The sequence below is a fragment of the Glaciecola sp. 2405UD65-10 genome (assembly GCF_048820975.1).
Taxonomy (GTDB): domain Bacteria; phylum Pseudomonadota; class Gammaproteobacteria; order Enterobacterales; family Alteromonadaceae; genus Glaciecola.
The window spans coordinates 1-115,343 of record NZ_JBMEUF010000004.1; the positions used below are offsets into that span (position 1 = coordinate 1).

The 115,343-nt window shown below is 40.3% G+C and carries 107 protein-coding genes (1 of these 107 running past the window's edge); 53 read left to right on the top strand and 54 right to left on the bottom strand.

Features of this window, described 5'->3' with window-relative positions:
• Positions 1-311 precede the first annotated feature (311 nt).
• On the top strand, positions 312-809 hold the full coding sequence (locus ACOI22_RS16735) for an RNA recognition motif domain-containing protein (protein WP_420673286.1): 498 nt from the start codon (positions 312-314) through the stop codon (positions 807-809).
• Between the two features lie 83 nt (positions 810-892).
• On the opposite strand, the gene ACOI22_RS16740 is transcribed toward ACOI22_RS16735, so the two are convergent.
• A complete protein-coding gene (locus tag ACOI22_RS16740) occupies positions 893-2,080 on the bottom strand; it encodes a DUF5610 domain-containing protein (protein WP_420673287.1) in 1,188 nt (395 codons plus the stop codon).
• A 120-nt stretch (positions 2,081-2,200) separates the two neighbouring features.
• Here ACOI22_RS16740 and trmA point away from each other — a divergent pair, with 120 nt between their 5' ends.
• A complete protein-coding gene (gene trmA, locus ACOI22_RS16745) occupies positions 2,201-3,367 on the top strand; it encodes a tRNA (uridine(54)-C5)-methyltransferase TrmA (protein WP_420673288.1) in 1,167 nt (388 codons plus the stop codon).
• Here trmA and fabR read toward each other — a convergent pair whose 3' ends face one another.
• Positions 3,368-3,979: an HTH-type transcriptional repressor FabR gene (gene fabR / locus ACOI22_RS16750; RefSeq protein WP_420673289.1), complete on the bottom strand. Its 612-nt coding sequence runs from the start codon at positions 3,977-3,979 to the stop codon at positions 3,368-3,370.
• Positions 3,980-4,118: 139 nt separating this feature from the next.
• Between fabR and ACOI22_RS16755 the strand changes: the two genes are divergently transcribed.
• From ACOI22_RS16755 to ACOI22_RS16835, 17 genes are all read left to right on the top strand, one after another.
• On the top strand, positions 4,119-5,252 hold the full coding sequence (locus tag ACOI22_RS16755) for an acyl-CoA desaturase (RefSeq protein WP_420673290.1): 1,134 nt from the start codon (positions 4,119-4,121) through the stop codon (positions 5,250-5,252).
• Between the two features lie 102 nt (positions 5,253-5,354).
• The gene (sthA, locus tag ACOI22_RS16760; protein ID WP_420673291.1) at positions 5,355-6,770 is read left to right on the top strand and encodes a Si-specific NAD(P)(+) transhydrogenase; all 1,416 of its coding nucleotides are present in this window, start codon (positions 5,355-5,357) and stop codon (positions 6,768-6,770) included.
• 18 nt (positions 6,771-6,788) lie between these two features.
• Positions 6,789-9,821, top strand: a complete 3,033-nt coding sequence (locus ACOI22_RS16765; protein ID WP_420673292.1) for a response regulator — start codon at positions 6,789-6,791, stop codon at positions 9,819-9,821.
• Between the two features lie 172 nt (positions 9,822-9,993).
• Positions 9,994-10,971: a tRNA dihydrouridine(20/20a) synthase DusA gene (dusA, locus tag ACOI22_RS16770; RefSeq protein WP_420673399.1), complete on the top strand. Its 978-nt coding sequence runs from the start codon at positions 9,994-9,996 to the stop codon at positions 10,969-10,971.
• Positions 10,972-11,243: 272 nt separating this feature from the next.
• Positions 11,244-11,564, top strand: coding sequence for a hypothetical protein (locus ACOI22_RS16775; protein WP_420673293.1), 321 nt, complete (start codon positions 11,244-11,246; stop codon positions 11,562-11,564).
• A gap of 193 nt (positions 11,565-11,757) precedes the next feature.
• Positions 11,758-11,958: a PspC domain-containing protein gene (locus ACOI22_RS16780; RefSeq protein ID WP_420673294.1), complete on the top strand. Its 201-nt coding sequence runs from the start codon at positions 11,758-11,760 to the stop codon at positions 11,956-11,958.
• Positions 11,959-12,147: 189 nt separating this feature from the next.
• On the top strand, positions 12,148-13,140 hold the full coding sequence (locus tag ACOI22_RS16785) for a DUF2333 family protein (protein ID WP_420673295.1): 993 nt from the start codon (positions 12,148-12,150) through the stop codon (positions 13,138-13,140).
• Positions 13,141-13,143: 3 nt separating this feature from the next.
• Entirely contained in the window at positions 13,144-13,899 is a 756-nt protein-coding gene (locus ACOI22_RS16790; protein ID WP_420673296.1) for a TIGR04219 family outer membrane beta-barrel protein, read from the top strand.
• A gap of 103 nt (positions 13,900-14,002) precedes the next feature.
• Entirely contained in the window at positions 14,003-15,811 is a 1,809-nt protein-coding gene (locus ACOI22_RS16795) for an assimilatory sulfite reductase (NADPH) flavoprotein subunit (RefSeq protein ID WP_420673297.1), read from the top strand.
• Positions 15,811-17,520: an assimilatory sulfite reductase (NADPH) hemoprotein subunit gene (gene cysI / locus ACOI22_RS16800; protein WP_420673298.1), complete on the top strand. Its 1,710-nt coding sequence runs from the start codon at positions 15,811-15,813 to the stop codon at positions 17,518-17,520. The genes ACOI22_RS16795 and cysI overlap by 1 nt, the downstream gene beginning before the upstream one ends.
• A complete protein-coding gene (locus tag ACOI22_RS16805) occupies positions 17,513-18,259 on the top strand; it encodes a phosphoadenylyl-sulfate reductase (RefSeq protein WP_420673299.1) in 747 nt (248 codons plus the stop codon). Before cysI ends, ACOI22_RS16805 begins: the two co-directional genes overlap by 8 nt.
• Before the next feature lie 389 nt (positions 18,260-18,648).
• Complete coding sequence (locus ACOI22_RS16810) at positions 18,649-18,957, top strand: pyridine nucleotide transhydrogenase (RefSeq protein WP_420673300.1); 309 nt, start codon at positions 18,649-18,651, stop codon at positions 18,955-18,957.
• A 326-nt stretch (positions 18,958-19,283) separates the two neighbouring features.
• A complete protein-coding gene (locus ACOI22_RS16815; protein ID WP_420673301.1) occupies positions 19,284-21,437 on the top strand; it encodes a diguanylate cyclase in 2,154 nt (717 codons plus the stop codon).
• Positions 21,438-21,480: 43 nt separating this feature from the next.
• Positions 21,481-23,616, top strand: a complete 2,136-nt coding sequence (locus ACOI22_RS16820) for a sensor domain-containing diguanylate cyclase (protein WP_420673302.1) — start codon at positions 21,481-21,483, stop codon at positions 23,614-23,616.
• Between the two features lie 64 nt (positions 23,617-23,680).
• Complete coding sequence (locus ACOI22_RS16825) at positions 23,681-24,604, top strand: acyltransferase (protein ID WP_420673303.1); 924 nt, start codon at positions 23,681-23,683, stop codon at positions 24,602-24,604.
• The gene (locus tag ACOI22_RS16830) at positions 24,597-25,496 is read left to right on the top strand and encodes an acyltransferase (protein ID WP_420673304.1); all 900 of its coding nucleotides are present in this window, start codon (positions 24,597-24,599) and stop codon (positions 25,494-25,496) included. The genes ACOI22_RS16825 and ACOI22_RS16830 overlap by 8 nt, the downstream gene beginning before the upstream one ends.
• Positions 25,486-26,748, top strand: coding sequence for a mechanosensitive ion channel family protein (locus tag ACOI22_RS16835; protein WP_420673305.1), 1,263 nt, complete (start codon positions 25,486-25,488; stop codon positions 26,746-26,748). Before ACOI22_RS16830 ends, ACOI22_RS16835 begins: the two co-directional genes overlap by 11 nt.
• A gap of 31 nt (positions 26,749-26,779) precedes the next feature.
• On the opposite strand, the gene ACOI22_RS16840 is transcribed toward ACOI22_RS16835, so the two are convergent.
• Positions 26,780-26,971, bottom strand: coding sequence for a hypothetical protein (locus ACOI22_RS16840; protein WP_420673306.1), 192 nt, complete (start codon positions 26,969-26,971; stop codon positions 26,780-26,782).
• Between the two features lie 309 nt (positions 26,972-27,280).
• Here ACOI22_RS16840 and ACOI22_RS16845 point away from each other — a divergent pair, with 309 nt between their 5' ends.
• Entirely contained in the window at positions 27,281-28,060 is a 780-nt protein-coding gene (locus tag ACOI22_RS16845; protein WP_420673307.1) for a DUF2884 family protein, read from the top strand.
• A gap of 7 nt (positions 28,061-28,067) precedes the next feature.
• Positions 28,068-28,943: a hypothetical protein gene (locus tag ACOI22_RS16850; protein WP_420673308.1), complete on the top strand. Its 876-nt coding sequence runs from the start codon at positions 28,068-28,070 to the stop codon at positions 28,941-28,943.
• Between the two features lie 29 nt (positions 28,944-28,972).
• Here ACOI22_RS16850 and ACOI22_RS16855 read toward each other — a convergent pair whose 3' ends face one another.
• The 3 genes from ACOI22_RS16855 to ACOI22_RS16865 form a co-directional block, all read right to left on the bottom strand.
• Positions 28,973-30,394 carry a sodium-dependent transporter gene (locus ACOI22_RS16855; RefSeq protein ID WP_420673309.1) on the bottom strand — a complete coding sequence of 474 codons (1,422 nt, stop codon included), beginning with the start codon at positions 30,392-30,394 and terminating at the stop codon, positions 28,973-28,975.
• A 111-nt stretch (positions 30,395-30,505) separates the two neighbouring features.
• Entirely contained in the window at positions 30,506-31,231 is a 726-nt protein-coding gene (locus ACOI22_RS16860) for an SDR family NAD(P)-dependent oxidoreductase (protein ID WP_420673310.1), read from the bottom strand.
• A 37-nt stretch (positions 31,232-31,268) separates the two neighbouring features.
• Positions 31,269-31,658 carry a thiol-disulfide oxidoreductase DCC family protein gene (locus ACOI22_RS16865; protein ID WP_420673311.1) on the bottom strand — a complete coding sequence of 130 codons (390 nt, stop codon included), beginning with the start codon at positions 31,656-31,658 and terminating at the stop codon, positions 31,269-31,271.
• Between the two features lie 125 nt (positions 31,659-31,783).
• On the opposite strand from ACOI22_RS16865, the gene msrA reads away from it, so the two are divergent.
• Entirely contained in the window at positions 31,784-32,317 is a 534-nt protein-coding gene (gene msrA / locus ACOI22_RS16870) for a peptide-methionine (S)-S-oxide reductase MsrA (protein ID WP_420673312.1), read from the top strand.
• Between the two features lie 50 nt (positions 32,318-32,367).
• Here msrA and ACOI22_RS16875 read toward each other — a convergent pair whose 3' ends face one another.
• Both ACOI22_RS16875 and ACOI22_RS16880 read right to left on the bottom strand, forming a co-directional pair.
• Complete coding sequence (locus ACOI22_RS16875) at positions 32,368-33,036, bottom strand: glutathione S-transferase family protein (protein WP_420673313.1); 669 nt, start codon at positions 33,034-33,036, stop codon at positions 32,368-32,370.
• A gap of 106 nt (positions 33,037-33,142) precedes the next feature.
• Positions 33,143-34,282, bottom strand: a complete 1,140-nt coding sequence (locus ACOI22_RS16880; protein WP_420673314.1) for a hypothetical protein — start codon at positions 34,280-34,282, stop codon at positions 33,143-33,145.
• A gap of 248 nt (positions 34,283-34,530) precedes the next feature.
• Between ACOI22_RS16880 and ACOI22_RS16885 the strand changes: the two genes are divergently transcribed.
• From ACOI22_RS16885 to ACOI22_RS16895, 3 genes are all read left to right on the top strand, one after another.
• On the top strand, positions 34,531-36,429 hold the full coding sequence (locus ACOI22_RS16885) for an alkaline phosphatase family protein (RefSeq protein ID WP_420673315.1): 1,899 nt from the start codon (positions 34,531-34,533) through the stop codon (positions 36,427-36,429).
• Between the two features lie 32 nt (positions 36,430-36,461).
• Entirely contained in the window at positions 36,462-37,016 is a 555-nt protein-coding gene (gene fldB, locus ACOI22_RS16890) for a flavodoxin FldB (protein WP_420673316.1), read from the top strand.
• A gap of 87 nt (positions 37,017-37,103) precedes the next feature.
• On the top strand, positions 37,104-37,508 hold the full coding sequence (locus ACOI22_RS16895) for an ExbD/TolR family protein (RefSeq protein ID WP_420673317.1): 405 nt from the start codon (positions 37,104-37,106) through the stop codon (positions 37,506-37,508).
• A gap of 101 nt (positions 37,509-37,609) precedes the next feature.
• Here the strand turns inward: ACOI22_RS16895 and ACOI22_RS16900 are convergent, their stop codons facing one another.
• From ACOI22_RS16900 to ACOI22_RS16910, 3 genes are all read right to left on the bottom strand, one after another.
• On the bottom strand, positions 37,610-38,158 hold the full coding sequence (locus tag ACOI22_RS16900; protein WP_420673318.1) for a YgjV family protein: 549 nt from the start codon (positions 38,156-38,158) through the stop codon (positions 37,610-37,612).
• An 84-nt stretch (positions 38,159-38,242) separates the two neighbouring features.
• Complete coding sequence (locus tag ACOI22_RS16905; protein ID WP_420673319.1) at positions 38,243-38,605, bottom strand: hypothetical protein; 363 nt, start codon at positions 38,603-38,605, stop codon at positions 38,243-38,245.
• 159 nt (positions 38,606-38,764) lie between these two features.
• Positions 38,765-39,394 (bottom strand): NAD(P)H-binding protein, encoded by a 630-nt coding sequence (locus ACOI22_RS16910; protein WP_420673320.1) that lies wholly within the window; start codon positions 39,392-39,394, stop codon positions 38,765-38,767.
• A gap of 58 nt (positions 39,395-39,452) precedes the next feature.
• Between ACOI22_RS16910 and ACOI22_RS16915 the strand changes: the two genes are divergently transcribed.
• The gene (locus ACOI22_RS16915) at positions 39,453-41,660 is read left to right on the top strand and encodes a DPP IV N-terminal domain-containing protein (protein WP_420673321.1); all 2,208 of its coding nucleotides are present in this window, start codon (positions 39,453-39,455) and stop codon (positions 41,658-41,660) included.
• A gap of 55 nt (positions 41,661-41,715) precedes the next feature.
• On the opposite strand, the gene ACOI22_RS16920 is transcribed toward ACOI22_RS16915, so the two are convergent.
• The gene (locus ACOI22_RS16920; RefSeq protein ID WP_420673322.1) at positions 41,716-42,090 is read right to left on the bottom strand and encodes a PH domain-containing protein; all 375 of its coding nucleotides are present in this window, start codon (positions 42,088-42,090) and stop codon (positions 41,716-41,718) included.
• Between the two features lie 171 nt (positions 42,091-42,261).
• On the opposite strand from ACOI22_RS16920, the gene ACOI22_RS16925 reads away from it, so the two are divergent.
• Together ACOI22_RS16925 and ACOI22_RS16930 are read left to right on the top strand one after the other, a co-directional pair.
• Entirely contained in the window at positions 42,262-43,293 is a 1,032-nt protein-coding gene (locus ACOI22_RS16925; RefSeq protein ID WP_420673323.1) for a serine/threonine dehydratase, read from the top strand.
• Between the two features lie 51 nt (positions 43,294-43,344).
• Positions 43,345-45,030 (top strand): amidohydrolase, encoded by a 1,686-nt coding sequence (locus ACOI22_RS16930; protein WP_420673324.1) that lies wholly within the window; start codon positions 43,345-43,347, stop codon positions 45,028-45,030.
• Between the two features lie 11 nt (positions 45,031-45,041).
• Here ACOI22_RS16930 and ACOI22_RS16935 read toward each other — a convergent pair whose 3' ends face one another.
• The 4 genes from ACOI22_RS16935 to dinB all read right to left on the bottom strand — a co-directional run bounded on the left by ACOI22_RS16935 (position 45,042) and on the right by dinB (position 47,799).
• A complete protein-coding gene (locus ACOI22_RS16935; protein WP_420673325.1) occupies positions 45,042-45,548 on the bottom strand; it encodes a GNAT family N-acetyltransferase in 507 nt (168 codons plus the stop codon).
• Positions 45,521-46,384: an MBL fold metallo-hydrolase gene (locus tag ACOI22_RS16940; RefSeq protein ID WP_420673326.1), complete on the bottom strand. Its 864-nt coding sequence runs from the start codon at positions 46,382-46,384 to the stop codon at positions 45,521-45,523. The genes ACOI22_RS16935 and ACOI22_RS16940 overlap by 28 nt, the downstream gene beginning before the upstream one ends.
• A 91-nt stretch (positions 46,385-46,475) precedes the next feature.
• Positions 46,476-46,706 carry a DUF1653 domain-containing protein gene (locus tag ACOI22_RS16945; protein ID WP_420673327.1) on the bottom strand — a complete coding sequence of 77 codons (231 nt, stop codon included), beginning with the start codon at positions 46,704-46,706 and terminating at the stop codon, positions 46,476-46,478.
• Positions 46,707-46,737: 31 nt separating this feature from the next.
• On the bottom strand, positions 46,738-47,799 hold the full coding sequence (gene dinB / locus ACOI22_RS16950) for a DNA polymerase IV (RefSeq protein WP_420673328.1): 1,062 nt from the start codon (positions 47,797-47,799) through the stop codon (positions 46,738-46,740).
• Positions 47,800-47,933: 134 nt separating this feature from the next.
• Between dinB and ACOI22_RS16955 the strand changes: the two genes are divergently transcribed.
• Complete coding sequence (locus ACOI22_RS16955) at positions 47,934-48,650, top strand: transporter substrate-binding domain-containing protein (protein ID WP_420673329.1); 717 nt, start codon at positions 47,934-47,936, stop codon at positions 48,648-48,650.
• Positions 48,651-48,669: 19 nt separating this feature from the next.
• Here ACOI22_RS16955 and nqrM read toward each other — a convergent pair whose 3' ends face one another.
• From nqrM to ACOI22_RS17010, 11 genes are all read right to left on the bottom strand, one after another.
• Positions 48,670-48,903 carry a (Na+)-NQR maturation NqrM gene (nqrM, locus tag ACOI22_RS16960; RefSeq protein WP_420673330.1) on the bottom strand — a complete coding sequence of 78 codons (234 nt, stop codon included), beginning with the start codon at positions 48,901-48,903 and terminating at the stop codon, positions 48,670-48,672.
• A 41-nt stretch (positions 48,904-48,944) separates the two neighbouring features.
• Complete coding sequence (locus ACOI22_RS16965) at positions 48,945-49,985, bottom strand: FAD:protein FMN transferase (protein WP_420673331.1); 1,041 nt, start codon at positions 49,983-49,985, stop codon at positions 48,945-48,947.
• Positions 49,986-50,058: 73 nt separating this feature from the next.
• Positions 50,059-51,291, bottom strand: coding sequence for an NADH:ubiquinone reductase (Na(+)-transporting) subunit F (gene nqrF, locus ACOI22_RS16970; protein ID WP_420673333.1), 1,233 nt, complete (start codon positions 51,289-51,291; stop codon positions 50,059-50,061).
• A gap of 21 nt (positions 51,292-51,312) precedes the next feature.
• A complete protein-coding gene (gene nqrE / locus ACOI22_RS16975; protein ID WP_420673334.1) occupies positions 51,313-51,921 on the bottom strand; it encodes an NADH:ubiquinone reductase (Na(+)-transporting) subunit E in 609 nt (202 codons plus the stop codon).
• Positions 51,922-51,927: 6 nt separating this feature from the next.
• Positions 51,928-52,560, bottom strand: coding sequence for an NADH:ubiquinone reductase (Na(+)-transporting) subunit D (locus ACOI22_RS16980; RefSeq protein WP_420673335.1), 633 nt, complete (start codon positions 52,558-52,560; stop codon positions 51,928-51,930).
• 9 nt (positions 52,561-52,569) lie between these two features.
• The gene (locus tag ACOI22_RS16985) at positions 52,570-53,334 is read right to left on the bottom strand and encodes a Na(+)-translocating NADH-quinone reductase subunit C (protein ID WP_420673336.1); all 765 of its coding nucleotides are present in this window, start codon (positions 53,332-53,334) and stop codon (positions 52,570-52,572) included.
• Positions 53,324-54,526 (bottom strand): NADH:ubiquinone reductase (Na(+)-transporting) subunit B, encoded by a 1,203-nt coding sequence (locus ACOI22_RS16990; RefSeq protein ID WP_420673337.1) that lies wholly within the window; start codon positions 54,524-54,526, stop codon positions 53,324-53,326. Before ACOI22_RS16990 ends, ACOI22_RS16985 begins: the two co-directional genes overlap by 11 nt.
• 2 nt (positions 54,527-54,528) lie before the next feature.
• The gene (locus tag ACOI22_RS16995; RefSeq protein WP_420673338.1) at positions 54,529-55,869 is read right to left on the bottom strand and encodes a Na(+)-translocating NADH-quinone reductase subunit A; all 1,341 of its coding nucleotides are present in this window, start codon (positions 55,867-55,869) and stop codon (positions 54,529-54,531) included.
• Between the two features lie 347 nt (positions 55,870-56,216).
• Positions 56,217-57,398: an enoyl-ACP reductase FabV gene (gene fabV / locus ACOI22_RS17000; protein WP_420673339.1), complete on the bottom strand. Its 1,182-nt coding sequence runs from the start codon at positions 57,396-57,398 to the stop codon at positions 56,217-56,219.
• Between the two features lie 92 nt (positions 57,399-57,490).
• The gene (locus ACOI22_RS17005; protein WP_420673340.1) at positions 57,491-57,775 is read right to left on the bottom strand and encodes a SemiSWEET transporter; all 285 of its coding nucleotides are present in this window, start codon (positions 57,773-57,775) and stop codon (positions 57,491-57,493) included.
• An 88-nt stretch (positions 57,776-57,863) separates the two neighbouring features.
• Positions 57,864-58,484 (bottom strand): FKBP-type peptidyl-prolyl cis-trans isomerase, encoded by a 621-nt coding sequence (locus ACOI22_RS17010; RefSeq protein WP_420673341.1) that lies wholly within the window; start codon positions 58,482-58,484, stop codon positions 57,864-57,866.
• A 287-nt stretch (positions 58,485-58,771) separates the two neighbouring features.
• Here ACOI22_RS17010 and ppc point away from each other — a divergent pair, with 287 nt between their 5' ends.
• Genes ppc through ACOI22_RS17025 form a run of 3 tightly spaced genes read left to right on the top strand, consistent with a single transcriptional unit; the run spans position 58,772 to position 62,747 of the window.
• Positions 58,772-61,390: a phosphoenolpyruvate carboxylase gene (ppc, locus tag ACOI22_RS17015; RefSeq protein ID WP_420673342.1), complete on the top strand. Its 2,619-nt coding sequence runs from the start codon at positions 58,772-58,774 to the stop codon at positions 61,388-61,390.
• Position 61,391: 1 nt separating this feature from the next.
• Positions 61,392-61,892 carry an RNA methyltransferase gene (locus tag ACOI22_RS17020; RefSeq protein WP_420673343.1) on the top strand — a complete coding sequence of 167 codons (501 nt, stop codon included), beginning with the start codon at positions 61,392-61,394 and terminating at the stop codon, positions 61,890-61,892.
• 39 nt (positions 61,893-61,931) lie between these two features.
• A complete protein-coding gene (locus tag ACOI22_RS17025) occupies positions 61,932-62,747 on the top strand; it encodes a hypothetical protein (RefSeq protein WP_420673344.1) in 816 nt (271 codons plus the stop codon).
• 57 nt (positions 62,748-62,804) lie between these two features.
• Here the strand turns inward: ACOI22_RS17025 and mdh are convergent, their stop codons facing one another.
• The gene (mdh, locus tag ACOI22_RS17030) at positions 62,805-63,743 is read right to left on the bottom strand and encodes a malate dehydrogenase (RefSeq protein WP_420673345.1); all 939 of its coding nucleotides are present in this window, start codon (positions 63,741-63,743) and stop codon (positions 62,805-62,807) included.
• A gap of 209 nt (positions 63,744-63,952) precedes the next feature.
• On the opposite strand from mdh, the gene argR reads away from it, so the two are divergent.
• The gene (argR, locus tag ACOI22_RS17035; protein ID WP_420673346.1) at positions 63,953-64,417 is read left to right on the top strand and encodes a transcriptional regulator ArgR; all 465 of its coding nucleotides are present in this window, start codon (positions 63,953-63,955) and stop codon (positions 64,415-64,417) included.
• Between the two features lies 1 nt (position 64,418).
• On the opposite strand, the gene rsmI is transcribed toward argR, so the two are convergent.
• Positions 64,419-65,255, bottom strand: a complete 837-nt coding sequence (gene rsmI, locus ACOI22_RS17040) for a 16S rRNA (cytidine(1402)-2'-O)-methyltransferase (protein WP_420673347.1) — start codon at positions 65,253-65,255, stop codon at positions 64,419-64,421.
• A 172-nt stretch (positions 65,256-65,427) separates the two neighbouring features.
• Here rsmI and ACOI22_RS17045 point away from each other — a divergent pair, with 172 nt between their 5' ends.
• Genes ACOI22_RS17045 through ACOI22_RS17060 form a run of 4 tightly spaced genes read left to right on the top strand, consistent with a single transcriptional unit; the run spans position 65,428 to position 68,929 of the window.
• Positions 65,428-67,353 carry a penicillin-binding protein activator gene (locus ACOI22_RS17045; protein ID WP_420673348.1) on the top strand — a complete coding sequence of 642 codons (1,926 nt, stop codon included), beginning with the start codon at positions 65,428-65,430 and terminating at the stop codon, positions 67,351-67,353.
• 5 nt (positions 67,354-67,358) lie between these two features.
• Positions 67,359-67,733 (top strand): YraN family protein, encoded by a 375-nt coding sequence (locus ACOI22_RS17050; RefSeq protein ID WP_420673349.1) that lies wholly within the window; start codon positions 67,359-67,361, stop codon positions 67,731-67,733.
• 25 nt (positions 67,734-67,758) lie between these two features.
• Complete coding sequence (locus ACOI22_RS17055; protein WP_420673350.1) at positions 67,759-68,352, top strand: phosphoheptose isomerase; 594 nt, start codon at positions 67,759-67,761, stop codon at positions 68,350-68,352.
• Between the two features lie 4 nt (positions 68,353-68,356).
• The gene (locus tag ACOI22_RS17060) at positions 68,357-68,929 is read left to right on the top strand and encodes a BON domain-containing protein (RefSeq protein ID WP_420673351.1); all 573 of its coding nucleotides are present in this window, start codon (positions 68,357-68,359) and stop codon (positions 68,927-68,929) included.
• 59 nt (positions 68,930-68,988) lie between these two features.
• Here ACOI22_RS17060 and ACOI22_RS17065 read toward each other — a convergent pair whose 3' ends face one another.
• The 11 genes from ACOI22_RS17065 to pdxJ form a co-directional block, all read right to left on the bottom strand.
• Complete coding sequence (locus ACOI22_RS17065) at positions 68,989-69,420, bottom strand: ClpXP protease specificity-enhancing factor (protein WP_420673400.1); 432 nt, start codon at positions 69,418-69,420, stop codon at positions 68,989-68,991.
• Between the two features lie 37 nt (positions 69,421-69,457).
• On the bottom strand, positions 69,458-70,090 hold the full coding sequence (gene sspA / locus ACOI22_RS17070) for a stringent starvation protein SspA (protein WP_420673352.1): 633 nt from the start codon (positions 70,088-70,090) through the stop codon (positions 69,458-69,460).
• Positions 70,091-70,218: 128 nt separating this feature from the next.
• Positions 70,219-70,950, bottom strand: coding sequence for a cytochrome c1 (locus ACOI22_RS17075; RefSeq protein WP_420673353.1), 732 nt, complete (start codon positions 70,948-70,950; stop codon positions 70,219-70,221).
• On the bottom strand, positions 70,947-72,212 hold the full coding sequence (locus ACOI22_RS17080; protein ID WP_420673354.1) for a cytochrome b: 1,266 nt from the start codon (positions 72,210-72,212) through the stop codon (positions 70,947-70,949). The genes ACOI22_RS17075 and ACOI22_RS17080 overlap by 4 nt, the downstream gene beginning before the upstream one ends.
• Positions 72,212-72,853, bottom strand: a complete 642-nt coding sequence (petA, locus tag ACOI22_RS17085) for a ubiquinol-cytochrome c reductase iron-sulfur subunit (protein WP_420673355.1) — start codon at positions 72,851-72,853, stop codon at positions 72,212-72,214. The genes ACOI22_RS17080 and petA overlap by 1 nt, the downstream gene beginning before the upstream one ends.
• 342 nt (positions 72,854-73,195) lie before the next feature.
• Positions 73,196-73,588, bottom strand: a complete 393-nt coding sequence (gene rpsI, locus ACOI22_RS17090) for a 30S ribosomal protein S9 (protein WP_420673356.1) — start codon at positions 73,586-73,588, stop codon at positions 73,196-73,198.
• A gap of 12 nt (positions 73,589-73,600) precedes the next feature.
• Positions 73,601-74,029, bottom strand: coding sequence for a 50S ribosomal protein L13 (gene rplM / locus ACOI22_RS17095; RefSeq protein WP_420673357.1), 429 nt, complete (start codon positions 74,027-74,029; stop codon positions 73,601-73,603).
• A gap of 198 nt (positions 74,030-74,227) precedes the next feature.
• On the bottom strand, positions 74,228-76,384 hold the full coding sequence (relA, locus tag ACOI22_RS17100) for a GTP diphosphokinase (protein ID WP_420673358.1): 2,157 nt from the start codon (positions 76,382-76,384) through the stop codon (positions 74,228-74,230).
• A gap of 99 nt (positions 76,385-76,483) precedes the next feature.
• On the bottom strand, positions 76,484-77,971 hold the full coding sequence (gene rlmD / locus ACOI22_RS17105; protein ID WP_420673359.1) for a 23S rRNA (uracil(1939)-C(5))-methyltransferase RlmD: 1,488 nt from the start codon (positions 77,969-77,971) through the stop codon (positions 76,484-76,486).
• Between the two features lie 44 nt (positions 77,972-78,015).
• Entirely contained in the window at positions 78,016-78,390 is a 375-nt protein-coding gene (gene acpS, locus ACOI22_RS17110) for a holo-ACP synthase (RefSeq protein ID WP_420673360.1), read from the bottom strand.
• Between the two features lies 1 nt (position 78,391).
• Positions 78,392-79,162, bottom strand: a complete 771-nt coding sequence (pdxJ, locus tag ACOI22_RS17115; protein WP_420673361.1) for a pyridoxine 5'-phosphate synthase — start codon at positions 79,160-79,162, stop codon at positions 78,392-78,394.
• 325 nt (positions 79,163-79,487) lie between these two features.
• Between pdxJ and ACOI22_RS17120 the strand changes: the two genes are divergently transcribed.
• Together ACOI22_RS17120 and ACOI22_RS17125 are read left to right on the top strand one after the other, a co-directional pair.
• Positions 79,488-79,697, top strand: coding sequence for a PLDc N-terminal domain-containing protein (locus ACOI22_RS17120; RefSeq protein ID WP_420673362.1), 210 nt, complete (start codon positions 79,488-79,490; stop codon positions 79,695-79,697).
• Position 79,698: 1 nt separating this feature from the next.
• The gene (locus tag ACOI22_RS17125; protein WP_420673363.1) at positions 79,699-79,929 is read left to right on the top strand and encodes a PGPGW domain-containing protein; all 231 of its coding nucleotides are present in this window, start codon (positions 79,699-79,701) and stop codon (positions 79,927-79,929) included.
• Here the strand turns inward: ACOI22_RS17125 and recO are convergent.
• The 5 genes from recO to pdsR form a co-directional block, all read right to left on the bottom strand.
• Positions 79,922-80,647 carry a DNA repair protein RecO gene (recO, locus tag ACOI22_RS17130; protein WP_420673364.1) on the bottom strand — a complete coding sequence of 242 codons (726 nt, stop codon included), beginning with the start codon at positions 80,645-80,647 and terminating at the stop codon, positions 79,922-79,924. The genes ACOI22_RS17125 and recO overlap by 8 nt on opposite strands.
• Positions 80,647-82,365, bottom strand: a complete 1,719-nt coding sequence (recJ, locus tag ACOI22_RS17135; protein ID WP_420673365.1) for a single-stranded-DNA-specific exonuclease RecJ — start codon at positions 82,363-82,365, stop codon at positions 80,647-80,649. Before recJ ends, recO begins: the two co-directional genes overlap by 1 nt.
• 129 nt (positions 82,366-82,494) lie before the next feature.
• Positions 82,495-84,129, bottom strand: a complete 1,635-nt coding sequence (locus ACOI22_RS17140) for an FMN-binding glutamate synthase family protein (protein WP_420673366.1) — start codon at positions 84,127-84,129, stop codon at positions 82,495-82,497.
• Between the two features lie 131 nt (positions 84,130-84,260).
• On the bottom strand, positions 84,261-86,468 hold the full coding sequence (gene pdsS, locus ACOI22_RS17145; RefSeq protein WP_420673367.1) for a proteobacterial dedicated sortase system histidine kinase: 2,208 nt from the start codon (positions 86,466-86,468) through the stop codon (positions 84,261-84,263).
• The gene (gene pdsR, locus ACOI22_RS17150) at positions 86,465-87,160 is read right to left on the bottom strand and encodes a proteobacterial dedicated sortase system response regulator (RefSeq protein ID WP_420673368.1); all 696 of its coding nucleotides are present in this window, start codon (positions 87,158-87,160) and stop codon (positions 86,465-86,467) included. The genes pdsS and pdsR overlap by 4 nt, the downstream gene beginning before the upstream one ends.
• A 221-nt stretch (positions 87,161-87,381) precedes the next feature.
• Between pdsR and pdsO the strand changes: the two genes are divergently transcribed.
• From pdsO to ACOI22_RS17165, 3 genes are all read left to right on the top strand, one after another.
• On the top strand, positions 87,382-88,209 hold the full coding sequence (gene pdsO, locus ACOI22_RS17155; protein ID WP_420673369.1) for a sortase-associated OmpA-like protein PdsO: 828 nt from the start codon (positions 87,382-87,384) through the stop codon (positions 88,207-88,209).
• Positions 88,210-88,343: 134 nt separating this feature from the next.
• Positions 88,344-90,554, top strand: coding sequence for a marine proteobacterial sortase target protein (locus tag ACOI22_RS17160; protein ID WP_420673370.1), 2,211 nt, complete (start codon positions 88,344-88,346; stop codon positions 90,552-90,554).
• Positions 90,551-91,123, top strand: coding sequence for a class GN sortase (locus tag ACOI22_RS17165; protein ID WP_420673371.1), 573 nt, complete (start codon positions 90,551-90,553; stop codon positions 91,121-91,123). The genes ACOI22_RS17160 and ACOI22_RS17165 overlap by 4 nt, the downstream gene beginning before the upstream one ends.
• Here the strand turns inward: ACOI22_RS17165 and dsbC are convergent.
• From dsbC to djlA, 3 genes are all read right to left on the bottom strand, one after another.
• Positions 91,116-91,877 (bottom strand): bifunctional protein-disulfide isomerase/oxidoreductase DsbC, encoded by a 762-nt coding sequence (dsbC, locus tag ACOI22_RS17170; protein WP_420673372.1) that lies wholly within the window; start codon positions 91,875-91,877, stop codon positions 91,116-91,118. The genes ACOI22_RS17165 and dsbC overlap by 8 nt on opposite strands.
• Before the next feature lie 167 nt (positions 91,878-92,044).
• The gene (gene xerD, locus ACOI22_RS17175) at positions 92,045-92,902 is read right to left on the bottom strand and encodes a site-specific tyrosine recombinase XerD (RefSeq protein ID WP_420673401.1); all 858 of its coding nucleotides are present in this window, start codon (positions 92,900-92,902) and stop codon (positions 92,045-92,047) included.
• A 100-nt stretch (positions 92,903-93,002) separates the two neighbouring features.
• Entirely contained in the window at positions 93,003-93,848 is an 846-nt protein-coding gene (gene djlA, locus ACOI22_RS17180) for a co-chaperone DjlA (RefSeq protein ID WP_420673373.1), read from the bottom strand.
• Between the two features lie 267 nt (positions 93,849-94,115).
• Between djlA and ACOI22_RS17185 the strand changes: the two genes are divergently transcribed.
• The 7 genes from ACOI22_RS17185 (at position 94,116) to ACOI22_RS17215 (ending at position 102,914) form a co-directional block, all read left to right on the top strand.
• Positions 94,116-96,470 (top strand): LPS-assembly protein LptD, encoded by a 2,355-nt coding sequence (locus tag ACOI22_RS17185; protein ID WP_420673374.1) that lies wholly within the window; start codon positions 94,116-94,118, stop codon positions 96,468-96,470.
• 20 nt (positions 96,471-96,490) lie between these two features.
• Positions 96,491-97,786, top strand: coding sequence for a peptidylprolyl isomerase SurA (surA, locus tag ACOI22_RS17190; protein WP_420673375.1), 1,296 nt, complete (start codon positions 96,491-96,493; stop codon positions 97,784-97,786).
• Positions 97,779-98,780, top strand: coding sequence for a 4-hydroxythreonine-4-phosphate dehydrogenase PdxA (gene pdxA, locus ACOI22_RS17195; RefSeq protein WP_420673376.1), 1,002 nt, complete (start codon positions 97,779-97,781; stop codon positions 98,778-98,780). The genes surA and pdxA overlap by 8 nt, the downstream gene beginning before the upstream one ends.
• Positions 98,777-99,619 carry a 16S rRNA (adenine(1518)-N(6)/adenine(1519)-N(6))-dimethyltransferase RsmA gene (rsmA, locus tag ACOI22_RS17200; protein ID WP_420673377.1) on the top strand — a complete coding sequence of 281 codons (843 nt, stop codon included), beginning with the start codon at positions 98,777-98,779 and terminating at the stop codon, positions 99,617-99,619. The genes pdxA and rsmA overlap by 4 nt, the downstream gene beginning before the upstream one ends.
• Positions 99,603-99,977: a Co2+/Mg2+ efflux protein ApaG gene (gene apaG, locus ACOI22_RS17205; protein ID WP_420673378.1), complete on the top strand. Its 375-nt coding sequence runs from the start codon at positions 99,603-99,605 to the stop codon at positions 99,975-99,977. Before rsmA ends, apaG begins: the two co-directional genes overlap by 17 nt.
• 2 nt (positions 99,978-99,979) lie before the next feature.
• Positions 99,980-100,801 (top strand): symmetrical bis(5'-nucleosyl)-tetraphosphatase, encoded by an 822-nt coding sequence (locus ACOI22_RS17210; RefSeq protein ID WP_420673379.1) that lies wholly within the window; start codon positions 99,980-99,982, stop codon positions 100,799-100,801.
• Between the two features lie 88 nt (positions 100,802-100,889).
• On the top strand, positions 100,890-102,914 hold the full coding sequence (locus ACOI22_RS17215; RefSeq protein ID WP_420673380.1) for a HAMP domain-containing methyl-accepting chemotaxis protein: 2,025 nt from the start codon (positions 100,890-100,892) through the stop codon (positions 102,912-102,914).
• A 71-nt stretch (positions 102,915-102,985) separates the two neighbouring features.
• Here the strand turns inward: ACOI22_RS17215 and lysC are convergent, their stop codons facing one another.
• From lysC to ACOI22_RS17235, 4 genes are all read right to left on the bottom strand, one after another.
• Positions 102,986-104,335: a lysine-sensitive aspartokinase 3 gene (gene lysC, locus ACOI22_RS17220; RefSeq protein ID WP_420673381.1), complete on the bottom strand. Its 1,350-nt coding sequence runs from the start codon at positions 104,333-104,335 to the stop codon at positions 102,986-102,988.
• A gap of 57 nt (positions 104,336-104,392) precedes the next feature.
• Positions 104,393-104,893: a DUF192 domain-containing protein gene (locus tag ACOI22_RS17225; RefSeq protein WP_420673382.1), complete on the bottom strand. Its 501-nt coding sequence runs from the start codon at positions 104,891-104,893 to the stop codon at positions 104,393-104,395.
• Positions 104,894-105,041: 148 nt separating this feature from the next.
• The gene (gene acnB, locus ACOI22_RS17230) at positions 105,042-107,654 is read right to left on the bottom strand and encodes a bifunctional aconitate hydratase 2/2-methylisocitrate dehydratase (protein ID WP_420673383.1); all 2,613 of its coding nucleotides are present in this window, start codon (positions 107,652-107,654) and stop codon (positions 105,042-105,044) included.
• Positions 107,655-108,006: 352 nt separating this feature from the next.
• Positions 108,007-109,002, bottom strand: a complete 996-nt coding sequence (locus ACOI22_RS17235; protein ID WP_420673384.1) for a PQQ-dependent sugar dehydrogenase — start codon at positions 109,000-109,002, stop codon at positions 108,007-108,009.
• Between the two features lie 155 nt (positions 109,003-109,157).
• On the opposite strand from ACOI22_RS17235, the gene ACOI22_RS17240 reads away from it, so the two are divergent.
• From ACOI22_RS17240 to ACOI22_RS17255, 4 genes are all read left to right on the top strand, one after another.
• Positions 109,158-109,613 carry a hypothetical protein gene (locus ACOI22_RS17240; RefSeq protein WP_420673385.1) on the top strand — a complete coding sequence of 152 codons (456 nt, stop codon included), beginning with the start codon at positions 109,158-109,160 and terminating at the stop codon, positions 109,611-109,613.
• A 173-nt stretch (positions 109,614-109,786) separates the two neighbouring features.
• Complete coding sequence (locus ACOI22_RS17245) at positions 109,787-111,358, top strand: AMP-binding protein (protein ID WP_420673386.1); 1,572 nt, start codon at positions 109,787-109,789, stop codon at positions 111,356-111,358.
• Positions 111,359-111,484: 126 nt separating this feature from the next.
• Positions 111,485-112,435, top strand: coding sequence for an AEC family transporter (locus tag ACOI22_RS17250; protein WP_420673387.1), 951 nt, complete (start codon positions 111,485-111,487; stop codon positions 112,433-112,435).
• Between the two features lie 30 nt (positions 112,436-112,465).
• Positions 112,466-113,059: an ACP phosphodiesterase gene (locus ACOI22_RS17255; RefSeq protein WP_420673388.1), complete on the top strand. Its 594-nt coding sequence runs from the start codon at positions 112,466-112,468 to the stop codon at positions 113,057-113,059.
• A gap of 39 nt (positions 113,060-113,098) precedes the next feature.
• Here the strand turns inward: ACOI22_RS17255 and ACOI22_RS17260 are convergent, their stop codons facing one another.
• Positions 113,099-113,296 carry a CsbD family protein gene (locus ACOI22_RS17260; protein ID WP_420673389.1) on the bottom strand — a complete coding sequence of 66 codons (198 nt, stop codon included), beginning with the start codon at positions 113,294-113,296 and terminating at the stop codon, positions 113,099-113,101.
• A gap of 230 nt (positions 113,297-113,526) precedes the next feature.
• Positions 113,527-115,343, bottom strand: the 3' portion of a protein-coding gene (locus ACOI22_RS17265; protein WP_420673390.1) for a prolyl oligopeptidase family serine peptidase. 277 nt of this gene lie beyond the right edge of the window; only the last 1,817 of its 2,094 coding nucleotides appear in the window; its start codon lies off the right edge, out of view; its stop codon occupies positions 113,527-113,529.

Here is a 115,343-nt window from a genome sequence, read left to right on the forward strand (position 1 = left end):
TGTGTCATCTAAATGACACCTTACCTGACTGCTTCTTGGCGGCTCAACTCAGCTTGTTTAAAGGCTTTGTTGATGTCTCCTTGAAGCGAGCGCGCATTCTACATGCATGAGGATTTAGGTCAAGCCTTAATTTAAAAAAAGATGTAATTTAGTGCTTACATGCCGAAAAACTAGCCAAAGGTCTAAAAATGCATAAAATGCATAGTTTGTGACATTTTTTTTACATCTTCTACTGGCTATATTCTTATAAGGCATTAATATAGCAATTGGATACACATTCTCTATTCTAAAAAATATAATAAGGTTTTCTTATGTTAAGTTTAAAATCTGGCGCTGCACTAATAGTCACGCTAATTGTCGCAGTATTGGCTTATGTAGTTGCAAGCCAATTCCAAAGTAATGCAAATTTACTTGTAATACTCCCCAGTGTTTTTTCAGTTATCACTACCCTCACTCTTTACTTAATATCGATAGCAATTCAAAACAAATCTGAAAGTGCGCCTGGCACTAGCGCAGCTTCTACGCAATCTAAATCTAGTTCTTCTGCCAACGAGTCCGGTATTGCTACATTATATGTAGGTAACTTAGCTTACAAAGCTAACGAAAAGTTGGTGCAAGAATATTTTGAAACCGTAGGCACTGTTAAATCAGTTCGTTTGGTTAAAGATAAAAAAACCGGTAGACGCAAGGGCTTTGGTTTTGTTGAAGTAAGTCAAAGCGATGAAAGTACGTTTATCAATAAGATGAACGAAACTGAGTTTATGGAACGTAGTATTATTGTTCGCCCGGCAAATGAGAAGCAACATTAATTAGATACGTAAAAAATTAAAGGCCCAAAACACAAGGTGTTTTGGGCCTTTTTATTAACAGCGTTCTGATCTATGCGAACTTATTAGCCAGTAAATTTACTATTGAAAGCGTGAAATCTATTAATCGCTGTGAGCAAATCAGGTACTTGCACATCTTCCATTTGGTTAACAATGCCATTTATTATCTTATTAAAATCTTCTTCTTCGCTTAAAGTACTTTTACTCGATTCAATAACATCAAAATACTTGTTTAAATATTCAGCTACTGTTTTAGGCGCTACCTCATCAATTTCGTTAGAATTTTCTTGAATGTGCTGAATCTGTCCATAAGCTCTAACTGAAGAAGCATTTTCTTTTTGATTAAGTTGCTTAGCTAAATTAACAATTTCACTTTGGTTATAACCTAAGTCCTGAGATTTGCTATAAGCGCCTTCTACATCTTTTCTATAAAATTGGTTTGCTAAGCTATCAACGCTATTTACTAAATTAGCAATCGCACTCGCTTCACCTTGAGCAAATTCGGCTTCAATAGAAAAAGAGATATTTGAAGCATTACTGGTGTATATGGATCTACCTTCATTGGTTTCTTTTGCAGTATTAAATGCCAATGAATCAAAATTCAGCTTAACAGATGTGTTGTTATTACTTTTAATGTCTACTGCTGCATAACTATTTTGGGTACCGCGAGCCACCGTTTTAGAATCCTCAACGCTTGCCGCATATTCTGCAGGATCAGTTGGGAGATCTAAAATCCCACCCACTATAGAGTCTCTTGTTTTATCAATTGATTCATATAAGTCGTCATCCGCAATGCCAACCAACTCTAATTTTGCCTGATCAATACCTACGTTCACACCTTGAATGGCTTGATCTCGGTAGTAGCTAATTTGATCCGCGTCAAAACCATTAGATGCCATGTTACTTAATGCATTGCCTACAAAATTCACGACGTTGTTTGTTACCGTTTCTATATCAAACACAGCAGAATCTTGCGCTTGAGCCGCTTCAAATTTTTCACTAAGCGTTTTTTCATCACTGCGCTTGCTAACACCAACAGCTGTACTCACGCTTTGGTCGACGTTTTTATTTATTGATAACGATAATACTTTTGCAACAACAGCATCATTTGCAGAAAGAACGTTAAATTGTTCTTTACTGACCGCAACATTGCTAGTTTCTGAAGTTACTAGTTTATCTAAGTCTTTAGGCATATTAGATGCCGAACCGGGCTGTTTAACCGGCGTATTTGTAGAAACTTGTACTGTATTCATAAAAGATACCTCACTATCCTCACAGAATATATCGGCAACTTATGAAATTTTCTTTAATAAAGAGTTGGTAAATTTTTAGGAATCGTTAAAATTGAGCTTATCACACTAAATGAGACAAGCATGAGCGATAGCATTTCTACCGATAATACATTGAATAATCAGCCAGTTGAAAAAATAGACCTTTCAAGCATGAGCTATAACGAGCAATTCACTTATAAGCAAAATTTTTTAAAAAATTTGCTATCCCCCTTCTTCAATGGTGAGTTAGACGCTTATTCATCGCCAGAAAAGCATTATAGAATGCGCGCTGAATTTAGAGTTTGGCATGACGGGCCCGCTACTTATCATATTATGTTTGACCAATCGACCAAGCAACAGTATCGCGTTGACCAGTTACCCGCAGCTAGTATTTTAATTAACAATGCAATGCAATCTGTTATGGCATTTTTAAATTTAGGCACTGACGAAGCGAAAGAGCTTCGTGCTAAATTATTCCAAGTTGACTATTTGTCATCTACATCAGGAGAGATTGTAATTAGCATGCTTTATCACAAAGTGCTGAGCGATGAATGGGAAGCATGTGCACTCAAACTAAAGTCAGCACTTAGTGAATCACTAAGTAACTGCGCAAATGTAGACATTATTGGCCGCGCTCGCAAAGTAAAACGACTTATAAACCGCGATTATATAAATGAAGCGCTTAAAATCAATCAACAGCACTATACATTTAAACAAGTCGAAAATAGCTTCACGCAGCCGAACGCTGCTATTAATATCGATATGATTGAATGGGTAAGTAAAAACGGTGAATCTAAAAACTCCGATTTACTAGAGTTATATTGTGGGGCAGGCAATTTCTCGGTGCCGTTAAGCCATTACTTTAGAAATGTATTAGCAACTGAAATTTCTAAGACTTCTGTAAATGCAGCGCAAGAAAACATTACTAACAACAATATTAGTAATTTAAAGATTGCGCGCCTAAGTAGTGAGGAGTTTGTTGAAGCATACAACAAAACAAGGGAATTTAATCGTTTGGCAGATATACGCTTAGACGATTATGATTTTAAAACCGTGTTGGTTGACCCTCCGCGAGCAGGTTTAGATGATGGAACGCTAGATTTGATAAGCCGATTCGACGTTATTATTTATGTATCGTGTAACCCTAGCACTTTAATTGAAAATCTTAACACCTTAAACAAGACCCACAAAGTTGTTCACGCAGCTTTATTTGATCAATTCCCATTTACCGAGCATATTGAATCTGGGCTTATCCTTAAAAGGCGATAATTAAGCGTTTAGCTTTTCAAGCGCGTAACGCTCAGCACCGTACTGAATAAGACGAAGCTGAATTTTTACGCGTTGTGCAATCTTTTCAATATTTTCAGTGTCAGCATCTAGCGCTTCAGCTCCTGCACTGAAGACCAATTTTACCATTGCCTCGGCCTGTAAATTAGCTACCGTGGTGGGAATTTTGACTTGTACTTCTAAATAATCACTTAATTCTTCTGTAAAATGTTGAATTTCTCGCGTAACTGCCGCTCTAAAGGATGAAGAGGTCCCGGTATGCTCGCGTAGTAATAAGCGAAAAACATTTGGGTTTTGTAAAATAAACTCCATAAATGTATTTACCGATATATCAATTAGGCTGCCACCACCGGCCAAACGCTGCCTGGCTTGACGCATTAACTGGCGTAACGCTAAACCTGACTCATCAACTAAAGTGAGTCCTAGCTCATTTATGCTAGAGAAGTGCCGATAAAAAGATGTGGGTGCAATGTTTGCGGCTCTAGCCACTTCGCGCAAACTTATAGATGTAAAGCTTTTATTATCATCAAGCAAAGCAAAAGCCGCATTTATAATGCGTTGCCGAGTTTGAAGTTTTTGTTGTTGACGATTCATAACAGAATGTTGACACAATTGTTTTGGTAACTGCAATATATTTCTTGCACTTAATAGTGTGAAAAGTTAAATTAGCGCACAGTTGTACGCTGAAATTTTCAGTTATTTATAGTAAGCCAATTGTAATGAGTAAATTGTAGTGAAAAAACCCCCTTTAATACCGCTTAATATTTCAATATTTGTTCTAACCACAGCTGTTGCATTAATTGGTGTCCCTTTGTGGGCAGTTTATGCATCAATTGGCTGGACTGAAGTAAATGTTGCAATAGCGCTTTTTTTCTTCACCGGCATGTCGATTACTGCAGGTTATCATCGCCTTTGGTCACACAAAACCTACGAAGCACACCCTGTTGTAAGAGTTATTCTTGCTATTGGCGGTGCGATGGCTGTACAAAACAGTATTTTGCACTGGTCAAGTGATCACCGAGTACATCACCGCCACGTTGATGTTAATGACGCTGACCCATATTCAGCCAAACGCGGGTTTTGGTTTTCGCACATGGGATGGATGTTAAGAGAATATCAAGCTCATCGATATGACGATTACTCAAACTGCAAAGATTTACAAAAAGACAAAGTAGTTATGTGGCAGCATAATTATTACGTACCTATTATTTTAGTAGCCAACTTTGGTATCACTGGCTTTTTAGGATGGTTAAATGGTGACATTATAGGCATGATCTTGGTAGCCGGCGTGGCTCGCTTAGTTGCAGTTCACCATGTTACCTTTTTCATCAATTCTTTAGCGCACATTTGGGGCTCGCGCCCTTATACGGATACCAACACCGCTAGAGATAATGGCGTTATTGCTTTATTCACCTTTGGTGAGGGCTATCATAACTATCACCACATTTTTGAATATGATTATCGAAACGGTATTCGCTGGTGGCAATATGATCCAACTAAATGGCTAATTAAAGGTTTGTCGTACTTAGGGCTTACAAAAAAGCTACGTACCACCCCTGAAGAAAGAATAGAAAAGGCGCGTTTACAAATGCAACTTAAAAATGCAAAAACGTCGCTGGTAGATTTGCCTAACGCAGAAGAAATAACAGCAAAAATACAAGACGAATATGATTTGCTGGTGAGCAAAATGGCAGAGTATTATAAGACTAGAAAAGCTGTTATGGCTATGAAGAAAGAAAAATTGCAGGCTAGTTACGAATGCTTAGAACTCAATTTTAAATATAAAGAGTTAAAACAATCTTTCAATTTACAAAAAGAAAGATGGCAATCTCTTTACTCATACTATTTAGAGCCGATAAGCGTATAGTATGGATACATTTTAAAAAAAAAGGATGCGTTTAGCATCCTTTTTTGTATTATCTATTTATAAAACAATTTCTTAAAATTAAAACGCCCCGGAGCGCCATTTATGCCACATAGAAAAAGTAAGAATGCTTATGATTATGACGCCATCATTATTGGAACAGGACCTGCCGGTGAAGGCGTGGCAATGCAGCTGGCCAAGGCTGGTAAAACGGTAGGCGTTGTTGAGCGCTATTCTTCGGTAGGCGGCGGGTGTACTCATTGGGGAACTATCCCATCAAAAGCACTAAGGCATTCAGTGAGCCGACTTGTTGAATACAATGCCAATCCCTTATTTGCCGACAATAACAACTCGCGAAGCTTAAGGTTTGTAGATATTATGCAACATGCAAGTGGCGTAGTACGTAAGCAGTCGAGTTTACGCGCCTCATTTTACGACCGAAATGAAGTGAATGTGATTAATGGTGAAGCAAGTTTTATAGATAAACACACCCTTAATATTCAAAAACCCGACGGTTCCGTAGATGAAATTAGAGCGAAACAAATTGTCTTAGCCACCGGCTCTAGGCCTTACACACCCAAAGATATTGATTTTAACCACCCACGTATATTCAATAGTGACACAATTTTGTCAATGGATTTCCAGCCTAAAACAATTATTGTTTATGGTGCAGGGGTAATAGGTAGTGAGTATGCATCTATTTTCCGTGGGCTTGGCATTAAAGTAGATTTAGTTAACATGCGTGACCGCTTGCTGTCATTCTTGGACGCCGAAATTTCAGATGCCTTAAGTTATCACCTTTGGAACAGTGGCGTAGTTATTCGTCATAACGAAGAGTACGAAAGCGTTGAGGGCCACGATAATCACGTTATTATGAATTTGAAGTCAGGCAAGAAAATGCGCGCCGACTGCTTGTTATTTGCAAATGGGCGAACCGGTAATACCGACATGCTTAACTTAAAGAATATAGAGTTAAAAGCTGATGGCCGCGGTTTGCTTAAGGTGAACCAAAACTATAAAACTGACATAGATAATATATACGCAGTGGGGGATGTTGTGGGCTATCCTAGTTTAGCCTCAGCCGCATATAATCAAGGCCGCTTTGCAGCAGAAGCTATGCTAAAAGGTGAATGTCATAAAACCTTGATTGAAGATATTCCTACTGGGATTTACACCATCCCGGAAATTAGTTCAGTTGGTAAAACCGAGCAAGAATTAACGCAAGCAAAGGTACCATATGAGGTAGGCAGAGCCCAATTTAAGCATTTAGCTAGAGCGCAAATTGCCGATACCAGCGTAGGAAGTTTAAAGTTATTGTTCCACAGAGAAACTAAGCAGTTATTAGGTATTCATTGTTTTGGTGAAAGAGCCTCGGAAATTGTGCATATTGGACAAGCCATTATGCAGCAAGACGCAGAGGCAAATAACATCGAGTATTTTGTGAATACCACATTTAATTATCCAACCATGGCTGAGGCTTACAGAGTAGCAGCGTTAAACGGATTAAACCGCGTGTTTTAAAAGGCCTATAATACAGCCATGAACAAACGAATATTGAGTATCAGCAAACACCCTGCAGCATACAGTTCGATTTTTCTGATTGTGGCAATGGTGACGGCTTCTTTGTATATAGACGAGCGCGTTTCAAAAAACGTGCTTGCAACATTTGATGACAATATCCATCAAAATATTGTTAATACAAACGAGTATATTCAGTCCGATATAGTGGAGTTTGAGAAGCGTATTCGTTATTTAAGAAATACTGCTGCTATTCAAAATTTTGTAAACAACTACCCTCTTGATACCCCTCCCATAAATGCTGATTTATCGGGGATTGAGGATGTAAGCGCAACTTTTCGTGCGCTCATGCATGAATACGACGTAATTGACCAAGCCAGAATTTTGCATTTTAAGACCGGCCAAGAGGTCGTTAGAATGGAGAGAAATGCCGATCAGATAGTTCAAGTGTCAAATAATAACTTACAAGATAAAAGTGCTCGCGCTTATTTCATTGAGACAACAGAAATAGCGCAAAATGAAATTTATTTCTCACAAATTAATTTAAATAGAGAGAACGGCGAAATACAGTACCCCTTAAAACCCACTTTTCGTCTTGCCATGCAGTTGGTGAATCACAAGGGTGAAAAAGTAGGAATACTGCTGTTAAATATTAACGCTGGAAATATGCTTAATAATTTGTCTGAAAGGGTTCCAGACCCGCTGAAGCTTTATTTATTGAATGAAGAAAAACAATTTCTGATTCACCCTCAAAACGGGGTAGCATTTTCACACGAGCTTGACGCAAACCGCACTTGGGACGATCTATATACCCCCTTGCGTTCACCTTACCCACCATTTGCCAGAGCCTCTAGGCCTAAAAGCTTAAATCACGAATTTTTATATAAAGAAGCAACCAATCTTGTAGGAAAGAATGAATGGACTCGACCACTCACTATAATTATTTCGGTTGATACCGCTATAGTGAACGCCAGCATAATAAACAGCCGCATTAATACCTTCAGTCTAACAGCCTTACTAACGCTAATAGTATTGTTATTGTTTATGTTTTTTAATAACTATTTTAGAAGGACGCTGTTGCTCGCAAAAGCGCGCGCTGAGCATAGCGCCATTATTGATGGCGTTAATGAAGCCATTATTAGTATTAACTTAAATAGCGTAATCACAAGTTGGAACAATGCCTCGGAGCAATTTTTTGATTGTTCTAGAGCGATGGCCGTTGGTAAGCCAATAGAGGAAATATTGACCTTTCCAGAAACGAAATTTTCCCTCGAGCTAAGTGAGTTCGTAGAACAATCTAAGCTGTCAAACAAGCGCTTTACTACCGAGTATATTAGCAGCGACAGCAGCTTAATCTTAGAAGTGGTGTTTTCACATATTCTTACTAGTACTAACTTAGTCACCGGCACTGCGATTGTTATGCGTGACATTACTGAACAAGTTAAAGTAAGACGCTCAATTGAAGAGAGCAATGAGCAGCTTGAAGCCCAAGTATTTGAGCGTACCAAAGAGTTGGTGCTCGCGAAGGAGCAAGCTGAACAAGCAAATACCTTAAAAAGCTCGTTTATATCAAACGTAAGCCATGAAATGCGAACGCCATTAAACGGTATTTTAGGCACCTTACAATTAATTAAAAAAGAAAAGCTTAGTCCTCTTCAACTTAGTTATTTATCTATGACCCAATCTAGCATTGGCAGTTTGAATGCGTTGATCAACGACATTTTAGATTTGTCCAAAATTGAAGCGGGCAAAATGTCATTAAATAAAAAACCTTTCGACATGCTTGCTGAATTTGAAACGGCTATTGCGCCAATTTCTGTTCGCGCACAACAGAAAGGTTTGAAAGTATATGTAGATACCTCAGAGCTTGAATTTGCATATTTGCTAGGTGATAAACACAGAATCACACAGATCATAAACAATATATTTGGTAATGCTGAGAAATTTACTCGCAAGGGTGAAATTTTTATTCGTATATTAACTGCGTTGAAGCCTGAATATGGTCCAAATTCGATTGAAATTAAGTGCAGTATTAGTGATACAGGTATTGGGATTGCAAAAGAAAACCAAGCTTTGCTATTTAATGCCTTTGCCCAAGAAACAAGTGACACTAGCAGTAACTTCGGCGGAACAGGCTTAGGCCTTTCGGTAAGTAAACAAATTTGTAATTTAATGCATGGCGATGTGTGGTTTGAGTCGATTAAAGACCAGGGAAGCACCTTTTATTTTAACGCTATTGTAGAGCAGCAAAAAGAAGTCACCAACAACAAAGATGTGGATGTAATATCCAACAGAGTTTATTTAGCGTTGCATGACACAAAAGAACAAGCCGTTATATCCAGCATTTTAGAATCTAAGGGATACGAAGTTTGGCTCACTCTTTCTAGTAATATAGACATTATTATCATTGATCAAAAACATACTGAGTTACCCGCTCAGTATCCCCTTCCCAAACAAAAGGTTTTTACTCTTGTTGACTCATCAAATAATGAAGAGATTGAAAGCCTACGTGATGAAAACATACACCCTCTAATTAGGCCTTTCCTATATAGAAGTTTTCAGAATCAAATTGAAGCTGACAAGCTCGTAACAATTGAAAAATTAGAGCACCCCACCAGCTTAACAACACCTGAAAACCATTTTCTTTCAAAAGCCTGTGTACTCATCGTTGATGACAACGATATAAATATTGAAGTATTAAAAGGCTTACTTACTGATACTGTTGAAAGCACCTTTGTGTGCAAAGATGGAAGAGAAACAATAGACCTGTTAAAACGCCAGAGCAAACATAAGAAGCGCATAATTGACCTGATTTTATTAGATTGCAACATGCCTGTAATGGACGGTTTTGAATGCACGCATTTAATTCGTCAAGGTGAAGCAGGTGATGTTTATAAAAACGTGCCTATTATTGCCGTAACAGCTGACGCAATGCTAGGCGATGAAGACAAATGCATAAACGCGGGGATGGACGATTACTTAAGTAAACCCATTAATATTATTGAGCTACTCGATAAACTCAAAACTTGGTACGTGCCTAATAAAGAAGATTAATAATTAGATACCCTGTTGATGCCCCATTGAGTTTGAATTTATCAATACAGGTTTCTTTTTTATTTTGGCACTGAAATGTTATAATTGGTGGCTAATTTAAGATGTATTAATATTAAGAGACTCAGCTACTTTGACCAACAATTCCCTAGACCACCGCTTCTCAGTCGCGCCAATGCTTGATTGGACCGACCGCCATTGCCGCTTCTTTTTAAGACAGCTTTCGCAGCACACTGTGCTGTATACAGAAATGGTCACCACCGGAGCTATTATTTATGGCAAAGGTGATTACCTAGGCTTTAATGAACAAGAGCATCCAGTGGTGTTGCAACTTGGTGGCAGCAATGTTGAAGATATGGCGAAGTGCGCTTCAATTGCCCAGGCAAAAGGGTATGACGAAATAAATATTAATGTAGGCTGCCCGTCAGATCGTGTTAAAAATGGTAGCTTTGGTGCGTGCTTAATGGCCGCACCCGATGTGGTCGCGCAATGCTTAAGGGCAATGCGCAAAGAAGTAGATATTCCGGTAACGGTTAAATGCCGTATAGGTATTGACGACATGGACGATGATAAGGGCTTGTCTGATTTTATATTGCCAAATGCCGAGGCTGGATGCGAACACTTTATTGTTCATGCACGCAAAGCTTGGCTGCAAGGCCTAAGCCCGAAACAAAATCGCGACATTCCACCGTTAAATTACGAAAGAGTATATGGTTTGAAGCAAGACAACCCTAATTTGCTTATTAGTATTAATGGCGGTATTACCAGCCTAGACCAAGCAAAAGAACATTTAAAACATGTTGATGGCGTGATGATGGGCAGAGAAGTCTACGCCAACCCATATATTTTAAGCGAAGTTGATTCTGCCATTTATGAAATTCCTGCCGTCGCAGTGAGCAGAGAACACGTCATACATAAAATGCACGAATACGTGGCGCAAGAATACGCAAAAGGAGCTCGTGTTTGGCATATTGCGCGGCACATGTTGGGTTTATTTCAAAGCCAAGCGGGAGGAAAAATATGGCGGCGCTATTTAAGCCAAAATGGCACTGGCGGTACCAACAACCCGAATTTACTACTAGAGGCATTTGAAGAAGTACAAATTGCTCAAAAAAAAGCGCGCGAGCACACTGCCAAAAATGCCATTCAGTAAGCTTTAGTCTGTTGACTGAACTTAAACGCTAATAATTAGTCTATCCGGCTAAGTGTAGTGGTGAAAAACACCACTACATATATCCCTTTCCTTAGCCAATATCAAAAAATCGAAACCCACCCCGCGCAAGCGACTGATTCTAAAGAATATTTTCAATAGTTGTTATTTTGGCACGAGTTTGGCTATAGCTTAAGTGTGTCTGCATATTGCAGCGCAGGTTTTCAGAAGTCGTAAGCAAAACCTTAAAATACTACATACTTTAGGAAAATATTATGAAACTTAATCAAACTATCGCTGCTTTATTTTTAGTGTCTGCTTGCGCAATTTCCACTCAAGCTAACGCGCAAGAATCAGCGCTCGAACAAATTGTTACTAGCTACGTAAAAAGTGCATTGAATGAGGTATCAAACGACATTGATATTCAGATTGAAAAATCATTGCTAACTGCGAGCAACATGGTGTCTTTTGATCCAGAACCTGTTCCAGCAAACAAGGTTAACATTGTTGATTTGGTTTTAGTTGATATTGAAAGTGAAGATGATGAAGAAAAATCTGAATCCGATGCAAACGAAAATGAAGTGAGCGACGACTAAGTTAAAGTCGCTCTTTAATTTAACTTTATACGCTTAAGGATTAGCAAGATGCTAGCACAAATAAATTTATTCAGTTTGGTCTTATCACCCGTCTTATTTTATTTTGGTGGCGCCGCTATATTTATGTTGTATTCGTACTTAAACAAATTAAGTGCCCATAAATAATAAATTTATCATTTTAAGGAATGACATAATGAAAACAGTAATTAATGAAAAACGCTTATTTAGAGACCCTCGCAATGCAAAAGTATCAGGCGTATGCGCGGGACTTGCCAAATACTTAGATATTAATGAATGGATAGTACGCGGCGTGGCTGTAGCAGCATTCTTAATCGTTCCTTTTGCTATAGCACTTGCTTATGTTTTAGCGGTACTGCTTTTAAGTTACAAATAACAAGCTTAATGTAGCACCTTAATATGTAATTATATGCTGAGGTCATCTACGTCTTTTCGTCATTTATACAAGCACTGACATAAAGAACCGTAATAACGATTGCGAACACCTCCTAAGCACGGTTACACTATAGCTAGTACATTGCCTGATATTTCAGCTGCTATCAATTTATTGGTTAAAAGGACTAACATGAGCTCTATTTTCACAACTAAAAGCATCAGCGCGGTTATAGCCGCCCTCTTCATTATATTCTGCATACTAGGTTTTTGGTGGAGTTTTGAGCCTAGCATTTTTAATGTTAAGGAAAATGCTCGTGTGACTGCCGAAGATAATAAACAGCGCGTAGTTACCGGCTACACTACAACAAACACATTAATTAAAGTGTTAGATGAAATGCTGCACAAACCAGGCGGCTACCTCACCAACGATGTGACTCCTCCTGGCATCTTTATGGATAATATTCCTAGTTGGGAATTTGGTGTACTTGAAATGAGTCGCGATTTAGCCCTGGCAATGCGCAAAGATTTTAGCCGCTCTCAATCACAATCTATAGATAACGCTGCTTTACTTAAAGCACAGCCTAATCTTAACTTTGACAATAATCGCTGGATATTACCTTCAAGTGAAGGACAGTATGAAAACGCGATTGAACAATTAATCGTATACAGAAATCAATTAGGCAATGCGTCATCTAGTGATAATCAATTTTACGCGCGTGCCGATAACCTAAGAGATTATTTAAAACAAGTCGAGAAACGCTTAGGAAGTTTGTCACAAAAATTAAGTGCCAGCGTAGGTACGGAAGTGATAAATACCAATTTGGCTGGTGATAATACTGCGAAAGATTCGTCGCCGGAGTCACCGATTGTTGTTAATAAAACTAGTTGGTTTAAGTTAGACAACAACTTTTACGAAGCTCGCGGTTCAAGCTGGGCTTTGTTGCATTTCTTAAAAGCAATAGAAGCTGACTTCTCTGACGTGCTAAAGAAAAAGAATGCAACGGTGAGTTTACAACAAATTATTCGTGAATTAGAGGCTACGCAAGAACCTATATTTAGTCCTATGATTTTAAATGGCAGTGGCTTTGGCTTTTTAGCAAACCACTCATTGGTAATGGCCAACTATATATCACGAGCCAATGCTGCGTTAATCGAATTATCTGAACTTCTCAACCAAGGTTAATTTATGACACACACATGTAAACTTAGTGCACTGGCTTGTGCAGCAATATTAAGCTCCACAGCTAATGCAGACACTATACTGGGCGGTTATATTGGTGCTCAAGCATGGAATATGGGCGCAACAGGTGGATTTGCACAAAACGAATCTATTGCAGAATTTGAGTTTGACGAAGAAACCAACAGTAGTTTTTATGCTGCGCTAGAACACCCTATCCCGTTAATTCCGAACATAAAACTGGCCCGTACTACATTAGATACAACAGGAAGCACGGTAGTTGATACGCAATTCACCTTTGGTGGCGAAGTATATTTAATTAATTCAGAGTTAGATACTACCGTAGATATCACCGCCACTGATTATATTCTTTATTACGAAATTTTAGACACCGACATTGTGAGTATTGACTTAGGTGTGTCAGCTAAACAAATTGAGGGTGACTTTGTTGTTGTAGACCAAAATGGCAATACTGGAAGTGAAAGTTTTGACGGATTTATTCCTATGGCCTACGGTAAAGTGCAGGTTGGATTGCCGTTAACAGGCCTTGGTTTGTATGCAGAAGGAAGCTTTCTGTCTATTGACGATGACTCGTTTACTGATTACCAAGTAGCATTAACATATAGCTTTGTAGAAAGCTTAGCCCTTGATTTAACGCTTCAAGCAGGCTATCGCAATACCTCTTTAGAGGTAAATGATTTAGACGATGTTTACGCTGATTTAGAATTTGACGGTGTGTTCATTGGACTAGAATTCGATTTCTAAAATTCATTCAGCACTAAACTGAATAAAAAATTAGTTTTTATTCTTTCAAGTTATTGTAATAAGCCGCTATCCTTACAGCATATTAGTAAGGGCAGTGGTTTATATGAGTCAAAATAACAGCAATCCTTTTTCGCCAGCGTTAAGTGAAATGCAACTTTCACAGCTAACACAAGCGATTTCAGGCTATAACAAAGAACAACTGGTGTGGGCAAGCGGCTACTTAGCCGGTATGGCAGCTTCACAGCAATCAGGTACTGCGGCCGCACAAAGTGCAGCTCCGTCAAGTGCTCCTCAAGCTAGCATAAGCATTTTATTTGGCTCTCAAACGGGAAATGCCAAACACGAAGCTATTGCTTTTGGTGAGAAACTCACCAGCCAAGGTTTACGCGCCAATGTCATTAACATGGCTGACTACAAACCGCGTAAAATTAAAGATGAAACCCATGTGGTTGTTTTTGTAAGCACCCACGGAGAGGGCGATGCTCCTGATGATGCTATTGAACTACACGAGTTCTTAGGCAGTAAAAAGGCACCTAAGCTAGCTAATTTGCAGTATGCAGTAGTAGGCTTAGGCGATACAAGCTATGAATTTTTCTGCCAAACAGCCAAAGATTTTGATACGCGCTTTGCTGCACAAGGTGCTCAAGCAATTGCACCTCGCTTAGATTGTGATGTTGACTATGCTGATGATATTGCGGCTTGGTCAGACACCATTAGTAAAACCTTAGTTGACGCCTTGCAAAGTGTGCAAACCACTCAAGTGCCCGTTGCGAGTGCAGCGAACACCCTTGCGACTAGTCAATACAATAAACAAAATCCATTTTCAGCTACCTTGTTGTCAGCACAAAAGATTACCGGGCGCGATTCGATAAAAGATATCCAACATATAGAAATATCATTAGAAGACTCTGGTTTGCAATACCAAGTAGGTGATGCTTTGGGTGTTTACTTTACTAATGATGCTAGTGTAGTAGCTCGTATTCTTGCGGCAACGCAAACTACGGCCACTGATTCAGTTACCATCAAAGGCGAAAGCTTTACGCTAAGTGATGCCTTGTCAGAAAAGCTTGAACTTACCTTAAGCTACCCAGGTTTTGTTAAAGCGTATCAAGAAGCAAGTCAGGATGAGGGCTTAAAAGCCTTATTAGCAGACAAAGCCGCACTTCGTACATTTTTGGAAGAACGCCAAATTGTTAATATAGTAGAGCAATTTCCCAATGCACTAAGCGCACAAGCTCTTGTAGATGCACTGCGCCCTATTTCACCACGCCTATATTCTATAGCTTCGAGCCAGTCAGAGGTAGAAGATGAAGTACATTTAACCGTAGCACACGTTAAATACTCTGCATTTGAACAAGATCATCAAGGCGGCGCTTCTGGTTTCTTGTCTACCCGCCTAGAAGAAGGTGACACGGTTAAAGTATTCGTTGAAAGCAATGACAACTTTAGATTACCAAGTGATACAAATACACCTATTATTATGGTTGGGCCAGGTACAGGGATTGCCCCATTTAGAGCGTTTATGCAAGAACGCGAAGCGAGTGAAGCTGAAGGTCAAAATTGGCTGTTTTTTGGCAACCCTAGCTTTACGCAAGATTTCTTGTATCAAGTGGAATGGCAGTCTTATGTGAAAAGCGGTTTACTTACCAAACTTAGCCTTGCGTTTTCACGCGACCAAGCACAAAAAATATATGTTCAAGACCGTTTAATAGAAAATGGTCAAGCAGTATTTGAATGGTTAGAAAAAGGCGCTTATTTTTATGTGTGCGGTGACGCTATGCGTATGGCCAAAGATGTAGAAAACGCGCTGCTGCATATAATTCAAACCCACGGCAATAAAGACGAAGCTACAGCGAAGCAGTATTTGGTTGATTTGCGCAAAGCTAAGCGTTACCAGAAGGATGTTTACTAATGAGTGATAAAGTGAAAGTTGTAGAAGGCAAACTATCTGATAATGAACGCTTAAAAGCACAAAGTAATCATTTACGCGGCACAATTGTTGAAGACTTATCAAATGATATTACCGGCGGGTTTGTTGCCGATAACTTCCAATTAATTCGTTTTCATGGCATGTATCAACAAGATGACCGTGACATCAGAGCCGAGCGCGCCAAGCAAAAGCTTGAACCTTTGCATAATGTAATGCTGCGTGCGCGTTTGCCTGGTGGCGTTATTACGCCAGAGCAATGGTTAGTAATTGACAAATTCGCTACTGACAAAACCATATACGGCAGTATACGTTTAACGACGCGCCAAACTTTCCAGTTTCATGGCGTGTTAAAACCTAATGTGAAATTAATGCATCAAACGTTGCATTCAACCGGTATAGATTCAATTGCGACCGCAGGTGACGTTAACAGAAACGTACTGTGTACTTCTAATCCGGTTGAGTCAGAGTTACATAAAGAGGCGTGGGACTGGGCAGTTAAGATCAGTGAGCACTTATTACCTAAAACCAATGCCTATGCTGAAATTTGGCTAGACGGTGAAAAAGTTGAATCCACTGAAGAAGAAGAGCCTATTTTAGGCGATAACTATTTACCCAGAAAATTCAAAACGACCGTTGTTATACCACCGCACAATGATATTGACGTGCATGCCAATGATCTGAACTTTGTTGCGATAGCTGAAAATAACAAGCTTATAGGTTTCAATGTTTTAGTAGGTGGCGGCCTTGCTATGACTCATGGTGACCATTCTACCTTCCCTCGTAAAGCAGACGACTTTGGTTTCATTCCTTTAGATAAGACACTTGACGTTGCTGCAGCGGTAGTATCAACCCAACGTGATTGGGGTAACCGTGTTAATCGTAAAAATGCTAAAACAAAGTACACACTAGAACGTGTGGGTGTTGATACGTTTAAAGAAGAAGTAGAGTCGCGCGCTAAGGTTAAATTTGGACAAAGCAAACCCTATGAATTCACCAGCCGCGGAGATAGATTCGGCTGGGTAGAAGGCATTGATGGCAAGCATCATCTCACTTTATTTATAGAGAACGGGCGCATACTCGATTACCCAGGTAAAACCTTAAAAACAGGTTGTGCTGAAATAGCGAAGATTCACCAAGGCGACTTCAGATTAACGGCTAATCAGAACTTAATTGTTGCAGGCGTTTCAAGCGATCAAAAAGAGATTATTGAATCACTGGCTATTAAACATGGCTTGATGGAGGCAGATACCTCAAATCAACGCAAAGACTCGATGGCTTGTGTTGCCTTACCCACGTGCCCATTAGCTATGGCCGAAGCTGAACGCTATTTGCCAAGTGCGGTAACTGAGCTTGAAGCGATACTGTCTAAGCATGGCTTAGAAAACGAAAGTATTATTTATCGCATTACCGGTTGTCCAAATGGGTGTGGACGAGCAATGTTAGCGGAAATTGGTCTAGTCGGTAAGGGCCCCAACAAGTATAACCTTCATTTAGGCGGTAATCGTGAAGGTACGCGTATTCCTAAGATGTATAAAGAAAACATCTTAGATACTGAAATAATGGCAATATTAGATGAACTAATTGGCCGCTGGGCTAAAGAGCGCGAAGCATCTGAAAGCTTCGGAGATTTTGTAATTCGTGTAGGCGTAATTGCCCCAGTAGTTGATTCTGCTAAGGATTTTTATGCATAAACTTGCCCAGAGCAATGTATTGAGCATTGATGACGGGAAAGATGCTATTGCCGACGTTAGTCAAACCCTAGTGGATTTGACACCACATCAAAGAGTGGAATGGGCAATGCAAAACTTACCCGGTACACATGTTGTGTCATCCAGTTTCGGCGCGCAGTCTGCGGTTATGCTTCATTTGTTAACTGATGTTGCACCGGGTATTCCGGTAATCTTAACTGACACGGGCTATTTATTTCCTGAAACATATCAGTTTATAGACAGCTTAAAAGAACAACTTAATCTGAATCTACATGTTTACCATGCTCCTATTAGTGCTGCTTGGCAGGAAGCTAAATACGGCAAGCTATGGGAACAAGGCCTTGATGGTATTGCGCAATATAACAAGTTGAATAAAGTTGAGCCTATGAAGCGCGCATTGAACGATTTGGGTGCCAGCACTTGGTTTGCTGGGTTAAGGCATTCACAATCAGATAGTCGAGCAAAACTAGACGTTGTTCAAGTGCAAGGTAAACAATTTAAAGTTCACCCTATTGTCGATCAAAACAATCGTGACCTTTACCAGTATATGAAAAAACATAACTTGCCTTATCACCCCTTATGGGAACAAGGCTATGTATCCATTGGCGATTGGCATACTACTAGTAAACTAGAAGATGGCATGAGCGAACAGGATACTCGATTCTTTGGTTTGAAACGTGAATGTGGCTTACATGAATTTGGTGACGGTGACGGTATATAACGACATAACGTTTTCATTAAACATATTTAGTGTACAAAGGGTGCTTATGAAGCGCCCTTTTTTGTTTTATTGCTAAATAATGCCACGATACTTATGTAAAATCATATTTGGTATTAAAAAAAATACCCAAAACCTCTTTCCTATGCGATTTATTTGCTCGTTTATTATTCCTAACACTATAAATATTATACAAAATATGAACTGAATATTTTAAATTCATATAAATATCAGTGATATGTGTGTTTTTTAAACTAGAAACATCAATAATCGCGACATTTCATTAAATATACAAGTAACTGTCATACAAGTGTAATATTTGGGTGATAGCAACTTGACTGTTAGGTTATTTTAAAATATACTTATCTCAAGTTAATCACCGAGGAAAACTTATGAAGCAGTTATCAGCCCTAATATTAGGTCTTATTTCCCTGAGCACATTTGCAGCCTCTGCTAACACCGGTGAAACTAAGACGTTTACATGTATGGATAAAAAAACATTCGAAATTAATAGCGAATGTATGAGTCAGAATATTGAATCTACCTTAGTTTTTCAAAAAGCAGAAAAAGCAGTAGTTGAAGAAGCAACAAACGTAAATGACCGCGCATTAGCGTCAGTTACTTTTGACGCACGCACAATGACAATAAACATTGTTGCTCACAAAGATGCAAGCATTGCTAGTGTAAAGCATAAAAAATAACGTTTAAGTAATTAAAAAACCTCCTTCACGGAGGTTTTTTTTCGCCTAAGGTTTATACATTAAGCAAGTGTGAGTAAATTTATAATTTAACAATTTACTCACTATTGATAGCAAAACATGTAATTTTTCACAAAACATTGATACACTGATCCGATTAGTAAAGTATTGACTTGTTCTGTGGATTTATTGTTGTATGCATAGATATTCGTATTCCCCGTTAAGTGCCGCATAAAAAGCAAATTCAAGCATATTTAAATGTATTAACACAAATACAATAATTATAAGGTCTACTCTATTGGCGTTGCCAATATCTGTTGAGTGATTTCATGGTACAAATACAGCATAGTAACGCTACAAAACAAAAAGAAGATGTTATTCCTTTTTTTGCTGTGCCTAATTTATTGTATGGAATCAACCTTGGTATTCTTGCTGCCCTAATCAATGCCTTTCTGCACATATCACTCTATGCCAGTTTTACTTTATTTTTTGGCCCAGTTTTAGTTTTAATTTGTTTAGCTACACGAGGTTTGAATGCGGCTATTATAACGGCATTTATAAGCTCTATAAGCGCCGCGATATATGGTCAAGATGCATATTTAATTGTCATTTTCATGTTAGAAATGTTTGTGGTTCATATGTTGATGAGGCGCGGGTTTTTCTTATTTCAATCGGCGTCTTTATACTGGTTGATAATTGGCATTCCTCTAATATTCACTTTGCATGCTATAAGCAGTTTTGATTCAGCAGAGTTTCTTTTTATCAATAGTATTACTCGCGGTATCAATGGGCTAATATGTTTGTCATTTGCCTCTGTTGTATGCTGGTTTCTTCCGCGAAATCTGTTATACACAAATTATTCTAAGAAGCCCCCTCGCTTGGCCTCTTTAATATTTTCACTTTGCATGATTACCGTTACGCTTCCATCTATGGTTGTTGCCTCATTTTTTATTTGGCAAACCACCAGTAGCAACGAACAAATAATAGCGAAGAGCTTAAAAAGCACATCCGAGCAAGCACGAGTTTTGAACAACCTTGAAATTAGTCGGCATTTAAATGCAATTAATACTCTTGCGAGTATTATGCAGGCGAGTAAATCAATACAAGTACAGCCTTTATTAAATGCTACAAATAACCACTACCCCTTGTTTGAGAGCCTTTTTGTTACTGACGAATTTGGGCGTATTTTGCAAGCAGTGCCCAGCACATTTAAACGTAAATTATTTGAAGCAAACATAACAACGGTTCGTGAACTTGCTTATTTTCAAGAAGCACAAAACTCTCTTGAACCAATAGTGTCAGAAGCCGTTGTTAACAGAAAAATGGGCGAGGTATATTCATTCAGTATTTTGGCGCCATTATTTAATAATGGTCAATTCGATGGACTTGTACAAGGTGCCATTTTGCTTGATACTTTTAACGCATTTAATCAGGCGCGAGTTGATACTAATTACTCGTTTGTGATTACCGATACTAACGGGAGGATCGTAAGCCGTTCTCATGATTTAAGCTTGCCCCTGTTGTCAAATTTTGACGTCAAAATAATAGAAAATCCGCTTGTTCAAACACTACCGATTTTAGAAATAAACCAGCAACAATTTCTTTATAGCCAAAGCCAGACTGAGCAAAATTGGACAATAACCATATTAACCTCGCCTAAGAAAATCACTTCTGTTATCTTTGATTTTCTATTTTTGCTCGTTGTTGCTACATTTTTTATGTTAGCGGCATTTGCGTTTATAGCTAACACTTTAGCTAGAAAGATTACTCAACCTCTTGTTGATATTGCAGAGCATTTCCCCGTATCTGAAGATGACGATTATCCTTTAGAAGAGTCACAGGTAAGTTCCGAAATGCTTACTCTAACGCATCGTTTGCTTGATTCTCATAAAGTGATGAGTAACTTTCAGCAGCAGCTTTCAGAACAAGTAAACAATAAAACGAAACAGCTGAAACAGCTCAACCAAGAGCTTTATTCTTTAGCACAAAAAGACTCATTAACGCAGCTATACAATAGAGCTGGTTTTAATCGTTTAGCACTAGGTTTATATCGAAACTGTGTGCGTCACAAAATAAATATCTCTTTAGTATTAATTGATATTGACCATTTTAAAGCCATAAATGACACTCACGGCCACCCTTTTGGTGACAAATGCATTATTGCAGTGGCTAAAACTATTCAACATCACTGCAAACGCGACACCGATATTATTGGCCGCTATGGCGGCGAAGAATTTATTATACTGCTTTCAGGGGGGGAAATTGACGAGCATGCCAAACGCATAAAAATGATTAAAAATCACATTGAATCGTTATCATTTAAACACAATGCTAGCCGCGTAAATATGACCGTCAGTGCTGGCATATGCAGCTTATCAAATAGCTACGATCTTGAATATGATGACATGCTTCAAAAAGCCGACGAGCAACTATACTTGAGTAAGCGCGAGGGGCGCAATAAAATAAATTCGATAATTTATTAAAAGGGTGTAACATACAAGACCGGTTGAGCAAAGATGCAATTGAATGAGAAAGGTAAATCCTACTACCTCAGAATACGTGCAAATAAGCCTCTTATTATCAGTGCTTACGGTAGCGATTAACCTTTTCTTAACAGTGGCGGCAATTGGCGACACTTACCTCTTTTTCGGTTCAACCTTTGTATTTATCGGCATGTTAATTCTGCCTTTTCCCTATGTTATTTCTATTGCTTTTGCTTGCTTATTTAGCCTCCATATTCAAGGCGTAGATCCTCTTTTAATTGCCCTAACAGCCGGTCAATTTGCATTTATTCAAGTGCTGGTTGCGCGCGGCATTATGATGTTATTGGCTTCATTTCTATTTTGGCTGTTACTGGGTGGCCCTTTAGCGTTACTTTTTTATCACTTGCACATATTCGATTTGCCTGGTGCAAGCATTGTGCTAACAACTAAAAGCGTGTTTAACGGTATTTTAAACGCAGCTATAGCGGTTACCTTAGTAGCCATTATACCCGTGTCTCTTATTGAGGAACGTAATAATAAACAACAGCGCTTGTCTGCAAAAATCTTTGCGGTATGTGCGTCAACTTTGGTGCTGCCACTGTTGATTTCTAGTTTTTTATTTATGACGCAATCAGTTGAATCCACACAAGTCTCTATGAAACATAAGCTTTATAGCACCTCTCAGATTATGAGTCTGTATACTGATAACTATATTTTGAAACACACCACGATTATTGAGCAACTTGCCAATTCTATATCTGATAACGAGTCTGTTGAACATACGCAGTCGTTAATTACCAAGACACAAAAAATGCATCCCTCATTTTTTAATATCACTACCTCTGATGCTTTGGGGCAACTTACGTTTTTCGCTCCAATTAAATTTAATAATTTATTGACTACACTACCTAAAGAGCAGCTGTCGGTGCTTGATAGAGACTATTTTCACCAAGCTAAGAAGTTGGATGCCACTTATGTCTCTCAAGGTATGTTAAGTAAAGGCATTATTCGTGCGGCAATGGTTGTCTTTTCCGCGCCAGTTTACCGAGCAGAGAAATTTTCTGGCATATTACTCGGCACAATAAACTTATCGTCGGTAAACCCACTCACCGCTAACCTTGACAGCATTAGTGAACAAAACATTGTTATAATTACAGATAAAAACCACAAAATTTTGTTCTCTAACAACGAAAATATGAATACTCTACTGGAAAAGTTTAGTTATAAAGTAAAGCAAAGTAAGTTGCTAAATGACCTTCCCTTATTAGACCATAATAATAAACAGTACATATTTGGCCAAAGTGTTAACCAACAGGGCTGGCATATATATGTTCTAAATGACGGGGCGTTCATTTCACAATCTATTCGCAATCAGACAATATATGTCGCTATAGGTATAGGTTTAACGTTCACGTGCTTCTTACTATTCGCTTATCGTCTTTCAAATAGAATTACAGCACCACTGGTTTCTTTACTTGAAGATGAGCAAACGTTTACTAATGCGCAACTACAATCTCAATCTACCAGCGTAGAGATTTCCAGCATGGCGAGAAAACTAAAACGTTCTAGCTATTTGATGAAAAACTTTGAAGACAGATTAAACGCAAAGGTAGAAGAAAAGACTGATGAACTGGAACAACTTAATCTACAACTGGCTGAGCAGGCTCGCAAAGATAGCCTAACAGGCTTATTTAATCGCACCGGCTTTTCTGAATTGGCCAGTGCAGCTATTAAGACCAACTACAGGCTTGAGAAAGCGTTTTCTTTACTTATATTAGATTTAGATAATTTTAAAACGATTAATGACACATACGGGCATCCTTTGGGAGACAAATGCTTAGTTGCGTTTTCTGAATTAATGAAAGAGTACTGCAAGCGTGACACCGACATAATTGGACGATACGGCGGCGAAGAGTTTGTGGTATATATTTCGGGAGAAGATATCACCGCACAGCACGATATAGTGAATGAAATCCATCAAAAAACACGCTCTATTTCAATATATGATGAGGCCTCACAAACATACCTTACATTTACGGTGAGTATAGGCGTTTGTACCATTTTGCCCCCTGTACAGCTGAGCTTAGAGCAAATGATTACCATTGCCGACGAACAGCTATATAAATGTAAGCGCAACGGAAGAGATCAAGTTTCAATTTGCGTTGTTGATAAGGTTTGAATTTATATTTTTTATCCTTTAATTAGTTTATAATTTATGGGTTTAAATAGAAGTGATGTGATAAATGAAATCAATTTTTTATACATGCAACGGCATTGTTGCAGTAGTTTTGTATTTTATAAATACGGTTTTTTGGTTTATTCCAATTATGTTTTTTTCGCTCTTTAAATTGATTCCAATCCCGTATTGGCAAAAAATTATGAGTATTATAGTTGATGAATGCGCCAGCTTTTGGATAAGCGTGAATGGACTTAATCAACGCATCTTTTCACGCACGTCTATACACATCACAAAACCCTCTCATCTCAGTACTGAACAATGGTATTTGGTAATAGCAAATCATCAGTCATGGGTAGATATTTTAGTCTTGCAAGGTGTGTTTAATCGTCAAATTCCATTTTTAAAATTCTTTTTAAAGAAAAGCTTATTGTACGTTCCTATTCTTGGCTTAGCTTGGTGGGGTTTGGATTTTCCATTTATGCAGCGTTATTCGAAAAAATTCTTAGAAAAAAATCCGCATCTGAAAGGGGCCGATTTAAAGACGACCCAAAAGGCATGTGAAATATTTAGGCACAAGCCTGTGAGTATTATGAACTTTGTTGAAGGAACCAGAATTACGCCTAAAAAGCAAAGCTCAAAATTGAGCAAGCAATTAAACCTTAGCCATACATTGCCCCCTAAGTCTGGTGGTATTGCTTTTGTGTTAAACGCAATGGGTGAACAGCTAACGCAATTAGTTAATGTAACCATTTACTACCCCAAAGGAATTCCCAGTTATTGGGATTTTATTTGCGGTAAAGTCAAAGATATAGTGGTGGATATTGATACGATTGATATAAAGACTCTATATCAGAACAATATTTATTCTCCCGAATATTTTGAAAATGACCAGCAAAAACAAGTGTTTCAAAACTGGTTAAACAAGCTTTGGCAAGAAAAAGATAATAAGCTAAAACAGCTTGAAAAGGAGTATCACTTTAGTGAATAAATTGCGGGCATTGATTGTTTTCCCAATTCATCTGTGTTTTCAACTGGTTAATTTAGCTTTGTGGGGCGGTTTAATCATTCTGTTTGGTTGTTTACGATTTTTGTTGCCCTTTCAAAGCATGAATGCCTTGCTGCTGAATGTTATGCATCGGCTTTATTTATCTTTTGGTATATTGAGCGTTGCTTTGATCAAAATATTTAACCGTATTGAAATTCGCATAGATATTGACGAGCCCCTATCCAAGCAGAAGTGGTATTTAATCACGGCGAATCATATAAGTTACTTAGATATTATTCTGCTCATTGATTTTTGTGCTCCACGCATACCGCCACCTAAGTTTTTTCTTAAAAAAGAACTTATATGGCTTCCTTTTGTTGGCTTGGCAGCCTGGGCACTAGACATGCCGTTTATGCGCCGCTACACGCAGGCATACCTAGAAAAGCATCCTCAACTACGCGGCAAAGATATTGAAACCACACGAGCATCGTGTAGTAAATTTATTAACCGCCCTACTACCGTAATTAACTTTGTTGAAGGCACTCGTTTTACCGAAGCTAAACATGCTAGAACTAAGAGTAAGTTTAGCCACTTGCTGCAGCCTAAAGCCGGCGGCATAGCATTTACGCTCTCGGCAATGGGTGAATTGTTTAGCAATGTACTTGATATTACATTAGCCTACCCTAATTCTTCACATCCTATGATGGATATGCTTTGCGGTCGAATGACAAGTATTATAATAGATGTGAGAACACTGCCTGTTACTAATGAACTCATTGGTGACTACTTTAATAACCCCAATTTTCAATCTAATTTTCGTGGTTGGTTAAACGAACTTTGGAAAGGAAAGAACGAACGCATGAAGGCGTGGATGGCAAGTTACAGTGCAAAATAATATTCAAGCTATTCATAACAGTATCCAAGAGGTGTTGGCCCAGCTTGGATTAGAGTTAGCTAACGATAGCTGGTTATTTATAGCTATATGCGTTGGTATGCTATTATTCGCGGCAATTAGCTCATACATACTAACTCGCTTTTTCCTTCATTTTAAAGTGGTTCGTTTAGTTGGCGCAACGAAAGTATCTTGGGATGATGATCTGGTTGATCACGGTGTATTTAGGCGAATTGCCCACGTTGTTCCTGGCCTGTGCTTATATGCAGGGAAATATGCGCTTATTAGCCCTGAATGGCCTATTTTCAATCTAATTTCTATAATAGGTAGCTTGTATCTTATTTTCGCCTTCTATATGGTGTTACAAGCCGCGCTTACCTCAGGCGAAGCTATATATACGAAGTCGGTGCTGTCACAAAAAGCCCCCATTACCGGCTTCATTCAGGTTGCTCGATTAATTCTTACTCTGGCCCTCATTTTTCTAATCATCTCCTTATTGTTGGATAAAAGCCCCATTTACTTATTATCGGGTTTAACCGCTGTTGCTGCGGTGCTCTTGTTAATATTTAGAGATACAATATTGGGTTTTGTATCAGGTATACAAATTGCCGCCAACAGAATGTTTAATACCGGCGATTGGATAGAAATCCCTAAATACGGGGTTGATGGTGATATTATAGAAATTGGCTTGACCGTTGTTAAAGTGCAAAACTGGGATAAAACAATATCGACCATTCCTACTTACGCACTTACCGCTGATGCAGTTAAAAACTGGCGAGGCATGACAACGTCCGGCGGTAGACGAATTAAACGCTCTATTTACATTGATATGCGTACGATTGGATTTGCCAGCCCTGAAATGCTAGAAAAATGGGGGAAGTTGAAATTACTCACCCATTATTTAGCTGACAAAAAGATGCAATTAGACGAAGATGAATTGCAATGCAAATCAGCCTCACTAGACATAATTAACAGCCGAAAGTTAACCAATATTGGCACGTTTAGAGCTTACGTAAATGCGTATTTAAAGCAGCATAGTGAAGTCAACAAAGAGATGACGTGCATGGTGCGCCAACTTCAGGCAAGCGAAACGGGTTTACCTATTGAAATATATTGTTTTAGTAAAAATAAAAATTGGGTTGAATATGAGCATATTCAATCAGAGATTTTTGACCATTTATTCGCAATTTTACCTGTATTCTCGCTTTCGCCTTATCAGCGTGTTAGCAATACCGTACGAAAAAGCCAGCTATAAGCTGGCTTTTATCTATAAAATGATAAGAGATTTATGCGCTTGCAAAGGCCAATAAAGCGGTAATTGCTAAGCCTGATACCCCAAAAAAGCCATACTCAATACGCTCTTTGATTGCCTCAGCACCACTTTTGTCTGATAAGAAGCTCATTACAATACAAGATAAGCCTAATACTAGGGCTAGCATCATGGCTCCAGACAACACGGTAGTTAATAATTCGTTCATATATGTTTCCTGATAACAATTTTAAGTATTATGCCTTAAAGTATTGCGCAAGCCTATGCCGCAACACTACTTTTTACAAAGTTTATGATCTTGGTCAATTTAGCGATATATTCGCTTATTTTATACAATGTTACGAATTTACACGGCGCACAGAAGTGAGAAAACAATTAAACCACTGAATTTTAATGCTTTTATTATTGGCACTGCGTTTGCTTATGCTTCTACATTAGATTGTAAAAACACCTTATATGCATTTAACTCCATATGGGTATAGCATATGTTTAGCAGGATAACCTCAAAAGGATAATTATGAAAAATTTTACGCTTCCATTAGTAGCTTTCGTAAGTAGCGCGTTTATTGCTTTTAGCGCACAAGCTCAATCATTTAGTAACAATCAGTGTAATGCTGATTTTAAAGGTGATGTTGTATTTGAAAACAACCTTTTACAAGTATTTCCAACCAAGCAGCAGGTAGTTACATTTAATAGCGCTGGAAAAGTAACGGTGGATGGCTCTCAAATTAGCCTTAGCAGTGCACAAACTGATTATGCAAAAGCCTATTACGCAAATGCAGAAGCAGCCATTCCTATTGTGGTAGATATTAGTAGCGAAGCCATTCAGATTGCAAATGTTTCATTGTCGGAAACAGCCATTGGAATACTAGGCCCGAATACTAAACTGCCCAAAATGATTGATACTAAGCTAATGGCCATTAGTGAAGCTATTAAAGGCCACGTATACGCTAATCCAGACTCTTTAACATTTAAAAGCGCACAATTAGAAAAAGACCTTGGCGGCAATGAAGGCTTTGATGATGAAATAAGCAAAGTTACCACCGAGATGACCGCGGCTTTTACCGCTGAATTATTACAATCAGTAATGAGTGGTAAAACAAACTTTGAAGATGTTGAGAAGCGTTTAGAAAGTTTGGGCGAAGAAATTGAAGAAAAAGCTGAAGCGCTGGCCGAACAACTAGAAGATAAAACAAAGCTTTTATGTGAAAAACTAGAAGCCATTGATACAGCTGAAACTGAGCTACAAAGCATAAGTGCCTTAAGTAATCTCAATATTATTGTAGTGGGAAAATAAGCTTTCCATGGTAAAAATTGTAAAGCAAAAGAAGCTTCATATTGTTGGTCTTGGCTGGCTAGGGTTTCCTCTAGCCAAGCGCATGCAAAGCAAAGGTTATAGCGTGTCTGGCACTGTGCAATCGGCCCAGAAGCAAGCTAATGTAGCCTCGCTACTGCCTAATGTTACTTGTGATGTTTTCCAGCTGTATAGTGAATGCAATATCAATCAAGCGCGCTGTGCTGGCGGTGCGCTTGTGCTCAATGTTCCGCCTGGTAGACGAAATTTTTGCAGCAAAACCTACACCACAGCAATGATAAAGCTCATTGATGATGCCTTTAATGCTGGATTGCAATACCTTTGCTTTATCAGTACAACGTCTGTATTTAATGGAACGCTAGGCGTAATTAACAATAATACCGACCTTGCACCTTTAAGTGATTCAGCGAAAGCTCACGTCATCATTGAACAGCATTTGCTTAATACTTATCCCAATATGCACAGCGTTGTTAGGCCAGGTGGCTTAGTAGGGCCTAAGGTGTATGAATCAAGCAAAAGCGCGAATCCGCAAGCCGAATATCGACATCCAATTTTCACCTTGTGTAACAAACAAGATATAAGCAGCGGGCACGAATCTATCAACTTAGTTCATCTTGATGATATGTTGAATGTACTTGGTAAGTTGATAGATAAGCAAAGCTTGGGGAGGTTTAACGTAACGGCTGCAGAACACCCTAACAAAGCGGAGTATTACCGTTGGTGTGCTAAGGCACTTGATTTGCCTGAGCCTGGTTTCATTAAAAATGAAGCAAGGCCGGCAAAAATAATAGATGCATCACAAACCTTTAGTGAACTAGGGCTTGAACTTGTACATCCAAGCCCTTACACCATGGTGCCTATATAAGATATAAGCACCCATATTTCAAATACCTATTAACCTATAAGCGCTGCACCGAAGTATTTTGCGGCAACAGTATTAATAAAGATTAGCGCTAAAATACTTGGAATGAAGGTGCCTAAAGAGAAATTGACATAGCGCTCTAAAAAGCTTTTTTGAAAATTTGGAGCGCCCTGATCGAGCTCATTATTAAACGCTACCTTTTTCCACTTATAGCTTACGAATAAGCAAATTAACAAGCCATTTAAGGGTAAAATTGTATCGTAAAAGACATCATAAACCACCTCGAAAAATGACTTCGTAGAGCCCGCATAAGTCACAAAGCTTGTGAAAAAGTCATAAAACCCAAAAGAGAAAGCACACATAAGCGAAAATATAACAAGCAACAAGCCACAAATGAGCAATGAAGGTTTACGCGATATCCCTTTTTCACTCATAAGTGATGCCACCGGCACTTCAAAAATTGACACCAACGACGTTATAGCTGCAAAAAATACCAGTAAAAAGAAGATGCTAGCAACTGTGCTTGCCCCGCCGTAACCAATGCTTTCTTGTAGCGCTAAAAATATTTGAGGTAAGTAAGAAAATATCATCGAAATAGATGATTCACTGAGTTCATTCGGATCCACATTTGGATTGAATGAGAAAATAGCGGGTAGAATCATTAAGCCAGCGGTAAAGGCAACGGCAGTATCGGTTAATGCGACTAGCTTTGCGGAGCCCGGTAAATCGGAACGTTTATCAATATAACTACCATAAGTAATCATAATCCCCATGCCTAAAGACAAAGAGAAAAATGCCTGTGAAAGCGCACCATTAACTACATTTGCATTGATTTTATCAAAGTCAGGAATAAGGTAAAACTCAAGCCCAGCCATGGCGTTGTCTCTTGTAAGAACAAATACCACCATGCCTACCAACATAACGAATAAAGCTGGCATAAGCACTTTTGCCGCTTTTTCAATTCCTTGTTTTACGCCACCTTGCAAAATCAAATAAACAATTACCAGCACACCAGCCATATAAGCAAATAAGCTATTGCCAGTAATAAAATTGCCGAAAGTAGATGGGTCTGCCAAAACGTCAAGGTTGCCAATCATACTTTCAACTAAATAACCGAAAATCCAAACAGTTATCACCAAGTAAAAAACGGCAATCATAAAAGGAGTAATAACCGATAACCAACCCGCTATTCGCCACCCGGCATTGCCTGAAGATAGCTGTGTAAGTGCGCCTAGAGGGTCTTTCTGTGATGCTCTACCAACGGTCATTTCGGCAATCATGACGGGTAAGCAAATTGCGACCACAAAAATGGCGTACATGAGCAAAAAGGCTCCCCCGCCATTTTTTGCAGCACCTACTGGGAAGCCTACTAAATTGCCTATCCCCACAGCCGAGCCGGCTGCGGCTAAAATAAAGCCTAGTTTTGAACCAAATTGCTCACGAGAACCTGCCATGAGATATCCTTTATTATTGTTTTTATTTATTGTGTTTGTTTACGGATGTTAACAGCAGTTAATAAAAAAGTCTGCACTAAAATTCGCGGTTCTCGCCCCTTATATAAGCCATTAGTAAGCGATTGTTTGACCATCCCAGTCAAAATAGTAGGGTGACTTCTCAGCCTCTAAGGTGGCTATGTGTTTAAGCAGTTGTGTTGCGGTGAAATCAGCGGTAAATAATTTTCCAGGTTTTACATTTGATTGAAAAGGCTTTGATAGCTCGGTATCTACAGTGCCGGGGTGGTAGCAAGCTAAACTCACGTTGGGCAAACGGCGCTTGTACTCAACACTGGCCGTTTTAACCAGCATATTTAAAGCGGCTTTTGATGCTCTATACCCATACCATCCGCCTAACTCGTTTTCACTAATACTGCCCACTCTGGCACTAAAAAAGACAACACTCGCTTTTTCTTTGTTAAGCACCTTAACTAGTTGCTTCATCCAAAGGGCTGGCACAATAGTATTTACACGGAAATACTCGGCTAACTGTGATGCGTTAATATCTTCTAAGCGTTTTTCTGGTTTTAACTGCACATTACCCGAGGTATGTAATACACCCGTGGTGCATATAACTTGGTCGAGGCGAATCTTTTGATCAAGTAAGTTACGCACAAAGGCTTGTACTTGTAATTCGTCACTAGAATCAAGCTCAGTATGCAATTGATTTGTGTGCTTATTGGCATATTCGTGCCTAGAAACTGTATACACTTGGGTTTGCGGAGCCGCACATATTTGATCAATAAGTGCTCTTGCAATTCCGCCATTAGCGCCAATTATTAGAATGTTTTGTGTCATATTTAATCTCTACATTTAAAAAGCCTTCGCTGGGCGCTTATAGCTTAAGATTGCAATTATTGTCGCAGCGCTTTTTACCGGTTAACCAGTACGATATTTTGTAGCGGTTGCGGGCAAACACTAAGTAAGCTTTATCAGCGAAAAATCGAATAAGGGGCCAGCGCAAAGGTGCATATAGCCACCCCTTACCCACCAAACTCCATGCCTTATGAGTAGCATCTAAGCCAATAAGCATTGTGCCATCACTTTGCATGCCATGAATACGTGCGTTAAGTGCATCAAAGTCCAAATCAGGATAGTTCACGGCAAAGGTGTCATCGGTAATATCAACAAATGCCAGCTTATGTTCGTTGTTGTATTTTTTAAGGTGTGCCATTTCTTTTTCGCATAAAGGGCACAATCCATCGTAAAATATTGTGAATGCCATAAGTACTCGACGTTTATATAAAAATGTGAATAAATTAGTAATACGTAAATACGCGTTTTTAGATGACTTGAAATAAAAATAATCACACCCACTTACTTGATTAATTAGCGAAAAGGAAAAATATAATGGCAACAGAAAGTATCACATTGGCAGGCGGTTGTTTTTGGTGTATTGAGTCAGCCTTTAATAGCGTTGAAGGTGTAGTAAGTGCTTACAGCGGCTACACAAATGGTTCAGTCGACAACCCGAGTTACGAGCAAGTATGCACCGGCTCAACAGGACACACTGAAGCAGTTCAGGTGAACTTTGATACAGAGGTGATTTCTCGCCGTGAAATACTAGAGATATTTTTCGCCCTGCATGATCCAACACAATTAAACAAACAAGGTAATGATACCGGCCCTCAATATAGAGGCGGAATCTATTATGTATCGGAAGAACAAAAACACGATGCCTTCCAGATAATTGCTGAAATGACTGAACAAGAGGTATGGCCGAACCCGATTGTTACCGAAGTTGAACCATTAAGTAATTACTTTCAGGCAGAAGACTACCATCAAGATTATTTCAGTAACAATCCAGAAAATGTGTACTGCAATATGGTAGTTGCCCCCAAACTAGCTAAGTTCAAGAAAACCTTTGCGAGCAGATTGAAGTAAAGTAGACGTGCTCGTGTCAAAAGTGCCATTATTTTTACACGAGCAAAGTGTTATTTTTTAGCAAAGGCGGCTTGTAAGTATGCTTGAAATGCTGGCGTAGCCTCTTGTAAGTCAGCCGCTATAACTTGTGCTTCTGGCATGCTGTTTAAGGTTTGCATAAGCTCTTGAGCACCAGGCGCCAAGCTTAATAAGTCTATATCAAACAGTTTTTTAGCAACCGCAGATGCTAAGTTAACTGAATACATAAACATGATGTCAGCGGCGCTTATTTTATCTCCCATTAAATAGGGCGAAAATGAGGCAGTACGCGCAATAAATTGCATTCCATTTTTAAGCGCTAACTTAACTTCTTTTTTAGTTAATTCTTCACCTTGAACACCCCAAAATGCTTCGGCATGACAACGTCTTGCAGGGAGCTCAATATAAAGCTCTACCATTTTCATAAGTTCTCTTATTTGCGCTTTTTCAAAGGCATTACCCCAAATTAATGGTGACTGCGCATAGCTTTCATCTAAATATTCAAGGATTGCGTTGGTTTCGGCAATTACGCCTTCTGGCGTTTGTAGGCAAGGCACTTTTCCCGTAGGGCAAATAGCTAAATACTCAGGGCTCTGATTGGGGTAAGTGTGAACGGCTTCGTACTCAATATCTTTAATCGCCATGGCCATTTTTACCATGTTGTAGTAGTTACTTACATCAAATCCATAAAGTTTAAGCATTGTGCACCTCGTCTATTAGCTTATTAATTACACTAACATGCACTTGTGGATCTTTAATTACAAGATTTGATTATTTATACTTAACTATTCATTGAGTGAACGTTCTTTATTCCATCATTAGTTTATTTGCAGGTATTGAAAACAATAAAGGTGACATACGATCATATTTCGTTTTATCACCGGGGCATGCTTCAAGATTTGTATTGGCTGGATATACTTTCTTCCAAGGGTCATTTATTAGGTACAAGGTATCTTGATGAACCGCAATCCCTTCTATTCCCGTGATGGCGATGTTATAAGGGGCAGAGCCCTCGCACGGAGCTTTAAATACTACATCAATCACTTTGGTGGGTTGTTGCTTAGCTAAATCTACTATCCAGAGTTGATTGTCATTCCGGGCTGACAAAATCAAAATGCCTTTGCTCGCGTCATTAGGGTAATACACATCCATCCCATTAATAGGGTGATTTCCCTTAGCCACTTCAGGCAGCCATAAATTACTGTCTTTCACCGGTAAAAAAACATCGAGCGTTTTAAACATTGTATGGGTATAAGGGAGTTCAAATATACGAGGTTTCGTTTGACTGTCTTTTTCAAGGCCTAAAAATATTCGCCCATCTTTGCTTATTGTAATCCCTTCAATACCATCATTTGGAAAGTTACCTACCGCATCACTGGCAGCAAATTGAAGTGCACGAACCCCAACTATGAGTAAGTTATCATCTTGTTGACTCACCTTTACTAAAAGGCTTGGGTGTTCTGTAGAGCCGCTATTAGCAAAGCGTTGTTTACAAGCGTCAGAGTATTCCCCTGAACGGGTTGCATCTTCAGTCACGAGTAGCCATGAATTAGGCTCACCCGGTATACTTACCAAGCCCTCGTAGTCAGGTCGTGCGTTTAAATATGATGCAAAACAACTGGCCTGTAGTGCTTCGCTTAACACAAAAGGCCCTAGTTTCCCCACCACTTCCCCTGTTTGAGGCTGAATCATGTGTAGCTTCTTTATTTGCGAATCATGAGCGCTTCCATCTGACACACTAAAGAGTTTGCCATCAAAGTAGCTTAAACCCGATGTTTGTGGGTCTAACATGCTGCTATTGTCAGCCTCGAGTATCCACTTACCCGACGTTTCAATGGGCTGCGCTATTTTTATTTGTTTGTCAGATGCTATACATGCGCTTAACATTGCACCTAGCACAATTATTGATAAGCGCATAAAATCACTCGTTACGTGATTTAAAGACATAATTTCATTCCTTAAAATGATAAATTGGAACGCCCCAAAGGCATCAACAAACAATAATCTTATTGTTAAATAATAGCTAAACCGTAACTTAAGCTAGCATATAGTCAATAGCAATCTTATGAATTATAAGTAGAATAAAGAAAATAGTGACACTGATCCTAAACTTACTGATATCGTAAATTAATGTTAAAGGGCAAGGGAAATAGTAGTTAAAGAATATAAACGCGCGAATAGGATGTCTTGTAAGCATGTTGGAAAGTAAAACCGAACTTCCGCTTATTTTAGCGGGCCCAATAGTGCGCCACGTTGCTCACGATACCTTTACCCTATGGCTAGCCTCTAGTGAAGATATTAAGGTTAATGTAGCCCTTTATCCCAATAATTGTGAATCGCCCCTTTGTTCCTATGAACAAAATGGGGCAAAACAAGTGTCGACGCCTGTAGGCGAACACTGCTTCATACATAGCATTGTACTTAAGCAAAACGATTTGTTTGAAAATGGCAATATATATGAATTTGATGTACAAGTAGCAAACAACACTAATACTCATTTACTCAGCGAGTTATTGCCCAATTTGCTGTACGAAGGTCAGACGCGATTTTCATTTAAGTTTGCAACAAAATTGAGCCAAGTTATACATGGCTCATGCCGTAAAGCTCATTTCACAGCTGATGACGCCCTGCCCCAGTTAGATGCGCTCATTGCGAAAAGCATTAACACCCCAGCAAGCGCCCAGCGCCCTGACCTAGTATTGTTTACGGGTGATCAAGTGTATGTAGATGACGTTGCAGGCCCTATGCTGTGTGCGATAAAGCAAATAATAAAGCGTTTGGGCTTATTTCATGAAAGTTTTGAAGACAGTACCGTTAAATCATCTGAAGATTTATTTGACCACCCCGACTCATACTATAAACGTGAACATTTATTGCCCGATACTGAAGCGAATGAAGATTTAACTGAAGCTTTTTTCAGGGGCAAACGCAAACCCGTTTTTACGTCAGTGAATGCTAAAAACCACCTAATTGCCTTAAACGAAATGATTGCGCTTTATTTATTGTCATGGTCGTCACGTTTATGGCCGTTTGTAGACACGAATAAAGCCAAGGTGGATGACGAGTTTCAAGAAACCTATCAACAAGAGCAAAAAAGTATCGCCAATTTTGCCAAAGGCTTAGCGCAGGTTGAACGTGCCATGGCGCATATTCCCATTTATATGATTTTTGATGACCATGACGTAACCGATGATTGGAATTTGACTCGCTCATGGGAAGAGCATGTATACGAAAACAGCTTTTCAAGGAGAATAGTAGGAAATGCCTTAATTGCATACTTACTTTGCCAAGGGCTTGGCAATCCAGAGCATACTTGGACACCTTTGCTAGATAACCTTGAGCAAACATTTTCACCCAGTGGTATTAACAAGCACGACGAATTTATTAATACGGTTTTAAAATTTCATGCTTGGCAATACAGCCTTGACACAAGCCCTCCAATTCAAGTGCTTGATACAAGAACCCAGCGGTGGCAAAGCGAAACGAACGCAAAGAAACCATCAGGACTAATGACATGGGAATCGCTGTGCGAATTGCAACATGAACTAATTGGAAAAGAGTCAGTTATTATGGTGTCAGCAGCCCCTGTATACGGCGTAAAGTTTATTGAGGCTATTCAGCGTATATTTATTACCTTTGGTGGCGCTTTAATGGTAGATGCTGAAAACTGGATGGCGCACCGAGGAACCGCGCGCGTAATGTTAAATATATTCACGCACACAAAAACACCGCCTCATTTCATAATACTATCGGGCGATGTGCACTATTCTTTTGTATATGATGTGAGCCTGCGGTTTAGAAAAAACAGCCCTAAAATTACGCAATTTACCTGCTCTGGTATTCATAACCAGTTTCCCGATAAATTATTGTCATGGTTTGAGCGCTTCAACCGCTGGTTTTATAGTCATAGATCGCCGCTCAACGCCCTTACTAAACGCCGAAATATGTCAATCAAAGAACGAGAAAATGATGTCGATCATAAAGATGTGTACAACGGTACAAGTTTAGGCCTGCTGGAACTTGACGAAAATGGTCATGAAAAAGCATGTAAACTAGTATTAGCTAACGGTGATGTAGTAACATTTATTAAATAACGATGTATTAAAATGACAGGTAAACCCGCAATATGAGTTCAAGCTCAAACATAGCTATATTCTATGGCTCAACAACCTGCTATACGGAAATGGCAGCAGAAAAAATTCAGCAGCAATTACAAGCCTTGCTTAATATTCAAATTCCTATGTTTGATATTAAAGATGTTTCTTTAAGCAAAACAAAAGAATTTGATATTATTCTATTTGGCATTTCCACATGGGATTTTGGTGAGCTCCAAGAAGACTGGGAGTCAAGCTGGGGAGACATAGCCGGTGTAGATTTAACTCACAAGACCATTGCATTATTTGGCCTTGGTGATCAATTAGGCTACGCCGATTGGTTTCAAGATGCATTAGGTATGCTGCATGATGAAATTATTGTGAAAGATTGTGACCTTGTAGGTTATTGGCCGAATGAAGGTTATGATTTTATCGCCTCAAAGGGCCTAACTGATGATAAACAGTTTTTTGTGGGGCTTTCATTAGATGATGAAAATCAGTTTGAGCAAAGCGATGAACGCATAAAAGTGTGGTGTAAGCACTTAGTTGAGCATTTTAACGACGAAAACTTAGTCAAAATACCCTAATTTGTATGTGAAATTTACAAATACCCCCTATTCATTTTCTGCTGAATAGTTATACTATGGGTATCAAATAAGAAGAAGAGCAATCCAATGAAGAGAAAAAAGCATACCGCCGGTGATGATGACGCGGCAATCGACATGACTCCTATGCTAGACATAGTTTTCATTATGTTGATATTTTTCATCGTAACAACTACCTTTTCTAATGAAAAAGGTTTATCTGCTAACCGTCCTGAAAATAACCAGAACCAAAGCAAGCCAAGTAAGTCTTTATCTATCCGTATTGATGACCAAGGTCAAATATACATGGGTGGACGCGTAGTTGATATTAGACGAGTTGTTGCTAACACGCAGACTTTCCTTGCTGAAAACAACACTGAATCAGCGGCTATCCAAGCCCATGAAAATACCGAGCATGGTGTTGTGGTGAGTGTTATGGACCAAGTAAAGCAAGCTGGCATTGTAAATGTTTCGGTACTTGTTAAGAAAGGCTAAGATTTAAGCATTTCTAAAATTATAAAAGCCAGTTTTATTTAATAAAACTGGCTTTTTGCTTTTCTGACGATTGAGCCTCCGTTTTCACGTCTACTCTTTAGTTACTGGTCTAACTCTACAGTAGCTTTATCCAGTTTTTGCTGTTTACGTTTATCTCTATAAAGAGTATAAAAAATACTGCACAAATTAGTTACGTTGAACACTGTACCAAAAATACTGCCCACTAAAACCGTATAGATTAAACCGAGTGATTCCGCCGCAATGAACCACTGCCTAATTCTGACTGCGCTAGTTAGAATTATTGAGCCAACAGTAAATAATATAGAACTACTGTAAGCAAATAAGATAATCCAACTGCTGCCTAAGAAAAACCATTCATATATGAAGAACCCAAGGTTAGCCGCTATAAAGAAAACAAGAATCTGAATGCCTCGGTGCCTCATGGCAATAATATTTCGCGCACATGCTAGCGCGCAGCTTATTCCAGCCGCTATTGCATCAATAAGAAAGAAATGTGTGCTAACCGCTAATAAGGCTAAAGCCGATATAAATCGATAACGATTAATATCTTGCTGACGATACCCAATAAAGTTTAACACCACAGCCGCTGCGCCAAATGCCTCCGCAATAAGGATTTGGTAATCAAACAAAGTACTCTCCTAACATCACCAGTAAAAACGCCCCATAAAAAGGGGCGTATTATGCAGATTTACCATCAAAAGACCAAGGTTTTATCAGTGCTCCTGCCTTGAAAACCAATCTTCGTAGCTTAAATAGAAACTTTCATCAATACAATCAGCAGGATAAGCATACAAGCCAAAACGCTCGCCTTCCTGGTGGGTTAACACAACTGCAAACTTTGGTGACTCAGCAAGGGGTTTTTGCATAGGGTCCCAAATAGGCACCTCGTATTTCCCTAGCTTTAATATGGGCACGTCAACCCCGTTTATTTCGGTGTAGTGGTCGGGTATTGGATCAGGAATGGTGGCATATATACAATGAAATGGAATATTGACTTGAATGCCATCCCACCAGAAACGCGCTACTTTAATTTTATCAAACAAGTTCGATACTGCTTTCGGTATTGCTATATTCATGGTGCTTTCCTTCTTCTGCCATTATAGGAGTAAAAAATTACACGCTTTGATTCATATGTCTCTCAGTTAAATCGTGATTGTTACCTTATATATATCCACCAACTAGGTGCTTTACTTTAATAAATTTATACGCAAAAACGTATCAATGGATTTAACTTCTTAAAAAACTTGTAAATTAATCATTTGGTAGGACACATCATGTGCGCTTACCGGTTTGTACTTTGCTAAAGATCCTAGCAATATAGGTGAAACTGCTGAAAACAACTTTATACCCAATGACTCTGCAGTTCGTTGCTCGGGCCTTTCACCTAGCAATAAGGGAGGGCGAACCGCTGCCGCATTAGGTAATTGAGGCATAGACAAAATTGCATTTTCTAACTCGCCTTTTACCCGTAAATAAAAGTGACGGCTCTTAGCATTTGCGCCTAAAGACGATATCCATACAAAACTTTTGACCCTCTGAGCGCGAGAAAGTTGCGCCGCTACATGCACATATTCAAAATCAACCTTGCGAAAAGCCGATTTAGTTTTCGCTTTTTTAAGCGTAGTGCCTAAACAACAATATACGTGATCTACGTTAAAATACCCTTGATAATCTTGTAATTCGTCAAAGTTAATCACTAAAGGTTCAATTTTTGAATGTTCATCAAAGTACGCTGACATTGGCAAAGGCGCGCGCACTAAACACGTTACGCGTGCATAACGTGGGTCTTGGCAAAGCTTATTTACTAAGGCTTTACCTACTAAGCCTGTCGCCCCAAGTACTAAAGCGTGGTATTTTTTATCCATTTAATGCTTGCTTATGTTAAGCTTTTCTTGGACTAACCATAACAACAAATAACGACTCATGAATAGACTTATACTTATATTTATTGCACTTTTTAGTGTAACGAGCCCTTCACAGGCGAACTCCCCTCTTACCATTGAACGTATTTATGCTTCTCCGTCCTTGTCTGGGTCTACCGTTCGTAATATACAAATGTCACCCGACGGCAAACGAGTAACATTTATTAAAGGCAAGCAAAGTGACTATGACAAATATGACCTTTGGGAATACAACATTGAAAGTGGAAAAACACAAAAACTTTTCGATTCAAACGATCTGCATAGCGGAGATGAAAAGCTGTCCGATGAAGAAAAGGCGCGCCGAGAAAGAATGCGTTTGTCTGGAAGTGGTATAGTCCAGTATTCGTGGTCAAGTGATGGCTCGGCTCTTTTATTTCCGCTAGCAGGTGATGCTTTTTATCATAAGATTGGTACTGAAGGCGCAAAACGTTTGCTAGCAACACCTGAGTTTGAAACTGATATTAAATTTTCGCCTAAAGGTAATTTCATATCATTTATCCGTGACCAAAACCTATATATTCTAAATATAGAAAGTGGTGAAGAAACCGCCATTACGAGTTCTGGCGGCGGCGATATTAAATTTGGCATGGCTGAATTTGTTGCACAAGAAGAAATGAGCAGAAATACAGGTTATTGGTGGTCACCAGATGAAGCTAATATTGCATTTACTAAAGTAGATGAAGCTCCTGTTGATTCAATTACTCGCTCTGAAATTTACGCTGATCGCATTGCCACCATTACCCAAAAATATCCGAAAGCGGGTACGCCAAATGTGTTGATAAAGCTAGCCGTAAGCAACATTGAATCAGCAAAAACAACGTGGGTTGATTTAGGCGATAATCAAGATATTTATCTGGCTAGAGCAAAATGGATGAACAAAGATACTCTTACGTATCAGGTTCAAACTCGTGACCAAAAAACACTTGAACTGCGCGCATTCAAATTAACTGATAACAAGCATAGCGTTTTGTTAACCGAAACAAGCGACACCTGGATAAATCTTCATGATGACCTTAGCTTCATAGAAGACCTTAAAGCGTTTATTTGGGCCTCTGAGCGTGACGGCTTTAAGCACCTTTATTTATATAATAATGAAGGAAAGTTGATTCAACAACTTACCAAAGGAGAATGGGTTGTTGAAAGTATACGTGGGCGCTCAGAGCGAGATATCTTTATTTCAGCTCGTAAAGATTCCGTATTAGAAAGCCATGTTTATAAGTTAAATTTAGATACTAAAGAGATGACGCTTCTTACCGAACTTGGTTGGTATAATATTGCGACTTTCAGCAAAGATGGTTCTATCTTCGTTAATAATCGCTCAAACGCCAACACACCGTCTCAAGTAAGCCTACATACAAACAAGGGTAAAAGACTCACCTGGTTAAACAAAAACGAAATAGATAAGAACCATCCTCTACACGCCCTTCAGGATTCATGGGTTGAGCCTAGCTTTGGCACATTTAACACGAAAGATGGCGCAGAACTTTACTACAGAATGTATACACCTGAGAACATTGATACAAAGCGTCCAGCTATTGTTTATTTGTATGGTGGTCCACATGCTCAGGTGGTCACCAACAGGTGGGGCGGGCAACGCGGCTTTCTTATGCAATACTGGGTAAGTAAAGGATATGTAGTGTTTAGCATAGACAACCGTGGCTCCAACTTCCGTGGTAAAGCGTTTGAGGATCCTATTTACAGAAAAATGGGCGATATTGAAGTCCAAGATCAAGTGGCTGGTGTTGAATTTTTGCGTAGTTTTGATTTTGTAGACCCTGCACGAGTAGGAGTTTATGGGCATAGCTACGGAGGTTATATGACCTTAATGAGCATGTTCAAGGCAAGTGATTATTTTGCCGCGGGTGTATCAGGCGCACCAGTAACGGATTGGCGTTTATATGATACTCACTACACTGAGCGCTACATGGGTAACCCACAAGAAGTTGACGAGTTTTATACAGCGTCAAGCGTGTTTCCTTATGCCAAAGATTTAAAAGGCGATTTATTAATTTATCATGGAATGGCTGATGACAACGTATTGTTCACTCACAGTACGATGCTCTATAAACACCTACAAGACCTAGCCTTGCCTTTTGAAGTGATGGATTACCCTGGGAAGAAGCATAGTATTCGCGGCAAGAATACGGGAATACACTTGTATCACACTATTACGAACTTTTTTGATAGAAACTTGCAGCCTGAAAAATAGTTTGATTGTAACAGTTAAATGCTATTTGCTGCTAATTGCAGCAAATAGCGTCTTTTTATGCGAACATCATATTTGCTAAGGTTTTTTGAACATCTGCCGCCAAAGCGCTTTTTATTTCAATTTCTAAAGCCTGAGACTGTCCTGAAACCCATACTTTAAGTTCGCAGTCAGTGTCAAAATGGCCACTGGTTTGCACGTTAAATTGCGTAATAGATTTATATGGAATACTTAAGTAGTCTACTTTTTTCCCAGTTACGCCTTGCTTGTCTATACTAATGAGCCTTTTATTCGTAAACACGTGTAGGTCACGCACCATTTTATACGCATGTGCAACTTGCTCGTTATCAGCTAGTATTTCAGCTAACTCTGCATTAATTTCTTGTGCATCCGCCTCACTCGCATTACCTAACAAACCATCTAACAATCCCATATACTACCCCTTTTCCTAATTGGTATTACTTAATTAATTGTTGGAACACTAGCACAAAATTCACGTTGTTAGAATAATGTGTTTTATTGGTGTATAAAGAAAGCTTGTTTATTCATATGGCTATTAGCGGTATGCTGTTATTACCTTATTTATAAACCAAATTAAGCGTTAATGAACAACAATTCCCGGTTACCTATTTCAAATGATGTTTGCTTTGCGGCTATAGAGCAGGCACATGCGCGTATTAAAGATAAAGTCAAACACACACCTATTTTTTCTTCGAGTTTACTTAATGATTGGCTCGGACATGAAATATTCTTTAAAGCGGAGTGCTTACAAAATGTGGGGGCATTTAAACTGCGCGGAGCGCTTAGCTTTATTACCAAGCTTGAAGAAAAAGGACAACTCCCAAAAGAAATAGTGGCCAATTCTTCTGGGAATCATGCACAAGCGGTAGCCTATGCCGCAAAGCAATACAATATTCCAGTAACGATATTTGCAAGCGATACTATTTCGCCAGTCAAAGCTGCTGCCACGCAATATTACGGCGCTAAATTAAGAACATTTAGTACACGTTTGGAAGCTGACGAAGCGGTTCAACTTGCTAGCACAAAAGCAGGAACGGTTTGGATACCACCTTTTAACCACGTTGACATTATTTGCGGGCAAGGCACTGCTGCTCTTGAAGCATTCAAAGAAATAGAAAATATAGACGCTGTATTCACGCCTTGCGGTGGAGGTGGCTTAAGTGCCGGTACCCTGATATGTGCAAAGCACTTTGCTGCCACAACCGAAGTAATAGGGGTTGAACCTGCAGCCGCAAACGATGCGGCGCAATCGTTACGAAGTGGCAAGATACAATCACTTAAGCAAACGCCTGTTACCCTCGCTGATGGCGCAGCAACACCCAAGGTAGGCGATATTACATTTCCTTTTTTGCAAAAACTGGATGGCTTTTACGAAGTATCAGAAAAACACATAGCCTACTGGACGCAATGGTTGCAACACTTGTTAAAACTACACGTTGAGCCAACTTCTGCTATGTGTATGCAGGCGAATTTCGAATGGTTGAAAAAACAAAAGAGCAAAAAGCGTGTGCTACTTATTTTGTCAGGAGGAAACATAAGTGCGCAATCAATGCAGAAAATATGGGCGCATGACTATTTAATTTCCCCTCCCATGATACAGTTAGATAAAAAATAAACGAACAAATAACGCTAATAATAAATCGTACTATAACAAGGATAAATAAGTATGTTGTTGCACAAACTACGTTTCACACAATTAATAAAATATAGCGCCGCTACATTATGCTCATTGGCATTGGTAGCTCCTTTAGCCCAAGCCAAAACAATTCAATACACAAACGCTAACGGATATACGCTAAATGCAAAAGGAGAGCTTACACGCTTTACGCATTTTGTAGTACAGGATGACCTCATACAAAGCGTAGACGCCGACGTTTCATCAAGTATAGAAACCGTTAACCTTGAAGGCCAAACCGTTTTACCGGGGCTTATAGATGCGCACGGGCACATATTGGGACTTGGTAGCAACTTATTGGAAGTAGATTTACGCGGCAGTACTTCAGAAAAAGAAGCCGCGAATAGAGTCATAACTTATATTGCCCAAGCAGCCAGTAGCGAAGAAGAAAGCGACTGGATTATTGGTAGAGGCTGGAACCAAGTATTATGGCCAAGCAAAGAATTCCCTTCTAAAGAAACACTAGACGCGCTGATTAAAGATCGCCCTATTTATTTATCTAGAGTGGATGGCCATGCTGCATGGCTAAACTCAAAGGCCTTGGCGCTTGCCGGAATAGACAGAAATACTATTTCACCAGCGGGTGGTGAAATAGTAAAAGATGCAAACGGAGAGCCTACCGGCGTACTAATTGATAATGCCGAATTATTACTGCAGGATGTTTTGCCAAAACCCAGTAAAAAGCAATTTAAAAGAGCACTTGAAGCAGCCCAAGCACACTTATTAAGTTTAGGAATAACAAGTGCGCACGATGCAGGCATTTCAAAGCAGGTTCGTGACTTTTACATACAAGAAGCAGAAAGTAATGCATTGAAATTTCGTATTTATGCCATGCTTGCAGCCACTGATCCTCAACTATTGTCAATGCTTAAATCAGGGCATTATTTAGATGACGACGCACTGTTAAGCATTAGAAGTGTAAAAGTATATGGTGATGGTGCTTTAGGCAGCCGGGGCGCGGCTTTGTTAAAGCCATATTCCGATGATCCAAGCAATTCGGGTTTATTAGTCACCTCACCTGAAACATTGCCAATGTTGTTTAACAATATAATAGGCGCTAACTTTCAATTAAACATTCATGCAATTGGTGACAGAGCTAACCGCCTAGCATTGCAGCAATTTGCCAAAACCTTTGCTATTTTTCCAGAAAATAGTGAACGCCACCGCGTAGAGCATGCTCAGGTTATAGCCGTGGAAGATATACCTTTGTTTAAAGAATACGGCGTCATTCCATCCATGCAGCCAACTCACGCCACCAGCGATATGAACATGGCAGAAGACCGCTTAGGTAAGGCAAGACTAAAAGGCGCCTACGCGTGGCAAACATTTTTGCAGCAGGGCTCGCGAATCGCTTTTGGCTCTGACTTCCCTGTTGAACTCGCCAACGCTTTTCATGGCTTACATGCAGCGGTAACTAGGCAAAATGCATTTGAAGAGCCTGCGCAAGGTTGGATAAAGTCTGAGAGTGTGTCACGTATTCAAGCCTTGAAAGGTTTCACTATTGATGCCGCTTACTCAGCGTTTCAAGAAGATCTCTTAGGCAGTATTGAAGCAGGTAAAAAAGCTGATTTCATTGTGGTCGATAAAGATTATTTTGAGGTTGATAACGCTGAAATTCGTAACATCAAAGTTTTGCAAACCTTTGTGAATGGTGAGCAAGTTTATCAGCAACCTTAATGCTAAGGTAACTAGAACGTTAAAAGCATAAAGTGGCAAGCGGGGATAGCAGTTATCCCCTTTGGTGGAACGGCTACCTCAAAACCCACTTTTGTGTAAACCTTGAAAGCGATCTTGTTTGCCTTATAGACATACAAGCTTACTTGTTTGATAGAGTGAACAGACTCAATCTTTGCTTGTTCTACAAGGCTTGTTACTAAATAATAAGATAAGCCCATGCCCTGAAACTTCGGTGCAATGGCAACGCGGCCTAAATGCGCATAGCCTTGATGCAACTGATACTGGCCAAAGCCTACTAATTCTGAGTGATAATAAAAACTTAAGGCCTTATATCCCTTCTTGTGTAAGGAGCGTAAAAACTCTTCATCACTAGCAGCATACCTAAATGAAGCCCCGCCCCACAAGAGCAAATCCTTGGCGTTTGAAAACCACGATTTAAGCACAGGAAAGTCATGCTCTTGTGAAGGTCTTATTTCAAGATCAGTTGTTTCTATTCGGGATATAATGTTTTTATCCATTTCTCTTCATTAATAAACTGCCAAGACCACGCATCCCACTTTTTGTCTAAGCCGGCCTTAAGTAAATCATCTAAGGACACCCCTGCTCGCTTTTGAGCTTGTACATACGTATGAGTTGCTTTGAGCATATTTAAAAACGTTTCAAATTCGGCTTTATTAGCTAGTTCACCGTGCCCCGGAATAATTTGGGTTTTGTCATCAATTTTTGATAGTAAGGTTTCAACTGCGCTTATGTAGCCTTTTACGCTTCCGCCTGCACCCAAATCAATATATGGGAACATGTCTTTAAAAAATAAGTCTCCAGTATGGAGTATGTTGGGTTCCTCAAACCACACCACAGAATCACCGTCTGTGTGGCCTAGAGGTAAATGGAAAACGTGAATGGTCTCGTTATTAAAATGAAACTTAAGGCCGTCTTTGTACGTTACTACGGGTAGCGCTTTGCTAGCTCCATTGTCAGCTGAGGCTAAGCGTATTCTCACATTTTCGTGGGCAAATATAGTGGCGCCTTTATGCTCATGAAAAAACGCGTTTGAACCTGTATGATCACCATGGTAGTGAGTATTTATAATATAACGCGGTGACTGCTCACTTAAGGTTGATAAGGTTTGCGCTATTTTTTCAGCCAATGGCGCATATTGGTCATCAATCATTAATAAGCCATCTTCACCAGCCGACACACCTATATTCCCTCCCGCCCCTACAAGCATATGAACGGAACCACCAACTGCCTTAGCTTTGACTTCAACGTCAGCAAAGCGATCGTCGGCTATAGTGGCGTTGGCAATGGTAAAATTAGTAACTAACAAACTAAAAATAAGCGTAAGTCGTTTCATTTAACTTCCTTTTTGTACGTGTATTGTGCTGTTGATTTTGTGCTATTGATACCTTTTTATTTAGAAAAAAGATTTGCTCAAGGCACAATATTTATTCTACAAAAGCAAAACGTGGCTTTTTACCCGCATCGGTTTGCACTTCTTCAATGAACATTGAATACGGACGAACCCACAACTTACCTTCGCCATATAAGGGGCGATACAACACCAATAGTGATTCATCTTCTGAATGAATAACGGTATCAATAACTTCATACATACCGCCTTTATAGTGTTGATACCTACCAATTTTGAGTTTTACTGAGATTTGATTATCTGACATAAAAGCCCCTGCTAAAAAATACATGTTTTGTTTAGTCTAACATCAAAGATAGTTGCTTCGCACTGCCAGTATCATCAGCAAAACCAATATATACGCCCAGCAAACGTGCATCTTTGCCATTTCTGCGTTCCCAAGCTTCTTCTAGTAAGGCTGAAAAAACGTTTGCATTTAGCTCTGCGCTTTTATGCTCTTTTGTAGTTTGGCGAAAGTCAGAGAATTTAAGTTTAACGCCTAGCTTGTCTATTTTTCTGGTTTTTAAATGCTTACCTGCACGCCTTTCTAATTCAGGTAGTAGCGAATCTTTTAAATAAGCTTGTAAATCAGGCTCATTAATCATATTTTCGGCAAAGGTACGCTCAACTGCTACCGATTTTCGAATTCGACTTGTTTCTACCCCACGCGCATCAATCCCTTGGCATTTACGCCATAAGCTTAATCCAAATTTCCCAAAGCGTTTAATAAGCAAAGACTGCTCACTCGCGCGAATATCAGCACCGGTATTTAGGTTCATTTCTTGTAATTTGCCAAAGGTAACTTTCCCCACGCCGGGAATTTTATTAAGTGGTAGATGTTCAATAAAGGGAATGATTTGGTCAGGCTTTACAAGATATTGCCCGTTTGGCTTGTTCATATCAGAGGCTATTTTGGCGATAAACTTAAGTGGTGCAATGCCCGCTGAAGCGGTTAAGCCGAGTTCTTTGTGAATACTACTTCTAATATCTTGCGCAATAAGCGTTGCTGAGCCTGAAAATTGCGTGCAGTCAGTCACATCTAAATAGGCTTCATCTAAGGATAGCGGTTCTATAAGAGGAGTATAACGAGAAAAAATTTCTCTGATTTGACTGCTAATAGCTTGATACACCTGCATTCTGCCAGGCACAATTATTAACTGAGGGCAAAGTCGTTTAGCCATGGATGTAGGCATAGCTGAGCGCACGCCGTATTCACGAGCCAAATAATTACAGGTTGATAACACGCCTCGCTGCGTGGATTTCCCGCCTACTGCTACGGGTTTATTGGCTAACGAAGGATTATCGCGCACCTCAACAGAAACGTAAAACGCGTCCATGTCTACGTGTATAAACTTTCGCATAACACACCATAGCTGTATAAATTAACAGTATTGTGCTACTTTTTTAGGTTTATTCATAGTGTTTTCTAAAAATAATGCTAGGAAAAAAAGTGCAGAGTAGTTAATCTAAAAAAAATTATAACAAAAGGGATTAGATGAAGTTTATTGTGTTGGCGCTAGCGATATTTGCCACTTTATATAGCAAGGTAGTAAGTAGTACTGAACACCCTTTTAATTATAATCCCCAGCCTATTAGAGTGGGATTAGTAATTTTCCCTCCGCTTGTACTAAAAGAAACAAACGATTCTTGCTACGGTGACGCAATTGATTATGTCAAAAAAGTGCTTAGTTCAACTCGCTTACCGGTTCAATTCTATTGCGGTTCTGCCGCTAGAATTTATCATGACTTTAATCAAAATAAGCTAGATATCACCATAAATACTAAGGCGACTAAAGCCTTAAATAAAACGGCTCACTTTTCTACAAAACCCTATACGAAGCTTGAGGTAATGCTATACAGTAAAAAAGACTTCAGTAAAAAAACAGTGTCTGCAATTAATAAGTTTGAGTATCACGGAGAGCGCTCAAGGTTACTCAAGAAAGGCTATAAGTTTATTGATAAGGCCAACGCACGCCAAGCCTTTATGGTATTTTTACGTCAGCATACACACCATCTTATAAGCTACAAAAAACCCATTGATTACTATTTATCAAATAGCCATGAGAGCAATACGTTTAAAAGACTAGATAGTGGTTTTGCAGAACAATTTCTATTTGAAGTGCCTACTTATTTGGTTGTGAATACAAACTCACATCTTTCAACAAAATTGATCGACAGCATAGAAGCATATAATGAGCGTGAAACCCATTAGGTGACACGCTATTTATAGTCTACAAAATCTGATTATTCTTCCACTCTGCTAATTTCTCTTGGCGTTTTTCTTCCCTTTCTAAACGCGCTTTTTTGCGATCGCAGGGTTCAGGGCAATCACATGCTTTTTCAACACCAACAGCACCAAGGCCGCCACATGAACCCGATATACTTTTCTTTTGCAATATGTAACCTAGCCCCATAGCTAGTGACATTAATAAGAAAAAACCAAATGCTAAAATAAATGTACTCAATTCTAAACTCTTCTGTAGTTAAAAAATTTTTATAAGTTACTTTAAAGACCGGAATTACTAGGCTTTATTACATTGACTTGTGCATTATACGCGCTTGTTGGGTATTCAACAAAGTCTTCACCCTCTTTTGTAATAAAAAGAGCTGCAATATTATTTTTTTCAGCAATTAAAAAGCCGCGGTCTTTACCTAAAACAATTAAGGCAGTTGCTAAACCGTCAGCAGTCATAGAACTTTTCGCTACCACTGATACCGACACCAAGTTATGTTGTATGGGAGCCCCCGTACTTGGATCTATAAGGTGGGAGTATCTTACCCCCTCTTCCTCAAAGTAGTTTCGGTAATCCCCCGAAGAAGCTATTGCATTGTTGCCAATACTAATCACACTTTGTGCACTGCGTTCTGTTGTACTTGGCTTCTCTATGGCAACTAACCACTGTTGGTTGTTTGGCTTAGTACCAGATAGCCTCATTTCACCGCCAATTTCCACTAAGTAATTTTTAATGCCGCGTTTTTCTAATATTAAGGCTAGCCTATCAACCGCATACCCTTTAGCGATGGTAGATAAGTCTATATAAACCTTACTGTGTGCCTTTTTAACCACATTTCCTTTAATAGAGAATTTATCTACGCCCACATACCTTGAAATAAGCGCTAAATCTTCTTTGCTTGGTAATATTTCAGGGCGTGATTGCGGCCCAAAACCCCATAAGTTGACTAAAGGGCCCACTGTTATATCAAGCATTCCCTCGCTTAATGTATTTATACGCAATGCTTCGTTTATTACAAAAGCAGTTTGGTCGGAAACTTCAAATGGTGTATTTGCGGGAGCCTTGTTCAATAAAGAAAGCTCTGAGTCTTCAATGTAAGTCGACATAAGCGCATTAATCTGCACAAGTTCATCTTGTATTGCCTCTTCGATTTGAGCTCTAGTAGGCGTGCTTTCGCTGGCTTGCTGATTATACGTGAACTTGAGAGTATATGTGGTACCCATCGTTCTGCCATTTATGGTTTCAAGAGGTGTATTGGATTGCCCACACGCTTGTAAAAATAGCACAAAGACAAAAATAATGACGTTTTTCAAATCAGGCTTTCCTTATAAAATAAAAAAGGGGCGCTATATAATATAGGGCCCCTGTATACTTCTAACTGACTAACTAGCCACCGAAATCATCAAGCATGATGTTCTCATCTTCCACGCCTAATTCTTTAAGCATATTGATTACAGCAGCATTCATCATAGGTGGACCACACATGTAGAACTCACAATCTTCTGGAGCAGGGTGGTTTTTCAAATAATTTTCTAGTAACACGTTGTGAATAAAGCCAGTATCGCCTTCCCAGTTATCTTCTGGTTGCGGGTCAGACAATGCAACGTGCCATGTGAAGTTTTCGTTCTCAGCTTGCAGCATATCGAAGTCTTCAACATAAAACATTTCACGTAAAGAACGAGCGCCATACCAGAATGTCATTTTACGGTCGGTTTTAATTCGACGAAGTTGGTCAAATATGTGTGAACGCATTGGCGCCATACCAGCACCACCACCAACAAAGACCATTTCAGCGTCAGTGTCTTTAGCAAAGAATTCACCAAATGGACCAGATATAGTTACCTTATCGCCTTTCTTCAAAGACCAAATAAATGATGACATTTTACCTGCAGGTAAGCTTAGGTTATTAGGCGGCGGCGTAGCAATACGCACGTTAAGCATAATAATACCTTCTTCTTCAGGATAGTTGGCCATTGAGTAAGCACGAATAGTTTCTTCGTCAACTTTAGACTCAACATCAAAGAAACCAAAGTGTTCCCAATCTTTACGATATTCATCAGGTACATCAAAGTCTTTATATTTAACATGATGAGGTGGAGCTTCAATCTGAATATAACCACCCGCACGGAAAGGAACGCTTTCGCCGTCAGGTATACCTAATTTTAACTCTTTGATAAAGGTTGCTTCGTTATTATTAGAAATAACTTCACAGTCCCACTTCTTGATACCGAATACTTCTTCTGGCAATTCAATTTTCATGTCTTGCTTTATAGCAACCTGACACGCTAAACGGCAACCTTCTTTAGATTCACGTTTAGTGATGTGGTCAAGTTCAGTGGGTAAAATCTCGCCGCCGCCGTCTTTAATATCAACACGACACTGACCACAAGAACCACCACCACCACAAGCTGATGATACAAATATACCTGAATCAGCTAATGCACCTAATAACTTACCGCCTGGTTGAGTGGTAATAGTGTTTTCAGGATCATCGTTGATCATAATTTTAACGTCACCACTTGGGACGAGCTTTGATTTGGCGAACATGATAATAAATACCAATACCAAAACAATGGCGATGAACATACCAACGCCTAAATATATCTCTGTAGGATTCATTCTATAATCTCCTGAGCCGCGTTACAGTTGAACGCCGGTGAATGATTGGAAACCAAGTGCCATTAATCCAGCAATCATGAATACTGAGCCTAAACCGCGTAATCCATCTGGAATATCAGCGTATTTCAGTTTTTCACGAACCGCTGCTAATAATATAATAGCTAAGGCCCATCCCATACCACTACCAACACCATATACAATACTTTCTGTAAAGTTGTATTCACGTTGTACTGCGAAAGCTACACCACCAAAGATGGCGCAGTTAACAGTAATAAGTGGTAGAAAGATTCCCAAGGCATTGTACAAAGCTGGGAAAAACTTATCTAAAGTCATTTCCAAAATTTGTACTAATGCAGCAATAACACCAATGAAGGTCAAGAAGCTTAAGAAGCTCAAGTCTGCATCAGGGAAACCAGCCCAAGCAAGTGCGCCTGGCGCAAGAATGCTCGTGTAAACAACTTGGTTTACCGGTACAGAAATACCCAATACAACGATTACTGCGACCCCTAGGCCCATTGATGTTTTAACTTTTTTAGATACGGCAATGAAAGTACACATACCTAAGAATAATGTTAGCGCCATGTTCTCAACGAAAATGGCACGAATAAGTAATGAAACGTATGAATCCATGAGTGCTTATTCCTTAGGTTCTACTTGTTCAGGGCGGAAAGTACGGATACCCCAAATCATTAAGCCAATTAAGATAAACGAACTAAAAGGCAATATTAGTAAGCCGTTGCCGGTATACCAGCCGCCATTTTGTACTAAAGGTAAAATCTCGAAACCTAAAATAGTACCAAAGCCGAATAGCTCTTTTACCGTACCAATCACAATTAGTACAAAGCTGTAGCCTAAGCCATTTCCAATACCGTCTAAGAAGCTCATTAGCGGCGGTGACTTCATAGCGTAAGCTTCTGCTCGACCCATTACAATACAGTTTGTAATGATCAAGCCAACGAAAACCGACAACTGTTTTGATATTTCGTAGCTATAAGCTTTAAGAACTTGGTCAACCACAATAACCAATGAAGCAATAATCGTCATTTGAATGATGATACGCACACTCGATGGTATTTGATTACGAATTAACGATATGAACAAATTAGAAAATGCTACTACCGTTGTAAGTGCTAGCGACATAACTAGGGCAGTTTCTAACTTAGTTGTAATTGCCAATGCCGAGCAAATACCCAACACATGCAATGCGATAGGGTTACTATCAATAATTGGCCCGAAGAGGGCTTTTTTCATTTCTTTAGTATCAGCCATGTTCGTGCCTTAAGATTTCCAAGATTGATTTTTAAGATACGTTTCGTAACCATTCTCACCTGCCCAGTACACAAGCGTATTTTCAACACCGTTACTGGTTAAGGTAGCGCCTGATAATGCATCAACCGCGTACTGGTTATCGTTACCCACGTTTTTATCAACTGAAATAGCCACTTCGCCATCTTTATACAGTTGCTTACCGTCCCACTTGGCTTGCCAAGCTGGGTTCGTCACTTCAGCACCTAGTCCAGGTGTTTCTTTGTGTTGATAATAGATGAGTTCGCGAATAGTGTGGCCATCGTTATCTACCGCTAAAAAGCCGTACATCAAGTCCCACAGGCCGCTACCGTGAACGGGTAGAATAATACGTGATACTTCACCCGCTTCATTTTTTATATGGTAAACCGATGCAATACTTGAACGCTGTTTGAAGCCAACGTTCGACTTTTCAACAGGAACGTTAAACTCGCCAATTTTAGCAGCTTTGTACATATCAAAGTCTTCAGAAGGCTTTTCAACGTATTCGCCGGTAGCAAGTTCTACGAATTTTTCTTCAACACGAGCATCATACAAACTGGCTATTTCGTCTTGATTGCTAGCTTGGTCCAGTAGACCGGCTGCATTTAAGATGTTGGTTTTCTTATCCAACGCTGCGTTAGTCGCTTGTAAGCTTCTTAAGCCTACTGCTGCGCCTGATACAACAATTGAACATACTAAACAAACGGCAACTACGATGCCTACGGTTTTTCCTAAGGTTTCTTTTTTAGCCGACACGAGCAAGCCTCCGTTTAATATTGCTTTGCGCTACAAAGTAATCAAATAGTGGCGCCCACAAGTTAGCGAATAAAATTGCTAGCATTATTCCTTCAGGGAATGCAGGGTTTAATGCACGAACAAATACAGTCATAAAGCCAATGAACAAGCCATATGCAAACTTACCTTTGTTGGTAAACGATGCTGATACTGGGTCGGTTGCCATGAAGAACATACCAAACGCCAAGCCACCAATAACGTAATGAAAGTAGAATGGCATATTCATCATTGCGTTGGTGTCAGAGCCTATAATATTTAGTAAGTATCCAAATCCACCGGCACCTAATAAAACACCTAGCACAATACGCCAGCTGGCAATTCGCATATACATTATGAATAAACCACCGAGGATAATCGCCAAGGTTGATACTTCACCGGCTGACCCAGGAATATTTCCAAGAAATGCCTGCCAGAAATGATCGTTGGTGTATTCAAGAGTGCCATTGGCTGCTTGCGTTAACCACGTTGCACCTGAATATCCATCAGCGGCAACCCATACTTGGTCACCTGAAATTTGTGCCGGATACGCAAAGTACAAAAATGCACGTCCAGACAAGGCCGGGTTAAGGAAGTTGCGCCCTGTTCCACCGAATATCTCTTTAGCAATAACAACACCAAAGGTGATACCTAATGCAACCTGCCATAAAGGAATAGTAGCGGGTAAAGTAAGTGCGAAAAGAACCGACGTTACAAAGAAGCCTTCGTTAATTTCGTGCTTTCTTACTGAGGCAAATATAACTTCCCAGAAACCACCTACAATAAATGTAGTGGCGTAAATAGGTAGGAAGAAACATGCACCATAGGCCATCATACCTGCCCAACCAGTGCTTACATCCATGCTACCGCCTAAGGCAGTAAATAATGCAGCTTGCCAAATATCTGGTAGCGCGCCAGCGCCTGACATAATGGCCATATGCGCTTGAGCACCAATGTTATACATACCGTAAAACATTGCTGGGAATGTTGCCATCCACACCATTATCATGATGCGTTTTAAATCAATACTATCTTTTACGTGAGTAGAAGACTTATTGACGGTACCCGGCGTATAAAAAATAGTGGCCGCGGCTTCGTAAAGCGCGTAATACTTTTCATACTTTCCGCCTGCTTCAAAATCAGGCTCGATTTTTTCTATAAAAGCTTTTAAGCCCATGGTTAACCCTCCGACTCAATAGTGGTTAATACGTCACGTAAAACTTGGCCGTAATCGTATTTACCTGGACATACATAAGTACACAATGCCAAATCTTCTTCATCTAATTCCAATGCACCTAAAGTTTGCGCGCCATCAGAGTCACCCGACAATAAATCGCGAAGTAACAAGGTAGGAATAATATCAAGCGGCATTACACGCTCATAGTTACCAATTGGCACCATTGAACGGTTAGAACCATTGGTGGTAGAGGTCATATTGAAAAGCTTTTTAGGGCTTAAATGTCCTAAATAGGCACGAGTTACTGAGTGCTTATCACTTCCTGGCGTAATCCAACCAAGGAATTTTTTCTCAGTATCTTCTTCAATAATTGAAACTTGTACATGGAAGCGCCCTAAATAAGCGTGTGGACCATTCGCCTTCACACCATTTAACACTGAACCTGAAATGATTCTAACAGGCGTATCTGCATATTGGCCTTTCACTAGCTCATTAGTGCTAGCGCCAATTTGCGTACGAACAATTTGTGGTTGTTTAGCAGCTGGTCCAGCAATAGAAACTACGCGAGATACGTCTAATTCACCCGAAGTAACCGTTGCACCAATCGCAATAACGTCTTGGTAGTTTAGCTGCCAAACTGTTTTGCCTGGGCCCACTGCATCAAGATGATGAATATGGGTGCCGGCTAAACCTGCAGGGTGCGGTCCAGCAAACTCGTGAACTTCAGCTTGGCTAGCAGAAGCTTTTACATTTGCGCCACTGGCTTTACAAACGTAAATCTTACCTTCTGTTAAACGAGCTAAAACTTCTAAGCCACTCTCAAAGTCAGCGCTACGCTCTGCAATCACTAACTGTGGGTCAACCGCAAGAGGGTTGGTGTCCATTGCTGTGACAAAAATAGATTTTGGCGCGCTACCAATGGCAGGAGCCTTACTGAAAGGACGCGTACGAATTGCTGTCCATAAACCAGTTTCAACTAACAAATCAACAAGTTGTTGACGGTCAGTAGAAGCAATAGCCGATGCAGACACTTTCGTAAATTCAATTGAATCATCACCCTTAATACCAACAACTACCGACTGCAAAACACGTTTTGCACCACGGTTAACTTCTAGTATTTCGCCTGATGCAGGAGAGACATATTTAACCCCAGGGTTCTTTTTGTCTTCAAACAACAATTGACCTTTCTTTACGACATCACCCACTTGAACGTGCATGGTAGGTCGCATTCCAACATACTCTTCCCCTAAAATAGCCACTTTACTCACAGTTACGGTAGAACCGATCTGCTGTTGTGGGGCTCCTTTAATAGGAAGGTCTAAGCCTTTTTTGATTTTAATCATATGCAATTAGCTACTCTCAAATAGTTACCAATTTAAATTAGCCTGGATCAAGCTAGTTTAAATTAGCGCCTATTCCATTAGGTATTAAATTTAACACATACGTATTTCAAGTTCAGGTAAGAACCTGTACTACAACGTAATAGCGCATTATTTTTATGTTTATGTGTGCAGTGTTTCTACAAAATCACAAACCAGTATTGCGTAAAAAGACATCTACAGCTGATTTGTGGCGCGATTTTAGCATTATCTAGGTACAAAAGGCTATGATAATTATACCAAAAGCGTAATTGGGTGATGAATAATGTTTACACTTTAACATCACCCAAGGCCAAAATAGTTTTGTAAACCTAGTCCCAGCTTGCTAATGGGCTAACATCGGCTTCGTAGTCAACGCCCTTTAATTCAAAACCGAATAGGTTTAGAAATTCTGTGTTGTAGCCTTTGTAATCACTTAGCTCATGGAAATTATCCTGCGTCACTTTATCCCACAAAACTTTAATTTTTGCTTGTGTTGCATCATTGGTTTCCTTCCCATCCATACGATAACGGTTATTATCATCATATATTGGCTGGTTCCCGTATAAACATTGAGAAAACAAACCAACAATCTGCTCAATACAACCCTCATGGGTACCTTCATCTTTCATCACTTTGTAAATTAACGAAATATATAAAGGCATAACAGGAATTGCACTGCTAGCTTGTGTTACTAATGCTTTAAGTGATGACACATTGGCTTGCACAGATTTATCAGATAACTTTGACATGATTGCTTGAGCTGCACGATCCAAATCTTCTTTCGCCAAGCCAATAGTTGCTTGACCATATATAGGCCAAGTAAGCTCTTTGCCTATATATGTATAGGCTGTAGTCTTACAATCATCGCTTAATACGCCGGCTTCACCAAGCTGAACCATCCATCTTTCCCAGTCTTCACCGCCCATTACTTTCACAGTATGGTCAATTTCTTCTTGAGTAGCCGGCTCTAATGACACATCGTGAATAAGATCTTTGTCAGTATCATAGGTTTTGGTTGTGTAGGCTTTACCAACTGGCTTAAGTGTTGATTTAAATGTTTCGCCAGAATCAGGATCGGTTCGGCGAGGCGACGCTAGGCTATAAATCACTAAATCTACTTTGCCAAGCTTGTCTTTAATTTTTTCTATTGTACTTGCTTTAATTTCATCTGAGAAAGCATCGCCGTTAAGAGTTTCTGCATAGAGGCCATTTGCGCGGGCAGCTTGGTGAAATGATGCGGTGTTGTACCATCCAGCAGTGCCTGTTTTACGCTCTGATGGCTGCTTTTCAAAACAAACACCTAAAGTGTTCGCTCCATATCCGAAAGCAGAAGTAATACGAGACGCTAAACCATAACCCGTTGAACACCCTATCACTAGTACGTTTTTCGGACCTTCTTGTGGCCAATCTTGCGACTTAACGTAATCAATCTGATTGGAAACACTTTGCGCACATCCGTGAGGGTGGGCATTGGTACATATAAATCCACGTACTTTTGGCTTAATAACCATTAAAAAAACTCCTAAAAACGTTTTAAATCCATCAAGATAGCGCGCATTGTAATCAAACTAGCACAATTAACAAATCTGTCCAGATACAAAGACTAATTTCGAGTAGCTAACTTATCAGCCTTGCGGTTTTTGATCTTGATACTCAATATGGTGGCAGCAAATAGTAAAGTAATTGCGTTCGCTAAGGTAATTGGCATGTCGTTTTTTGCTATACCGTATGCGAGCCATAGTGCCACGCCGCAAACAAATGCCACGTACATTGATAATGAAAGTGCTCGAGTGTCATTGGTCTTAATGACTTTAATGACCTGAGGCAAAAATGATATTGTGGTTAAAATAGCAGCAAATAAACCAATTGAATCGACAATGTTAAACATGTTTACCTTCTTAATACTGCTAATGCAAACAAGCCCGCGCCAATTTTGACGCTAAGGCTTGAATAATATAGATATAGCGTAGCGAACCTTACGCTAGTATATCAAGTAACTCTACGTCAAACACTAATGTACTGAATGGACCAATAGCAGCGCCTGCACCTTGCTCGCCGTACGCTAGGTCATGTGGAACATGAATGCGCCATTTATCGCCAACAACCATTAGTTGTAAAGCTTCTGTCCAGCCTTTGATTACGCCATTGACTGGGAACTCTGCAGGTTGACCGCGCTCATAGCTGCTATCAAATACTGTGCCGTCAATAAGCGTACCGTGATAGTGAACACGCACTGTAGAAGCTGCAGTAGGTTTGTCGCCTTCACCTTTATTAATCACTTCGTATTGAAGGCCGCTCTCGGTTACGCTAACTTCATCACGCTGAGCATTCTTTTCTAGGTAATCAGTACCTTCTTGTACTTTCCCTGCAAATTGCTCTTGCTTAGCCGCTTGCATACGCTCATGGATTTCGTTAAAAGCAGCACGCAAATCATCATCGCTTACAGCTGATGCTTCTTGACTAAAGCCGTGTTGAAGGCCTGCTTTTACCACTTCAATATCTAAGCCCTCAAAAGGGTTAGACGCAAGCTGGCCGCCCATTTGATAACCAATACCGTAACTTGCTTGTTGCTCTACGCTAGTGTATTTATCTGACACATTGTCTCCTAATTAAAATAGTGATCACAGTAAAAACGGCAGTGTATCACACCCCAACACGCATCTAAACGATGCACAGGGGAAACTTTGGAGAATCGCTTATTGAATAAACAGATTGCACAATTAGCTGCATAAAAACCGCTGGTAGATATACTCATACGTGGTAACTTATATAGTTTGAATGTTAGACAAAGTGGTTTAACATATTTATCTTTATCTAGCCTAGCGTATTCACGCTGCAGCTAACATATTGTTTTCCTCACATATTAATCAGGAGTTTTCAACGCATGAAACAAGCCTTAACAGACCAACTTAAAGAAACGGTAAAATATTTAGGCGCAACCTTAGGGGAAGCAATCAAAGACGAATTAGGTGAAGACTGGCTAGCGCGCATCGAGAAAATACGCCATGATGGACGCCACTCTTCTAAAGGAGAGTTAGATAGCACTGAAGCTTTAGCTAGCCAATTGGCTGAGCTTGATAATGCCTCGCTACTTACTATTGCTAGAGCCTTTGCGCAATTTTTAAACCTTGCCAATATAGCAGAACAAGAATTTACGATCGCAAATGACACGGGCACATCAGTTGAAGAGCTTTTCGACACGGTAAATAAAAGTATTGGCGTAAATGCCAACAAAGAAGATGTGCTTAGTGCCATTAAAAATCTAAAATTAGATATGGTATTAACTGCGCACCCTACCGAAGTGACCCGTCGCACCAATATTCACAAACATCGTCAACTTGCCAATCAATTGCAAAAATTGCATAAGAGCCAGCTTAGTGATGTAGAAAAAAGACGCGCCAAGCAACGTATTGCAGATCTTATTAGCCAGGCTTGGCACACTGAAGAAATTCGATCAGTCAGACCAACTCCGGTAGATGAAGCAAGATGGGGATTCTCGGTAATTGAAAATTCATTATGGGAAGCCATCCCAGACTTTTTGCGCGATTTAGATGATTACTTACAGGTTAACTATGATGAATCTTTAGCATTAGACGCAAGACCAGTTCAGTTTAGTTCTTGGATGGGTGGTGACCGTGATGGCAACCCATTTGTTACCTCAAGTGTCACTCAAGAAGTATTATTACGAGCACGCCGCCGCTCAGCGAAGCTGTTTTTGAGCGATTTAAACCAGCTTTATACTGAACTTTCGATGAATGATTGCAATGACGTAGTGCGCGCACAAGTAGGTGATGTCAAAGAACCTTACAGAGCATTACTTAAGCCTTTAATTGCCAAACTACAGCTTACCCGAGAAGGCAGAGCACCTGTTGACCAATGGTTGTCAACCAACGATGAGTTACAAAAACCACTGCTAGATTGTTATCAGTCACTACTTGATTGCGGGATGGAAGTAATTGCCAATGGTGAATTACTAGATACCGTGCGCCGTTCATATTGTTTTGGCATGCATCTTCTTAAATTAGACGTTCGCCAAGATTCACAGCGCCACGCCGATGTGTTCTCAGAGTTAAGCCAGTATTTCGAAATGGGTGATTATAACGAGTGGAGTGAAGCCGACAAGCAAGCTTTCCTACTTAAAGAGCTCAGTTCTAAGCGCCCACTAATCCCTAGTAATTGGTCTCCCTCAGAGGATGTTCAAGAAGTACTAGATACCTGTAAAGTGATTGCCCAAAACGGCAAAGATGGCTTTGGCATTTACATTATTTCGATGGCGAGTGAAGCTTCGGATGTACTTGCGGTGCAGTTGCTGTTGCAAGAGTGTGGTGTAACGTGGCCAATGCCAGTAGCGCCTTTATTTGAAACCTTGGACGACTTGAACAATTCTCCGCAAGTTATGGAGAAATTACTAAATATTGATTGGTATAAAGAGTATGTAAATGGCCAACAATACGTAATGATTGGTTATTCAGATTCGGCCAAAGATGCTGGCTCCTTAGCCGCTGGTTGGGCGCAATATAGCGCACAAGAAGCATTAGTAAATATTGCTGAAGACCACAAATTAAAACTGACCTTATTCCATGGACGCGGCGGTACAATTGGCCGTGGTGGTTTACCAGCAAAAGCAGCCATTCACTCGCAACCGCCAGGCTCATTAGATGGTGGATTCCGAGTGACCGAGCAAGGGGAAACTATTCGATATAAATTTGGTATGCCCCAACTCGCTAAACGCAGCTTAGCGTTATATGCATCAGCCGTGGTTGAAGCCGTAATGTTACCGCCCCCGGCACCGAAACAAGCATGGCGAGACATTATTGAAGAAATGGCTAACAAAGGCCGCGATAATTACCGTCATACGGTTCGTCATGATCCTGAATTTGTGCCCTACTTTAGAGTGGCAACTCCCGAGCAAGAGTTAGGAAAACTCCCCTTAGGTAGTCGCCCTGCTAAAAGAAATCCTAAAGGAGGCATTGAAAGCCTTCGAGCCATTCCGTGGATATTTGCGTGGGCGCAAACTCGCCTTGTATTGCCGTCATGGTTAGGTGTAATGAAAGCCGTGGATGAGGTAAACGTTGGTGAAAATCAAGCCATAGTCCAAGAAATGATTGAAAACTGGCCGTTCTTCGCCTCACGAATTTCCATGCTTGATATGGTATTCCAAAAAGCAGATCCTAAAGTAAGTGAAGCTTACGATAAGCGACTAGTTCCTGACAATTTAACGCACTTTGGTGCGGCTTTACGGGCAGAACTCACCCAATCAATGCAAAGTTTGCTAAATATAACCGGCCACGAGCATATGATGGAAGATGATCCTGGTGCCCGAAATAATATGCAAATACGCGCTGGGTATTTGCAGCCCTTACACTACTTACAAATTGAATTGCTTGACCGTATTCGTAAGGCAGAAAAATCTGACTACAAAGATGACAACAAAGAAGAGCTTGAAAGAGCGATGATGGTTGCCATTACGGGCATTGCCGTAGGCATGAGAAATACAGGCTAATATGGCATTACAACAAGTCAATATTGGACTAATTAACCCTAAGTCAGCTAGCAACGTTGCCGTTATTTTGCGCGCGGCTGGCTGCTTTGGGGTCGCGTCCATTTTATACACCGGCCAACGCTACACCCATGCAAAAGCCTTTCATGAAGACACCAAGAAATTTCATCAAAGCTTACCTAGCATTGCCGTAGATGATTTAATAAAAGACGCGCCTTTGGGGGCAAGAAAAATTGCGATTGAACTGGTGGAAGGTGCCACCGCTTTGCCGGAGTTTAAACATCCTGAGAATGCATTTTACATATTTGGCCCTGAAGACGGCTCTATTCCGCAGGCTGTTTTAGACCAATGTGATGACGTGGTTTATATTCCTACTCGTTCAAGTATGAATTTAGCGGTAACCGCTAATGTGGTGCTGTATGACCGCTTGGCTAAATCAGATTACGAACGCGGTGATGAACTCATTAAGCAAAGCCGTGATAAAAATAACAATACGCGCGTTTAAATTATGCCAATAAATTTGACTGCAACGCGCGTGTTATTCATGATATTAGTAATGACTGCTGGCTTTAGTAGTGCAGGTGAAATAGCTGCAAGCGGCAAAAAGCATAGTGAGGGACAACTCACACTTTCACAAGAGCAACTGCGTGCTATAGGGCAGAAAATATATATAAATGAAACCGGTGGCAAACTCGAAAATTTGATTGCTTGGAATAATGGCGAAAACTTCGCAAGTTTAGGCATTGGCCATTTCATTTGGTTTCCAGAAAACAGCACAAGCCCATTTACAGAAACCTTTCCCGCCTTAATTGACTATTTTAAAGCCCAGAATCTAGCCATGCCAAGTTGGTTGCAATATACCCATGACTTACCTTGGAGCAGTAAAAGCGCTTTTATGGCTGCATCGAATAGCGTAAAAATGAGTGATTTAAAGGACTTGTTAAGCAATACCATGGATTATCAAGTCGCCTTTATTCATAAGCGTATGCAACAAGCACTGCCCTTAATGCTAAGTCATATTGAAAGCGCCGCCCAACAAAAGTTAGTAAGTACCAACTTTCACACTTTATCTTCTAGTGAGCTAGGCTTATATGCCTTAATTGACTATGTTAATTTTAAAGGGGAAGGTGTTTCATCAACAGAAACGTATCAAGGGGAAGGATGGGGCTTATTACAAGTTTTACAAAGTATGGACCCGGCAAATAACAACCCTCACAAAGCTTTTCACTATGCTTGCGATGAAGTATTAACAAGAAGAGTGAAGCTTTCCTCACAGCAAGAAGTTGAGCAGCGCTGGCTAGCTGGTTGGCGAAAGCGTTGTGCTACCTACTCTTCCGCTACACATAGCAATATAAATTAAGACACTACAGGCACAAAAAAACCAGCGCTAAGGCTGGTTTTTTTTAAGCTTTAGTACTTAGCCGTTTACGAAATCAACACCTAGTTTGATATCGCCACGTAAGCCTTCAAGCATATCTTCTTTCGCTTTTTGTTCAAATGCGCTTAATTCGCCGTAAGGCAAAATTTCTTCAACGCCATTTTTACCCAAACGTACTGGGTGAGCAAAGAATGCAGCATCTTCAGAACCGTCTACTTGAACATAAGTATATTCAGTAACGTCTTTGCCCTGCATTGCATCTACTAATGATAAGCAGAAACGTGCTGCAGCTTGACCCATAGACAATGTAGCTGAACCGCCACCCGCCTTAGCTTCAACAACTTCAGTACCTGCATTTTGAATGCGCGGCGTTAAAGATGCGATTTCATCATCGGTAAAGCTCACGCCTTCAACCTGTGATAGCAATGGTAAAATTGTGGTACCAGAGTGACCACCAATTACCGGTACGTGAATTTCAGACGTGCTTTTGCCTTTTAATTCAGCAATGAAGGTTTCAGAACGAATAACATCAAGCGTAGTTACACCAAATAATTTATTCTTATCGTAAACGCCTTTAGCTTTAAGTGTTTCAGCGGCAATAGCAACCGTTGTGTTTACTGGGTTAGTAATTACACCAATACATGCTTTAGGACAGTTGTCAGCACATGCTTCAATTAGGTTTTTAACAATACCCGCGTTAATGTTGAACAAGTCAGAACGGTCCATTCCAGGTTTTCTTGGAACGCCTGCTGGAATCAATACTATGTCACAACCGCTTAATGCCGCGGCAAGGTCATCTTTACCAAAACCGGCAACTTTAACATCGGTAGGGATGTGGCTAAGGTCTACGGCTACGCCCGGTACTACAGGTGCTACATCGTACAATGATAATTCTGAGCCTGCAGGTAATTGTGTTTTTAATAACAACGATAAGGCTTGACCAATACCACCAGCTGCGCCCAATACGGCTACTTTCATAAAGTTATCTCCGGTTAAACAAGATTGATAAATTGAGCCCGAAGATTAGCCCAAATTTGACATAATCTCAATCACCCTATGGTCTAAGTAAGCAATTAGTCGCCTAAGCTGGGTATTTTTTGTGTGAATAATTGCCAATTCGCCAGCCTTGTAGCAAAATACGCAAGACCGTTGCATTCACAAGACAACAAAAGAGTATTCAAGTTAACATGACTACACAAAAACAAGATGTATTAGTTAAAGCATTCCGAGAAATTTTAAATACAGAAAGCTATGGCTCACAAGGCGAAATTGTAAGTGGTTTAAAATCACTTGGTTTTGACAATATTAGCCAATCGAAAGTATCGCGTATGTTAAGTAAGTTTGGTGCGGTACGTACCCGTGATGCGCGTGGTGACATGGTCTATTGCTTGCCACCTGAACTCGGCATGCCAACGGCTAAAAGCCCACTGAAGCAACTCGTGCTTGATATAGTGCATAATAATGTAATGGTGATTATTAGAACCAGCCCAGGAGCCGCACAACTCATTGCCCGCTTGCTTGATTCTTTAAGTCACACTGATGGGGTGTTAGGCACAATTGCCGGTGATGACACAATATTTATTGCGCCAGCCGACATTAGCAATATTGATGAGCTTCGCCAACGTGTCCAAGACCTTTTCGACAGCGTTTAATTTACTTAGTCTTATTTGCTAGCGCGTATTCATACAGCTGCTTTTTGTTAAGTTTATAGTGCTCACTTACCACTGCAGCTGCCTGTTTAGGGGGAAGTAGCGCTCCTAATTGATTCAACAATGCAATTGCTTGAGCCGGTAAAGCTTCATCATTAGGGGCTTTACAATACAGCATTAACACAAATTCGCCTTTCTGATGCGCTTGGTCTTCTTCTAACCATGAAAGTACTTCCTGTGCACTTCCACTTATATAAGTTTCAAAGTGTTTGCTAAGCTCTTTGGCCAATACAATATGATGCAAAGCAGGCAGCACATCAATGCACGTGAGAATAGTGTCTTTAACTCGCCTAGGTGATTCATAAAATACGCAGGTCATATGGCGTTTTGCAGCGCTGGTGATAGCGTCTTGTTTTGCCTTTTGCTTAACCGGTAAAAAACCTGAGAACATAAACTGATCAGTTGGTAAACCTGATGCGCTGAGCGCGGTAGTAAGCGCACATGGCCCGGGAAGTGCGATAACCTTTAACTTATGTGCTCTGCAAGTACTCACTAAGGTGTAACCTGGGTCGCTAATAAGCGGAGTTCCCGCATCTGAAATGAGGGCAATAGACTCACCTTCGCTTAATTTTTTGATTAATATTTGGGTACGCTGGGCTTCGTTATGATCATGCAAGCTAATGGTTTTCGTTCCGATACCATAATGATGCAAAAGTTGGCCTGAATGGCGTGTATCTTCCGCCGCAATTAAGCTTACTTCAGACAATACATCTAAGGCGCGCTGAGAAATATCTGATAAATTGCCTATTGGCGTGGGTACAATATATAAAATGCCCGACAAATTTCGCCTACTTTTCGTGATTGATGAACTTAAGGGCTAGTTTACACAAACTTAAGTACAGATTGCATGATTTGTGCTAGATATTTTCAACAAGCTCAGTAAACTGTTAAGTTGCCGCCAACTTACTACAGGCGAAAACAAATAAACTCATTTTTAAATACTCAGGTTGTGTATGACAAATAACAAAAATTTCTGGTGTGCATTGGTAACTATTAGTACCTTATACGGTTGCGGCTCAACACCCAAACCTGCCCGCCTTGACACACCTGAAACGAATTCGAATTCAAGTGTTGTAATATCTGAGGCGGCTACAGGAATTAATGCCATTGAACGTGCGTATGCTAAATCACAAAATATTGCCTCACGTAATTTAGCGTTAGTTAAGTTAGCAAATGTATACGTCAGTGAAAACAGATGTTTAGAGGCAGAGCAAGTACTAGCCAGTATTAACGATAATTCATTGGCACCTTTTACTCAGGGTTTGTCGAGTTTGCTTAAGTTAGAATGCCAATTCACGTTGCATAAAGAGGGGATTCCTAAACCACTTTTAACCTTGATGCATAAATGGTCAGAAGATACGTATTTGATTGATAGCGGGTCTTTCCAAACAAGCGTTGCTAGTTCAATTGATCTAGATTTAGGCCAAAGAGCTACCCTAGCTCGAGCTAAATTACTGGCTGAAGAAAAGCAATATTCAGCGGCAATTGATATGCTATTGAAGCAAGACGCAAATAAAGAGTCAATCAGTACCTTTGCATACAGTAACGCATTGTGGAAATGGTTTTCCTTAGCTTCTGACGCCTCGCAGGCTCAATTAGTGAGTATTTATCCGTTTTTACAAGACCATCTAGCCATACTGCAAATTGTTGAAGATCTGTCATTAAATGACAGCACCAGGCAGGCCAATATCAAACAATGGTTTAGCCAGTTTCCAGATGCTTATATTACTAAGCATCAACCAAGCCAAATACTAGATTATCTAAATTTAGAACAAAGTAATGGTGTACATACTGCCATCTTACTTCCTCTTAGTGGAAGGCTTTCTAGCCAAGGAGAAGCAATTAAGCAAGGCATTTTAGCTGCGTATTTGCAGCATACCCAAGAACAGCAAAATCAAGACGAGCCGTCTATTACATTTTTAGACACCGGATCGGCCAGTGAATTGTCTCCAGATATAAATGCCGATACCTTGGCTAATTACGAAACAGTAATTGGACCGCTATTAAAGTCACATATTGAGCAACTCGCGCAACTTAATTTCCCCAAGCAAAAGCGAATCTTCCTAAACAACGATGAAAACTTTGAAAATTCTGATGGCCTGGTTCGCGCATTTTATTCATTGTCGCCAGAACAAGAAGCTCGCCAACTAGCTACGCTAATGCAATCACGCGGTATTAAGAATCCAGTTGTGATAGATGATAGCTCAAATGTTGGCAAACGTATGGCCAAGGCATTTAATGAAGCCTGGATGAGCAAGTTAGACGAGGCAAATATTAAAGTCCTAACGCAAGGCATTGAGAGTATTAGTTATACCGACAATAAAAGTATGCGTATTGGTATAACAGCATCGTTAGATGTATTGCAAAGTCAGCGCCGTATTCAGCAATTGAGTAATATAAGCAATGAACGCGTTTATAGTGTAACTCGCAATCGCCGCGACTTAGACGCATTCGTTGTATTTGCAAAGCCGAATGACCTTGAGTTAATAAACCCCATTATTGAAGCGAGTATTAGCCTGTTTACGGAAAAGCAGATACCTGTGTTTGCGAGTTCATATAGCTATGACCATAAGCAAAATAAAAATACCCAACGCGATCTTCGAAACTTGGTATTTATTGACATGCCTTTACTGCTGCCAGAAGGCCGCCAGCTAGCTATATCCAATACCGTTGATGGTTTATTTAACCAACCCCCTAGTGCATTTTTGCGCTTATTTGCTTTTGGCTATGATGCATTTACCTTAAGTGAAAATATTGCTCAGCTAAGTACTTTTACGCATATGAGCGTGCAAGGCTTAAGCGGTAAGCTCATGGTGGGTCAGAATAATATATTAATTAGGCAGCTTAATTCTCTTTCAATTACTGACAACAACGGTTAAGCCAATTGCAGAACGAGTCAAAGGCTATTGGAAAACGAGAACAAGCAAGACTAGCCGGCGTGGCCGCAGAGCTTAGAGCTAAAGAGCATTTGCTATTAAACGGGCTTCACTTCGTAGAACAAAATTACAGCGTACCCTTAGGCGAGATTGATTTAATATTTAAAGATGCGAACCAATGGGTGTTTGTTGAAGTCAAATATAGAGCCGATAATACGCATGGTTCGGCCGCAGAGCAATTTACTAGCGCGAAGCGAAACAAGATGCACAAAGCAATTATGTGCTATTTACAGCAGTATAACTTAAACTTAAATCACACCAGTTTACGAATTGATGTTGTAGCTATAGACGATGAGCAGTTAGAATGGCTAACGAATGTATGACATTAGGTAAAAGGATAAAAAGAGCGTGTTAGATAACATTAAGAAAAGCTTTACTGAAAGCATCCAGACCAAAATAGCCGCAGCAGAGGCACTTCCAGAGCCCATTGAGAAAGCGGCTAAAATGATGACTGATGCTTTAATTCGAGGCAATAAAATATTGTCGTGTGGCAATGGAGGCTCAGCCGGCGACGCGCAGCATTTTTCATCAGAGTTACTTAATCGTTATGAACGAAACCGCCCTTCTCTACCGGCTATAGCATTAACCACTGATAGCTCTACAATTACATCTATCGCAAATGATTTTTCTTACGATGACGTATTCTCAAAACAAGTAAAAGCATTAGGCCAGGCTGGCGACATATTACTGGCAATATCAACTAGCGGTAATTCAACAAATGTTATTAATGCTATGCAAGCTGCGCTAACTCGAGATATGACCATTGTTGCTTTAACGGGTAAGGATGGCGGCGAGATGGCTGGTTTAATTGGTGAAAATGATGTAGAAATACGTGTTCCTTCAAATAAAACAGCGCGAATTCAAGAGGTGCATTTGTTAGTCATTCACAATTTGTGCGAATGTATTGATAACACCCTGTTCCCCATGGCTAGCGGAAATTAAAACAATGATAAAGAAGCTAATAACAGTAGGTTTAGTATTGTCATCACTTAGTGGCTGCGTGTCGGTAGTGGCGGTAGGTGCTGCCGGTACCGCTGCGGTTTCAACCAGTGATCGTCGTTCACTTGGCACACAAATAGATGATAAAACCACTACCGCACGAGTAAGCACCGCAATTAACAAAATTCCTTTGGTAGAAGAAAACGCTGACATAAGCGTTCACGTATACAATGGCCAAGTACTGTTAACAGGGCAAGCTAAAACACAGGCTTTAATTGAACAAGTGCAAACGGCCGCCTCGGGTGTAACTAATGTGCTTAAAGTGCACAATCAAGTCCGTTTAGGTGAGCCTATTCCCACAACTTCAACCATTAACGATATTTACTTAGGCACTAAAATTCGTACCCTAATGGCCGCTAATGACAACGTCCCCATGCTTAAGCTTGACCTGATTGTTGAAGACAGCGAAGTATTTATTATGGGAAGGTTAACTAAAACAGAAGCGACTGCTGCGGTAGAGTTAGTGCGAAATGTAGATGGCGTGGTCAAAGTTATTAGAGTGATGGAATTAGTCAACTAAACAGCAAACTGACGCTCTGTTAACAATAAAAAAAGCCGCTTAAAAGCGGCTTTTTTTATTTATTTCACAATGCGTAAACCGGGTTTACCCTTTGGCGGGCTATTCGATTTAGGTGCATCACCCAAATTCACACTACTTAAACCTGAAGAGTCGTCCTCAGAGGGCGTAGTAGGCTCAGGTGGCTCGGGAACGCTAAACACTGTACCAGCACCATTCTCTTTTGCGTAAATCGCCTCTACGGCCACACAAGGAAACGAAACAAGCATAGGTTGTCCAGAAAAACGTGCTTGGAATTGCACCCATTGCGTATCTAAAACGAAATTTACGCAGGCACTGGGCGAAACGTTCAGCACGATTTGGCCATCATTGACGAACTGAGTAGGGACTTTAACATCGGGAAAATCAGCATTAACTACCATATATGGAGTTAGCTCATTATCGACTATCCAATCAAAGAATGCGCGTAACAAATAAGGCTGATTAGGCGTCATGTCTTGCATACAAAATCCCTTGTTATCACAATCCACCTTATAGTGGGTTGTGAATCTCTCTTTCTTGGTCAGTAAGTGAAGCTTTAAACGAACCTCTTTCGAAAATACGTTTCATGTAAGCAACCACTTCACGGCTACCTTGGCCATCAAGTTCAATATCTAATGCAGGTAAACGCCACAATAGCGGAGCTAAGTAGCAATCAACTAAACTGAATTCTTCACTCATAAAATAATCAGTTTCTGCAAAAATAGGCGCTAGGCTTAATATTGCTTCTTTTAATTCTTTGCGCGCTTCATTAGCACCTGGGTCGTTTCTGAAAACACGAGCTGCTAATGCATACCAATCTTGCTCTATACGGTGCATCATAAGACGGCTTTGGCCGCGAGACACTGGATAAACAGGCATAAGAGGCGGATGCGGAAAACGCTCATCTAGGTATTCCATGATGATGTGTGACTTATAAAGCACCAACTCACGATCAACTAAGGTTGGCACTGTCCCGTAAGGGTTTAGATCCAACAACTCTTCATTGATTTGGCTTGGCTCAGTGTAAATCACTTCGACGCCAACGCCTTTTTCAGCTAATACGATTCTAACTTGATGTGAGTAAATGTCGATATTGTCTGAAAACATCGTCATGATAGAACGTTTGTTTGTGGCTACAGCCATTAAAACCTCCGCGCTCTTTATTAACGTTTACGTACTACGCAACAAAGAAGTGTTTAATAAAAGTAAAGCGTAAAAAGGGGCACTGCAATGCGCAGTACCCCTTAAAAATGACGACAGATTGTATACTATTACTTGACATCTCGCCAGTAATCTTTCTTCAATAGCAAAGCAAATACAAAGAAGATTACAATAAAGATAAGTACACCACGCCCCATGGACTCTGATTCCAGTCGACTAGGTTCGCCTGTGTATACTAGGTAGTTAACCAAGTCACGAATAACAGCATCGTATTCTTCTTCGTTTAACTTACCGTTTCCATCATTAGTTAAGCCATTTGGACGTTGTACAAGCTCACCGTCAACAAGCACTTCTTCAACGGCTAATCGTGGTGTCCCTTGTAAGCTTTCAAGTACATGTGGCATACCAACATTGGGAAACACTAAGTTGTTTACACCAAATGTTTTGCTTTCATCAACGTAGAAACTTCTCAAGTAAGAATATAGCCACTCTGGACCACGCACACGAGCAACAAGCGTTAAATCAGGAGGTGGAGCACCAAACCATACGGCAGCTTCATCAGCTGGCATAGGTGAAGTAATATAGTCTGACACTTTTTCGCCAGTAAACTGAAGGTATTGTTGCCCTAAGTCCTCTGGAATTTCTAAATCGTTAAACGTACGTTGATATCTTTGATACTGCATTTGGTGGCAACCTAAGCAGTAGTTCATGAAAACCTTTGCACCATTTTGCAATGATGCTTTGTCTTTAAGGTCAATATCAACATCATCTAAAGGATGTGAAGAGCCTGCTGCAAACGCGAAGCTAGGCACGAGTAATATCAGTGCAATCCATTTTCTCATTTAGGGATCCTCGCAGGTACAGGTTTAGTCTTTTCGTTTTTAGAATATATAAACAGCAATATAAAGAAACCGAAGTAGAATACAGTGGCTACTTGTGATGCTGTAATTTTCCATGCTTCTTGTGGCGTACCACCTAAGTAACCAAGGAAAATAAACACTATTGCGAACACAATTAGATTTACTTTATGCAATCCACTTCTGTAACGCCATGAACGCACGTTGCTGCGATCAAACCATGGTAATGCGAACAAGAATGCAATCGCACCAAACATTGCCAATACACCTAATAATTTATCTGGAACAGCTTTCAAAATAGCGTAGAAAGGTGTGAAGTACCAAACAGGGAAAATATGTTCTGGTGTTTTGTATGGGTTAGCAATTTCAAAGTTAGGATGCTCTAAGAAATAACCGCCCATTTCTGGCATGAAGAACATGATGTAACAAAATGCAAATAAGAATATGGTAAATGCCACTAAGTCTTTTAGCACTATGTGCGGGAAGAACGGTACTACATCATCTACGATGTCATATTTGTCAGTGTAGTATTCATGAATCTTAAATTTGGTTTTTTCTTCTTCGCTTAGGCTACCTTTAGGACGTTTAATGTTTACGCCATCAGGGTTATTAGAGCCAACTTCGTGCAAAGCAACAATGTGCAAGAACACCAGAATTACGATAACAAGTGGTAGCGCAATAACATGCAAGGCAAAGAAGCGGTTTAAGGTTGCGCCTGAAATTACGTAGTCACCCTGAATCCATTGTACTAGATCAGGACCTACAACGGGAATTGCACTAAATAAAGATACAATAACCTGTGCGCCCCAGTAAGACATTTGTCCCCATGGTAATACATATCCCATGAAGGCTTCAGCCATAAGCGCTAAGTAAATTAACATACCGAAAATCCACAATAACTCACGTGGTTTTTGGTAAGAGCCGTAGATCATGCCGCGGAACATGTGCATGTACACTACAATAAAGAAAGCAGATGCGCCCGTGCTGTGCATATAGCGAATAAGCCAACCGTAGTCTACTTCACGCATAATATACTCAACTGATGCGAACGCGCGCTCAGCTGAAGGCTCAAAGTTCATAGTTAACCACACACCCGTTAGGATCTGGTTAACCAATACGATGGTGGCTAAAAACCCAAACACATACCAAAAGTTCATGTTTTTGGGTGCTGGGTATTGAATTGCGTGCATATTTGCAACGCGCATCATTGGAATTCGTTGTTCTATCCATCCTAAGAATGCGTTCATTATGCAGTCTCCTCGTCTGAACCAATCAGTAAGGTGTTGTCATCAACAAACATGTACGGAGGTACTACTAGATTTAACGGAGCAGGTACGCCTTGGAAAACGCGGCCAGCCATATCAAACTTAGAACCGTGACAAGGGCAGAAGAAACCTTCAGCTACGCCTTCAGCATACTGAGCGAATGCGCCATCAATTAAATGCTGCGGAGAACAACCTAGGTGAGTACAAATACCTACCAATACTAAATACTCTGATTTAATAGAGCGATATTGGTTTTTCGCATATGCTGGCTGCTGTTCATTATCAGACTCAGGGTCACGTAGTTGATCTTCATGCGCACCTAATGATGCAAGAAGTTCAGGCGTTCTTCTAACTACCCATACTGGTTTACCGCGCCATTCTACACGAATTAACTGGCCAGCCTGAATACCACTAATGTCAACTTCAACATCAGCACCCGCTGCTTTTGCTCTAGCACTTGGTTGCCACGATGCAATAAAAGGAACCGCAGCCCCTGCTGCGCCTACAGCACCAATAACGGCGGTAGTAACAGTAAGGAATTTACGGCGACCGTTATCAGAAGCTTGCGCGTCTGTATTGCCGTTCTGGGCTGACTTATTAGCATCTATTGATACTTCGCTCATCAACTATTCTCCGAGGGTTGGAAAAGGCCTTTCAACCTACATTTTGCTGTGTTACTGGGTTATCGCCTGCAATCGTGATTTCATTAAACCAAGCTTGCGCCGCATTACCCAATAAAATTTTACCGCGTATGGTAAAAGAAAACACTTATAAAACACAAGGTTTTACTGCAAAAAAGGGTGCTTTAAGTTTGTTTTGAGTCAACAATTTTGCACACAAGCACTTAATCTGCCTATTGGACTATGGTCTTCATTGGCAATATGCACTAATTTAAAACAAAAAAAAACCCAGCCGAAGCTGGGTTTTTGAATTTGCTTTGCAAATAAGCTTTGCAGTAAAAACGATTAACGTTTTGAGAACTGTGGACGCTTACGAGCTTTATGTAGACCAACTTTCTTACGTTCAACACGACGTGCATCACGAGTAACAAAGCCAGCTTTGCGCAATTCTGGACGAAGACTTTCGTCATATTCCATAAGTGCACGGGTAATACCGTGACGGATTGCGCCAGCTTGTCCTGAAATACCGCCACCAGAAACAGTAACGTAAAGGTCAAACTTTTCTAGCATATCCACTAATTCTAGTGGCTGCTTAACGATCATACGAGCAGTTTCACGACCGAAGAAAACGTCTAGTGGACGTTTGTTAACCGTGATAGTGCCGTTACCTGGACGAAGGAATACGCGAGCTGTTGAGCTTTTGCGACGACCTGTACCATAATATTGAGTATCTGCCATTGTGCGCGCTCCTTATATATCCAAAACTTGTGGCTGTTGTGCTTGATGCGTGTGCTCTGGTCCAATGAATACTTTCATTTTACGGAACATAGCGCGGCCTAGTGGTCCTTTCGGCAACATACCTTTAACTGCACGCTCTAAAACCGCTTCAGGCTTTTTCGCTAGTAGTTTTTCAAAAGTAGTTTCTTTCAAGCCACCTACATAACCAGAGTGGTTATAGTAAATTTTGCCTTTCGCTTTATTACCCGTTACGGTAATTTTTTCAGCATTAACAACAACAATGTAATCACCAGTGTCTACGTGAGGCGTATACTCTGGCTTATGCTTTCCACGCAATCTAGTTGCGATTTCAGCCGCTAAGCGACCTAACGTTTTGTCTGTGGCGTCTACCACGAACCAGTCGCGTTCAACGCTTTCTGGTTTAGCAACAAAAGTTTTCATTTCAATTTCACCCAAAAAAATATTTAAAAAAAGTTATTAATATCAATCATATGACCCCTTCGAGCCGATCAATCTTCCACCTTCCCAAAGGTGGGCGTAACTGGGCAGGTCGCGAATTATACAGATTTACAGCAAAAAGCGAAGTGCTAATTGCAAATAATTTATACAAAATACCAAACAGCGGCGTAATTTACTTGATTAACGCGTTAAACGCACTACGTCTGAAACATCTTTAATTTGTTTTAAACGTTCTGTTACTTTCTCAAGTGCTTCACGGTTGAGCACATCAATGGTAATAGTAATTTTAGCTTTATAGTTAGATTTATCACTGAAGCTATTTACGCCAAGTAAGCCAACCTTGTCATTCGCAAGCACAGTTGTAATATCACGAAGTATGCCGGTTCTATCAGTGGTAAATATATCTAAATTGGCTTCAAAGCTTGATGAATAATCCTCTGACCAACTTACTTCTATTTCACGCTCAGGATGTTGCGACAATAAATGCTCTAAATTCTGACACGCTTCTTTATGAACACTCACGCCTTTACCTTGGGTTATGTAACCAACAATCGCATCACCTTGTACGGGTTTACAGCAATTGGCCAACTGGCTCAATAAGTTACCCACACCTTCAGCAATTACGGCGTCTTGCTGTTTCTTACCTTGCTTTTTGCGTGGCTTAGCAAGCGCGATTTCTTCTTCAGGCTCAGGCGCAATGTGTATGGTCGAGATGCTGTTAATAACATTCATGACCCGCAAATCACCAGCGCCTATTGCCACGTATAAGTCATCAATTGATTTAAGATTGTATTTATCAACCACATCAACAGCATGTTTAAGGCTTAAATTGACCTTAAGTAGTTCCCGCTCCAGTAACTCTTTCCCCGCTTCAATATTTTTGTCTTTGTCTTGCTTTTTAAAGTAAGAATGAATAGTAGCACGCGCTCTTGAGGTATGAACGTAGCCTAAACCCGGATGCATCCAGTCTCGACTAGGCGTCCCATTTTTGCTTGTGAGCACACTTACTTGATCACCATTTTTAAGATGGTAGGTAAACGGAACAATACGCCCATTAATTTTAGCCCCCGTGCAGCGATGCCCCACGTTGCTATGAATGTAGTAAGCAAAATCAAGCGGAGTGGCGCCCACCGGCAGGTCAATCACGTCACCTTTAGGCGTAAAAACATACACACGGTCATCAAACACCTGGCTTCTAAATTCTTCAACGAGATTGCCTGACTCGGCCATTTCTTCTTGCCACTGCAAGATTTTACGAAGCCAGTTAACGCGTTCGTCATTGCTCGCTGTTTTACCCGCACTACCCTCTTTATATTTCCAGTGCGCAGCTACGCCTAGTTCAGCATCTTGATGCATTTGTGAAGTACGAATTTGTATTTCTAGCGATTTGCCAGCCGGCCCAATTACTACAGTATGAATACTTTGGTAGCCATTAGGTTTCGGAGTAGCTATGTAATCATCAAACTCGCTAGGAATATGCTTAAAATTCGCATGAACAATTCCCAATGCGGCATAGCAATCTTGCAGCCTGTCAGCAATAATGCGCAAGGCTCTAATGTCAAATAACTGCTCAAATCCTAAGCTTTTCTTATGCATCTTTTTATAAATACTATAAATGTGCTTAGGCCGCCCTATTACTTGCGCTTGAATCTTTTCTTTGTCTAAGAGCGCTTGTAAATGAATCACAAAATCTTGAATGTATTGCTCTCTATCGCTACGCTTTTCTTTTAGCATGCTGGCAATACGTTTATAAGTTTGCGGGTGCAAATAACGGAACGATAGATCTTCTAATTCCCATTTTAGCTGGCCAATTCCTAAGCGATTGGCTAAGGGCGCATATATAGTGGCGCATTCTTTAGCCACCAAAACACGGGTTTCCTCGTCTTCGTCTTTTATTTTATGTAATGTGCAAATTCGCTCGGCCATTTTGATTACTATGGCTCGTACATCTTCAACCATAGTCAATAGCATGTTACGCAAGTTCTCAATTTGCGTGGCATCTGATGTAACACGTTTAGATTGCAAAGAGTTAATTGCGCGCATTTTGCGAACGTTCTCAACCAAATAAGCGATATTTTCACCAAAACGCTCTACCACTTCTTCTTGCGTTAATTGATGAATTTCACAATAAGGATAGACTAAAGCCGCTTGAAGAGTTTCATCATCCATGTGCAATTGCTGCAATATCTCAACCATTTCTTGGCCAATCAGGAGAATCTCAGGCGCGTCTGACACGGTACGCAACTTTTCTTTAGTTGAGCTTGATAAACTTAAATCTTGTAGCCATTTTTGAAACTCTGGCCGTTGTAATTGATGAACGCTTCTTATGGAAACCATAATTTTCCTTGAATATACAACAATTGGGCACTTGAGATAACTCAGAGGCATTAAGCCATTACGGTCAAATCTCTTTTATACTGCCTTTTTGCTAGGTCACTATTGTTTTGCAACGAGTAAGGCCATTACTTCTAAATGGCTAGTGAACGGAAACATATCTAAGGCTGTAATCTTGTCTATTTTATAATGAGTTTGCAAGTGTTTAAGATCTCTTGCAAAGCTATTAGGATTACACGACACATATAATATTTTTGAAACCGCTTTGTTCGCCAGTGCTATGCACAATTCTAATGCGCCCTCACGGGAAGGATCAAGGATGACTAAGCTATCTTTTTCCATGGAGATCTGCGCCAAGGCCCGCTCATCTGACAAATCACAAGTCGCAAATGTGCAATTTTCAATATTGTTCACTGCTGCATTATGTTGAGCAAGCTCAACCATTTCATTCACCCCCTCAAATCCAAGCACTGACTTTACTTTCGGCGCAAGCATAAGCGAGAAGTTTCCTGAGCCACAAAAAAAGTCATACAACACTTGATTAGGCTTAGGGTTTAACCAGTCTGCAGCTGTGCGTAACATGGCGTCATTAACGCGGGCATTTACTTGCAAAAAATGATGAGGAGCGCCCTGTAGCAATGTATTTTGTTGATTTAAGATAGGTAAAGATTCACTTAAGGCATTTATTAGCACCGGTTCAGCTTGCTTGCTTTTCACCACCACGCTAATAGGAAGCGCTTGGCTTTGCACAAATTCTTGTAAATACATAATAGATTTAGCTGACAGCGTTTGAGTAACAAACAAGGCTAGTTGAATAGTATCTTCAGCGAAAGATTCGTGTGTGTATGCAAGGGTATCGGCAACCGTTATTACAATGTGTCCAACAGACGCAATAGAGGGAAACCCTTTCAGCATTGTGTTTATAGGAAGAAGTGCAGATTGAATGGGAGCAAGCGCTATAGGGCAGTTTTGTATATCAATTACTCGCTGGCTTTTACGCTCTCTATATCCCACCTTAACCTTATTCTTGTTCCTTGCATCAACCGCTAAGCGTATACGACGCCTATAAGCTGTGGCTTCGTTAACGCTATTTTTGCCTGGTATCGTGTTTGAGCTCGTATAATTGATATCAGAGCGAATAGGCGCAAGCCATTTATCGGCAACTACTTGGTGCTGATGACTTAAGTAACCTTGCAAGGCTGCATACTTTTCACTTAAGGCATATTCTGCTTGAACATGTTGTAAGGTACAGCCTCCGCACTTTTCGTAGTACTGGCAAAACGGCTCCTGTCTATATTCATTTTTTTCAATAACCTTAAGCACTCGAGCATTTCGTACTTTTTTGCTAGCTTGATACACCTTTACTTCACAGGTTTCATTCGCCAAGGCGTTTTCAACAATAGTAATAGGTTGGGTGCTGAAACTAATCCCCTTACCTGTGTGATCAAGTTTATTTATACTGATGATTTCGCTCGCATTTTGCGTGTTTGAATCAGGCTGTAGTGAAGCTAATGAGTGAACAGTAGACCGGCCTTTGGGTACTTTAGATCTATTTGATTTACCTTTTTTAGGCTGAAAAAACTGGGCCATTGAGTATTTACCTTAGTGTTGCGTTTGATCTTATAACGCTATTTTTACGACTCTAGTACAACCATTGCAGTGGCATATTCAACTTCATCAGAAATAGATATATGGCAAGACACCACTTTTAGGTCGTTAAACTTATCTAGCAAAGGTGGCATTGGGACAACCATTGGCTTGCCCAGCTCATCATGTTCAATTTGTATCATTTGCCAGCTCAGTCCGTTCCCTATTCCAGTACCAAGGGCTTTAGCTAGCGCTTCTTTACTTGCAAACTTTTTCGCTAAATAACGTGCTTTAGCTTTACTGGCAAAATACTCCTGCAATTCAAATTCGGTCAAAATACGCTGTGCAAAACGTTCACTAGCATTCATTGCCTTTTCTATTCGCGCTATTTCAACAATATCGTTGCCAATGCCTACTATCATGTTACTTGCTTACGTTTGCTAGGGTTTGCTGCAACTGAGCATGCTGACGTGCTTGTTGCATAAGTGTTTGCATGTCACTTACTGCTTTAGCTAAACCATCAAATGCAGCTCTGGCAATAATGGCATGGCCTATGTTGAGTTCTATCAATTGAGGAATAGCTGCAATTGCCTGCACGTTATGATAATGCAAGCCATGCCCTGCATTCACTTTTAAACCCAAGCGATCTGCATACTCAATGCCTTCTATGAGTTTAGCAAGTTCACTTGCTTGTTCGCGTTCATTTTTAGCCTCAGCGTATTGCCCTGTATGAATTTCTATAAATGGTGCGCCGGCCTCAAGCGCCGCTTCAATTTGGGCTTGATCAGCGTCTATGAACAATGATGCCATAGTGCCTTGCTCTCGCAGTTGGCTGCAAGCAGCCGTAATTTTAGATAAATTGCCAGCTACATCTAAACCACCTTCCGTGGTTAATTCTTCACGTTTTTCAGGCACCAAACAGCAGAATTCAGGAACAACTTTTGCCGCTATAGCAAGCATCTCATCGGTAACGGCCATTTCTAGATTCATGCGGGTATTTAATGTGTTTTTTAAAGTATATACATCTTCGTCTTTTATGTGACGACGGTCTTCTCGCAGGTGAATAGTAATGCCATCAGCACCAGCTCTTTCAGCAATATCAGCTGCATGAACAGGATTTGGATATTGAGTGCCGCGGGCATTGCGCAAGGTCGCAATATGGTCAATGTTCACGCCAAGTAAAAGAGACTGCATAATTAAAACTCCATTAGAAGAATATGAGCCCTTCGCTAATGCGCAATAGAGCCTTAATTTGATGGGCAAGAATGATATCAGGTATCAGATAATACACCAATTAAAGGCGCAAAATTTATCGCTAGAGGGCTGTAAAACAATCTATAGTTATTTAACTAGCACCTTAATAACATTGCTAATAATTAGTTAATTTGACCAAATAAACAAAAAGTCACACAATCCATAAAAACTTAACCACCTGAATAATATAGATAAAATTAATGGCATCAGCATTGCAATACTCACACATAGTGAACGTTAATGAGTAAAAGTAAGGGGCGGGTTTATGGAAGTTATTTTTGGCATTTTTGGTTTGTTTATTGGATTATTTTGCATGTTGATTTGGTTTATACCATTAATCATGATTGCAACGTCTAGACGCACCACCGGGGGCGAAAAAGCAGCATGGATTTTAGCCGTTATTTTCATCTCTTGGTTTGCTTGGATATTTTATTTGCTATTGGCACCACTGAAACGTGAACGTAGAGTGTATTAACATGAAAGGTTTGAGAAAATTAGCTATTAGCATAGTAGGCGGATTGTTTGTATTAATCGGTTTAGTATTCATATTGCTGCCTGGCCCATCTTTACTACTTATTATTCCAGGGCTTTTTATACTCAGCTATGAATACCCGCTTGCTAAAGTATGGCTACGCAAATGCATGAAAATAATGCGCAATAGCGCAAAGTACTTAGATCGCTTATTTCGCAGAAAAAGCCTTAGGTAAGTAAAAACAATTCACGGCTTTTAATGGGTTTGTCACCTATTAAGTGGCGAAGGGCTGCTCTGCACACAATTTTTGCGGCCCTTCTTACACTTTGTTTGTCATCATCAAAATATTCCCCTTTTGTCATTTCAAGAATATCTATTCCCATAATAGCTAATTTGTTAGCTGGGTGTGTTTGCACAAAGCCAGAGGCGGCATCAAAATAATAAGCATAGTCAGCTTGAATCGGTTTCTCGCTTTCGCAATCATGTTCAAAGTCAGGCAAATAGCCCATGGTATGCAATAAAGACAACTCAAATTCACGCAAAATTGGCTCTAAACTACGAAGTTCATTACTTTTCACTGAAGATAGCTGCAAAAGCGTGTGTTCATAATTTGCGAATAAATCTTCGAAAGGTTCGCCGTCAGGGAGTGCTCGGCTTAGAATTTCGTTTAGGTAAAAGCCGCAATAAAGGGCTTTCTCATTCAAGCTGAAAGCGACACCGCTTGCCTCAATTTTACCTAAGTTCTTTAAATTGCTGCGGCCACTTAAATCTAACTCGCTTTTTTGAAAGCCTTGTAGCAAACTTTTACGATCAGATTTAACATTACCACGTGCCCCTTTGGCGACTGCGCTCATGCGGCCCTGCTCTAAGGTGAAAAAATCAACCAGCATACTGGTTTCTCTATAAGGCCGTTTATGTAAAACATAAGCGTGGAAGCGTTCAGACTTTGCCACTATTCAACCAGCTCAATACTATTGACCATTAACTGCACGCTGGTTTGCCCTCTAAACTCATTTATATCAAGCTTGTAAGCAAGGCGAATTCGCTTAGCCGAGTTATTGGGCCAGCTTTTTACGTCAACATTAAAGGCAATGGCATCAAAATACTGTTTATTACTTGCGACCGTTAATTTTAAATGCTTTTGCCCCACAATGCGTTGATTAACTATTTCAAATTCTCCGTCAAACTGTGGCTCTTCAAATTTCTGCCCCCAAGGTAAGGCAAACTTTAAGGTAGAAGCTAACTCCAAATTAATTTGTTCGCTAAGTAGTTCGCCGTCTGAATAAATAATGGCTTCATTCGGGAGCCCTTGTGATGCCTCACTTACAACTTGATTCAACAAGGTTTGAAACTGAGGCAGGTCATGCTTTGCAATAGACAATCCGGCAGCCATAGCATGGCCACCAAATTTTTTAATTAAATTAGGCTGTAATGCGTCAATCCTTGCAAGCATATCGCGAATATGAATACCGTCTATAGAGCGAGCGCTGCCTTTAATAAAGTGTTCATCTTCATTTGCAAATACAATGGTTGGGCGGTAATAAGCTTCTTTCAAACGCCCCGCTACAATACCCACAACTCCTTGGTGAAAATCTTCGCGATATAACACCAAAGATGCAGGCATATTATGTTTATCTACCTGAATTTGCTTTAAAGCCGCTTCAGCATCATCGCGCATGCTTTGTTCTATTTCGCGCCTTGATTGATTAAGCGCATCTAAGTCAGCGGCATATTGCGCGGCAGCAGAAGCATTAGTACACATTAAACATTCAATGCCATACGACATATCTTCTAAGCGCCCAGCGGCATTTAGGCGAGGGCCTATCACAAAACCAATATCACTTGTACAAAGCTTTCTGTAATCTCGATTGGCAATGTTAAGTATGGCAAGTACGCCGGCGCGGGTTTTTCCTGCCCGTATTCTAGCAATCCCTTGGTGCACTAAAATCCGGTTATTTTTATCTAAAGTAACCACATCGGCCACTGTACCAATGGCTACAATATCTAGAAAGTTGGCCATATTCGGCGCTTTTAGCTGCTTTTTAACGAAGTAGCCTCTGTTTTGTAATTCATTTTTAAGTGCAGACATAACATAAAAAGCGACGCCAACACCGGCAATATGCTTTGACGGAAACTGGCAGCCAAATTGATTTGGGTTAACAATGGCTTGCGCGTCAGGCACTTCTTCAGCTGGTAAATGATGATCCGTCACTATCACTTTTAGGCCCAAAGAATTTGCGTGTTTCACCCCTTCAATGCTACTTATGCCATTGTCGACGGTAATGATTACCTCAGCGCCATCTTGATGTGCTAAATCAACCACCGGCGAGGTTAAGCCATAACCATAATCAAAACGATTGGGGACAATATAAAATACATTGCTATAGCCCATTTCCGCTAAGGCTAATATACAAAGCGCAGTACTGGTGGCACCGTCAGCGTCGAAATCGCCAACAATGCAGATCTTTTGCTCTGCTTCAACGGCATCCGCTAATAAAGACGATGCTGCATCAATGCCTTTCAGGTGTTTATAGTGCAGTAAATCTTGTGCTTGGGTAGAAAGCTCACTGGCATCGCTGATGCCCCGCTGGCGCAAAATTTTGTCCAGCAAAGGATGAGAATCTTGAGTTATTGCCTCAGAAGAGCAAGGCTTACGTCGCTGAATTAACACTACACACCACTACATATGAAATAAAGGCCATATTCTATATGAAAGCCCTGTACCTTGGTACTAAGTATTTATTCCCTAGCGCCGAGCCTATTTTACACATGTTTACAATAGAACGCCTTACTGTGGGCTTTAGCTTACCGATTGTAACTGCTCATTTATTTCAGAAAGATTCTCCACCGGCATAAATGTTTTTTCCGATGATTCGTTATAATCAAGCTTGTATTGTTCAGGGATTTCGTCTTTAAAAAATGCTCCCTTTTCAAGCAACGGAAATATTTGATCGTAACGTTTAACCTCTTGTTGGTTTACGCGCCTGAAAATATGCGTTCTATTCACTTCATATGGGTGGGTAATGCCCGCTGATGATAAAATATCAACTGCCGCATGTACGGTTTTGCGCTGGAATTGATACACACGTTGCGCTTTGTCTGTAACAACTAAACCTCTCGATAAAGCCGGGTCTTGAGTGGCCACTCCTGTTGGACAATGATTAGTATTACAACTCAAGGACTGCACGCACCCAAGTGCCATCATCATGCCCCTAGCGCTGTTACATATATCTGCGCCAAGGGCTAAATTTTTCACTAAATGAAAACCCGAAATAATTTTACCACTTGCGATTACTTTTACTTCGTCACGTAAACCAAAACCGGTGAGGCAATCATCTACTAGGGCCAAGGCTTCTCTTAAGGGGGAGCCAATAGAGTTTGAATACTCTAAAGGTGCTGCGCCAGTCCCGCCTTCACCGCCGTCAACGGTAATAAAATCAGGTGTGATATTCAAGGACACCATTGCCTTACATATAGCCATAAATTCACTTTTACGGCCAACCGATAGTTTAAAACCAATTGGTTTACCGCCACTTAATTCACGCAATGTCTTAATAAATAGAACAAGTTCAAGTGGCGATGAAAATGCAGAATGACCTGGGGGAGAGTCTACTTGTGTATGCGGTTCAACCCCTCGTATCTTGGCAATTTCGGGAGTATTTTTCGTAGCCGGTAAAATACCACCATGACCAGGCTTAGCGCCTTGTGATAATTTAATTTCGATCATTTTAATTGCTGGGTGAACGGCCTGTTCAGCAAACTTATTCGGATCAAAGTTACCTTCTTTTGTTCTACAGCCGAAGTAGCCCGTTCCAATTTGCCATACCACATCCCCACCATGCTCTAAATGATAAGGACTTACGCCGCCTTCGCCAGTATTGTGATAAAACCCACCCTCTTTAGCGCCTTTATTAAGTGCTTGTAATGCAGGTTTACTTAAGGAGCCAAAGCTCATAGCTGATATATTTAAAATACTTGCTGAATAGGGTTGTAAGCAATCTTTTGAGCCAATAGTCACTCTAGGCTGGCAATTAACATCGGCTACACTTAGCGCTCCAATACTATGACCAATCCATTCATAGCCCGTTTTGTATGTATCTACCTGAGTACCAAAGGGAACTGTATCTCGACTATTCTTAGCGCGTTGATACACAATTGTTCGAAACATTCTTGAAATGGGAGCGCCACCGGTGTCTGACTCAATTAAATATTGCTGAATAAAAGGGCGAATAGATTCCATGAACCATCTGAACCTGCCTATTACCGGGAAGTTTCGCATAATGGCATGCTTACCCTGGTAAGTGTCGTAGACTGCTAAAAGCAGCAAAGGAAAGCTGATAAATAACGTAAATAATGCAGCACTCACGCCAAATAAAGCAAGTGCTCCAAATAAAACATTTAACAGCAATAGCGCTATTGTGATCGGGTTGAGCATAAATTCTTCCTATAAAAAATGAAAAGCTACCTAATTGACTCAAGCGCTCTGGTGCTAGAATAAGCTTATAATTTACTGAGTTATTTTACTAGCAAGTGTTTAATTTGATACTCATTTTAGCCCGGTGCGGTTTAATGCCCATTGAAAATAAGTAAAACAGTTACACCGCTATGGTCGGGTAAGTTTTCAATGCTTAAGCGAGCACCATGGTAACTTGCAATCATATTGGCAATAAACAAGCCTAATCCAAGATGAGACTGTTCTGAGCTTGTGGACTTTCTGACCGAAATCATAGAGTTTAGAAGTTGATCTTGCATGTTTTCGGGTAACACGGGCCCTAAGTTAGTCACACTAAGTGCAAGTTGTGTATTTTTCTCGAATAAGCGCACGTTTATTTGTGTGCCCTTTTTTTGAAACTCAACCGCGTTTGATACAATTTTATCAAGCATCTGGGCAAACAAATCAGGTGAGCCCTGTATGGGACGTTTTACCAGCGCGGCCTGCATTTTTTCACTTATTTCTATATCTAAATTCAGCTTAGCGTCAGAATATGTCATTTGATATCCCTGTATACATCCCTCAAGCAGCTTAACAAGATCAAACGTTTCTAACTCTCCTTTGTTGATTGCGTGCTCAAGCCGCGTGGCTTCACTCATACTATTGAGTATTTTACTCAAACGTGAAATACCTTCTTTGGCTCTAGCAATATAGGTTTGTTGGTCTTCCTTGTTGGTACTCATTTCTAAGTTATCTAGTGATGAGTTTACCACCGCAACAGGGGTACGTAATTCGTGTGATAAGCGAGATGCCATTTGCTCTAAATATGCATTATATTGCGAAAGTTTGTTGAGAACTTGATGGAAAGAGCGCGATAAGTCGCCAATTTCATCTGTAGTTTTTGAGGGCTGTAACTCCCCAATGATCTTTCCATTCACGTCAATCGCTGATTCCGTTTCATCTCGTAAAGACCGAATTCGGCTCGAAATACGCGAAGCAAACAAAAATAAAGACAAAGTGGCTAATATAATTATGGCAATAATAAAGTGAAATTGTTTTTCAAGGGCGGCATTGCGTAAACTTCTAATGCCGTGAGTAGTTTGCTCAACCACGACCGCGCCCATTACTTCGTCATTGATAAATATAGGATGAGCAGCTGATAATATTACGGCTTTGTTATCAGGGCTCAAGCGCCAAAGGGTTGATGGACTTCCATCAAGCGCTTGGGCAATGTCACTGCCCTCAAGCGCGAATGCATCTGCTAAGTCATCTATAAAATCAGCAGGCGGTTTTGTTAATATTTTATAATACAGTGGCAATAATACGCGCTCTTCTAGCAGCTCCCACATTTTCAAGGGCTCCGATAGCGCCTGAGACTCTTCATAATCATTGTTACTTTTGCCGCTTGCTAAGCCATCAGCTTGTTGAATATCTCCAGAACGTGCAAGCACGCGCATATGCTTATCCACCACCCATACTCTGGCACTTGAATATTGCAAGCCTTTTAATATATTTTCGATTTCTGGAGAGGGCAATAATACAGTGCCTAAAGAGTCAGATTGGCTCGGATTAGCTGTGCCCATTACATAATTAACTTGACGCACGTTTGCGTCATCAACATCGGATAAGGCAAACGCAATTTTGCTTGAGAGCATGTTTAAGGGGAAGCGTAATTCAATATTATAACCTTTATCACTTACTTCCCATTGTCCTTGAATTCTGGTTTCTAGATCAAGCGCTTTAATATTCTCTGCATTCATATCAAGCTTATAGGCATTTACCCAACCTGCTCGATAAGGCGAAATGACATAACGCTCAAATTCACCTTCGGCATTAATTAAGGCAATTTGAACAAAGTCATTTTTGTCAACGCGTAGTGCGTTTTTGTTACGCCAAACAAGCTTGTTGTCTGTTACTTCAAACATGGCATATAGATATTTGTCATAGCGCCCAACCATGTGCTTGAAACTTAAGCTGGCCGGCTCGTAAACAGCACTTTGTTCAAGTAAATTAGCACTTCCATAACTGAGCATTTTGTCGCTGTAGTCTTGCCAATCAGAAAGCTCACCATCTAATTTAATGGGGTAGGCAATATTGTGTGCGTATAAATCAGTGCCAGGTCGAATATTTGACAAAAAAGCAGATTGTTTATCAAATAATTTAGGCCGTTCGTGCAGGGCCGTTGCTACGGCGCGTGCCGTACCCACAAGGGTTTGCTCTTGTCCTATTCGTAAATAACTCTCAAGTTGCCATACATATTGGTAACTCAAGTAAGGAATAAAAAATAGGAACGATGCAAAGAACACCAATTTTGCACGCAGGCCAATACGAAGAGGTTTCATTCTTTGACTTTCCACCTATATCCCATGCCATATACGGTTTCTATGCAGTCAAAGTGCGCATCCAATTGCACAAATTTTTTGCGTATTCGCTTAATATGAGAGGTAATAGTTGTGTCATCAACTACCATTTTTGATTCATCCATTAGCTGCTGGCGGCTTTTTACGTGGCCTGAATACTTTGCAATTGCATGCAACATCCAAAACTCAGTAACCGTTAAATCAAGCGAATTACCTTGCCAACTTACACTCATTCTATCTGTATCCATGAGTAATTCGCCTATAGATACTAAATCTTTAGCTTGTTGGGGTAGGTTTAATAACTCGTTTCGCCTAAACAATGCCGCTATACGCGCAAGTAAATGTGGCAAGCTAATATCTTTTGTTAAGTAATCATCTGCGCCCATGCGTAACCCGCAAATAGTATCAAAATCATTATCACGCGCAGTAAAGAATATAATAGGCAATGTAGCAGATTGCGCTCTTAGTAACTGACACAAAGTAAAGCCACCGTCTATATCGTTACCTAAGCCTATGTCAATAATGGCAAGATCAGGCAAATTTAATTTAAAAGCCGCTTGCGCTGTTTGACGATCAGCAAAGGCTGATACCTTGTAACCTTGCTTGCTTAGCGCGGCAACATAGTTTTCTCGCAGAGCCTGCTCATCTTCTATTAACGCTATGTTTTTTTGCATATACCTTTTGCCTAAATGCTTGCTGAAATAAATACCTTATAAAAGGAGATGCCAGTATCAGCTAAATTAAGGGAAATCAAAACCCTTCTACGTCAATTTCCATTTTTTCGCCACAATTGACCTCAAGATTGCCATTTTCACTCCCCTAAATAGCCTAAATATAAGTGTTTAATGTTCATCAACCCAACAAGAGCAATACAACTTTACCTATATTGGAGAATATGATGAAAAAACTAATGTTACTTAGCACTATTACTATTGGACTTAACTTGGCTATTTCACAATCAGCATTTGCCTCTTCTCAAGTTATCGCAAAAGAGCATGACTCAAGTGTTAGTCAAGAAAAGAAAAATGAAATGATTGGCTTTGGTTCAGGTGCCTTAGCTGGTGCAACCGTAGGCGGGCCCTTAGGCGCATTTATTGGTGGTATATTCGGCTTAATGATTGCTGATGATATAAATACCGATGAAGAACTGCAGCAAAACCAACAAACCTTAAGTCAATTAAACCATAGTTTACGCGAAGAAAAAGTGCGTTTAGCCACTTTGGAGTCTGACTACAAAGAGTTACAACACCAGCAAATGATGCAATTGGTGGCGTTTGATCAACAGCAGAGCGATGCATGGTTAAACGATTTTTCAGATTTTGAAACATCTATCCAATTTAAGACAGCTTCGTCTTCTATTGAACAAACATACTTAGAACAGCTTGATGGCTTGGCTAAATTGCTAAAGACTTATCCGCAACTAATGGTCAATCTAACGGGCTTTGCTGATGAACGAGGCGATGCCGCTTACAATCATTCCTTGTCATTAAAACGTGCTGACGCTGTTAAAACCTATTTACTTAAAAACAAAATTAAACCCTCGCAAATTAACACACGCGCAGCAGGTGAAGTAACGGTAATCAATACTACTCACAAGAGCACGCAAACGCCTAACGCAACGCAGGCAGCTGGGTTAAGAAAACCTAGCGAAGAATTATTCTTTGACCGCCGCGTAAGCATCACCTTACTAAATTCGGCGAAGCACTTAAGTGCCGCTAATTAAGTAGGCTTTGAGTAACCAAGCTACACATAAATAACGAAGGGGACTTTGAAGTTATTCCTAGCTACAAAGCCCTTCTTTAAGCCCCTCATAATTATAATTACACACGTATGATTAATGCGTTAAAAGGTACTGCCATGAATAAAAAACAAGGTGCTATTTTGATACTGGCCGCTTTCGGTATTATAAGCATTGTAATGTCACAAACGGCTCTATATAGCCACAAAACGCCTGAGCAGTATAGCGAAAAAAATGATATTCACATTACTTCACAAAGTGGCCAAAGCCTTTCAAATAGCGATGCAAACACATTTACCAGTGTACAAAATATTTACAACGCCACAAATGGAAGCTTCTATTTTTACACCCAAGCATTGGGAACTAATAGCGAACAAACACCGCGTACATTTACTCAAGCAAGCCTGAAAAGCACCACTGCTAAAATTGAGGTCACCGGCCCCATTGCAAGGACGAAGCTGACCCAAGTTTTTGCTAATTCGAGTAACGAAGATGTATCAGGCGTGTACGTATTCCCCCTTCCCCACGATGCCGCGGTTGATGGCTTAGTAATGACTATTGGTGATCGCACAATAAGGGGGGAAATTAAAGAAAAACAACTCGCTAAAAAAGCATTTGATAAGGCAAAAGCTCAAGGGAAACGTGCATCCTTATTATCACAATTGCGCCCCAATATGTTTACCAATCATATTGCGAATATTCCTGCGCATTCAACTATTAGCGTTACTATAGAATATCAACAATTTATTGAGCAAAACAATCAGCAATATTCTTTGCGCGTACCTTTAAGTATTACGCCGCGTTACACTCCCGTAAATTCTGAGCAAGATACGCATAAAGGCTTAGTACAAAGCCTAAAAAACATTAAAGAGCACAAAAATAGCGTAGGCTCTGTACTTAGCCAAACTGATATTCAAGTATCATTAAATACCGGCTTGCCACTTAGTGCGATAAGTAGTGAGCATCACCCTATTACAACGCACAATCCTTACTCAACCGAGTACCAAATTCAACTTGATACGCGCACACCCGTTAATAAGGATTTTGTGCTTAATTGGCAAGTTAAACCAAGCCATAATATCCAAGCTTCTCATTTCACTTACAACGATGATGACTATCAGTACGGCTTAATTAGTATAGTTCCGCCTGAGTTTGAAAAGATAAATGTAGATAGAAATATTGTATTTGTACTGGATGTGTCAGGCTCCATGATGGGCGAGCCTTTAAACCAAGCTAAAATGGCGATTGCAAAAGCAATAAGCGAACTTGATGAGACTGACTACTTTAACCTGCTGACCTTCAGTTCCAATACTTACTCTTTATGGCATAAAAGCGAACAAGCGAGCCAAGCTTTTAAAGATGAAGCATTACAATTGTTATTTGAAGTAGAAGCAGATGGCGGTACCGAAATGAAAGAGGCCTTTGATACTGTATTTTCGCAAGCTACAGTGAATGACGCTTTGAATCAAATAGTGTTTGTAACAGATGGAAGTGTGAGTAATGAAAGCGAACTTATGCAAAGTATTTATACCGGCTTGGGTGACTATCGCCTATTTACCGTAGGCATAGGGAGCGCACCAAATGCTTATTTTATGGCCGAAGCTGCCAGCGTGGGCTTAGGAACTTATACGTTTATTGGCGATACATCACAGGTGGAGCATAAAATGCAGGCCTTGCTTAAAAAGTTAAAACGTCCGGCTCTGACGAATATCAAACTTAATATGAAAGATGGAAATAAAGCCTTTGGCTTCGAAATTTTCCCAAGTGTATTGCCTGATATATATGCAGATGAGCCCTTAATCATAACTTATCGGCGCAAATTGGCGATAAGTTTGCCTCATCTTAATAATACAGTCCCTTTCACAGTGCAAGGCGAGCATATGTCGTTACTGGCCAACGGCCAACATAAAAAACGGATATGGAAAAACAGCTTACCCAATATTGAAAGCGCCAACGAAAGAGGTATTAATAAGTATTGGGCTAGAATGAAAATACATTCTTTGAATCAGCAACTGCACATGCGCCAACCTTTCAGTGAGGGTTACAGCGCTTTTAAAGAAAATATAAAAGCAGGAATAATTAAAACGGCGCTTAAGCATAATTTAGTTAGCGAGCATACTAGCCTAGTGGCGATTGAACAAATTGATGAATCGAGCAAAGAGTACGCTGAAAAGTTAAGCGCTAAAGCTAAAAATGCACAGCAATTAAAAACCATGGCGCTACAAAGACTACCGCAAACAAGCACTTCATCAGGGCTATTGGCATTTATTGGTAGCTTTTTACTTACCATGGGCATATTTATGATGCGCAAAACGCGGGCCGCGCTATGAGAATTTCACGCTTACTACATAAAAACCGTTGGGCCTTAGCAATTATGTTTTTAGGGGCAATATTGCTAATTAAAGCAAGTTACATTCAGGCGAAGGCTGTCATTTCACAGTTGTTGATTGAACGAGCATACAATCAACAAGCAGCAAACAATCAAGCCAAAAAACCTTGGCCTTGGGCTGATACCCACGTAAGCGCTAAGCTTACAATCAAAGGGAAAACGGATTACGTGTTGGCTGGCGCTAGCGGGCGCAATTTAGCTTTTGGACCGGCTCATCTAAGTTCCAGTGCAATACCCGGTAGTGTTGGTAATAGCGTTATAGCAGGCCACCGTGATACCCATTTTGCACATTTAGAACACATAGAGTCAGGTGAACACATTAAGCTGGAAAAAAACGGAATTACGATTGAATATGAGGTAGTAGAAACGGCGATTGTAAATGAATTCGACGCTCATATACTCGCGCCAATGGACATACCGGCACTTACGCTAATTACCTGTTACCCATTTAACGATATACGCCCTAACCCCAAGTTACGCTTTGTGGTTAGGGCTATTAAGATCAGCTGATTGATTTTAGTTCTAGTGCAATGGCTTGGGCTGGCTTGTATCCGCCAATAACAGAGCCATCAGGTAATACGATGTTTGGAGTACCGTTTACTCCTATTTCTTTACCAAATTTATATTGCTCGGCAACCTCATTCTCACAACTGGCGCTGGCAATGGATTGCCCTGCTTTAGCATCGCTTAATGCTTTTTGAGGATTGTCGGCACACCAAATAGAAACAGTATCTCTGTAAACAGGGCTATTTAGACCCTGGCGCGGCCAAGCTAAATAACGAACGGTAATGCCTAGTTCATTCAGTTGGTCCATTTCATTGTGCAATTTGCGGCAATATCCACACGTAGTATCAGTAAAAACGTTGATCACATATTTTTCATTTTCTGCTTTAAACTCTATTGCTGAATCAGCAAAGCGCTTAACACCTTCAAGGCGAATTTGCTTTAATGCTAGTTCGGTTTCATCTTCTATACCGTTTGTAATATTGTATACGCGCGCTTGAAGAAAGAACTCACCATTTTCACTTACATAAAATAATCCGCGGTCAGTGAATATTTGCAATAATCCCGGAACCGGAGACGGTTCTATATGACTAATAGCCAAACTAAGCTTAGCCGATAAGGTTTTAACTAGCGCTTGCTTGTCACTAGGAATCGTTTTACTGCTATCTAGCACTTGCGCATTCACCGCACTTAATATTAAACCTGTGCAAACAAGCAATATTGCGACGGTTGCTTTGAAGAAATTTACCTTTCGTTTCATCTTGTATATTCCAAAAATAATAAATCTATATTGACTAGACCGAGAAAAACCTTAATTTACTTCATTCGTAGCAAATATTAAATACGAATGGTTAATAAAGGTATTATATTTACCATCAACGTTAACACTAACTCATGCGTTAGATTTAAGGGCTAAAGGGTAACACATTAGCCTCTAGGATGATGCTCCTTAACCAAAGATTGCAGCCTTTGTGTAGCAACATGAGTATAAATTTGGGTGGTCGACAAATCAGAATGGCCTAGCAACATTTGCACAACGCGTAAATCAGCGCCGTGGTTAAGTAAATGAGTAGCAAACGCATGACGCAATGTATGAGGCGACAAGGGCACCTTAATTCCGGCGAGTTTTGCATATAATTTGATACGATGCCAAAATGTTTGGCGTGTCATGGTTGAACCACGCTTGCTAGGAAACACCGTATTTGTTGGTTTACTTAACAATTGTGGACGAGCGGCTTTCAAATATAATTCTAAATAATCTAAGGCCGCCTCACCCATTGGAACCAAACGCTCTTTGCCGCCTTTTCCCGTTACCCGAATTACCCCTTGTAGCATACCTATTTGATGCATCTGCAAATTAACCAATTCACTCACCCTAACCCCAGTGGCATAAAGAAGTTCAAGCATGGCTTTATCGCGCATTTGTATGGGGTCGTCTTCATCGGGAGCTTCTAATAAAGCATCAACCTGCTTTTCAGTTAGTGTACTTGGTAAGTACTGTGGCAACTTTGGGTTGCTTATATGGTTAATTGGATTGTCTTGCCTTACTTTGTTTTGCACTAAGTAAATATAAAATGCACGGCAAGAACTTAGAAGCCTAGCCGTAGAGCGCTGGCTCAGTTTCTGATCAAGTCTAATAGCAAGATAGGTTTGAATATGTATTTCAAGCGCCTCAGCTAAGCTTAAGTCTTCAAAATGTTTTTGTAAAAAAACGGCAAGAGCCGTTAAATCTGTTTTGTAGGCTTTAATCGTGTTTTCGCTTAAACCTTTTTCAACCCAAAGCATGCTCAAAAAATCATCTATTAAAAGTTGATTGTTAGACGTAAGTGCAATTTGCGTATTTTTCAAAACAGAATTAATGATCTTGTTCTCTTGTTATTACTTACTAAAACCCGCGTTTTTTCTTAATTATTTCGTATGCTGCTTGAATGTCTTGGGTCTTTGTTTTCGCCATTTCCAAGGCTTGTTCGGGTAAACCTTTGGCACTTAGCTTATCAGGATGATGCTGCGACATTTGCTTCTTATATGCTCTTTTTATGGTTTTGTCATCATCGCTTTGTGAGGCTCCTAAAATTTTATACGCGTCGGCAAGCGAATGCTGATCAGAATATTGCTGATACTGCTGTTGTCGCGATTGCCCTTGCTGCCTGGAATGAGAACCCCCTTGCCTGAAACGCTGCTCTGCCTCGTGGCTTGAAATAAGAAAATGTAAATCATTACGACTAAACCCTAATGATGCCGCTACGGTTTCGAGTATCTTAAGTTCAGAGGGTGTAATTCGGCCATCAGCACATGCCGCACTTATTAATATTTCTAGAAATATTTGCATAACATCTCGGCGATTATGCGAATACAGCTTAAAATCTTTGAGCATAGCGTCTAGCGGAAAATCTTTTGCTTTACCATCTCTGAATGCTTGCTGGGCCTCTTTTCGCATGTCGCCTTGCAAGCGCATGCTGTCCATTAAATTTGATGCAATCGCTATTTCTTCGGGTGTTACTTTCCCATCCGCTTTTGAAATATGTCCAAGTGCGGAAAACAAAGCATGAAAAAAAACCGCTTGGCTTTGAATATTACTACTTGAGGAGAAAAATCGAGCGAAACCTCCTTTTTGAGAAAAATCCTTTGCATAGCCAACATCAAACATGTGGCCAACTATAGCGCCAATAATAGCACCGGGGATGCGAAGTAGCGTAAATCCAATGATTGCGCCAATAATTTTGCCGTACATTGTGCCCCTTAAATAAGTTTTCTAAAAGTATGTAAGATAAGCAAAACACGAATAAGTTCTGTTCTGCATGTGCTTGATAGTATAGCTTGTTGCAAGGCTATAAAAGCGCCGAATTGGAAAAAAATAAGAATTTATACTACTGCTTTGCAACTTTTTAACAGTTTTTCGGCTTTTTAGTTGGTAATTAGTGAGTAAACCTTTAAAATCTTATGGTTAATCTTCTTTTATCCTACCGCTTAAGGTAGACGTTTTGGTGTACTGTATTTAATGCTACGAAAGTTTGTTTGTTTACCCTCAAAATCTGCTTACATAGCGGCTCCGATAACATCCGTATCAAATTTGATGTGTATATTGTTAATCTTTGGCTGTACTACAAGCAAAGCTTTTGCGCAAAATAACACTTCAAACAAACAAACTGAGCCAGCAAACAACAAAACAATTGCAGGCGAAGCTTCAAATATTGACTTTTCAGTGCAGTGCAAGCCGCAAAGCTTTAATTTTGTAAAGCCCCAAGTAGCAAATGGAAACATAGAAGTTCAATCAGATTCGGCATCGGTGGTGAAAGATAAACTTGCGGTATTTAAAGGCAATGTGTCGATTATCAGTGCCAATAATATTATCACCGCTGATAGCGCTGACATATTAAAAGGTGGGCAAGAAATAACCGCCTCTGGTGATGTTCAATATACCGACGAACTTCTGCAAGTAAATAGCGAATCAGTTGAGCTTAACGGCAATTTGAAGCTGCTTCAAATGCAAGAAACTGATTACAAAATTAGTGGTATAGATGGACGCGGCGGTGCAGACCTACTCTCAATTTCGCAAGAAAAGGGTGTGATTTTAGAAGATGTGTCTTTTACTACTTGTCCATTAGGTAATGATGATTGGAAAATTCAGGCCTCAGAAATATCAATTGAGAAAAACATTCCTTTCGGTCAAGCCTACAACACGCGGTTTTATTTAGGTGGCATTCCCGTTTTCTATCTTCCTTATTTCGCGTTTCCTATTACCACCGAGCGACAAACAGGCTTCTTATTTCCGGAGTTCGGAAGCTCTTCTTCAACAGGTTTAGAATACGAACAACCTTTTTATTGGAATATAGCACCCAATATGGATGCGACAATTTCTACGCGTATAATGACAAACCGTGGCGTACAACTTAAATCAGAATACCGATACCTTTTTGCCAACCATACAGGTGAAGTTCAAGTTGAATATTTACCTAATGACAGTGACTCTACCGACTTAGATGACCGCTACTTTTATCGCTTATTCCACCGTGGCAATTTAAATAAAAATTGGTCGGTTTCAGCCGATATAAGTGATTTGAGTGACGCAAATTACATTATTGATTTAGGCTCTGATTATTACAGCCAAGCTGACACTTATTTGTACCGAAAATTCGGCCTTAGCTATGCTTCTGATAATTTAGACTTTTCAATGTTTGTGCGTGACTTCACAACAATTGGATTAACAAACGAAAACTACCGAGCTTTACCAGAAGCCAAATTACAGTATACAACCCAGCTTAATGATCTGATTGATATTGGTATTAAGTCTGAATTAGCTTACTTTGAAATTGACGAATTAACTTCACCAAATGCAGTACGTTTTCACGTAGAACCTTCAATAAGCTTACCCTACCAAAGAGCTTGGGGTGAGTTGCTTGCCCAAGTAAGTGTGCTGCACACCCGATACCAACAAGATTTAAAAAATATAAGCTTGGCAACCACCTCTTTGCAAGAAGATGTGGACAGAACAATCACAAAATCGCGTTTATATGGCGCTTTAATTTTTGAAAAAGACCAGAGCGTATGGGGCAAAGAGTATATGTTAACCTTTGAGCCCAAGGCTCAATACTTATATACGAGCTTTAAAGATCAATCTAATATTGGCTTGTACGACTCTACCCCTTTGTTAACCAACTTTAGTAATTTGTTCCGTGGACAAGAGTTCACTGGCCTTGATAGAATAAACGATAACAACCAAATAACGCTTGGGGCTACCTCAAGATTACTTGATAACAACAATAATGAATTGTTAGTAGCGAGCATTGGACAAATCTTTTATGTTGATGATGCGCAGCTAATAGATAGTCAACGAGCCGGTAATCGCAGTGCAATAGCGGCAGAATTAGACTGGCAAGTGAACCAAAATTGGTTATTACACTCTGATATACAAATAAGCGATCAAACCAATCGTATTGAACGTAGTAGTTTATCAACAGAATATCGCTTAGATGACAACAAACTCATTCAGCTAAACCATCGCTACATTCGTGATCTATCAAATGAAAAGATAGACCAAGTGGGGGTTTCCGCGAGTTGGCCAGTTGCAAAAAATTGGCACGTAGTAGGACGTTATTACCGAGATTTAGAACGCTCAAGAAGTATTGAAAGCTTTTTTGGCGTGGAGTATGAGAGTTGCTGCTGGGCCCTACGCTTAACCCTTAAGCGTAACTTAGCGACTCGATTTAATAATAATGGTGTACGCGATTTAGACGAGTTCGATTCAGGAATTGCGCTACAATTTGTATTCAAAGGTATGGGAAGTAGTCGCAAAAAGGTTGATATGCTAGATGAAGGTTTATTTGGTTACCGTCAACCCTTTGTAATAAATTAGTTCCAATTAATTAGGTAGTTATGAAAAAAACAATATATATGTTGGCTGTTAGTGCAGCCTTGGTAGTTTCAAGTTCATTCGTACAAGCACGTGATTTGCTTGATAAAGTTGCCGTTATTGTTGACCAAGGCGTTGTATTAGAGAGTGAAATTAAAGAATTAGTTGATGGGGTGAAAGCCACCGCAGTTCAGCAAGGGCAATCGTTACCTTCAGAAGCCGCATTACGTCGCCAAGCAATTGAACGTTTAATTTTGGAAAACCTTCAAATGCAAATGGCTGAACGTATGGGTATTCAAGTAAGCGATCCACAATTAGAACAAACTATTGCAAATATTGCGCAAGGCCAAGGCATCAGCGTACAAGCCTTGCGTGAAGAAATAGGCAAACAAGGGTTAACCTTTGAAGTATATCGCGAACAGGTACGCAAAGAGCTAATTTCCGGCGAAGTGCGCCGCGCTAACGTTCGCCGCCGCGTATATATTACGCCACAAGAGATTCAAAGCTTAATGAACCTTATGAATCAACAAGGTGATGAGCAAGCTGAATATCGTCTAAGCCATATATTGGTTGATATTCCAAGCAATGCAACTGAAGAACAAATAAGTGAAGCCCGCGAGCGTTCTGAAAAGATACTAGACTTATTGAACAAAGGTTCTGATTTTGCAAAATTAGCGATTGGCGCATCTTCAGGCGCAAAAGCCTTAGAGGGTGGTGATATGGGTTGGATGAATATTAACTCAATGCCAACTTTATTTGCTGAAGTAGTGCAAGGTAAAAAGAAAGATGAAGTGATGGGCCCTATTCGAAGTGGTGCGGGTTTTCACATACTAAAAGTTGCTGACACCCGTGGTGTTGAAATTGTAGAAGTGGAAGAAGTAAATGCTCGTCATATCTTAATTTCACCCTCAATTATTTTAAGCGATGCCAAAGCGGAACAAATGCTTATGGAATTTAGAGCTGATTTGATAGAAGGTACAGCTGACTTTGAAGAGCTTGCCAAGGAACATTCAGAAGATCCAGGCTCCGCGTTAAAAGGTGGCGTCTTAGGTTGGAATGACCCATCTATTTATGTACCAGAATTTAAAGCTGCTTTGGCTCAGCTTGAAAAAGATGAATACAGTATGCCTATTCGCACTGTTCACGGTTGGCACTTAATTCAACTGCTAGATCGCCGCATAGATGACGCCACAGAAAAGCGTAAGGAAGACCGTGCTTATCAGCTTATTTTCAACAGAAAATTCCAAGAAGAGACCGACACTTGGCTTCGTGAAATGCGTAATCAGGCTTACATAGAGGTATTAGACAGCAATGCCTAATACGAGCGAAAATCCAATCATTAAATTAGCAATTACGCCGGGCGAACCCGCCGGAATTGGCCCTGACTTAATTGTATTGTTAAGTGAATATGAATGGGACGCGCAAATTGTTGTATACGCTGATGCCGATGTTCTTAGTGAGCGTGCAAGCATGCTCAATAAGGACATTGAGATTATTCCCTATAGTGATGGTTTGCAATATATTCAAAAGCCGGGACAAATTATTGTTAACCATGTTCCTGTGGCATCACCCGTGGTGGCTGGAGAATTAAATAGTGACAACGGTCATTACGTTGTAGATACGCTTCGCCTAGCATGTGAGAGTAATATGCTAGGTCAATTTGATGCGGTTGTTACCGGCCCAGTACACAAAGGCATTATCAACAAAGCCGGTGTTTCTTTTAGCGGCCATACAGAGTATTTCGCACAGCAGTCGAACACTGCTGATGTGGTTATGATGCTAGCCACCGACGGCCTGCGAGTATGCTTAGCAACTACGCATATTCCCTTAGCTTATGTGAGTAAAGCCATAACACCAGAACGTATCGAAAAAGTGATACGTATTATGCATTCTGATCTACAAGAAAAATTTGGCATTCCAAACCCAACAATTTACGTGTGCGGCTTGAACCCTCATGCTGGCGAAGATGGGCATTTAGGAAACGAAGAAATATTGGTGATCACCCCTACTCTTGATAGCTTGCGTGAGCAGGGGCTAAATTTAGTGGGTCCCCTTCCCGCCGATACTATTTTCCAGCCCAAGTATTTAGAGCAAGCAGACGCAGTACTTGCTATGTATCATGACCAAGGTTTACCTGTACTTAAATTTAAAGGCTTTGGGAATTCCGTTAATATAACCTTGGGCTTACCATTCATAAGAACGTCTGTTGATCATGGAACGGCGACTGATTTAGCCGGTACAGGTAAAGCCGATATGGGTAGTATGAAACGTGCTATTAATCAAGCCATTAAACTTGCGAAGTTAAAACAGTGAGCAATAAACATTTAGGTCATACCGCGCGAAAACGTTTCGGGCAAAACTTCTTACATGATGATTACATCATAGATAAAATTGTAAGTGCAATTGGGCCTAAAAATGGGCAAAACCTTGTTGAAATAGGGCCCGGTTTAGGCGCACTTACTGAACCGGTGGCAGAATTAGTTGATCACCTAACGGTAGTTGAACTTGACCGCGACCTAGCTAAGCGATTGCGTGAGCATCCTTTCATTCGCAACAAACTTACCGTAGTTGAACAAGATGCATTAAAATTTAATTTTTCTGAGTTGGTGAATGATGACGCGTCATCAAATCCTCACTCTGGCGAAAAACTTCGCGTGTTTGGTAATCTCCCATATAATATATCGACGCCATTGATGTTCCATTTATTCGAACACTGTAAACATATTGCCGATATGCATTTTATGCTACAAAATGAAGTGGTAAAGCGCCTATGTGCAGCAAGTGGAGATAAGCTTTATGGGCGCTTGTCGGTAATGGCCCAATATTATTGTAGCGCAGTGCCTGTTGTAATGGTTCCACCAAGTGCATTTAAGCCTGCCCCGAAAGTTGATTCAGCAGTAGTTAGATTAATTCCTCATCAAAAGCCAATTGTAGATGTACACAGCGTTGATACACTGCAAAGCGTAGTGACTACGGCGTTTAACCAACGCCGTAAAACCATTCGTAATAGTTTACGTAATCTACTAGATGAGTCACAAATAGTAGCCTTAGATATTAGCCCTGAAATTCGCGCAGAAAAGCTAACTATTGCTCAGTTTGCAAAGCTTGCCAATGTCGTTTACGAGAACCCCAAAGATGTCACAAGCGATTGAAATTAGTGTTACAAGTAAATACCTTGGCATTAGGCAGCAAAGCCAAGACGAAAATGTTTTCGTGTTTAGTTATACGGTTAATATTCACAATGTAAGTGAGCAAGCTCTACAGCTCATGAGCCGTTATTGGTTGATTACAAATGGTGATGGCGAAAAAGTAGAAGTCAAAGGCGATGGAGTAGTTGGCGAACAACCAATGATTGCACCTAATGAAACCTTTTCATATACTAGTGCCTCAATGTTAAAGACGAGCGTGGGCACGATGGAAGGTTTCTATTATTTTTCAGACAATACTCATACTGAAATCAAAATACCTATTCCTGTATTTAGTCTTGTGGTTCCAAACAGTTTGCACTAAACATGAAAAATTATGTGGTTGGTGATATTCAAGGCTGCTACAAAGGATTAAAGAGCTTATTGAAGTCGGCTAAATTTAGACCTGACAAAGATAAATTGTGGGCGGTTGGTGATCTCATAGCTAGAGGGCCTGACAGCTTAAGTACCATGGAATTTGTTAAAGACATGGGAGCTCATTTTGATACTGTATTAGGAAACCATGACTTACACTTACTCGCAGCTGCCCATGGTGTAAGTAAAGTAAAGCCACAAGATAAACTTTCTGCTTTGATGAAATCTAAGAAATTCGATACCTATGTTGATTTTCTGCTAGAAAAACCCCTTGCTATCCAACCCGATAAACATGTTTTTATTGCACACGCTGGCTTATATCCGGGCTGGTCTATGAAGCGTGCTATTAAGATGTCGAAAAAAGTACAAAAGCAATTACAGGGTAAAAACCCTACTGCTTTTTTTGAACGAATGTATGGCAATTACCCTAATATTTGGTCTAAAGATTTATCTAGCGAAGGAAAAGAAAAGTTTTCAGTCAATGCACTCACACGAATGCGATATATTGACAGCTCATTAGCGCTTGAGTTTGCAACTAAAACACATCCGCGTAATGCACCTGCCCACCTATCACCTTGGTTTAATATACATAATCCTAAAACAAGCATACACGATACCATTCTATTTGGTCATTGGGCCTCTTTGCTTGGTCAAGTCCCCAAGAAAATAGCGTCACCTGCCAAAGTCATTGCACTAGATACCGGTTATGTATGGGGTAATAAAATGACTTTATACTGTATTGAAACCCAAGAAACTATCTCGGTTTCTGCTTAAAGTTATTGTGAAACAGGACGATAACCTATTATAGATTGGCGTAACGCTTTCGAGCCCTGCTTGCCTTAAAATTTATTCTGGAGTTATCATGAAAATAACCGTTGCAATGCGTGTTATTGGCGGCTTTACCGTCATTAGCTTGCTGCTTTTTTTGTTAGGCGTTTCGTCAATTTACAATGTAAATAAAGTGGGAGGGGCTTCTGAAGAGTTAAGTGAGCTAGCTTTACCTACCGTAGCTGGGGCCGCCGACCTAAAATCATCATTCTTAAACATGGGGCGACTCACCTTCGAAGGCTTTGTAAGCAACAACAAAGACGCGGTAATTGAGAAAGAAAGCGCTTATAAACAAGCCCAATCCAATTTTGATAAAACAATAAGTGAGCTAAGCCAAGTTGTTGCCCAACAACCTTTATTGAATGAATCACTGGGCAAAGTTCAGGAAATTTATACCTCGTACAGTGCAAATACCGTCAAATTATTTGAAACTCATATTCGAAATATTGATTTAGATGCGACTTTGGAAGACAAACTCGCATCACTAGAAGAGGAAATAGATGATGCTTCTTCATTGCTGCTTGATTTTAATGACTTAGATGAGATTAATGATTCTCCTGAGTTGCAACAAGTAGCTAAGCTTACTGGTCCACTAGAGTCAAACTTGCTTACACTCTTAAGTATAAGTACCGACTATATTAAAACTGAAACGCTTTCACGCGCCGAACTACGCCGCCAAGAAGTTATTGTTGTATTTCAACAGTCTAAAGATAGGTTTAGTGAAATCCTTAGCCTTGCCAATGGCCAAGATAGCTCTGGTACACTTGATGATGTAGATAACTTATTTAATGAAATAAGCGAAGTATTAGAGGGCAGCGATAGTATTTTAAGCCTTAAAGTAAAGCAGCTAGAGGCAATACATGCCGCCGAACAACTACTCGCTGAATCTGATAAAAAAATTGCAGCTGCCTCAGAGCAATTATTTGCTCTAAATGGTTTGGCCGATTTAAGAGCCAAAGAAATTGCCAGCAGCGTTAATTCTCAAATATCTAGCTCTACTGTTTTTGTTATAATAGTGATTATTGTTTCCTTAACTATTGCGACCTTTATTGCTTATAGAAGCGTTAGAGCAATCACTCGCCCCTTGTATCGCGTTAATGAATTGCTAACTATAGCTTCATCGGGTGATTTAACCCACCGCTTAGATGACTCCTCACACGACGAATTTGGCGAGCTCTCAAGAAATTGCAATCGCTTAATCGACAACTTAAAAGACTTAATTAATTCTATCAACCAAAGAGCGAGTCAATTAGCCGCGGCCAGTGGACAAACATCTGATATAACCGCGCAAACAACCGTTTCGATAGAAGATCAAAAACACCAAATTTCGCAAATAGCGGCGGCTACTACCGAGATGCACACTACATCTGAATTGGTCACATCAAACGCAGATGACACGCTTAAACAAATTAAGCATGCAGACGTTGAAGCAGAAAAAGTAAAAACTATTTCTGCTAAGAACAAAGCAACAATTGAAGTCCTAGCAAGTGACGTGCAAGAAGCTGCTGAGGTTATCAACAAGCTACATCAAGACAGTGCAAGCATTGGTGGCATACTCGATGTAATTAGAGGGGTAGCTGACCAAACTAACTTACTAGCCTTAAACGCCGCTATAGAAGCTGCACGAGCCGGAGAACAGGGCCGTGGCTTTGCTGTAGTTGCCGATGAAGTAAGAACGCTGGCTAGCCGCACGCAGCGCTCAACTCAAGAAATTAACTCTATGATTGAGGTACTTCAAGCTGGTGCTGAGAAAGCAGTAGCTGTGATGAACCAAGGTAAAGAACAAACTGTCTTGTGCGTAGAACAAACCGAATTAGCAGGTGAAGCCTTAAATTTAATTACTGATGCAGTTCACAACGCATACGAAGTAAGCACGAGTATTGAGCAAGCCGCTCGAGAACAGTACACGGTTTCATCTCAAATAAGTGAACGATTAGAAAATATTGTAGGCATAGCGGAAGAAACAACAGTTGGTGCTAAGCAAACGTCTGAATCAAGCGCCGAAGTGGCAAGACTTGCTGCCGAATTGCAAGATTCAATAGGCCGTTTTAAAGTATAAACGTTGACCATTTGACATAAAGAAGCGGTATGTTTTATTTTAAACATACCGCTTTTTGGCATTAGGGAGACTTACTCAAATAAAGCCTTGTGCAACACCCTTACAATATCTTCACTTTGGTGATTACTTACCACAAAGGATAAGTTATGAACGTTTGCACCGAAGCAAATCATTCGTAAATTAAAATCGCCAATCGCCGCGAATATTCGAGAGGAAACACCCGCTGCACTGTGCATGTTATTGCCAACAACGGTCACTACGTCAAAATCGCGCTCTACGTTTACATCGCATATATTGCTCAGCTCCACTAATATTTCTTTGTTCATTTTTTCAGACATAGAGTTTGGTGGATTATCAAGCGTGAACGACACCGCTATTTCAGAGGTGGTCACTAAATCTACGCTTAATTCATGTTTAGCAATTATTTTAAACACACGCTCTAGGAAGCCTTGCGCATACATCATTTTAGGCGTTTTAACAGTGACCAACACTTGGTCTTTGCGTCGGGTAATAGCCCTAAATGCAGGCTCACTCTCACAGTCACGTTTAATCCAAGTTCCGCCCTTCTCAGGCTCTTTGCTTGAGCCTACAAATACTAAAATATTTTGACGTAACGCCGGTTCCATAGTAGCTGGATGCAAAACCTTCGCGCCAAAGGTGGCCATTTCTGCCGCCTCTTCAAAGCTTAACTCAGGTAAAGGACGTGCTTTGTCAGTTATACGTGGGTCAGTGGTGTAAACACCAATAACATCCGTCCAAATTTCACATGTTTTTGCTTCTAATGCTTCAGCTAACAATGCCGCAGTGAAATCAGATCCGCCTCGCCCCAAGGTAGTGGTTCTGCCCTGTTCATCAGCGCCCACAAAGCCTTGCGTGACTACAATTTGTTCGTTAATTTCTGGCTGCAATAATTGTTGAGCTAATACTCGAATATTGGAGATATCAGGGCTAGCTTGAGTAAATTTGCTATCGGTACGAAGCACTTTTCTTACGTCGAAGTTAATCGCCTTAGCGCCTTTTTCTCGCAAAATCGCCGCACATAATAAAGAAGACATTCGCTCGCCCATCGACATAAGCGAGTCTTTCAGATCATCTCTGTAATTTATTTCCTCGTGGCGAGCGTAAGATTCAAGCTCACTAAGTAATGCAAAGAGCTTGTCTTCTACTTCACTTGGATTCTTAAGCTCATTTAAAATAGCGAACTCAATTTTACGTATGTTTTCAATAACATCGCTAATTTGCTCTGAGGTTAAAGCCGTATTAGCCAGTAGCACTAAATGATTTGTGATGCCGGCGGCTGCACTTACCACCATAACCTTGGTATTTGGGTTATTGATAACAATATCAGCACAATTTTTAATTACCTGGTAATTGGCAACGCTCGTACCGCCAAATTTAGCGACGTTTAACTCGTTTTGCATGTAAAATCCTTAAATTAGCTTTTGCACAAAAAGCTATTGAAATTATATTCGCGCTTGTTAGGGTAAGCGCTCTATTTTATCGCCTACCTTTATGCCCTGCTGAGCAAACCAAGCTTGATTCATCTCAAGTGCATATAACACAGGGCTTGATGACTTAACGGGCGTTAAATCATGGGGTGTTAAGGCCTTAATATCAACTATTTCGCCCGCCTCGGTGATATAAGCAAGGTCAAGTGGTATGTAAGTATTTTTCATCCAAATACTGCCGATCCTTACACTATCAAATTTAAATAACATACCGCAGTCATCGCACATTTTACGGCGATACATTAGCCCTAGCTGACGCTCTAAAGCATCGTCTGCATACGCGACTTTAAAAAGCTTACCACCCATTTTTATTTCAATTTTACCCTCGTCCTTTGCCGCTTCGAGGCTTTGGCTAGCGTTTAGTTTTTCCGTGCTGGGCGCAGGTGCGCTTTGGCTAACACTTGAATGTACATAACTAAACATTAACGCCAGTGCTAAAAAGCACTTAAGTAAGTTTTGGATTGGCAACATAGCTATTCTCTTATTATTCTGTTTGATACTTATTCAATAGTGTAATTTTTTGCGAGAGCAAAAGATACGCTGTTTAAGAAAAAGCAGAATTTTTAACAAAAAAAAGCCGGGAACTTTCGTTACCCGGCTTTTGCATCAGTTTAAAAGCTTAGGCAACATTCAATGTTGGAATAATCTTAGCTTTCGCTTCGTCTTCTGCTTTCTTGAACGATTCAATCTTATCAAAGTTTAAGTAACGGAATACTTCAGAACTCATAGAGTCAATCTTATCTGCGTAATCCATATACTCTTCTTTGCTTGGTATCTTACCTAAAATAGCTCCTACTGAGGCCATTTCTGCAGAACATAAGTATACATCAGCACCATCACCTAAACGGTTAGGGAAGTTACGAGTTGACGTTGATAAAACGGTAGTACCCGCTAATACACGTGCTTGGTTACCCATACAAAGTGAACAACCTGGCATTTCAGTACGAACGCCCGCTCGGCCATAAATATTGTAATAGCCTTCTTCCATCAATACCGCTTTATCCATTTTCGTTGGTGGAGAAATCCACAAACGCGTTGGTAACGTGCCGCCATACTGCTCAAGTAATTTACCTGCTGCTCTGAAGTGACCAATGTTAGTCATACAAGAACCAATAAATACTTCGTCTATGCTGTCACCCGCCACGTCTGATAAAGTTTTCGCGTCATCAGGATCGTTTGGACAACATAAGATTGGCTCTTCAATATCAGCCAAATCAATTTCAATGACTTCTGCGTATTCTGCATCTTTGTCAGCTTGCATTAGGCTAGGGTTTTGTAACCACTCTTCCATCTTCTGAGCTCTGCGCTCTAGCGTACGTGGATCACCGTAACCTTCGTTGATCATCCAGCGAAGCATAGTAATGTTAGACGTTAAGTACTCAGCAATTGAGTCTTCAGATAGCTTAATGGTACAACCTGCAGCAGAACGCTCTGCTGATGCGTCAGATAGCTCAAACGCTTGCTCTACCGTTAAGTCTTCAAGGCCTTCAATTTCAAGGATACGGCCAGAGAAAGCATTAATCTTACCTTTCTTCGCAACGGTTAATAAACCTTGCTTAATACCATATAAAGGAATCGCGTGTACTAGGTCACGAAGGGTAATACCCGGCTTCATTTTACCTTTAAAGCGCACTAACACTGATTCTGGCATATCAAGCGGCATAACACCGGTTGCAGCAGCAAATGCTACCAAACCTGAACCCGCTGGGAATGAAATTCCCATAGGGAAGCGAGTATGTGAATCGCCACCTGTTCCAACCGTATCAGGAAGTAGCATGCGGTTTAACCACGAGTGGATAATGCCGTCACCTGGGCGAAGCGATACACCGCCACGGTTCATAATAAAGTCTGGCAGTGTGTGCTGTGTGTCTATATCTACAGGCTTAGGATACGCTGCAGTATGGCAGAATGACTGCATTGTTAAATCTGCAGAAAAACCTAAACATGCTAAATCTTTTAGCTCATCACGCGTCATAGGGCCAGTAGTATCTTGTGAACCAACTGTAGTCATTTTAGGCTCACAGTATGTGCCAGGGCGAATACCTTCAACGCCACATGCTTTACCTACCATTTTTTGTGCTAGTGTAAAACCAGCATTTGAGCTAGCAGGTACTTCTGGAACGCGGAAAATAGTACTCGTTTCTAGGCCCAGTGATTCACGCGCTTTCTGCGTTAAACCACGGCCAATAATTAGATTGATACGACCACCGGCACGCACTTCATCAAGCAATACTTTTGACTTATAGCTGTACTCAGCCAGTACTTCGCCTGTTTCAGCGTTTTTGATAACACCGTCAAGTGGGTATACGTCAATCACGTCACCCATATTCATTTTTTCAACATCAGCTTCAAAAACTAATGCGCCAGCGTCTTCCATAGTGTTAAAGAAGATTGGGGCTACTTTAGAACCTATACAAATACCACCGCCGCGTTTGTTTGGAACGCCTGGTAAATCTTCGCCAAAGAACCAAAGTACTGAGTTAGTTGCAGATTTACGTGAAGATCCCGTACCCACAACATCACCTACGAATGCAACAGGATGGCCTTTCGCTTTAATTTCTTCGATTTGTGCTAAAGGACCAACTTCACCATGCTTTTCAGGCTCAAGACCGTCACGGGTCATTTTATACATTGCGCGAGCGTGCAAAGGAATATCAGGGCGTGACCATGCATCAGGTGCTGGAGACAAATCATCGGTGTTGGTTTCGCCAGTAACTTTAAATACTGAACAAGTGATTTTTTCGGCTAAATCGTCACGCGAAGTAAACCATTCTGCTTCAGCCCACGACTCCATAACTTCAGTCGCGTATGCGTTGCCAGCTTTGTGCTTTTCTTCAACGTCATGGAAGGCATCAAACATTAATAATGTGTGCTTAAGTTCTTCGGCAGCTAATTCAGCTAGGTCTTTGTTGTCAAGTAATTCAACTAGGGTAGTAATGTTGTAACCACCGTGCATGTTACCTAGCAATTGCACCGCGGCTTCTGCGCTAATTAAACTACAGCTTTCTTCGCCTTTAGCAATCGCGCTCAAAAAACCAGCTTTAACATAAGCGGCTTCATCTACACCAGGGGGAACACGTTCAGATAACAACTCAACTAAAAATTCTTCTTCGCCAGCAGGTGGGTTTTTCAGCAATTCAATTAAACCAGCAACTTGTTCAGGGTTTAATGGTTTAGCGGGAATGCCTTCTGCAGCACGTTCTTCTACATGTTTACGATAGTCTTCTAACACGTTTATAATCCTCTATGTGTGGGCTTGCAAAGCTGTTGTTTATTGCTTTTTCTTGCATGATTATACAAGCAAAACTGCAAGCATTGAGAAATCTTGGGCGCAAAGTATAACATTTGCGGCCGAAAAATGAATGCTTACAAGCAATTAAGCAGTTATAGCCATTATTCATCAATTTAATTGAAAATTAAATGTTAATACAGGAGCGCTATACTAATGTCTTAATTAACCCTAAAAATTGTAGGCCTTTCACTACCTTGCCAAGTTTAGCGCATGTTTGAACCAAATAGTTAAAAAAATTTGTCAATTTCTTGGACGCCTTCAGCATTTCTATTTACCGCCTTAGAATATGCGCTCAATTGCTTTGCATAACTTCAAAGATGCTGGCATTGCTGCCGTCTCCCAGAATAAATATGCGGCCGTTGGATGACTGCGTTATATCACGTAAACGGTAACCACTTTTTGCAAAGTAAATTGATTCTTGTTGCGGTTTTTTAATGGCTTGTTCGTTGGTGAGTTTAACGCTGTGCATTTGTTGAAATTTTAAAGACGTAACAAGTAAAGTATTGCTTAATTCAGCAAAGCGATCATTCGCATAATAAATCATGCCCGAGGGCGCAATGGAAGGCGTCCAATCAAAATCTGCCTGACGCATATTAGGATATTCGGTGAAAGGAGAAATAAGCCCCCCAATGTAGTCTTTTCCAAAGGTAATAATAGGCCAGCCGTAATTTACACTTTTTTCAAGTAGGTTTATTTCATCGCCGCCATCAGGACCATGTTCATGCGAAAACACGCTACCATCATCTAACACCGCAAATGCTTGTGCATTTCTATGGCCTTTACTGTATGTTGATACCACTTTATCGGGGAAAATTTGCAGTATTTTACCCAGTTGTGAGTTGTCTTTTTGTGCTTGTTCACGATAATCAAATCCATCGCCAATACTCACTAGTAAACTCGCATCCTGCAAAAAGGCAATTCGAGCGCCATAGTGTACGGGTGTATCACGTAAGTCTTCTTGTTCAAATATTGTTTCAATAAGTGTTTGTTGAGGGTTGTCGTTAACTTGCACTCGAATCACTTTTAAACCGTTTTTGGCATCACTGCCAAACGAGTACGATAAATAAATCCACTTCGTTTTTGCGTAGTCAGGGGGAAATGCAATTGCCATAAGCCCGCCTTGTCCTTTGTAATACAAATCAGGCAAATCCAAGGCATATTGCCCCAGCAATTCACCCTGTAAAGTATAACGACGTAACGCTCCCTTTCGATTACTCACCCAAAGCTGTTGTTCTGGCGAAACCGCTATAGCCCAAGACGCCGGTAATTCATTGATTACAGGTCGCATTATGAGCTTTGCATGTACAGGCGCAAAAATGAGTGCCAAACAACATATAAAGCTTATTCTTACAAAGCGGTGTTTCATCAAACGCTTGCTCCAAGGATAAAAGTCAGTCTACTATAGACGCTAATTAGCACTACAATAACACAAGCATAAATGAAATGAATAAAATCCCTAAGTTACTGTTACATTTCGCTATTTCAGCTTTAATCTGTGCAGTCATAGCCTGCTTGTTTCATACTCAAATGGTACTTTTAGAATTACAAAAGCTAGATGTGGCTATTTCTTTAACCGATCGTTTATCTATGTCATTGCAAGATTTAGCGGGGCTATTACCTACCTATGGTGCCATAGTATGTCTAGGTTTATCGATTGCGTTTACCTGCGCATGGCTACTGCGCAAGTTCACGCGCTTTCGTAGCTTTTATTTATATAGCTTTGCAGGAGCAAGTGCCATGCTCGTGATATTACTCGCAATGCAGCCAATTATGAACATCACCTTTTTAGCTGGCGCCCGTTCGTTTTTTGGAATAAGTTTACAAGTATTAGCCGGGCTTATAGGCGGCTTATGCTTTACGCATTTTCGAAAAACACAGCATCAGTGGCGCCGCAAATAAAGTACTTTAATTAGCCGAGTGCGGCAATTTTATAAATTATTCATCATTTTGATAGCACAAGCATCATAAGTTTGATGATCTTAAAATGTAAAATAGGTGTTAAAAGATATTTTTCTATGCTTATATTTAACTCATTGACTTAAGCAAATAAGATATGAAGGATACCTTTTGAAATGCAAAGATCACAACTGATCCCTACTCACATCCACAGCCTAGCTGACTATATTGAAGAAACGTTCAAAAAATACGCTAATCGCCCTGCATATAATGCATTGGGGCAAACTAAAACCTTCGCCGAAATTGACGAGCTATCGGCTAAGTTCGCAAATTATTTACTAGAAAACACCGATTTAGCGCCCGGTGATAGGATTGCAATTCAGCTTCCTAATTTAATACAACATCCTATTGCTGTTTATGGTGCTTTGCGCGCAGGCTTAATAGTGGTGAACACCAATCCGCTATATACATCGTCTGAAATGCAGCATCAGTTTAAAGATTCCGGCGCGAAGGCCTTGGTTATATTGGCTGACTTTTTACCTAAATATGAAAGCATCAAAGATTCTGTAGATGTGGCGAGTGTTATAGTGACTTCCCCTACCCAATTACTGACCAATGAGGTAATTACGGGTACCGATTACCCTTGCTATGCACATATATTTGATTCGGTTTCATCGTGTAATGTTCCTCAGCGTCCGGCAACTAAAATTGATGAAGCATGCATTTTGCAATATACAGGGGGAACAACTGGTGTATCGAAAGGGGCCGAGTTAAGCCATTTAAATGTACTGGCCAACAGCTTACAAATGTTGGACCGATTAGGCCCCAAAATAGAAGAAGGAAATGAAATAGTAGTATGCCCCTTGCCGCTTTATCATATATATGCATTTACTGTATGTATGATGACCTTCTTTGCAAAAGGCGCTTTAGTTGTTTTAATACCAAATCCTCGTGATATGGATAGTTTTGTTGATACTTTGGAACAACATAAATTTACCTCCTTTGCAGGTATCAACACCTTGTTTATGGGTTTATGCCAACATCCTAAATTCAAACAATTGGATTTCAGCCAATTAAAATTAACCATGTCAGGTGGAACAGCGTTAACCTCGTCGGCAGCTGAGTTATGGGAAAATACTACGGGATGTTCTGTAACCGAAGGTTATGGTTTATCTGAAACAGCGCCTGTTCTTTCGTTTAATATTCCCAAAGAAGAAATTTTTGGCACCGTTGGTTATCCACTAACCGAAACCGATATTCAACTTCTTGATAATAACGATGAACCTGTTGAAGATGGTAAAGAAGGGCAAATTGCGGCTAGCGGCCCGCAAGTAATGAACGGCTATTGGAATCGGCCTGATGAAACAGCCAAGGTTATGACTAAAAATGGTTACTTTAAAACCGGCGATGTAGGTATTAGAACGGCAGAAGGCTGTATCAAAATAGTAGACCGGTTAAAAGACTTGATTATAGTTTCTGGCTTTAATGTGTATCCTAATGAAATAGAGGATGTACTGGCTAAACACCCAAATATTCTTGAAGCCGCTGTTATAGGCAAGCCTGACGACAAAAGCCAGGAAAGAGTTTGTGCTTATGTAACGGTGAGTTCGCCAGTTACAGAAGGCGATTTAATAGCTCACTGTAAAGAGTTTTTGACCGGCTATAAGATTCCTAAGGAATTTCATGTAATAGACGAACTGCCTAAATCAACGGTGGGTAAAATACTGCGACGGGAGCTGCGCAACTAATTTTATTGAGTATGTAAATGCCCCTTAAAAAAACTGCGCAAATTAAATGCGCAGTTTTTGTTTATACTCAACACAGTTAAGGCTACACTTCTAGTCAATATTAATCGCTCTTAATCTTCTTCCCATATGTCTAATGAACTAAACTTTTTAAGCTTTGCCGCTGAGGTAATTGGGCCCGTTATTTTAATGCTCGCATTCGGATATGGCTTATATAAATACGGTACGTTGAATGACGAATTTATAGAGCGTGCATCAAGGCTAGTATTTAATTTAGCATTACCTGCGCTATTATTTTCAAGCATTAGCAGTAGTTCGGTGGCTCAATTAAGCGATGCTACGGTTATCTCGGTAGGATTCATTGGTACTCTTGGCGTATTTGCCATGCTGTTGTTTACGGTTCCCTACCTTGTTAAACAAAAAGCAGATCGCGGCGTAGTTATTCAAGGTGCTTTTCGCTCTAACATGGGCATAATTGGTTTGGCCTACTGTGCGAACGCTTATGGCCCGGAAGGTTTGGCTTACGCATCGGTTTATATGGGCGGCTTAACTATTTTATACAATGTGTTGTCAGTGGTTGCGCTTAATGTTTATCAAGATAAGCAAACTTCTTGGAGCAAAATTACAAAAGACATTTTGACTAACCCTATTATTATATCAATAGTACTAGGCTTACTAGTGTCAATTCTGCAAGTGCCTATACCGGCAATAATGAGTAACAGTGTAGAATATTTCGCACAGCTCACACTACCGCTAGCTCTATTGTGCGCGGGCGCGGCGCTTCGCTTTTCCACAATGAAAGCTAATGGCATATCTGCAGTTTTAAGTATAACGGTTAAATGCATTGTGTACCCATTTGTGCTAGTACTCTTGGCTTTGCAGTTGGGTGTATCAGGCATGCCCTTAATGGTTATATACTTAATGGCTGTGTCCCCTACTGCAGCGGCCAGCTACGTTATGGTTCGCAAAATAGGGGGCAATCATGGGCTAGCGGCGCAAATTATTGCTATTAGTACCGTACTCTCGGTACCCATTACTTTGTTAGGCTATGGTTTTATTTATCCGTATATTTATACTTAAGCTTTTGCAGTTTTATAAAATGGAGAATGCTTGAACTACCTTGCCCATATTCACCTAGCTCATTTATCTGGTACTAGTAAGCTGGGTAACTTTTTAGGAGACTTCGTAAAAGGAACAAATCTACAAGCCTTACCGATACACATACAGCAAGGTATTTTTTTACATCGCAAAATAGATTCATTCACCGACTCACACCCTGATATCAAAGCGCTTAAAGCAAGTATGCCTAATGAATTGCGACGTATGGCTGGTGTAATTATAGATATTTATTTTGATCATCTTTTAAGTGTTCAATGGCATCAATACACAAAGGGTTCACAACAATCAATATTGAATGGATTTTATGAAGAGTTAGCAACGCAGGACATAACTATTAGTCCGCACTTCGATGGAGTGAAGCGTGGTCTGCTAGAATATAAGTGGTTAGGTGATTATATTAATCAGGATGCTTATTTAAGGGCATACAAGAGTATTGAGCAGCGCTTAAAATACAAAATTGTGTTTGCTGACCATGCTTTTGAGTATGTAGGCGAAAATAGGGAGCGAATAAAAACGAGCTTTGACGCATTCTATCCTAGCCTAGTAAATTTTACGCTAGCGCTTAGTAAGCAATTTGACCGCTGAAACATCAGTACCAGCGGCCAGTATGGTAAAGAGCTTTGCTTAGTGTTTATTTAAGAAATCATCTACTTCGCGCTCAGCCTCGTCTTTGGTTTTACCGTACTTTTGCTGCAACTTACCTACAAGTTCAGTTCGGTTACCTTCAATTTGGTCAAGTTCGTCATTAGTAAGCTCGCCCCATTGCTGTTGGGCTTTGCCTTTTAATTCTTTCCAATTGCCTTCGATTCTATCTTTATTCATTACATTCTCCTCAGTTAAATTACGATAAGTGTTGTAACTACTCACAGTAGCCACGACATCCGTGATTCCAAACCGTCGTACTTACTAGTAGCAAAGCACGTACCAGTATCTGCCAAAGAGAAATTGTACATAATAGCGTTTCAAAACAGAGGCATACGAAATGCAGTGATGCATTAACAACTATGAGCTGCACGCATCACTGTAATATTGAAGCTTAGCAAGTGTAATATTTACTCGCTTTCATCTTTTTTAGTATCGTACATGTTAAACCAAGCCATAATGTTGTCAGTCTTAGCAATTAGCCGGCTAGGACGCGATGCTATATAGTGAGGAGATAGGGGAACACGAATAAGTGCGGTATCAACCTTATTCATTTTAAGCGCGGTATAAAACTGCTCCGCTTCCCAAGCTGGTGTGCGGTAATCTTCTTCACCCACCATTACCAAGGTAGGCGTTTCAATTTTATCAACATAGCTAATAGGTGATAGCTTCAAAAATGCTTCTGGATTTGACCAAGGATCAGCGCGTATCCAATGCCGACGCACGTATTGTGCAATATCGCCAGCTAAGGCCATTGTCATCCAGTTGATAACCGGCTTAATGGAAGCTGCCGCGGCAAAACGGTTTGTTTTCGTGACTATCCAAGCGGTTAAAATGCCGCCGCCTGAACCACCGGTCACAAATAGACGGTCAGGGTCTACGTATTTTCTCGCTATTACTTCATCAACTACACTCATTAAATCGTTATAATCATAGCCCGGATAATTAAGGTCAATGCCTTGCGCAAAATCTTCTCCGTATCCGGTAGAGCCCCTAGGATTAGACCAAACGGTTACATAGCCTTCTGCAGCAAAACGCTGGACTTCTGCACTAAACGTTGGCCCATACATAGTATGCGGACCACCATGAATTTCTAAAATCATTGGATAACTTGCATCAGCTTTAAAATCAGGAGGAAAAGCCACCCAAGCTTCAATTTCTAGGCCGTCATGGCTTGATTTAACCTTTATTTCTTCTACTTTCGCTATATCCAAATAGGGCAATACATCACTGTTTAAGTCCGTCAAAATGCGTTCTTTTTTACCTGATATATTGGCAATCGCTACTTCCGATGGTTTGGTAGTGAAACCTTTTGTATACGCAATCTGTGCTGATCTCCCAGCACTTACAGAATAACTGCCAGACGCATACGGACGACCAATAGACTCTCCGCCAATATTAGTGAGAAGTTTACTCACCTTTCCAGATAGGCTTACTTTAATAAGTGAAAGTAAGCCATGGTCTTGCGTAAGCGCTAGTATGTACTTACTATCAGACGTCCAACTAATTGATTCGAATGTCCCTTCAAAGTCTTCAGCCAGAATTTTTTGTTCTTCACCGTTTCGCTTCATTAGGTATAAATCGCTTTGCTGGTATGACATTACTTTATCGTCAAAGCCAGTATAAGCAATCATTTTTCCATCAGGGGAAACGACTGGGCTATTGTCTGGGCCATCACGTGTAGTAAGTGCTTTTATTGAAAAGTCAGAAAGTTTTAATGCGTATATTTCACTTTCAATAGGATCTAAGTCACTATCTTCAGCTAAGTTTCCTGTTACCAATAAAGTGTCAGGGTCAAGCCACTCTGGATTAGAAAGGCTTGTTTCTTCAAAACTGACTTGGCGAGGTGTGCCGCCACCTATGGGAAGGGTAAAAACTTGGTTCGCGCCTTCTTTTAAATACCCTGCTCCATCAAATCGAAAAACCAAGTTATCAATCACATTAACAGGTGGATTCCACTTTGCTCCTTCAGGTGGCGACATAGGTTTAGCAAATGATGGCGTTTTAGAAGCTACAAACATGTTAAATGCAATCATGCTGCCATCTTTAGACCACGATATATTTGAGGGGCTTGCTTGTAGTTGCGCTAAAGAAAAGCTATTTCCAGAATCAACATACATGAGGCGAATTTCAGACTGTCCATTATTACTTGTTGTGAACAAAATCTTAGAACCATCAGGTGACCAACTCGCACTATTTGCTGAAAAATTAGGGGCCAGAGGCCTTT

Bases quoted from the DNA above. Each gene is read 5' to 3' on its own strand.
- djlA (WP_420673373.1), bottom strand. From the start codon at position 93,848: ATGTACGGCAAAATTATTGGCGCAATCATTGGATTTACGCTACTTCGC.
- ACOI22_RS16905 (WP_420673319.1), bottom strand. From the start codon at position 38,605: ATGAATATAGCAATACCGAAAGCAGTATCGAACTTGTTTGATAAAATT.
- ACOI22_RS16785 (WP_420673295.1), top strand. From the start codon at position 12,148: ATGAGCTCTATTTTCACAACTAAAAGCATCAGCGCGGTTATAGCCGCC.
- lysC (WP_420673381.1), bottom strand. From the start codon at position 104,335: ATGCAAAACGAGTTAAACGTCGCTAAATTTGGCGGTACGAGCGTTGCC.
- ACOI22_RS17250 (WP_420673387.1), top strand. From the start codon at position 111,485: ATGTCTAATGAACTAAACTTTTTAAGCTTTGCCGCTGAGGTAATTGGG.
- ACOI22_RS17240 (WP_420673385.1), top strand. From the start codon at position 109,158: ATGAATAAAATCCCTAAGTTACTGTTACATTTCGCTATTTCAGCTTTA.
- ACOI22_RS16945 (WP_420673327.1), bottom strand. From the start codon at position 46,706: ATGTCAGATAATCAAATCTCAGTAAAACTCAAAATTGGTAGGTATCAA.
- ACOI22_RS16740 (WP_420673287.1), bottom strand. From the start codon at position 2,080: ATGAATACAGTACAAGTTTCTACAAATACGCCGGTTAAACAGCCCGGT.
- ACOI22_RS17215 (WP_420673380.1), top strand. From the start codon at position 100,890: ATGAAAATAACCGTTGCAATGCGTGTTATTGGCGGCTTTACCGTCATT.
- ACOI22_RS17260 (WP_420673389.1), bottom strand. From the start codon at position 113,296: ATGAATAAAGATAGAATCGAAGGCAATTGGAAAGAATTAAAAGGCAAA.
- trmA (WP_420673288.1), top strand. From the start codon at position 2,201: ATGAGCGATAGCATTTCTACCGATAATACATTGAATAATCAGCCAGTT.
- nqrF (WP_420673333.1), bottom strand. From the start codon at position 51,291: ATGAATCCTACAGAGATATATTTAGGCGTTGGTATGTTCATCGCCATT.
- pdxJ (WP_420673361.1), bottom strand. From the start codon at position 79,162: ATGCAGTCTCTTTTACTTGGCGTGAACATTGACCATATTGCGACCTTG.
- ACOI22_RS16885 (WP_420673315.1), top strand. From the start codon at position 34,531: ATGTTGGAAAGTAAAACCGAACTTCCGCTTATTTTAGCGGGCCCAATA.
- ACOI22_RS16825 (WP_420673303.1), top strand. From the start codon at position 23,681: ATGAAATCAATTTTTTATACATGCAACGGCATTGTTGCAGTAGTTTTG.
- dinB (WP_420673328.1), bottom strand. From the start codon at position 47,799: ATGCGAAAGTTTATACACGTAGACATGGACGCGTTTTACGTTTCTGTT.
- ACOI22_RS17020 (WP_420673343.1), top strand. From the start codon at position 61,392: ATGGCATTACAACAAGTCAATATTGGACTAATTAACCCTAAGTCAGCT.
- dusA (WP_420673399.1), top strand. From the start codon at position 9,994: ATGCTTGATTGGACCGACCGCCATTGCCGCTTCTTTTTAAGACAGCTT.
- ACOI22_RS17005 (WP_420673340.1), bottom strand. From the start codon at position 57,775: ATGTTTAACATTGTCGATTCAATTGGTTTATTTGCTGCTATTTTAACC.
- ACOI22_RS16915 (WP_420673321.1), top strand. From the start codon at position 39,453: ATGAATAGACTTATACTTATATTTATTGCACTTTTTAGTGTAACGAGC.
- ACOI22_RS16735 (WP_420673286.1), top strand. From the start codon at position 312: ATGTTAAGTTTAAAATCTGGCGCTGCACTAATAGTCACGCTAATTGTC.
- ACOI22_RS17125 (WP_420673363.1), top strand. From the start codon at position 79,699: ATGAAAGGTTTGAGAAAATTAGCTATTAGCATAGTAGGCGGATTGTTT.
- rpsI (WP_420673356.1), bottom strand. From the start codon at position 73,588: ATGGCAGATACTCAATATTATGGTACAGGTCGTCGCAAAAGCTCAACA.
- nqrE (WP_420673334.1), bottom strand. From the start codon at position 51,921: ATGGATTCATACGTTTCATTACTTATTCGTGCCATTTTCGTTGAGAAC.
- mdh (WP_420673345.1), bottom strand. From the start codon at position 63,743: ATGAAAGTAGCCGTATTGGGCGCAGCTGGTGGTATTGGTCAAGCCTTA.
- ACOI22_RS16875 (WP_420673313.1), bottom strand. From the start codon at position 33,036: ATGCTTAAACTTTATGGATTTGATGTAAGTAACTACTACAACATGGTA.
- ACOI22_RS17065 (WP_420673400.1), bottom strand. From the start codon at position 69,420: ATGACGCCTAATCAGCCTTATTTGTTACGCGCATTCTTTGATTGGATA.
- ACOI22_RS16790 (WP_420673296.1), top strand. From the start codon at position 13,144: ATGACACACACATGTAAACTTAGTGCACTGGCTTGTGCAGCAATATTA.
- ACOI22_RS17165 (WP_420673371.1), top strand. From the start codon at position 90,551: ATGAGAATTTCACGCTTACTACATAAAAACCGTTGGGCCTTAGCAATT.
- pdsO (WP_420673369.1), top strand. From the start codon at position 87,382: ATGATGAAAAAACTAATGTTACTTAGCACTATTACTATTGGACTTAAC.
- ACOI22_RS16815 (WP_420673301.1), top strand. From the start codon at position 19,284: ATGGTACAAATACAGCATAGTAACGCTACAAAACAAAAAGAAGATGTT.
- ACOI22_RS17075 (WP_420673353.1), bottom strand. From the start codon at position 70,950: ATGAGAAAATGGATTGCACTGATATTACTCGTGCCTAGCTTCGCGTTT.
- msrA (WP_420673312.1), top strand. From the start codon at position 31,784: ATGGCAACAGAAAGTATCACATTGGCAGGCGGTTGTTTTTGGTGTATT.
- ACOI22_RS16850 (WP_420673308.1), top strand. From the start codon at position 28,068: ATGGTAAAAATTGTAAAGCAAAAGAAGCTTCATATTGTTGGTCTTGGC.
- ACOI22_RS17045 (WP_420673348.1), top strand. From the start codon at position 65,428: ATGACAAATAACAAAAATTTCTGGTGTGCATTGGTAACTATTAGTACC.
- fldB (WP_420673316.1), top strand. From the start codon at position 36,462: ATGAGTTCAAGCTCAAACATAGCTATATTCTATGGCTCAACAACCTGC.
- ACOI22_RS16935 (WP_420673325.1), bottom strand. From the start codon at position 45,548: ATGGATAAAAACATTATATCCCGAATAGAAACAACTGATCTTGAAATA.
- fabV (WP_420673339.1), bottom strand. From the start codon at position 57,398: ATGGTTATTAAGCCAAAAGTACGTGGATTTATATGTACCAATGCCCAC.
- ACOI22_RS17025 (WP_420673344.1), top strand. From the start codon at position 61,932: ATGATATTAGTAATGACTGCTGGCTTTAGTAGTGCAGGTGAAATAGCT.
- acpS (WP_420673360.1), bottom strand. From the start codon at position 78,390: ATGATAGTAGGCATTGGCAACGATATTGTTGAAATAGCGCGAATAGAA.
- argR (WP_420673346.1), top strand. From the start codon at position 63,953: ATGACTACACAAAAACAAGATGTATTAGTTAAAGCATTCCGAGAAATT.
- ACOI22_RS17060 (WP_420673351.1), top strand. From the start codon at position 68,357: ATGATAAAGAAGCTAATAACAGTAGGTTTAGTATTGTCATCACTTAGT.
- ACOI22_RS16910 (WP_420673320.1), bottom strand. From the start codon at position 39,394: ATGGATAAAAAATACCACGCTTTAGTACTTGGGGCGACAGGCTTAGTA.
- ACOI22_RS16795 (WP_420673297.1), top strand. From the start codon at position 14,003: ATGAGTCAAAATAACAGCAATCCTTTTTCGCCAGCGTTAAGTGAAATG.
- ACOI22_RS16810 (WP_420673300.1), top strand. From the start codon at position 18,649: ATGAAGCAGTTATCAGCCCTAATATTAGGTCTTATTTCCCTGAGCACA.
- sspA (WP_420673352.1), bottom strand. From the start codon at position 70,090: ATGGCTGTAGCCACAAACAAACGTTCTATCATGACGATGTTTTCAGAC.
- ACOI22_RS16855 (WP_420673309.1), bottom strand. From the start codon at position 30,394: ATGGCAGGTTCTCGTGAGCAATTTGGTTCAAAACTAGGCTTTATTTTA.
- ACOI22_RS16840 (WP_420673306.1), bottom strand. From the start codon at position 26,971: ATGAACGAATTATTAACTACCGTGTTGTCTGGAGCCATGATGCTAGCC.
- ACOI22_RS16980 (WP_420673335.1), bottom strand. From the start codon at position 52,560: ATGGCTGATACTAAAGAAATGAAAAAAGCCCTCTTCGGGCCAATTATT.
- ACOI22_RS16955 (WP_420673329.1), top strand. From the start codon at position 47,934: ATGAAGTTTATTGTGTTGGCGCTAGCGATATTTGCCACTTTATATAGC.
- pdsS (WP_420673367.1), bottom strand. From the start codon at position 86,468: ATGAAACCTCTTCGTATTGGCCTGCGTGCAAAATTGGTGTTCTTTGCA.
- ACOI22_RS16995 (WP_420673338.1), bottom strand. From the start codon at position 55,869: ATGATTAAAATCAAAAAAGGCTTAGACCTTCCTATTAAAGGAGCCCCA.
- ACOI22_RS16765 (WP_420673292.1), top strand. From the start codon at position 6,789: ATGAACAAACGAATATTGAGTATCAGCAAACACCCTGCAGCATACAGT.
- sthA (WP_420673291.1), top strand. From the start codon at position 5,355: ATGCCACATAGAAAAAGTAAGAATGCTTATGATTATGACGCCATCATT.
- ACOI22_RS16940 (WP_420673326.1), bottom strand. From the start codon at position 46,384: ATGAAACGACTTACGCTTATTTTTAGTTTGTTAGTTACTAATTTTACC.
- ppc (WP_420673342.1), top strand. From the start codon at position 58,772: ATGAAACAAGCCTTAACAGACCAACTTAAAGAAACGGTAAAATATTTA.
- ACOI22_RS17210 (WP_420673379.1), top strand. From the start codon at position 99,980: ATGAAAAATTATGTGGTTGGTGATATTCAAGGCTGCTACAAAGGATTA.
- ACOI22_RS17225 (WP_420673382.1), bottom strand. From the start codon at position 104,893: ATGTTGCCAATCCAAAACTTACTTAAGTGCTTTTTAGCACTGGCGTTA.
- ACOI22_RS16865 (WP_420673311.1), bottom strand. From the start codon at position 31,658: ATGGCATTCACAATATTTTACGATGGATTGTGCCCTTTATGCGAAAAA.
- ACOI22_RS16860 (WP_420673310.1), bottom strand. From the start codon at position 31,231: ATGACACAAAACATTCTAATAATTGGCGCTAATGGCGGAATTGCAAGA.
- relA (WP_420673358.1), bottom strand. From the start codon at position 76,384: ATGGTTTCCATAAGAAGCGTTCATCAATTACAACGGCCAGAGTTTCAA.
- ACOI22_RS17160 (WP_420673370.1), top strand. From the start codon at position 88,344: ATGAATAAAAAACAAGGTGCTATTTTGATACTGGCCGCTTTCGGTATT.
- petA (WP_420673355.1), bottom strand. From the start codon at position 72,853: ATGAGCGAAGTATCAATAGATGCTAATAAGTCAGCCCAGAACGGCAAT.
- ACOI22_RS17185 (WP_420673374.1), top strand. From the start codon at position 94,116: ATGCTACGAAAGTTTGTTTGTTTACCCTCAAAATCTGCTTACATAGCG.
- ACOI22_RS16820 (WP_420673302.1), top strand. From the start codon at position 21,481: ATGAGAAAGGTAAATCCTACTACCTCAGAATACGTGCAAATAAGCCTC.
- rplM (WP_420673357.1), bottom strand. From the start codon at position 74,029: ATGAAAACTTTTGTTGCTAAACCAGAAAGCGTTGAACGCGACTGGTTC.
- ACOI22_RS16930 (WP_420673324.1), top strand. From the start codon at position 43,345: ATGTTGTTGCACAAACTACGTTTCACACAATTAATAAAATATAGCGCC.
- ACOI22_RS17080 (WP_420673354.1), bottom strand. From the start codon at position 72,212: ATGAACGCATTCTTAGGATGGATAGAACAACGAATTCCAATGATGCGC.
- fabR (WP_420673289.1), bottom strand. From the start codon at position 3,979: ATGAATCGTCAACAACAAAAACTTCAAACTCGGCAACGCATTATAAAT.
- ACOI22_RS16805 (WP_420673299.1), top strand. From the start codon at position 17,513: ATGCATAAACTTGCCCAGAGCAATGTATTGAGCATTGATGACGGGAAA.
- ACOI22_RS17245 (WP_420673386.1), top strand. From the start codon at position 109,787: ATGCAAAGATCACAACTGATCCCTACTCACATCCACAGCCTAGCTGAC.
- rlmD (WP_420673359.1), bottom strand. From the start codon at position 77,971: ATGGCCCAGTTTTTTCAGCCTAAAAAAGGTAAATCAAATAGATCTAAA.
- ACOI22_RS16925 (WP_420673323.1), top strand. From the start codon at position 42,262: ATGAACAACAATTCCCGGTTACCTATTTCAAATGATGTTTGCTTTGCG.
- ACOI22_RS17140 (WP_420673366.1), bottom strand. From the start codon at position 84,129: ATGCTCAACCCGATCACAATAGCGCTATTGCTGTTAAATGTTTTATTT.
- ACOI22_RS16920 (WP_420673322.1), bottom strand. From the start codon at position 42,090: ATGGGATTGTTAGATGGTTTGTTAGGTAATGCGAGTGAGGCGGATGCA.
- ACOI22_RS16775 (WP_420673293.1), top strand. From the start codon at position 11,244: ATGAAACTTAATCAAACTATCGCTGCTTTATTTTTAGTGTCTGCTTGC.
- cysI (WP_420673298.1), top strand. From the start codon at position 15,811: ATGAGTGATAAAGTGAAAGTTGTAGAAGGCAAACTATCTGATAATGAA.
- ACOI22_RS16895 (WP_420673317.1), top strand. From the start codon at position 37,104: ATGAAGAGAAAAAAGCATACCGCCGGTGATGATGACGCGGCAATCGAC.
- dsbC (WP_420673372.1), bottom strand. From the start codon at position 91,877: ATGAAACGAAAGGTAAATTTCTTCAAAGCAACCGTCGCAATATTGCTT.
- ACOI22_RS16990 (WP_420673337.1), bottom strand. From the start codon at position 54,526: ATGGGCTTAAAAGCTTTTATAGAAAAAATCGAGCCTGATTTTGAAGCA.
- ACOI22_RS16845 (WP_420673307.1), top strand. From the start codon at position 27,281: ATGAAAAATTTTACGCTTCCATTAGTAGCTTTCGTAAGTAGCGCGTTT.
- apaG (WP_420673378.1), top strand. From the start codon at position 99,603: ATGTCACAAGCGATTGAAATTAGTGTTACAAGTAAATACCTTGGCATT.
- xerD (WP_420673401.1), bottom strand. From the start codon at position 92,902: ATGCTTTGGGTTGAAAAAGGTTTAAGCGAAAACACGATTAAAGCCTAC.
- ACOI22_RS16780 (WP_420673294.1), top strand. From the start codon at position 11,758: ATGAAAACAGTAATTAATGAAAAACGCTTATTTAGAGACCCTCGCAAT.
- ACOI22_RS17120 (WP_420673362.1), top strand. From the start codon at position 79,488: ATGGAAGTTATTTTTGGCATTTTTGGTTTGTTTATTGGATTATTTTGC.
- pdsR (WP_420673368.1), bottom strand. From the start codon at position 87,160: ATGCAAAAAAACATAGCGTTAATAGAAGATGAGCAGGCTCTGCGAGAA.
- ACOI22_RS16880 (WP_420673314.1), bottom strand. From the start codon at position 34,282: ATGTCTTTAAATCACGTAACGAGTGATTTTATGCGCTTATCAATAATT.
- ACOI22_RS17235 (WP_420673384.1), bottom strand. From the start codon at position 109,002: ATGCGACCTGTAATCAATGAATTACCGGCGTCTTGGGCTATAGCGGTT.
- pdxA (WP_420673376.1), top strand. From the start codon at position 97,779: ATGCCTAATACGAGCGAAAATCCAATCATTAAATTAGCAATTACGCCG.
- surA (WP_420673375.1), top strand. From the start codon at position 96,491: ATGAAAAAAACAATATATATGTTGGCTGTTAGTGCAGCCTTGGTAGTT.